Origin of the sequence: Lysobacter sp. TAB13, assembly GCF_052113885.1 — a bacterium.
GTDB classification, from domain to species: domain Bacteria; phylum Pseudomonadota; class Gammaproteobacteria; order Xanthomonadales; family Xanthomonadaceae; genus Lysobacter; species Lysobacter gummosus.
In genome coordinates this window covers 288,358-403,700 of the sequence record NZ_JBFRDR010000001.1, presented here as the reverse complement: position 1 = coordinate 403,700, position 115,343 = coordinate 288,358, and the positions used below count along the sequence as shown (strand labels likewise).

The window sequence follows — 115,343 nt, the reverse complement described above, 5'->3', positions numbered from 1 at the left end:
TTCGGCCCGCTTTTTCTTTGTGCGGGTTGCTTGCGCGTTTTCCGCGTGGACGGGGCGACGGACAAGGCCGGGATGGACATCGCGGCGGCTGTGTCCGTGGGGCCTTTGTGCAGCGGCCGTGGTTCGGGAGGTTGCGGCCGTCGGTCCGTGGCTCATCGCGGACGTGGGCCATCGCCCCGACGAAATATCTCGGCCTTCGCGAGCCTCGTGGCCCTGCGGATGTCCGGTTTTGCCCGCCGGCCGAGATATAGGGACAAATGGAGTTGCCTGCTCGCCGGCCAATCCGCTTCGGATGCCTGCGAGACGACTCTGGAGCGAACATTTCGCCTCTGTCGCCACGATTTGACTGCGTAACGGGATAGTGAAAATGAACACGCCACATCGGCACGAGAGCAAGAGCACGGACATCGCCATCATTCCCTTGGACTGGTCCGTTGTCCGCGATGCTCAAGACGGTCTGTGCGATCCGGTCTGCGCCTGGGAGACGGAACGGAACACGCCCCATCGGAAGAACGAATTACGTTCAGCGGCCTGCCGCATCGCGGCGGCGTTCGGCTCCCGATTTGCGAACCGGTTGAACGAGGCCAGGCGCTTGGCGCGGCATACGGCCGCGCTGGGCATCGCAGTGCTGAGTCTTTGTGCGACGGTTCCCGCTTACGCGCAGGCGAACCGTCAGTGCGCCGCCGGCAACGCTCAATCGCCGATCCAGGGGCCCGCTCTCAACGGCGGGTACTTTCAAACCTCTGCCGACCTCGGCAGGGCCGCCAACCCTGCGGCCCCTCTCCTGCGATACGGCACGGGTGCGAACGGCGCGATCGTTATCACAGGCAATATCGGATGGACCGAGGCAAGCCCGCCCGCCAACAACGACAGGACGCGCATCACGATTCTGGTCGGCGGCGTTGCGTACGCGAGTTTCGTTTCCGGGCAGTTTGTCGGCGGCGCAGGAACCGTCACCGGCTTGAACGGCGCCACGGCCACCTGGAACGGCACATCCTTTGCATCCGCCGGCCCACCCAGGCCGTTCACGATCACGCTTCCGCTGGCCGTCACTCAAGTCCTTGGAAACAACGCATTGACCGTCCACTATGACGATCTGGAAAGACAGGAAGGCGACGACTGGGCCTTCAACAACATCAATACGTTGGAGTGTAATTCGCGCCTGGCGGTGACCAAGGCAACGCTCGGCGGCGCCGGCAGACTCGGCACCGAACAGTTCACCCTGGCCATCACCGGCAGCAACCAGACCGCCGCTTCGTCTTATACCACCGGCGGTACTGGCACCGCGGTCACCGGCGGCCCCGGTGTGGTCCAATGGTTCGATGCGGGTACGCAATACACACTGCGCGAAACCATTTCCGCCAACGCCGGGGTTTACGACACAACCCTTGCCTGCGTCAACGCCGCCGTCGTCGCCACGGGCACGGTCCTGCCCAGTGGCACCGGCACCAACTTCAGTGTGGCGCCGCGCGCCGGCGACAACATCACCTGCACGTTCACCAACACCCGGATATCGCAGAACCTCAACCTAGTCAAAAACTGGGTGAACGCGGCCGCCGGACACACGGCGACCGCGACCACCACCGGGGGAACCAACGCCGCGACCTTCAATTCGACCGCGCCGACCAACACGGTCGGTACGGCCGTTGTCGTATCGGCGGGGAACGTCGTTACGCTCCCGGCGGAGACCTTCGGCGGCGGTGCCGCCAATGGCGACTACGATGTCACCGTGGCCTGCACCGGCGGTACGACCCTTGCGGCCAGCGCGCCGCCGCAGACCATCACTATCGCCAACAACGCCACTGCGACCACATGCACCTATACCAATACGAGGCGTCGGGCCACCTTGCAAACAGCCAAGGCCTGGGCGCCCGGCAGCATCGCCGGGCATCAGGTGACGATCGGCGCGACCACGGGCGGCACCAATAACACGGCCTCGTTCAATGCGGTGGCGCCGACGGCATCCAACAGCGGAGCGGCGGTGGCGGTCGCCGTCGGCGACGCGATCACCTTGCCCGCCGAAACCGGAACCAACGTGGCCAACTACACGACCACGCTGGCCTGCACCGGCGGCCATGTCTTGTCGGGCACCAACGGTCAGCAGGCGAACACGCTGACCATCAACAGCGCCAACGCGGCGGTGTGCACCTACACCAATACGCTGCGTACCGCGAACCTGACCATGCGCAAGCAATGGAGTGGCGCCGCGGTAGGCGACGATGCGACGATAACGGTCACGCGCGGCGCGGCGGTCATCGACACCTTCGATTCGGATGCCGGCACCGCGGGCGAACTGGATACCGTCGTCGCGCCGGTGCAAGTCTTCGGCGGCGAAACCGTGAACCTTGCCGAGGCTTTGGCGCCGGCCAACGCCGGCGTGTACGACACCACCCTGGCCTGCACCGGCACTGCCGACGCCAATCCGGCCGACGGCCTGACCATCGGCGCGGCCGACACCGCGATCGTGTGCACCTACACCAACACCCGCCGCAGCGCCGATCTGTCGATCACCAAGACCAATACGCCCGCGGCCGGCGCGCTGGATCAGGCCAACGACACGGTGGACGCGGCGCAAGCGACGACCTACACCCTGGTGGTGACCAACGACGGCACCACGGAGGTGACCGGCGCGGTGGTCAGGGATGCGCCCGGTGCAGGCATCACTTGCGCGTCCGGCAATCCGGTGACGATCACTGGCGTCGGCGTCCCGGCGGGCAGCTTCACCGTGGCCGATCTGACCGGCGCGAACGGCATCGTGCTGGGCGCGCTGGCGGCGGGACAAAGCACGACCTTGAGTTTCACCTGCCAAGTCAACTAGCGGCGCCGTTCGCGGATGCTTCGCATCCGTCGGACGTGCGGTGTCCGCATTTCATCCTGAATAGAGATTTCCTTTAAGAGCGAGCGCCGCTCCAGAAATTTCTATGGGATCCCATGAACATCGATCAACACATGAGCGCCGATGATTCGCGCTGCGCCGAACTGCACCGGGAACGGCTTGGCGCCGGGCGCTCAGGCGGCGCGTCACGCCGCCGCAGGGGGCTCTGCGGCGGCTTGGCCGTACTAGGCTTGCTGGTGTGCGCACCTCCGACTTTCGCGCAAACGACTTGCGGCAACCTCATTACCAACGAGGAGAACGGCACGTTCGGCACCTTGCCCTTGCCCGGTCCTCCGCAGCGACGCAATCTGCAAAATCCGCAGGTGCCGAACGCGGCAGGCTACGTTTATCAATTCGGCGATCCCGTGGGGCCCGGCGACTATGCCATCACCAGCCGCAATTACGCCAACGCTCTTTTTCCGACAACCACCAACCATTGGGAGAATATGACCGGCCACAATGCCGGCGGCCCGGTCAGCAACAATGACGCTTATCTGGCGGTCAATGGCCTCACCGTCCAGGGGCAGACGTTCTATTCGCAGAATCTTGTGCTGGTGGGCGGACAGAGCTATACCCTCAGCGTGTGGGCGGCCAACGCCGTGGTCGACCCGAATCCGAACTCGCTTCCCCGGATCGGCGTACGCGTGCGTGATCTAGCCACGAATGCGATTGTGCCTGGCGGCGATACCACCACGATTGTTCTCCCGTCGCGGCCGAACAACATCACGACTCAATGGTTTCAGGCGACCGTCACTTTCACCGTGCCAGGTGACGGCTTTTACCGCTATGAGTTGTACAACGGCAGCACCGCTTTCGCGGGCAACGATTTCTCCATCGATGACATGAGCCTTACCGCAAGCGCACAGGCGGGTTGCCCAGTGGACTTCGGCGATGCGCCGGACACGGGAAGCGGGACGGCGCGAGGCAACTACCAAACCCTGCTCAGCGACAATGGGCCGCGGCATGGCTTGATAGCCGGCCTGTTCCTCGGCGCCAACGCTACCGAAGAAACCGATGCTTTGCAGAACGCCAACGCCACCGGCGATGTCGATAACGGTATCGGGACGCTTCCGAACATCAATCTTCAAGCTGGCACCGCGGTGAGCATACCGATCACTGCGCTCAACTTGAGCGGCACCGCCGCGAGCGTCCGCGGTTTCATCGACTTCAACCGGGACGGCGACTTCGGCGACGCCGGAGAGATTTCCGCCGTAGTGGCGGTGCCCAATCAAAACGCCACCACGACAGCACAAGCCTTCACTCTGAATTTCACCGTGCCTGCCGGTGCGGTGCCTGGCCCTGCCGCCTTGCGCGTGAGGCTGGCGAGAGATGCTACCGAGATCGCGACAGCGATCGGTTCGGCAAGCACCGGCGAAGTGGAGGACAGCATGGTGACGCTGCTGTCCACCCTGGTTTTAACCAAAACCTGGACCGGCGCGATCGCCGGCAACCGCGTCAACCTGGGCGTGGCCGCGACCGGCGCTACCGGCGTGATCGCCGGCAATTCCATCGCCGCAGGCGCGACGACCAATGCACGCGCCACGATGGTGACCGGCGTCACCGCCACCTTGACCGAGGCCTTTACCGTAGGGAATGCGGCGAACTATCTCACTACCCTGGCCTGTACCCTGAACACGGACGGCTCCCAGGTAGCCGTCACCGGCACGGGCTTGAGCCGCACCATCGTCGTGCCGGAAGACGGTCCGGTGACCTGCACCTATACCAATGCCAGAGTCGCTTCGTTGACGATGCGCAAACAGTGGGGCGAGGCAGTGGTAGGCGACGATGCGACGATCACGGTCGCGCGCGGCGCGACGGTCATCGACACCTTCAACTCCGATGCCGGCGCCGCGAACGAATTGGATACCGACGCCACGCCGACGACGGTCGGCGTCGGCGAAACCCTGACCTTGGCCGAAACCCTGGAGGCGGCCAACGCCGGCCTGTACGACACCACCCTGGCCTGCACCGGCGCGGCCGATACCAATCCGGCCGACGGCCTGACCATCGGCGCGGCCGACACCGCGATCGTGTGCACCTACACCAACACCCGCCGCGTCGCCGACCTGTCGATCACCAAGACCAATACGCCCGCGGCCGGCGCGCTGGATCAGGCCAACGACACGGTGGACTCAGCGCAAGCGACGACCTACACCTTGGTGGTGACCAACGACGGCGCCACGGAGGTGACCGGCGCGGTGGTCAGGGATGCGCCCGGCGCGGGCATCACCTGTCCGCCCGGCAATGCGGTGAGCATCACCGGCGCCGGCGTTCCGGCGGGCAGCTTCACCGTGGCCGATCTGACCGGCGCGAACGGCATCGTGCTGGGCGCGCTGGCGGCGGGGCAAAGCACGACCTTGAGCTTCAATTGCCAGGTGAACTGAAGACGGCGGCGCGCGCGGACGCCGCGCGCCGCCTCTTGCGTCGCCGCCGGCTTGGTTTATCGTTGCCGGCGACGCGAGCAGCGAAGACCTTGGCGGCCATGCCGGATCAAACCGTACCCACGTTGTATCAATGGCTCGGCGGCATCGAAGCGCTGGAGCGGCTTACCGTGCGTTTCTACCAGCACGTCAAGAACGACGAGCTGCTGGGTCCGGTCTTCGCCCACATGAGCGACGAACACCCCGCGCATGTCGCCGTGTTCCTGGCCGAAGTGCTCGGCGGCCCGGCCGATTATTCGGCGCGGCACGGCGGCCATCCGAACATGATCCGCCACCACTTGAACCGGCACCTGAGCCAGGAACAGCGCCGGCGCTGGGTGGGCCTGCTGCTGGCCACCGCCGACGAACTGGCGATGCCGGACGATCCGGAATTCCGCTCGGCGCTGGTCGCTTATCTGGAATGGGGCTCGCGTCTGGCGGTGATCAATTCGCAATCCGGCGCGCAGGTCGATGAGGACGCGCCGATGCCGCGTTGGGGCTGGGGCGAGGCCAAGGGCCCGTACACGGGTTGATGGCTTGGCGATCCTGATTCGAAGCCGCGGGCGCAAGAAGCGCCGGCCCGGATGGGGCTTGTTCAGCGCCTTGCTGGGCGTGTGCATTCTCTACGGCGCGGGTTTCGGCGATGGCGTTCCGCCGGTCTCGCGACTGCACGCGGTCACCGGTGCGGTGGAGTGGCAGCACAGCGGCCGCTACGGCATTAACTTCAAGCTGCGTGGGCAAGCGCGCGAATACCACTACGCGTCCAAGGGCGGCGCGATGGCGCAGGTCGAACACGCGCTTGCGCCGGGCGGCGCGCCGGTGACGCTGCTGTTCGACCCGGCCGATCCGGGCGGCCCTCTATTCGCGGAGAAGACCTTCTATCCGGTCTACGTCGTGTCGGTGGCGGGTGTCAGCGTTCGCAGCCATGCGCAGATTAGCGGGGCCTGGGCCGACGACAATCGCGTTGGCCTGTACCTGGGCGGGGTGTTCCTGGTGTTCGCCGCGATGCTGGCGTTCGTGCCTGTTCGTCGCTGAGGCGCGCAAGCGTCGCGTTTTCGTCGTCGTCGGCCGCGTGCGGTTGAACGGATTGCACGCGGTCAATCTCAGTACTGCCGAACGCGAAGGCCTGTCGCGTCTGTCGGGAGCGGATGCTGCGATGGTCGATCGCGTCTTGGATAGCCGCCGCTGCGACGGTGCGTGACTTCATTCGACGCTCAGGCCGCGGCGCAATTGCACGAAGCAGCCGTGGCATTGCGGCGCCCGGGGCCGTACCGGCGTCAATAGCGCGGCGCACAGCGGCCGCGATCGATCCGCGACTCAAGCGCCGGCCGATCCTTGCTATCCGCCATAAACCTTCCGCGCGCATCGCGCATCCACCCGTTGGGCGTCATGAGCGCGGCCGGGGAATAGCCGCGAATCCAGCGCACCGACGCATCGCATCGTGTTTCGAACCCACAGCGTGGCGGGCCCGCGGCCCGGCCTCGCGTCGCCGCGCGTCCACGGCGGCTCGGTTCGTCACCTCGCGAGTTTCCGCCGCGACATCCGACCCAGCCAGGACGCCATGATCCATACCCAGCTCGACCCCAGCTCCCGCGTCCGCAACCGCGCGACCGCCTTCGTTTCATTACTGGCGCTGGCGACAGGGATGCTGACCAGCCCGCACGCGTTCGCCGCCAAACCGGCCGTGCCGGCGCCGGCGTTCGCCAAGGTCATCGAAGCCGAAGTGCCGGCGATCATGAAAGCCGCGCATATCCAGGGCGCCGCGTTCGGCCTGATCGTCGATGGACGGCTGGTCTACGCGCGCGGATTCGGTTTCGCCGATCACGCCGGCAAGGTGCCGGCGACGCCGCGGACGGTGTTCGTCGCGGCCTCGCTGGCCAAGCCGATCGCCGCTTCGGTGGCGATGCGATTGGCCGAGCGCGGCCGGCTCGACCTGGATCGCCCGGTCGCCGATTGGGTATCGCCGTGGCCCCTGGCGGCGAGCGCGTTCGACCATCGCCGGATCACCGCGCGCCATCTGCTCTCGCATACCGCCGGCACCACGCTCGGCGGCTATCAGGGCTGGCTCGACTTCAAGGAACTGCCGACCCTGGAGCAATCGCTGGCGGGCAGGACCAACGGACGCGGCGCGGTCGAATTGTTCACGCCGGCTGGTAGCCGCTTCCAGTATTCCGGCGGCGGCTACACCTTGATGCAACTGGCCATCGAGCGCGGCACCGGGCGCAAGTATTCCGATCTGGCGAACGAACTCGTGTTCCGTCCGCTTCGCATGCGCCATTCCAGCGTCGCGATGTCGCCGCGCGTCCTGGCCGGCGCGGCGCAGGGACACGGCGAAAACGGCGAGCCGATTCCGATGCGTTACTACATCGAACAAGCGCCCTCGACCCTCACCACGTCGGTCGAGGATTTCGCCAAGTGGATGGCGGCCGACATGGTGCCCAGTGACAACGGCGCCGCGGCTTGGTTGTCGCCGGAGAATCTGCGGCAGATGCATCGTCCCGCCGAACTGAGCACCGCGCGCGCCCCGAACGAAGCGATGTACGGCCTGGGCCATTTCATCGAGCGCCTCGCCGACGGCAGCGTGGCGGTCGGCCACGACGGCCGCAATCAGGCCGGGTTCCGGGCGAAATTCCTGCTGCGGCCGCAGCAGCGCGACGGCATCGTGTTCTTCAGCAATTCCCGCACCGGCGTGGCGCTGGATCGCGTGGTGTGTCTTTGGGCGGCCGATGCCGGCCATGCCGATCCGGCGGTGGCGTGTAAGCCTTAAGCCAACCGGTCGCCGACCACCGCATCACGTCGGATCGCATTCCTGCCGCTGAATATCCGGCACGAAGCCTTGCAGCAGAAACGGTGTCATATCCGAAGCGCCGGATTCGCCGGAGGCCGTGGGCGCGCGCGGCACGCCGGCGCGGCTCCAACTCTGCGCCCGCTCGCTGGCGCGTTCGCGCGCTTGATTGGCCTGATCCGGCGGCAGGTCGCGGGTCAACGCGCGGATCTGCGCTTCGACCATTTCGCGTTGCGATCGCCCGAACCCGGTCCGCGGTCCGGCCGGCGCCGCGTCGGGTTGAGCCGGCGGCAGCGAATCGAGCAATTGCAGGAACAGGCTCAGCGATTCCACCGGATCGGACTTGACCGCCTGACCGAGAAAATTGCGCCGCATGCTGTCGCGACGTGGCGAGTACGCATAGGCCAGCGACGCCAGCATGCGCGCGTCGCCGCGCATGGCGGCGGTGCGGGCGATGGATTCGGCTTCGCCGCGATAGGTCGCCAGCGCCGGCAGGGAGTCGAGCAACTGCTGCTGGCGGAAGGCGTTGCCGCTGGCGTAATGGCGCATCGCCGCCGGATGTCCGGCGAGCGCGGCGCGGCGCCAATAGCCGGCGCGTTGTTCGGCGCTGATGCTGGGAACGTCGGCGCAGTGTTCGGACTGGGTCAGCAGCTTGTCGGTCATGCTCTGGTAGCTGTCGGCCATGCGCTTGCGCTGCTCGCGCTGCTGCGGCGTGTCCTGCGGCATGCGTTCGAGCTGGCGTTCGAAATTGTCCACGCCGCTTTCCGCGCCGGCCAGGCGCTGGCGCAGGCTGTCGCAATACTCCATCTCCGCCGCCAGCCGGCAAGCCGCCGCCGGTTCGTTGGCGGCGCGGCGCTGCAGCTCCGGCAGGATCAGCCGCAGCGGCGTGTCCACCGACGGCAGCGGGCGGGCCGCGCCGGCGGTGTAGCGGGGGATCGATGCGGCCGATCCCGGCGCGGCGCCACCGTCCACTCGCTGGGCGGCGATTTGCGCGCCCGTGTCGACGGCGGCCGCATTCGGCGCGGCCGGCGCTTCGGCGGCAGTGTGGCGGCCCCAGTAGTACATGCCGGCGCCGCTGGCGGCCAGCACGATCAGCCAGATTGCGGTGCGTCCTTGCTTCACGGTCGAAGTCATCGTCGGGTATGTCGGTCGCTCATCTTGACCGCCGCATCATAGAAGCGAATGAGGACGCGCGCGCGTGCCGCCGGCGCTCCGGGGCGGAAGCGCGCGCCGTGGCGTAACTGCGCAATCGGCCGCAAACGCGCCGGGCGCGCCTGTCTATGCTCGTAGCCAAGCGGCATGCCCTCACATCCGCCGACGCACGGAAACGACAGTGACGAAGGCCGCGCCGCGCGGCCTTCGCGCGTCGCGCTGCGCCGGAGTTCGCCATGGTGTTCGGGGCTGCGCATCGACGACTGGATCGCTCACCCCCACACCACGAGGACTGACATGACGCATCGCAGATGGCTTGCCGCTTCCACCCTCACGCTCGCGGTCGCCGCGATCGTTCTCGCCACGCCCTTGGCCGCGTCCGCCGAAGCCAACGACACCGTCGCCGCCGCGGACAGGTTCACGCCGCTGGCGGCGGAATACCGCATCAGCCGCGCCGCCTTGAACGCGAAAGAAGCGCAGCTCACCGACTTTCCGCTGATGCGCAAGGTGAAGGATTCGATCCGCACCCTCGACAACACCGCGGTCGAAGCGGTGCAGCCGGGACGCACGGCGAACCCGGACAACGTGCGCCGGGTCGAAGCCCTTTTCAGCAACGCCCAGTTCGAGTTCGTGTTCCCGATGCGCGCGCCGCAATACACCTATCGCGGCTTTCTGCAGGCGATCGCGAAGTTTCCCGCGGTGTGCGGCACCTACGCCACGCCGGCGCAGTCCGATGCGATCTGCCGCAAGACCTTGGCCACGATGATCGCCCACTTCGCGCAGGAAACCGGCGGCCACGACGCCAGCAGCGCCATCCCGCAGTGGCGTCAGGCGCTGGTGCACGTGCGCGAGATCGGCTGGACCGAAACCATGCGCAACGGCTACAACGGCGAATGCAACCCGGCCACCTGGCAAGGCCAGACCTGGCCGTGCGGCAAGTTCGCCGACGGCACGTTCAAGAGTTACTTCGGCCGCGGCGCCAAGCAGTTGTCGTACAACTACAACTACGGCCCGTTCTCCGATGCGATGTACGGCGATGTGCGCACGCTGCTGGACCGTCCCGAACTGGTCGCCGACACTTGGCTCAATCTGGCTAGCGCGACATTCTTCTTCTCGTATCCGCAGCCGCCCAAGCCATCGATGCTGCACGTGATCGACGGCACCTGGGTGCCCAACGCGCACGATCAGAGCAATGGTCTGGTGGCGGGCTTCGGCGTGACCACGCAGATCATCAACGGCGGCATCGAATGCGGCGGCAGCGCCGAGCATCCGCAGTCGCAGAACCGCATCAACTACTACCGCGGCTCGGCCGCGTACTTCCAGGTGCCGGTGCCGGGCAACGAGGTGCTGGGCTGCAAGGGCATGAAGCAGTTCGACGCCAGCGGCGCGGGCGCGCTGGCGATCTACTGGGAGCAGGACTTCAGCTGGGTTCCGACCAATCCGGATGGCTTCAGCTATGCCTGCAAGCTGGTGACCTACCAGACGCCGCATTCGGCGTTCAAGCGCGGCGATTACGAGCGTTGCGTAGTCAAGGCGTTTCCGAATGTGGTGGTGACTAACTGAGCCGGCGTTGTCGCTTGAAACTGCGCGCTTTATCCGTCGCGACGTAGAACATCACGTCGCGACGTTTGGCGCTGACACAGACCCGTCAGCGATTTCGAACGAGCCGGGATAGGCACCGAATCAGCGGCGACCAACCGGTCGCCGCTGATTCGAAAGACAGGACAACACTCGACGATACCTAGCCCGAATCCACCGCCGCCGTACGAGCCTTCAAATTCCCGATAAACGCCCGCAACGCCGGCTGCACATCGGCGAACAGCGGATCGTTGCGATGATCCAGCATCACCCCGCCGAGCAGCTTCAGCCCCACGGCGAGCGCGGCGGCTTCATCGTCGGCATACCCGCTGCTCCGGCGAACCTTGTCCACGATGGCGAACAGCTCATCGCGATGATCGACTTCGAAATCCACCGATGCGCGATCCACTGACGAATCCAGCGCCTGCACGGTGACACGATAACGATGCGATTTCATATCCCCGACCTTGCGATGCGCACATAGCGAAGAAAAGCGAACGCGCCGTCATCGCGGCGCGTTCGCGCAGGCTCAGGCCGAAGCCGCGACCGGCGGCGTCCAGCGATGATGCACGCGGCTGGCCAACCAGCCGGCGAGCGTGCCGACCGTGGCCGCGATCGCCAGTTCGGCGAAATTCGCCAACGACGCCGGTCGATGCGCGGCGAACCAGGCCACCAGCCCCAGGAAGAACCCGAGCAGGTTGTTGAACATCGGCAGCATCCGCAGCGACACCACCAGCATCGCCACCGCGAACACCACCACGCCGACGGTGGCCGCGCCCAGGTGCGGGCCGAGCGCGGCCAAGGCGCCCGCCGCGGCCATGCCGAACACCAGTCCGGCCAGCACGCACACCAGACTGATCAGTCCTTGGCGCAGTTGCCCGCCGCGACTGAAGAACGCGATCCAGCCGACGAACATCGCCCACACCGGGACTTCAAGCAGCAACGCGCTGAGGCTGGCGGCACAGGAGGCGACCGCCGATTCGCCGACAGTGACTTTCAGATGCGCGGGTATCCATTCGCGAGTCATGAGCGGTCTCCTCAGTGGCCGGCGTCGATGCGCGGAGCGAGCAGGTCGCCCAGGCCGACGCGGCGCAGGAACTCGGCGCGGATGCGGTCGCCGACGGCGTTGACGACTTCGGCGCCGTCGCTGGCCGGATCGACATGTACGCGGAACGGACGCCGGCCGTAAGGGCGGGCGACGATCTCCACGATCGCTTCGGCCACGCTCGCAACATCGGCGTCCTCGGGCACGGTGCTGGCGAGCTTGTGCAGGATTTCCTCACCGAAGCCGGCGGTCGGCGCGGCGTCGTACTCGGCCAGGCGCGCTTGATCGGCCGGGGCGCCGGCATGGGCGAAGTGGTTGGTGCCGGACGTGAAGGCGCCCGGGACCAGGATCGAGGTTTCGATGCCCCAGCGCGCAAGCTCGGCGGCGTAGCTGATCGCGAGCGAATCCATCGCCGCCTTGGCGGCGAAGTACGGCGCCAGATACGGCGGCGTGCCGCCGCGCACGCTGCTGCTCGACACCCACAACAGCAAGCCGCGGCGCTGCTTGCGCAACTGCGGCAGCGCGGCGCGGTTGACGCGCTGCGCGCCGAGCACGTTGCTGTCGAAGAGCTGCGCGAACTGTTCGGGCGTGAACGCTTCGGCCGGGCCGAAGGCCATGTGGCCGGCGTTGTGCACAAGCACATCGAGACGGCCGTGCTGTTCGACGATTCGCGCGATCGCGGCATCGGCCGACGGTTGCGAGGCGACATCGAGTTCGAGCGTGCGCAAGTCCACGCCGTGCTCGCTCGCATAGTCGGCGGCCGCGGCGACCTGCGCCGCGTTGCGGCCGGCGGTTTCGCGCATGCTGGCGTAGACGGTGTGGCCGGCATGGGCGAGGGCACGCGCGGCGAGGGCGCCGAAACCGCTGGAGGCACCGGTGATGAGAATGATCTGCTGATTCATGGCAAAGCTCCGCTGGCGAGCGCCGCGACGGCGCCCAGGAATGGAAGGGAAAGGAGAACTGCGATAACAGCGATGCAACTGTGGGAGGGCCTTCAGGCCCGACGTCTTTGGCTCAGTTCGCCGCGATCGGAGAAGAAAGCGTCGGGCCTGAAGGCCCTCCCACAACAGCGGCCTATTTCAGACCACATGGCCGCTATTGACTCGGGTAGAAAGAAAACCTCGGAAACAGCGCCACAACAAGAAACAGCGATGCAACTGTGGGAGGGCCTTCAGGCCCGACGCCTTTGGCTCAGTTCGCCGCGATCGCAGAAGAAAGCGTCGGGCCTGAAGGCCCTCCCACAAAACCGGCGAGCCTCAGAACACGTAGCCGCCATTCACGCGCAGCACCTGCGAGTTCACCCAGCTGCCGTCGGGACCGGCAAGGAAGGACACCGCCGAAGCGATTTCATCCGGCGTGCCCAAACGTTCCAGCGGCGCCAGTGAACTGAAGTGCGCGATCTGCTCCTCGGTCTTGCCGTTGAGGAACAACTCGGTCGCGACCGGACCCGGAGCGACCGCGTTGACGGTGATGCCGCGGCCGCGCAGTTCGTTGGCGAGCACGTGCACCAGGCCTTCGACCCCGGCCTTGGAGGCGATGTATGGGCCGTAGTTCGGGAAGGCCTTGCCGATCACGCTGGTGGATACCGCGATGATCCGGCCGCCTTCGCCCAGATGCTGCGCGGCCTGGCCCAGGACGATGAAACTGCCGCGCAGGTTGGTGGAGATCACGCGATCGAACTCGGCCAGATCGCCGCCCTGGATCGGCACGTACGGCATCACGCCGGCGCTGTTGACGACCACGTCGAGGCGGCCGAAGGTTTCTTTCGCGAAGGCGAAGACGCGCTGCATGGCGTCGGCGTCGGCGACATCGCCCTGGATCGCCGCGGCGCGGCCGCCGGCAGTGTGGATTTCGGTGACCAGCGCATCGGCCGCGGCGGTGTTGCCGGCGTAGTTGACGACCACGGCGTAGCCGTCGGCGATCAGGCGCAGGGCGATGGCGCGGCCGATGCCGCGCGAGGCGCCGGTGACGAGGGCGGTCTTGGAAGCCGGGGAGGTCTGAGCGGTCATGGCGGACTCCGAGCGGGTGGGTGGTTTGAGGGCAGGCGAGGGAGGCGGGTGGCCTCCGGTTTCGCTGTGGGGCCAGTCTGCGCGTTGGTCAGGGCTGGATAAACCAGCCTGGATTGGCAATACAATTCAATAATCGCCAACAATCGAGCCCCCGGAGCCCGCCATGGACCGTTTCGAGGCCCTGCGCCTGTTCACCCGCATCGTCGAGCTGGGCAGCTTCACCCGCGCCGCCGCCGTGCTGGACGTGCCCAAGGCCACCGCCACCCATGCCATCAAGGAACTGGAAGCGCGCCTGGGCGTGCGCCTGCTCGACCGCACCACCCGGCAAGTGCGGCCGACCCTGGACGGGCAGGCCTATTACGAGCGCTGCGTGCACGTGCTGGCCGAACTCGACGACGCCGAATCGGCCTTGAGCGCGGTCGCCAGCAATCCGCGCGGCACCTTGCGCCTGGATCTGCACGGCACCCACGCCACCGGCATCATCCTGCCGCGCATCAACGAATTCCGCGGACGCTATCCGCAGATCGACCTGGAAATCAGCAGCGGCGACCGCCTGGTCGATCTGGTGCGCGAAGGCATCGACTGCGTGGTGCGCTCGGGCGTGCCGCGCGATTCGTCGCTGGTGGCCAAGCGGTTGGCGATGATGCCGGAAGTGGTCTGCGCCAGCCCCGAGTATCTGCAGTACTTCGGCACGCCGCGCCATCCCGACGAGTTGTCGGCGCATCAGGCGGTCGGCTTCTTCGCCAGCAATCGCGACCTGCGTTATCCGTTCGAACTCACGGTCGAGGGGCGGTTGCGCGAATACCAGCTCAACTCGTGGATATCGGTCAACGACGCCGCCTGCTATGTCGCCGCGGCCCTGCGCGGCTGCGGCCTGATCCAGTTGCCGCTGCACGGCGTGGAGCAGCACATCCGCGAAGGCCGGCTGGTCGAGGTGCTGCGCGATTACGCCAGCCCGGGCGTGCCGGTGTCGGTGCTGTATCCGCAGCACCGGCAGTTGTCGCCGCGGGTGCGGGTGTTCGTGGATTGGGTGGCGGGCGTGTTCGCGGACAAGTTCGGCGTCGGCACGCCGGCCTGAGCGGGCGCCCGGCTCGCTACAATCGCAGTGCCGGCCACTCTGCGCCGGCGCGTCGCATCGATGTCGAACACCGCCCACTCCGGGAGACGCCGAAGGTGAAATCGCCGTTGTCTCTGCCCCAGATCCGCGCCTTCTGCGCCCTGGCCCAGCATCGCAGCTTCAAGGCCGCGGCCGATTCGCTCGGCGTATCGCAGCCGACCATCGTCAGCCAGATCGCCGGCATCGAAGAGGCCTACGGCACCAAGCTGTTCCAGCGCCAGCGCGAGAACAACCGCCTGACCGACATCGGCATCGCCCTGCTGGCGCCGCTGCGCGCGGTGCTCGATCAGGTGCGCGAAGCCGAGTTCATCCTGCTCTCGCACAGCACCGCGCAGACCGGCGAACTCAACGTGGTCGCGGTGAATCCGGTGCGCACCTCGAACCTGATCCGCGAGTTCCGCATCCTGTGCCCGAACATCCGCGTCAACGTCAGCTTCGTCGCTTCCGACCGCGCGCAGAGCATGATCGACAGCGAAGCGGTCGATGTCGGCTTCTTCGTCCAGACCGAAGGCAAGCCGGGCCAGCAGGCGTTTCATTTCTACAATTACGAGTTGATGGCGATCGTGCCGGCCGGCCATCGCCTGGCCGACAAGCCGACCTTGTCGATCGCCGATTTCGGCGGCGAAGAACTGGTGATCCGCGAACCCGGCTCGCTGACCCGCAAGATGTTCCTGGCGGCGTTGACGAAGGCCGGCATCGAGCCGCGCATCGCCTACGAACTGGGCAGCCGCGAATCGGTGCGCGAAGCGGTGGCGCAAGGGCTGGGCGTGTCGGTGGTGGCCGAGGACGAACACACGCCGCACGAGCGCATCCTCGCCAAACCGATCGTCGGCGCCGATCTGCGCGCCGACAGCAGTCTGGTGGTGCTCAACAAACACCTGGGTTCGCCGCTCATCAAGACCTTGATCGAACTGGTGCGGCGGCGCTGAGCGCGCGCGATCGGCGGTAGTCGCGCGTCGCGTTCGCCGCGCGGCAGTCGCTGCCGGATACGCAACAGCATATCGGGCAGTTCGGCGATGGTGTCGATGATGAAGTGCGCGCGGATGGTTCGCGGACGCAACGGCATCCTCGTACAGATCGGCATCGCGACGGGCTGGTGGTTTCGGTTTCTGCGCGGCGTGTGTGGGTGCATTTCATGTGCACTTGTCATGCTCATGATGGGCGCTGAAACCACAGTGATATTCGGCGCCGACGACGACGGCTTCGCCCGTGGTTCGGCGATATCAATGCATGATTAGTGTTTGTCTAACCTGAGTGCGGGAAAGTTGTCATCGCTTGTTGTTGAAGTGCGCAGGCGGACAGATCGGGCCGGAAATGTCGGGTAGGATCGCAGCGTTCCACGCCGATCGCCGCACTTCGTCCTTCACGTCACGAGGCCACTCATGAAGCTGCAGTCATCCGTGTTCGCATTGCTCGCGCTCGCCTTGTCCGGCGCCGCTTGCGCGCAATCGCTGGACCGCTTCACCGTCACCGCCAACGCGGCCATTCCCGGTTACAACGTCCAGCACCTCGACAACGTCGGCGCCGATCAATGCGCCGCCACTTGTCTGGATGCGTCGCATGCATCGTGGTGCGTGTCGTTCGACTACAACAAGACCAGCAACCAATGCGACCTGAGCGACAAGCGCGCCGCGCAGGTGCCGCTGAAGACCGACTACCCGAACAATCCCTACGATCACTACAGCCTCAAGGTCGATGCCCTGGCCGCGTTCGAGCACACCGCGAACGCGGCGATCTCCGGCTACAACCGCGAGCAACTCACCGCGGCGACGCCGCAGGCCTGCGCCGAGGCCTGCACGACCTCGCCGCGCGCGGCGTGGTGCCGTTCGTTCGACTACAACAAGAATGCGTCGAGCTGCGATCTAAGCGATAAGCGCGCGAGCGATGTCGGCGGCTTGAAGACCGACTATCCGGGCAATCCCTACGATCACTACAGCCGGCGCGTGATCGCCGGTACGCCCAACCCGATTCCCGGCGACCGGCACGTGCTGCTGATCGGCATCGACGGCCTGCGCGGCGACAGTCTGTTATGCAACGACTGCGCCAAGCCGCCGACGTTGTCGGCGCTGATGTACGGCGGCGCATACCACACCAACGTGCAGGCCGGCGGCACGCAGGCCACCTTCAGCGGCCCGGGTTGGGGCAGCGTGTTCACCGGGTTCTGGGCGGACCAGCACGGGGTGACCTCGAACGACATCACGCTGCCGCTGAAGAAGCCGCATGTGTTCGATCTGATCAAGCAGGCTTATCCGACCGCGACCACCGCGGTGGTCGCCGACTGGGCCAACCTGACCGCCAATCTGCGGCCGGCGACGGTGGATCAGGCGGTCGCCAACGCCGCCAAGAATTCGCAGCAGGCGACCGACACGGTGATCCAGTGGCTGGATCAGACCTATGCGCCGACGGCGATCTTCTATTACCTGCACAACGTCGATATCCACGTGTGCTGCTATGCGCCGGGCAATGCGACTTACCAGCAGAAGTTGTTGGCCGAGGATGCGCAGATCAAGCAGGTGCTCGACGCGCTGACGCGGCGGCCGAATTATCTCAACGAAGAGTGGCTGATCGTGGTCGCCTCCGATCACGGCGGCTTGAACAGCGGCCACGGCGGGCAGAGCCCGGATGAGCGCGATGCGTTGCTGGTGTTGAACAATCGCTACGGGAATCCGTCGCGCACGCCGTATTGCTCGGGCGATCTGAGCGGGGCGCCGATGCGGCAGATCGACGGGGCGACGCCGCATATTCTGGATTTTCTGCGGATCGATAATCCCAGCGATGGGGTTAAGTCGGCGGTTTGCGGGGGGAATTGAGGTTAATTGGAGCTAAGAGCGAATCCCCCCTGGCCCCCCTTTTTCAAAGGGGGGAATGGCTTGGGGGGATTCGAGGCGAGCGGGGGCTGGTTTATTCGATCAGTTCTTTTGCGTATTGCATCAGGCGATCCAGCAGGTCCGGTTCTTCGGCCGACTGCGCGGGTGCGCTCGTCGCGCGCAGGCGCTGCTGCAGGCCCGGCGCCGGTTTGGCCAGGGTGCCGAAGTCGCGCACCAGGCCCAGCGGCGCGTAGCCGCTGTAGCCGGGGAACACCGGCGCGAGGTTGGTGTGGCCCATGCGCTTGAACAGAATCTCCGACAGCACCCGGCGGTGATCGGTGGTCACCGGCACGTCGCCGAAATGCGGCGAGAGGATTTCCGGGTCCAGGCCCGACCACGAACCGTAGAAGCGCCGGCCGTTGACCGGGCCGCCCAGCACCAGCACCGGATTGCCGTAGCCGTGGTCGGTGCCGCCGTTGGCGTTGGCGCGCACGCGCCGGCCGAATTCGGACTGCACGACCACGGTCACGCGCGAGGCGTGGCCGCTGGCGTCGAGCGCGGCGTAGAACGCCGACAAGGCCTGCGAGAGTTCGGCGATCTTGTTCTGGTAGTAGTGATAGCCGCTGCCCGCGGTGCCCTGGCCGTCGTGCGTGTCCCAACCGCCCAGGTCGAGCGTGGCGTAGTGCAGGCCGAGGTTGAACTGGATCGATTGCGCGATCGTCCACAACTGCTGGGCGAAGCCGCTGGTCGGCCAACCGGCCGGCAACGCGGCGTAGGTTTGTTGCGCGACCACTTTCAGAGCGCTGTCGGCGCGCTGGCCGCCCAGTTCCAGCGGCGTGCTGCCGCCCCACAGACTCGCCAGGGTTTCGTTGAGGCCCTTGAACCCGGCCGGCGAATCCGGACGAATCTTCTGCCACGACCACGCGCCGGCGTTGAGGGCGAAGTCGGACGGGCTGCCCATGGTCAGCGCCTGCACCGATCCCAGCAATCCGGCCGGTTGACGCGAAGCCACGCCGAGCGCGGGAATTTTTTCCGTGCCGCTGAGATTGGGTTGCGCGTTCATCGCCCGCGCCAACCAGCCGCTGCCGATGCCTTGCTGGCCCGGCGTGCCCAGGTCGATGTAAAGCTGCGCATCGAAGTGGCTGCGGGTCACGCTGGTCAGCAGGCCGCAGGCATGCACGATGCCCAGGTGGCCGGCGTTCCAAAGATCGCGCAGTCCGCTTGCCGAGGGATGCAGGCCGAAACCGGTGCCGGCGCCGCTGGCCAGCGTCAGCGGCAAGGCGCCGTAAGTGCCGGTCGCGGCGATGGCCAGATTGGGCCGGGCCTGTTCGTAGAATCCGCGGTCGGCGCCGTCGATCGGCACCACCAGGTTCAAACCGTCCAGGCCGCCGCGCAGGAACAGATGCACGACGGTGTCGTGGCCGTTGGCCGCGGCGTAGGCGGAGTTGGAGAACAACAGGGACGGGCCGCCCACCGCGCCGATGGCGGCGGTGGCGCAGGTGCCTTTGAGGAAATCGCGTCGTGTGGTCATGTCGGCGTCCTGGCTTAGCGGCTGAGGAATTCGGGCGACATCAGGATCAGTGACACCATGCTGCGCAGCCGCTCCTGGTTGTAATGCCGTCTGAGATCGCTGCCGGCCCAGGCATTGGTGTCGGTGATGACATAGGTGGCCGGATCGCCGTTCTGGGCCATGAACGCGATCAGCGTCTGCCGCCGCGCCGCGGTCGGCAGATAGCCCAGGATGCGTTGACACCAGAAGTCGACCAGCTTGGTCGCCGTCCACGACGGCACTTTGCTTCGCGTCGTCGCCAGGATCGGCATCAGCGGCACGCCGCTCTCGCTGGTTTCGGTGACCCAGTTGAGGATGCGCCAGGTCATCGCGTAACTGCTGGAACCCGACCACGCCTCGCGCACGTCCGGATAACCGTTCGGCGCCGGCCAATCGTAGGGCTGGTGACCGGTGAAGCCCATCAGCCAGTTGAATTCATCGCTCTTCTGATTGCCGACGGCGATGGTCCAGTCGCTGCCGACCGTGCGCATCGCCGCGGCCACCGCTTCGAACGGACGCCGCGCTTTCGCGCCCCAGGTCTGCATGAAAACGCTGGAGTTGAGAACGTGGCGCAGGACCTTGGCGATCTGGTCCGGCGCCTGCCAGTTCTGCCGGAATATCTGCGCGGCGCTGGTCACCAGCGCCGGATCGGGCGTGTCGCTGACGAAGCGGCGGATGATCTTCTTGCAGATGAAACGCGCCACGCCCGGATGGCTGGCCAAGCGGTCGAGTACGTCGCGACCGTCCTTGAGCGCCGGCTGTTCCGGATACAGCATGCGGCCGAGCAGGAACTTCGGGCCCGCGTCGTGCCAGGCCTGGCGATAGACGAAGCTGCCGTCGTTCTCGGTCGGGTATTCCCAGTGGCCGTTCTTCACTGACCAGCCGGTGAAGGCCGACGCGGTCTCGTACACGTCGATGTCGGTGTAGCCGGCGGGATAATTCGGATCCTCGGCATCGGGCGGAACCTGGAACGGGTCCATGAAGCCCAGATAGTGCTCGGCGCCCAGGGTGTGCAGTTCCAGCAGTTCGCGGGCGAAGTTTTCGTTCGGGCCGGCGCGGGTGTTGTCGGCGTTGTCGAGGAAGTAGAGCATCGAGGTGCTCTTGGCGACCTGTTCGAGCATCGCGCGGAAATTGCCGAACGCCTGCGGCCGCAGCACGTCGCGCTGGTAATGCACGAACACCGGGCCGGCGTCGTAGTCGCTGGCCATGACGTTGAAGTGGTCGTGCCAGAAGTTGACCATCACCTCGCGCAGCTGGCGCTTGGAGTGGACCGCGCGCACCAGCGCCGCGCGCTGCGCTTCCCAGGCCGGGCGCATGCGGATTTCATACGCGGGATTGGGCTTGACGTGATCGGTCCACAACTGGGTCAGCGATTTGCCCAGCGTGGTGTAGCCGGCGTTGCTCAGGCGGGTGTCCACCGCGCTGTCGTCGATGTTGGTCCAGTCGAGCTGCCAATCGACGTAATTGGCCAGGCGCTGCGCGTCGGTGGTGCCGAGCGCGTTGAATTCGGCGATCGACTGCGCGGTGGCGCCGTAGCTCAGATTGCCGAGCACGCGGATCCAGAACGGCGGGCGCGGCAGGTCTTTCGGCAAGGCCATCACCGGCGCGGCATGCATATCGGGCGAGGCGAGCGGAGCGGCGCCGCTGGCGCCGTCGAGCTTGGCGCGCGCGGCCTTGGACGGCGTGCCGCGACCGAGCGCGCCGTAGCGCTGCAGCAGATGCTGGCGCAAGGCGGCCTGTTCGGAAGCGGAGAGGGAGCGGGTCATGGCGCACTCCTTGGTGAGCTGGCGGGTAGGCGGGCAGGAGGAGCGCGAGCTTATGCGGCCGGGCAAGCGCTAAAGCCCAGGTTGCGTCACAGATCCTCGCGGCCGCGGATGAACCGCGTCACTGTTCGCGCGTGCGTCTTCGCGCCGTCTGCACAATGCGCGTCACAGGTATCGGGCCATGCGTGGAAGCGGTCACGCCAATAACGCGAGAACGGTGTCATCGCTTGCGTGCGGCTTTACCTATTTTGTCCGTTCGCGCGTCGCCGCCGGCGCTGCGCCACCACCGCCAATGCGTGCAGATGCGCACAGGCCTACTGCGGCGCAGGCCGTAGACTCTTGCGACGCGACGCAAATTCCCGGTCGCCATAAGCAGATGCGCCGCCTTCATTTCTGGTTGTGCGCCGCAACAACAAAGATGGCATGAAAGCCGTGCCGCGCCTGCCGGGGAATGCGCGCAGCGGGCACGGCGCCCCCACCGTCAAGGATCTTCCATGCAAGCTGTCATACGGCTGCGACGCCGTCCGTTGTCCGTCGTACTCGCGCTGAGCCTGTCGGCGCTGGCCGCGTCCGCGCAGGCCCTGGCCGCCGACGCCGAACCCGCGCCGGGCGACAAACCCGCGACCCTGATCGACCAGGTCGTGGTCACCGGCTCGCGCATTCCGCGCGCCAGCCTGGAAGGGCCGTCGCCGGTCACCGTGATCAGCGGCGAAGAGATCGACAAGCAGGGCTTTCGCAGCGCCTTCGACGCGCTCGCCGCGTTGAGCCAGAACACCGGCGTGGTGCAGGGCGAGGACTACGGCAACACCTTCACTCCGGCGGCCAACGTCATCAACTTGCGCGGCCTGGGCCCCAATCACACCCTGGTGCTGATCAACGGCCGGCGTCAGGCCGACTATCCGATCGCCTATGAAGGCTCGGTCAACGTCGTCAATCTGGCGAATATTCCCAGTGCTTTGATCGAACGCATCGAAGTGCTCGGCGGCGGCGCCTCGGCGGTGTACGGCTCCGACGCGGTCGCCGGCGTGGTCAATTTCATTCTCAAGAAGAAGTTCGACGGCACCCAGCTCAACCTGCGCGTGGGCGGCACCGAGCACGGCGGCGGGCAGAATCAGCGACTGCAGCTGGTCAGCGGTTATTCCAACGATCGCTTCGACGCGGTTTACGGCGTCGAGCTTTCGCACCGCCAGGCGATCTGGGGCGACCAGCGCGACTTCATGGATTCGCTGCTGGACAACCCGAGCGGCGACGCGCTGCTGGCGACCCAGGTCGGCTTCCGCCGCAATGCGCGCACCAATGGCTATATCGATCCGGGCGCGGCCTGCGGCGGGTTGTCCGGCCTGTATCACGGCTCCGTCTTCCGCGCCAACAACCCGCGCCAGGGCTGGTACTGCGGCAGCAACGAAGCCTCGCCGGCGTTCTGGACGCTGCAGACGCAGAAGAAGAGCGCCGACGCCTACGGCCTGCTGACCTGGCATCTGAGCGATCGCACCGAGTTGTTCGCCGACGTGCAACTGGGCACGACCAGCATCGAGAACAACACCCGCGCGCCCAGCTGGACTTCGGACAACAACTACTTCCTCAATCAGGCCAGCGGCCTCAACGAGATCTGGTATCGCCGCATCGCGCCGGAAGAAATCGGCTCGGCGCATGCCAACAACAACCGATTCCTGGAGCGCTCGTGGGCATTCTCGCTCGGCGCGCGCGGCGCGCTCGGCGACAGCGACTGGAATTACGAGCTGGCCTACAACCACGGCCGCAACGAGAACCGCACCAAGCGCCGGCAGTTCCTGGCCGGCATCAACGAGTTCTATCTGGGCCCGCGCCTTGGAACCACCGCGGCCGGCATCGGCATCTACAACCCCGATCCGGCGCGCCTGTACCAGCCGCTGAGCCCGGCCGACTACCAGCGCCTGACCGGTTTCTACGAAGGCGTCAACGCCGCCTGGATCCAGAACCTGAGCTTCAGCGTCAACGGCAACCTGTTCGATCTGCCGGCCGGCACGGTGGGCTTCGCCGGCGTGCTCGAAGCCGGCACCCAGGGCTACAGCAACCGGCCCGATCCGCATTTGGGCGACGGCACGTTCTGGAACACCAGCGCCGGCTCGCGCGCCAGCGGCGATCGCGATCGCTACGCCATCGGCGCGGAGATCAACGTGCCGATCTTCAGCACGCTGACCGCATCGGCGGCGGCGCGTTACGACGAATTCCGCTTCGCCGGGCGCAAGTCGGGCAAGGCGACCTGGAACGCGGGGCTGGAATTCCGCCCGACCGATACCTTGCTGGTTCGCGCCACCGCCGCCACCAGCTTCCGCGCGCCAGACATGAACTACATCTTCGCCGCCGAAACCCGCGGCTATAACCCGGGCATGACCGATTACTGGCGTTGCCGCACGGCCGGCCAGCCTTACGACAATTGCGACTTCACCGGCCTTGCGATCGACTACACCAGCAGCGGCAACCCGGAACTGAAACCGGAGAACGGCAAGTCCTACGGCCTGGGCGTGGTGTGGTCGCCGTCGGAGCATTTCGATCTGTCGCTGGATTACTACAGCATCCGTCTGGAGGACGAACTCACCAACCTCGACAGCGCTCGCATCCTGCGCGAAGAGGGGGACTGCCGCCTCGGCCGGACCCTCGGCGGCGAGCCGCGCGATATCAACTCGCCCAATTGCCGCGAAGTGTTGAGCCGGGTGATCCGTAACCCGTCCGACGCGCCGGTGCAGCCCGATCAGGTGCGTCGCGTGCTGGTCAACGCCATCAACGCCGCCTCCGAGCGCACCGACGGCATCGACCTGAAGAGCAATCTGCGCTGGAGCGCGGGCCGCTTCGGCGACTTCGCCGCGCGCGTGGCCTACACCCTGGTGATCAAGCACGACTACCAGCAATTCGCCGACGATCCGAAGATCGACCTGCGCAACACCCTGGACCCGCTGGAAGCCGGCGACTGGCGCAGCAAGATCAACACCGGCGTGACCTGGACGATCGGCCCGTGGAGCAGCAACCTCACCGCGCTGCGCTACGGCAGCCTGCCCAAGAGCGACGGCAGCGGCCGCTACGGTCCGTACACGCGTTACAACGGCAGCGTGTCGTACAACTTCAGCGACAAGTCCACGTTGTCGTTGATCGTCAACAACCTGCGCGACTCCAATCCGCCGCAGGACCGCAACAACGGCGGCTGGCCGTTCTATCCGGTCGGCAATTACGATCCTTACGGGCGTCAGTTCTGGTTGGAGTACAACCACCAGTTCAACTGAGATCGAGTAGATACCGATCGGCCAGGGCGGTCCTGCCGCCCTGGTTTTCTGGCCCGCGGGGCACCGGAAAAACGCATGGAATCCACGGGGTTTTTGCGCGACGGCCCAGTCGCGCGATCCGACACCGGCTTGTGAGATCATTCGCCCGCCGCGACGACGCGCTTATGAGTCGGCGTCGCTCGGACGGCGAAGCATCATCACAAGGAGGTTGTATGCGTTTGGGGAAAGCAAGCACTACGCGTTGGTTGTCGATGGGTTTGATGGTCGCGCTGACCGGCATCATGTCGGCGGCCCAGGCCGGGGCGCTGGGGGCGCCGTATCAACCCGGCGGGATTCCCAACGGGGCCAGTTCGTCCGATCTGCACGCGGTGACCGGCGCCGGCGGCGAGTCGGTATTGCTGGCGAGTTCTTACATCAATCGCTATGCGCCGGCAGGCTCGGCGCTGTGGCCAGCGGCGCAGGCGCTGAGCGGCGTGCAATGGGCCGATGTGGGGACCGATCGCCTCGGCAATTATGTCGTGGCCGAGGAAATGGTCGGGCAGGGCGGCATCTATGCGACGGTCTATGATCGCAACGGCACGGTGATCACTCCGCGTTTTCGCATCGACCAGGGCACGATGACCGATTTCAGTCAGCCCTACGTGTCGATGAACAGCGACGGCGTATTCACCGTCAGCTGGACGGTCAAGACCCCGTCCAACAGCTTCACGCGCCGCTACCGCGTGTTCAACCGCAACGGCAGCGCGCGCGGCCCCGAGTTCGTCGCCCAGGGCGGCGATTGGGTCACCCATCTGGGCTCCTCGATCGACGCCAGCGGCCGCTTCAGCCACCTGTCGCTGCACGTCACGCCCGATTTCTGGTACGTGCGTCTGGCCGCTACCCGCTTCGACAGCAACGGCAACGTGATCGCGCCCTTGAGCTACATCACCAGTCCGCCGAATACCGTCAATTACGCGGTCATGGCGGGTAATCAATCCGGCGATCAGGTCATCGCGTGGATGAACTATGCGCGCGACACCAACACCCAGGGCATCGCGTTCCAGCGCTACTCCTCCGGCGGCCAGTTGCTGGGCGGCAACGTGCTGGTCGATGCCTCGGCCACCGAGCCGTTCCTGCCCGCGGTGGGCGTAGCCGAGGACGGCAGTTTCGTCGTCACCTGGGCCGCGCGCACGGCCGCCTCCAATCCGAGCGCGCCCTGGGGCCTGTACGGCCGCCAGTACGCAAAGGACGGCACAGCGCTTGGCGCGGCCTTCCGGATCGACGACGCGCCTGTCGCGAATCCGTTCTACCTGAGCCACACGGTAGCGATGAACCACGCGGGCGAGTTCACCGTGATGTGGCAGCAGTACAACGGCAGCCAGACCAGTCTGTGGGCGCGCAATTACGTGCTGGATAATCAGCCGGCGGCGCAGGCGCTGACCTCGGGCGTGGCGATCAACGGATTGAGCGGCGCGGCCGGAACGCTGCAGTACCTGAAATTCACCGTGCCGTTGGGAACCAGCAACTTCAACGTCACCATGAGCGGCGCGGGCGATGCCGACATGCTGATCAAGCATGGCGCCCAACCGACTCCGGCGCGTTACGACATCAGCCCGGCGATCAACGGCAGCAACGAAGGCGCGCTGGTCAACAATCCGCCGGCGGGGACGTTCTACATCGGCTTGTACGGATACACCAGCTATTCGAACGTCAGCGTAAGAGTGGACTACTGATCTTCCGCGGCGCTTGTCGCGGTGAATACAAAGCGGGCTTCGGCCGCTTTTTCGCAGCGGCCTGGCCGGCTTGAACCGGCCTGAGCGGCGAGGCGCGGTCGCAAGAACAGACATGAAAATCGGTGATAATCCACCTCGGCCCAGATGGGGCCGGCGCGCGTGCGACGCGCGTATTTCTTTACCCAAGGAGCAAGTATGCGAATGGAAACTCGTGGTGCACGCAGCAGATGGCTGGCCGTGCTGGCCGCGGCCCTGGTGTTGACCAGCGGCGCAGCGTCGGCGGCGGCGTTGAGCGTCCCCTATGTGTTGCAGGGATTGGATTCGGGCACCGAACCGACGCGTTATGCCGCTGGCGGCGACGGCAGCCTGTTGACCCTGGTCGGCCGTTCCGACCTGCAGGCTGGAACGGTCAAACGCTACGACCGCAGCGGCCAGCTGCTGTCGTCGCATTCGATGCAGGCGGATTGGAACGACATCGCCAGCGACCGGCTCGGCAACTACGTCACCGCCAATGCCACCAGCCAGGGCGTGTTCGCGACGGTATTCAACCGCAACGGCACGCCGATCGTTCCGCGCTTCCAGGTCAGCACTCGCGGCCAGACCCTGCAGGTGGCGATGAACGAGACCGGGATGTTCGTGGTGGTCTACAACACCTACGCCCCGCAGCCCGGCAGCGATACCATCAACTCTACTTATGCGCGGATATTCAACCGAGACGGCAGCGCGCGTACCAACGAGTTCTTGATCGCCAGCGGCACCAACCCGACCAACGTCCATTCCTGGGCCGTGGCGATCGACGGCGCCGGCACGTTCACTGTCAGCCTGATGCGCTACATCAATGGCCGCACCGAACACCGGCTGATCCGCTACAACCGCGACGGCGCCTTGCAAGGATCGATCGACGATCCGACCGAGCGCGCCATCAACGGCGAGGCGGTCAGCGAAACCACCAATCTGGCGGCCAACTCGGCTGGCCAGCATGTGCTCGGCTGGAGCGGCATCACTGTCGCCACCCGCATCACCTCCACTCGCTTGCAGCGTTTCGACGCCGCCGGCAGCAAGGTCGGGCCGTTGGTGCTGTTGGGCCGTGATCCGGACGGTTCGGCGGCGCTGGCTCACACCGAGGCCAAGGTCGCGATCGCCGGCGATGGCCGGGTGCTCGCGGTGTGGTCGCGGCGCTCGTCGTTCAGCGATCTATACGCGCAATGGAACGTGTACGGACGCGAGTTCCGTGCCGACGGCACGCCGCTGGGCGCGGAGTTCCGCATCGACACCGCGCCGGCTTCGGCGGTGTTGTACCCGGATGCGCTCGACGTGGTGATGTCGGCGGATGGCCAATACACCGTCACCTGGGCCGAAGCCGACGGCGGTCAGCGGCGCCAGTGGGCGCGCCGCTTTAGCATGGAAGGTGGTCCCGCGCTGCAGACCCTGAGTCGCGGCGTGCCCATCGCCGGACTCAGCGGCGCGGTCAACACCTTCAGGTACTTCCGCTTCACCGTGCCGCCGAACACGCCGAGCTTCAGCTTGACGCTCAGCGGCGGCGGCGATGCGGACATGTTGGTCAAGTACGGCGAGCCGCCGACCCTGGGCAGCTACGACATGAGCACGGCTATCAACGGCAGCTATGAGGGCGCCATGGTGAACAACCCGCCTGCCGGCGATTTCTATGTCGGCCTGTTCGGTTACACCGCTTACTCCGGGGTGACCTTGCAAGCGGACTGGTAAAGGCGCGGCGGCATAGCGTGGTAACGCAAAAGCGGGCCTTCGGGCCCGCTTTTTTCTTGTCGCCGCATCGCCGGTCAGCTTTGATGCGGACAAGCGGCGGGCCTGAGCCCGCCGCTTGCGGTCAGGCGCTCGCGGCCGTATCGCTCACAGCGGCGAATTGATCTGCACATCGCGGCTCAGCGTTCGCGCGATGCCGGTGGCCAGGTCGGTATAGGTGACGTTGACCACGTCCACGATCGGCCGGCCGCCGCGATAGGTCGTGCGGCAGCTCTTGGTCGTGCACGGCAGCACCAGGCCGTTGTCGTTGGTCCATAGGAAATTGTAGTTGCCGGCCGGCAGATTGCGGATGTCGAAATCCGCGCTGTAGCTGCTGGCGCCCTGGTAGAAGGTCGAGCAATTGCCCAGGTTGCCCGGCGGCGGCGGTTGCGTGTTGGGGCCGACGAAGCAATACAGCACCGGGCCCAGCGGCAATGCCTGCGCGCCGGCCGCGGGCGCGGCGCGGGCCGGGCCCATGCCGGCCAGGGCGAGCGCGCCGCACAGCAGGGCGTTCATCAAAATCCATCCATTTGATTTCATGACGTACATTCCTGTGTATCGCCAGACCATCCTGGCCGATCGAGGATAGCGCCGCGCCGTCGCCACGCGCGCGACCTGTCGGTATTGACAGGGGCCGTCGCGCGCAGGGCCCGCGCGCCGGCGCCGACTTGACCCGGACGCATCGCCCGGCGTCGCAGCGCAGCATGCCGGCGCGCGGATGCGTCGCGCGGTCGCAGCGGCCCCGGCGGGCCCGCCGGCCCGGGCGGTGCGATAATCGGCCTTCGTCTCCCGCGGACCGCCCCGTGCTGCAACTGCTGATCTACCTGCGATACCTGTCGGTGGCCGGGCAGATGCTGACCGTGGTGTTCGTGGTTCAGCGCCTGAATCTGCCGATCCCGGCCGAACCGCTGCTGTCGATCTCCACCGGCCTGCTCGCGTTCAACGTGCTCAGCCACTGGTGGTGGCTGGCCCACCGCGACGCCGGCCCGCGCGCGCTGGTGCTGCAGTTGCTGGTCGATCAGCTGGCGCTGACCGCGCTGCTGTATTACTCCGGCGGCCCGGCCAATCCCTTCGTGTCGCTGTATCTGGTGCCGGTGGCGCTGGCGGCGATCGGCCTGGACATCGCGCCCATGCTCGGCCTGACCGTGCTGACCGCGGCGCTGTACACCTGGCTGATGCGCCATCACGTGGACCTGCCGCATATGCACGGCAGCGACTTCCAACTGCACGTGACCGGGATGTGGGTGAACTTCCTGCTTTCGGCCGGAATCATGGTGGTGGTGCTGAGCCGGTTCATGACCATCGTGCGCGATCAGCGCCGCCGCCTGTCGGAAGCGCGCGAACGCGCGATCCGCGACGAATCGCTGTCGGCGCTGGGCTCGCTCGCCGCCGGCACCGCGCACGAATTGAATACGCCGCTGGCGACGATGGGCTTGCTGGTGGACGACTGGATGGCCAGCGAACAACCGCCGCCGCGTGAAGACATCGAACTGCTGCGCTCGCAACTGGCGCATTGCCGCGATCACGTGCGCGCGCTGGCCGAGATGGCGCGCCGCGGCGCCGCCGGCGAAACCACGCTGGAAGACGCGGACGGCTTCGTGCACGCCTGCGTCGATCGCTGGCGCCTGCTGCGGCCGAACGCGACCGCGGTGTTCCATCCCGGCGCGCCCGAGCGCAAGGTGCGCGTGGACGCGGGCCTGCCGCAGGCGCTGATCAACCTGATCAACAACGCCGCCGACGCCAATGCCGCGCGCGGCGTCGATGAGCCGGTCGAAGTGACGACGCAGGCGCGCGAGAACTGGCTGACCGTGTCCATCCTCGATCGCGGCGCTGGGCCGGCGCAGATCGCCGCGCGTCCGCGCCTGGACAATGAAGGGCAGGGGCTCGGCATCGGCCTGATGATTTCCAAGGCCGGCATCGAGCGCAGCCGCGGCCGGGTGCGGCAGGTGGAACGCGAAGGCGGCGGCTGCGTGACCGAGGTCGATCTGCCGTTCGCCGCGCCGTCGTCGTCTCCAGCCGCGCAGTCGGCGCCATGAGCCTGCCCGCGCGCATGCTGCTGATCGACGACGATCTGGCGTTCTGCCAGGTGCTCGCGCGCATGCTGACGCGCCGCGGCGTCGAGGTGCAGGCGCGTCACGACGCAGCCAGCGCGCTGGCCGCGCTGGAGGATTTCGCCGCCGACGGCATCGTCCTGGATCTCAAGCTCGGCGCCGACAACGGCCTGCTGCTGATTCACGACCTGCGCGCGCGCTGTCCGCAGGCGCGGATCGTACTCGCCACCGGTTACGCCAGCATCGCCACCGCGGTCGATGCGATGCGCCGCGGCGCCTGGAACTATCTGCCCAAGCCGTTCGACATCGACGCGCTGGCGCAGGCGTTCGAATCGCCGTCGCCGCAGGCGCCGCCGCCGGAACCGCCGGCCGAGCCGCCGTCGCTGCGGCGCCAGGGCTGGGAGCACATGCAGCGCGTGCTGGCCGAATGCGGCGGCAACGTGTCGGCGGCGGCGCGCATGCTCGGCGTGGACCGGCGCACCTTGCAGCGCAAACTGGCGAAGCGGCCGGTGCGCGAGCGGCCGGAGTAGGCCCGGCGCGTTATCGACGCGGCGCGCGGCCTGAAGCGTTTGAGCCGGCACGCGGCGCGCTGAACAATCTGGATCGCGCCGGTTCCGGTCAATGGAAATCGCGCGAATGCGTCGTCAGCGAGCCCAGCAACGGCGTCAGGTCTTCCATGCGCGAAGCGATGATGTGCTGGACGCCGTCCACGCGTTCCAGGCGTCCGTCGATCGCCATCAGCCGCGACTCGACCAGTATGCGGCGCTGGCGCTGGGCCAGGTCGCGCCAGACCACCGCGTTGACCATGCCGTCTTCGTCTTCCAGGCTCAGGAAGGTCACGCCGCTGGAGGTTTCCGGATGCTGGCGCACCGTCACCAGACCGGCGAAGCGCACCCGCGCGCCGTGTTCGACCTTGGACAGTTGCGATGAGCGCCGGCAACGCCGCGCATGCAGCGTGCTGCGCAACAGCGACAAGGGATGCCGTCCGAGTGTCGTGCCGAGCAAAGCGTAGTCGGCCTGCACGTCCTCGCCCGCGCTCGGCAGCGGCAGCGACACCGGCGCCTCGTCGCGCGCCACGCCCGCGAACAGCGGCAACTGCGTATCCACCCCGGCGATCGCCCAGCGCGCGCGATGGCGATGGCCGGCGAGCGCGCGCAGCGCGCCCGCGTCGGCGAGCAGGGCGCGCACGCGCGCATCGATCGCGGCGCGCGCGCACAGGTCTTCGACATCGCGCCACGGCGCCCGCGCGCGCGCATCGGACATGCGGTCGGCCGAGGCTTCGTCGAAGCCGTTGATCAGGCGCAGGCCCATGCGGATCGCATGCGGATGCCCGCCTCGGCCGCCCGGCGCGGCTTCCAGCGTGCAGTCCCAATCGCTGTAGCGCACGTCCACCGGCAGCACCGTGACGCCGGCGCGGCGCACGTCCTGCAGGATCTGGCCGTGGGTGTAGAACCCCATCGGCATCGAATTGATGATGCCGCAGGCGAACGCGGCCGGATGGTAGTGCTTCAGCCAACAGCTGACGTAGGCGATCAGGGCGAAGCTGGCGGCGTGCGATTCGGGAAAACCGTAGCTGCCGAAGCCCTTGATCTGTTCGAAGATGCGGTGAGCGAAATCTTCCGTGTAGCCGCGTTCCAGCATACCGGTGCGCAGCCGCTCGCGATGCGGCTCAAGACCGCCGTGGCGTTTCCACGCCGCCATCGAGCGGCGCAGCTGATCGGCTTCGCCGGGCGAGTAGCCGGCGGCGACGATCGCGATCTGCATGACCTGTTCCTGGAACAGCGGAATGCCCAGCGTGCGCTTGAGCACGCCCTTGAGCGCTTCGGAAGGGTATTCGACCAAGGTCGGGTCTTTGCGCCGCAGCAGATACGGATTGACCATGTCGCCTTGAATCGGCCCGGGCCGCACGATCGCGATCTCGATGACCAGGTCGTAGAAATTCTGCGGCCGCAACCGCGGCAACATCGACATCTGCGCGCGCGATTCGATCTGGAACACGCCGACGGTGTCGGCCTTGCAGATCATGCCGTAGACGTTCTTGTCGTCGCCGAGCCGCGAAATCGAATCCATCGTGATCGTGCCGTGGCCCTGGTCCTCCAGCGACTTCAGGATCTTGCGAACGGCCGTGAGCATGCCCAGCGCCAGGCAATCGACCTTGATGATCTGCATCGCATCCAGATCGTCCTTGTCCCATTGCACGACGGTCCGGTCGTCCATCGCCGCGTTCTCGACCGGAACCAGGGTGTGCAAGGGATGCTCGGAAATGACGAAGCCGCCCGGGTGCTGGGACAAATGGCGCGGGAAGTTGTTTTCGACCAGTTGCGAGCTCAGCGACAACACGTTGCGCAGCAGCGCCGATTGCGTATCGAAACCGCGTTCATGCAACTGGCCGGGCTCCGGGACGTCTTCGCTCCAGCGATCCAGCATCCGCGACAACTCCGCGATCTGATCCTGCGGCATGCCCAGCGCGGCCGCGACGCTGCGCACCGCGCTGCGCCCGCGATAGCTGATGGCCACCGCGGTCAGCGCCGCGCGATGGCGGCCGTAGCGATTGAATACGTACTGGAGGATTTCCTCGCGGCGCTCATGCTCGAAGTCGACGTCGATATCCGGCGGTTCGTTGCGTTCCACCGACATGAAACGCTCGAACAGCATCTCCATCCGATCCGGAGAGGTCTCGGTGATGCCCAGGACATAGCAGACCAGCGAATTGGCCGCCGAACCGCGGCCCTGGCACAGGATCTTCAGCGAACGGGCGTGGTTGACGATGTCGTGGACGGTCAGGAAGAAGGATTCGTATTCCAGCGTTCCGATGACTCGCAGCTCATGCACGAGTTGTTTCAGATGCTTGAGCTTGGCGCCGCCGGGCCAGCGTTGCCGGGCGCCTTGGATGACCATGGCGCGCAGCAGGGATTTCGCACTGTGGCCGGCCGGTACGAGTTCGTGCGGATACTGGTATTTGAGATCGCGCTTGAGATCGAACCCGGCGCAGCGCTGGGCGATCTTCACCGTCTCGGCCAGCATCGCCGCCGGATAGATCGCCTGCAGCGCCTTGCGGATGCGCAGGTGGCGCTCGCCGTTGGGAAACAGCAGCTCGCCGGCCGCGGCGACGGTGGTGTGATGGCGCACCGCGGTCAACACGTCCTGCAGCGGACGGCGCGCGCGTTCGTGCATATGCACGTCGCCTGCCGCCACCGCCGGCAGGCCGTGGCGGGCCGCCAGCGTGGTGAGTTGCGCCAATCGCGCGTCGTCGTCGGGGCCGCGATGCAGTTCGATCGCGAGCCAGAGCCGGCCGTCGAAGTGCGCCTGCAGCCATGCGGCATGGGCGTCGTCGTGTTCGTCGTTGTCGGCTATCCACAGCGCGAGCAGGTGGGCGCTGCGTTCGCGAAAGTCATCGGCCAGGCTGAGGTATTCGCCTTTTTTCGCGCGTCTACGGGCCTGCGTGATCAAGCCGCATAGGTCAGTGTAGCCAGCCATTTGCGTCACCAGCAGCACGATCTTCGGCCCGCCGTGCACGCGGATTTCGCTGCCGACGATCAATGGCAGTTCGATGTCTTTGCCGGCCTGCCAGGCGCGGACGATACCGGCGAGCGAACATTCGTCGGTGATCGCCAGCGCGCGATAACCCAGCGCTTTGGCCCGCGCGAACAATTCGCCGGCGACCGATGCGCCGCGCTGGAAACTGAAAGCCGACAGGCAATGCAGTTCGGCGTAGTCCGGCAGTGCCTCGGATACGGCGGGGCGTAGCGCGTTCACGCAAACCACCCATGCAGCATCAGCGCGCCGTCGCCACCAGCGTCGCGATAAGCCCAGGCACGCTGGCCCTTGGCGGTTTCGACCAGGTAGTAATCGCGCCTCACATCGTCCTGGTCCCACCAGCCCGATTCGATGCGCTCAGGGCCGGCGAGGATACGCGCGACCGGTTCGCGCAGCGGTTCGGGCGCGGTCAGCAGCCAACCGGGGCGGGTGGCCTCGGTGGCAATGGCCGGCGCGGTTGATTTGTTCGAACGCGGCGTATCGCCGACCACGCGGCGCCAGGCGCGTTCGGGGCGATGATCGGGATGCAGCGCCAGTCCGTGCACGTCTTCGTCGCCGAGCCGCGCGCGCAGGCGTTCGCGCAACTGCGCCCAGGGCAGGGCTTGCTGCGGGCGCGGGTCGAACAGATCGCGGCGCGCCGGCACGAACGGCGGCAGTTCTTCCGCGAGCAGGCGCAGGCCGATCACCGGCGCGGGCAATTGCGCGTGCTGCAATCGCCCGCGCGCCAGTTCGAACAGCATCGCCGCCTCGCGCTCGGGCGCGAGCAGGCCGACGGCGATTTCGCTGTCGGCGATGCGTTCGCGATGGCTATGGTGCTCGTGTTCGAGCAGCAGCTTGAAACGCGCCACGCCGCCGTCGCGGCCGGACAGGTACGCGGACAGGTCGGCGGTGAGGCGGCGCAGCGGAAACAGCAGGGCCAGGCTGGATTCGACTTCGTGGCCGAGTTCGATGCGCGCGTCGAAGAAATCCGCCGGCTGGAAATACGTCATCGGCGGCGAGGCTTCGCCGCGCAGCGCGTCGAGCCGGGTCAGCACGTCCTGGCCGAAACGCCGCGCCAATGGCGCGCGCGGCAGGGCGAATACCGCGCCGAGCTTGCGCAGGCCCATGCGCTGCAGCGCCTGCACGACGTCGGCGTCGAGGCCGCAGCGTTCGATCGGCATCTTGGCCAGCGCGCTCAGCAGCATGTCGTCGTCGAAGAACAATCCGTCGGCGAGGTTGGTCAGCGCGCGGGCGGCATACGGGTTCGGCGCGGCGGCCATGCGGTAGCGGAAACCGAGTTCGCGCAATTCCTCGCCCAGGCGCTTGTGCAACTGCGGCCACAGGCCGAACAGTTTCCGGCTGCGGCCGATCTCCAGGACGATGGCGTGGGCGAACTCGGTACTGACTTGCGAACTGTAACGGTAGGCCCAGGCCGCGAGCAGGCTGCGCGCGTGTTCGACCGCCTGCGGATCGTGCTCGACCATCTGGAAACCATCGACGATGGCGTGCGCGGCGATCAGCGACATCCCCGGCTTGAGGCCGAGCGCGCGCGCGGCGGCGTTGACCGCGTGCAGACGGCGGCGCGCGTGCGGGCCATCGACTAGCACCAGCGGGCGCTCGGGATGCGGGTGATTGCGAAGGACCACGTCCATCGCCATTTGCGGCAGCAGCAGGCAGGCCCAGCGCATGGCGATGGACTCAGCGCGTGGCCGCCGGAGCGGGCGAGGGCGGTGCGGTGGGGAGGATCGAGACTTCTGCGAGATGCGGCGCGGGGACGGGGCTTTCGGCTGGGTTCGCGGCGTCGCAGCTTAAGCCTCTCCCACGAAAGGCTTCGGCGCTTCGTGGCTGGAGTGGTGGTGCAGGAAAGATCGAGACTGAAGCGATCGCGAGTTGCGGCTTGATCGTTTCGAGCGCGGCGGCGGGCTCGGCGCTTTCGGAGCGCAAAGCGTCGGGGCCGAAGCCTTTCGCAGAAAACACGATGGCTGGGCGATCGGTGGGGACGGCAGCGACGACAGCGGTGCGTTCGTGCGCAATCCGCAGCGGCGCCGGCGTCGGTTCACTGGTCGTGGTGGCGAAGGGAATCGGCCGTGTCGGCACATTGCCGCCGCGGCACTTGAGCACGCGCAACTGCCGCGGCGAAGCGTCGATGGCGATGCGCAGCGCGGCCGGCGACGGGTTCAACGCGGCCTTGCTGTCGCGCAGGGCGAAGCCCAGGCATTGCCCGGTTTCGGCCGCGACCTGCAGCCGCCGCAATGCGCGATCGTCCGCGCGTTGCGGCCAGCACAGCACCGCCGCGCACGCGCCCGAGCGCAGGCATTGTTCGGCCGCCCACAAGGCGTCGCGGCCGCGCGCGCGGATCATCTGCAATCGCGACAAGGCCACGCCGGCATCGCGCCAGGCCGGCGCATACGGCTCGAACGGCGGATCGATCAGCACGACGATGCCGCCGCCATCGAACGCATGCGAGGCCTGCGCGCGCGCGGACTTCGCCGGCATGGCCTGCGCTTGCGGCGGCCAGCCTTGCGACAGCCGCGCCAGCGCCGGCCACATCAGTCGCAACTCGCCCACGCCGTGCATCGGCAGCAGCAGTTCGGTCAGCGAAGCCTCGGGCCAGCCGCCGGTGGGCAGGGCGGCGTCGAGCGCGGCGTGGCCGGTCGGCTGCGAGGACGGCGCCAGATTCGCCGGCTGGCCGCGCCACAATTTGCGGCTGCTGATCAGGGTTTCCAGTGCGATCAGTTTGCTCATGGCCGCGCTCAGGCGCTGCGCACCAGACCGCAGTAGATGCCTTCGATGGCGAAGTCGGCATCGGCCGCGACGCGGATCGGTTCGTAATCGGGATTGCGCGGCAGCAGGGCGATGCCGTCGGCGTCGATGCGCAGGCGCTTGATGGTGATTTCATCGCCGATGCGCGCGACCACGACCTGACCGCTGCGCGCATCGCGGGTGCGGTGCACGGCGACCAGATCGCCGTCGAAGATGCCGTCCTCGCGCATCGAGTCGCCCTTGACCCGCAGCAGGTAGTCCGGGCGCGGCGAGAACAACAGGCGGTCGATCAGCACATGGGTGTCGGCGTCGGGATCGGCGCCGATCGGCGAACCCGCGGCGACCCGGCCGAGGATCGGCAGAGACAGGCGGCTGTCGTCGTTGGCGGCGAAGGCCGGATGCCGGTTCGGTTCGGCGGCGGCCGATTCGTCCTGCGGCAGCCCGATCTGCAGCAGGCCCGCCTGCAGCAGGCGAATCCCGCGCGCGCGCCCCGGCAGCAGTTCGATCAGCCCCTGCGCCTGCAAGGCCTGCAGGTGATAACCGGCGGAACGGTTCTGGCGAAAACCCAGGTGCGCGGCGATCTCCTGCTGCGACGGCGGCAGGCCATCGGCGGCGATGCGCTGGTGCAGGTAGATCAGCAGGGCGCGGCGGAGGTCGGTCAGGCTCATGTACTAATATTAGTAATAAAACGGCCGGTGTGCAGCTTGGGCGTGGACGATCTCGCCGATTGAGACGCGGCCTTCGGCACGCAAACAGCTTACAAATCGGGCGTAAATGATTGAAATAAAGCGACTTGTCGGCCAGCCCAGGCGCGGCCGCGATCCTCACCGCGCGCACGAGCCGACCAACGGTCGCTGCGACCCATTGACTCACCCCGGTTCGTTCTTTAATTTCTGTCTAAACAGAAATAAGAGAAGTCCATGGCGCTCAGCCCGCTCCAAGAACGTTTCATCCTGCACTGGGGCGAGATGGGCAGCCGTTGGGGCGTCAACCGCACCGTCGCCCAGATCCACGCCCTGCTGTTCCTGAGCGAGCGCGCGATCACCGCCGACGAGATCTGCGAAACCCTCAATCTGGCGCGTTCCAACGTCAGCACCAGCCTCAAGGAATTGCAGGGCTGGAATCTGGCCCGGGTCAGCCATGTGCTGGGCGACCGCCGCGACCACTTCGAAACCTACAAGGACGTGTGGGACATCTTCCGCGCCGTGGTCCAGGAGCGGCGCCGGCGCGAGATCGAGCCGACTTTGAGCATGCTGCGCACCGCCGTGCTCGACAGCGACAACGCCGCGGTGGCGCCGGACCAGAACGATCCGCGCGACCGCCGCACCCTGGAGCGCATGCGCGAAGTGCTGGAGTTCATGGAGACCGGCACCAGTTGGATCGACGAAATGAACCGCCTCGATCCCAAGACCCTGATCAAGCTGCTGAAGATGGGCGCGCGCATCCAGCAATTCGTGCGCGGCCCGGTCAAGCCGTTGCCGCAGCCGCAGGCCGGCGAGAGCGGCGGGGTGTTGTTCGAGGACGACGACGTCCCGGCCGACACCGACGCCGAAATCCAGGGCGGAACCCGATCCCAGCCCGGCGAGCGCGCGTCCTGAGCGCGCGCCGGCATTTTTTTGCCCGCAAGTTTCTGTCATTACCGAAATAACTGTAGGAGAAGATCATGAGCGTCGATTCCACCCCGGGCCAGCTCGCGAGCATGCAAGTCATCGCCCTGTACGACCGCGCCTGCCCGCTGTGCCGCGCCGAGATGCACCGGCTCAAGGCCGGCGACCGCCACGACCGCTTGCGTCTGGTCGATATCGCCGACCCGCAGTTCGACGCCGCGCAATGGGGCTTCGAACTCGAAGCGCTGCGCAATTCGCTGCACGTGCGCGGCGCCGACGGCGAATGGCGCATCGGCGTGCCCGGTATCGCCGAGGCGTATCGCGCGGTCGGTCTGGGCTGGCTGACCTGGCCGCTGCGCGTGCCCGGCGCCGGCCGCCTGGCCGCGCGTGCCTACCGCTGGATCGCGCCGAACCGGCATCGCGTATCGCGCTGGCTGGGGTATCGCGAAGCCGGCCAGGACGCCGCGCCGCATTGCGACGACGGCCATTGCCCCACGCACTACTGAGGCAGGCGCGCCATGGAACGCTTGTTCATCGCTTTACTGCTGCTGCAGGTCGCGCTGGGCGCGATCGACACCATCGCCCATCACGAGTTGATGGAAAAGCTCGCCAACCGTCGCAGCGCTGCGCTGGAGTTGAAGCTGCATTCGGCGCGCGGCTTCGTGTACGGATTCCTCTTCCTGATATTCGCCTGGATCAAGCCGCAAGGCGCGTGGTTGGCGGCGGTGTGGGCGCTGGTGCTGATCGAAGTCGGCATCACCTTGTGGGACTTCGTGGTCGAAGACGCCACCCGTCTGTTGCCGAGCACCGAGCGCGTGCTGCACACCATCCTGGCCGTCAACGGCGGCGCGATGTTCGCGGTGTACGCGCTGGCGACCCGCGCCGACTGGTCCGCGCCGAGCGCCTTGCTTGCGAATTCGCACGGATGGGCGTCGTGGGCGCTGACCGCCGCGGCGATCGGCATCGCCGTGTCGGCGCTGCGCGACGGATTGGCCGCGCGCGCCAACGCCGCCGAGCCGGCACCGCGCGCTTTGTTGGCCGAGCATCCGCAGAGCGGTTTTTTGCTCAGCGGCGGCACCGGTTTCATCGGCACCGCGCTGGTCGAAGGATTGCTGGCCGGCGGGCATCGCGTCACCGTGCTCAGCCGCGATCCGCGCCGCGCCGCGCTGCGTTTCGGCGGCCGCGCGCGCTGCATCGCCGACACCGCCGAGTTGCGCGACGACGAAGCCATCGACGTGGTGATCAATCTCGCCGGCGCGCCGGTGGTCGGTCCGCGCTGGTCGCCGGCGCGCAAGCGCGCGTTGCTCGCCAGCCGCATCGACACCACCGACGGTTTGCGTGCATGGTGCGAGCGTTCGCAACGCAAGCCGGCGCTGTGGCTGCAGGCCAGCGCGGTCGGCGTGTACGGCGCGCATGCGCTGAGCGCGCCGGAACTGCGCGATCCGCCTCCGGTGCGCGGCGATTTCCCCAGCGAACTGTGCGTGGCCTGGGAGCGCGCCGCGGCCAAGGTGTCCGCGCAGGGCGTGCGCGTGGCGACGATGCGCCTGGGACTGGTTCTGCATCGCAGCGGCGGTCTGCTGCCGATGCTGTCGCTGGCCGCTTCGCTCGGCGGCGCGGCGCGACTCGGCGACGGCCGGCAATGGTTCGCCTGGGTGCATCTGGACGATGTGCTGGGTTTCGTCGAGCAAGCGGTGGAACACGTCGGCATCCGCGGCCCTTACAACCTGGTCGCGCCCGGCGGTTGCACCCAGGCCGAGTTCACTCGCGCGCTGGCGCGGTCGCTGCATCGTCCCGCCTTCATGCGCATGCCGGCTGCGCCGCTGCGCCTCGCGTTGGGCGAGATGGCGACGATGCTGCTCGATGGCCCCGTGGTCGCGCCGCAGCGCTTGCTCGATCAACGCTTTCGCTTCCTCCATCCCGACCTGGACAGCGCCCTGAGCGCCGCGCACGCCGGTTTGGACATCAATCCGCGTTCTTTCTATTCGGGTGAAGGACACCCAAAGGACCAACATGGAACTGTTGCATCCCATTGACCTGCCTCGCGATAACAGCGAAGGCGTCAGCAGCGCCGGCGGACTTGCCGGTTCCGGCGACAAACCGCGTTGTGAGCCCGCCGCGCACGATCTGGCCGCGCTGTTGCGCGCGGCGCTCGGCGCGCGCTGGTCGCTGTTGCATCCGCATATCCAGGCGCGTTTCGAACTCGTGCCCGGCGAAGCTCAGGCCGAGTACGTCGGCAACATGCATCAAGTCCGCTGCACCTGGTTGGGCGGCGTGTTCGCGCGGCTGATCCGGCATGCGCGGATCCTGCCGCATCAGAACGCCGACGAGGTGCCATTCCGCTTCGACGTGCGGCCGATGACGCGCGGGCTGGGCTGGATCAAGACCCGCACCTATCACTTCGTCGATGAAGTCTTCAGTTTCCGCTCGCGCATGATCCTGGGCGACAACGGCGAACTGCTGGAGCATTTCGGCGGCGGCCTGGGCATGCGCGTGCGCCTGGAGGTGTTGCCGAACCGGCTGGTGTTCGTGGACGACGGTTATTTCCTGCACTGGCGCGGCCTGCGCCTGCCGCTGCCCAAGCCGTTATGGCCGGGCCGTTTCGTGCTGGTGCATCGCGATCTGGATGCGGAGCATTTCGAAGTCAGCATCGACGTCGAGCATCCGTGGTTCGGGCCGTTGTTTCATCAGGACGGCAGTTTCGAAAGGATGCGGGTGCAGGAGGGTTGAGTGTCGGCGCGATGGAGTGCGTCGTGGTGCGGGTGGGGCAGGGATGCGGGATCAGGGAGGATCGCGGCGGGCAGGGATGCTGTGCAGGGATGGAGATGGGCCAGGGATGGCCGGCGGCGCCTTTAGCGTCATTCCTCCAGAACGTCATTCCCGCGAAGGCGGGAATCCAGAGACTTCAGCGCCATCTTCCCAGTTCGTGATTCCCGCGAAGGCGGGAATCCAGAGCCTTCAGCGTCATCTCTCAAGACCGTCATTCCCGCGAACGCGGGAATCCAGGGCCTTTCGTGCGAGAACGCTTGAAGTCGCTGGATTCCCGCGTTCGCGGGAATGACGGTAGGTGGGCGCGCGGTTTCCGAATTCCGTGGGCTCCGGTCAGAACTCGAATTCAAATCCCAACCTGCGAATCCGAACCTCCGAATTCGAATTCGAATTCGAATCGAAATTCAAACCTCACCCATCCCCTCAAGGCGCCCGAAACACCACGTTGTACTGAAACTTCCGCCCCGTAACCGCCCGCAGCTTCTTCGCATCGCGATGCTCCGGATTGATCAGCGCGTTGTACTCCTCCGGCACGATCACCGACGGCACCAGCAAGATCGCCGACGCGCCGCTGTTCAACCATTGCGAGCCGATCCGCACGCTGGCCATGCCGGCCGGGACCGCGTCCCAGCCGCCGGGCAGGTCCTGCGGCGTCATCTGGATGCGCGCCTTCCACACCGCCGCAGGCACCTCGATCGACACCACGTGCCGGTTCAAGGGCAGGCCGTGCGAATCCACATACGCCGCGGTTTCCAGCGCCGCCAACGCCAGCGAAGTGGCGGTGTACAGCACGCGCTGACCGTCGTCGTTCCAACGGCCGGGAAATTTGGCCGCGCCCGCGCCGCTTAGATCGTCGGCGCGATAAGCGCGGGTTTCGCCGGCGATACGCCAAAGTTTCATGGTTGCGGCCTCATCCCTGCGGCAATGGATCGGATCGGCGAAATACCGCTCATGCGGTTGCGCTCAAGGCGGCGCACTACTGATACGCGCCGCTTTCCAGCGAGCCCAGCAGACGCGCGACCACGCTCAAGCCGGTCGGCGTGTCCAGCAGGTCGGCCGGCTTCTGTCCGCCCAGGGCGGCTTGCGGCTGCTCGATCCAACTGCCGAGCCACTTGGCCCAATCGAAGTCGCGCGCGTCCGGCGCCGTGCTGTCCTTGAGCATGGCTTCGGCGATGCCGAGCAGATGCATCACTCCCAGCGCGGCCTGTCCGCTCGCGCCGGTGATGCGCGCGTGCTGCGCGGCCTTGCTTTCGGCGGTGGCCTTGGCGATGCCCAGGATGTTGAACATCCTCACCGCGGACAGGTCCATGCTGGTCGCCATGTGCTTGACCACCTGCGCGGGCACGCCTTCGCGTTCGGCCTCCACGCGTTGCAACGGGCTGGCGCTGCGCAGGTAGGCGACGTAGCCGTTGAGCGTGGCCGGGGCGTTGTAGGCCTGCAAGGGCGAGGGCTCCTTGACCGATGCGCCGTGTTTGTTGCGCGCCGGCTTGGGGTAGGCGTGTTCCTGCGCATCGAGCCGGCTTTCGCGCAGCGCGGGCTTGCCGCGGCCGGCGGATTTCGCGGTCGGCTTGGTCCCGGCCTTGGCCGGCGGAGGCGTCTTGGCGGCTTTGCTCATGGCGGGTTGCCCTGTCCGTTGTGTCCTGATCTGGACGGATCGTAGCACAAAAATGTACGAAGTGTGCTGGGCGTCCCAAGCCGGGCCAGGGTGCCTGCATCCATTCGCGGGCCCTGCGACGTACTTGGGCGATGCTGTCGCCGTACCCGCACGCGCCGGCCGGCCGAGAGTAAATAGCCCATTTGCGATTGCTATGCTGCGCGGTTCCGGCGCCGTGCATCCAACCGCCCCTGGCCGGCACCGCACCTCGTCCATCGTTAGGAGACAACATGAATCGCAATTCGCGGATCTTCGGATCGTGCCTGGGCCTGCTCCTGGTCGCGGTTCCGCCAGCCCATGCGCAGAAAGACCGCCAGGTCTACGAAGACGCGATCGCGCGCTCGGCCGAGGTGTGTCCCGACCATTCCGCCGAGCGCACCCGTGCCGGGGTCATGGCCGTCCCGGCCGCCACCTTGAAGGTGCTGGAGGAATTCGACGTCGCCCTGTGTCCGGACCGCCGCCTCGACAGCACCACGCCGGTGGTCTGGTACGGCGTGCAGAACGTGTTCGCCTGGAACCCGTCGGTCAAGGGCGCGCCCAAGGTGATGGCGACCCAGGCCGCCGCCTACGCGCGCAGCGAGGAGTTCCCGCAGACCACGGTGGTGTGGAAGGCGAACGGCAAGCTCGCCGAAGGCGCGCTGGTGCCGTCGTTCCGCAAGCGTTGAGGGCTCGATCGCGGCGGCCGGCTTGAGGCGGCCGGCCGCGGGCCGCCGCGGAGGTTCGCAAGCATCCCTCTGTAAGCTGCCAAGCAGTGAGAAAACAGGCCGGCGTTCGCCGGCCTTTGCGCATGGCGCGATCGAATCGGGTGCATCGACGGCTGCCTTGGCCGCGTCGATGCCGCGAGCCGGGCCGCAAAAGGCCAAGGCCGCCGAGCACGCCGCACCGCGCCGCCGTCATCGAATCGTGAACGACAGCCACACCGACGGCGCGGGCCGCGCTGTGGCCAACGGAATTTTTATTCTCTCGCCGACGCCGTCCTCGTATCGTCGCGTGCATTCGTCGCGTCGATGATCGAGTGCGTCGGCACGCCGCGCGCGGGCGCTCGACGGCTTCGCCGAGGCGCGAATCGACAAGCGATGTTGACTGTTTCCCGATCGTCCACGGCGTCGCGGCTCGCGGCGGAAGCGGGCGAGGGCGTCGTGAAGTACGCAATCCCGTGTCGCCGCGGTCCACCGCGTTCGCCCGCCGCGCCTGAACGAAGGCCGGCGCGCGCGCGCGACGGGCGTCGCGCGCGCGGAACTCGCTCTATCGTTCTCGTTCCGATGCTTGCGGCCCGGCGCGTGTTTCAGGCCATCACCCCCGAAGGATGAATGAACAAAGCCGCTCCTCCGCAAGATGCCCTGCTGCATGCGAGCGCTTTGCTGATCGCCGTCGCGGTGACGATGTTCACCGGTTGGCTGCTGCTGGACGTGCCGGCACCGGCGCCGACGCAACCGGCCCTGGATGTGGTCCTGATCGAGCGCGTGCCGCCGCCCGTTGAGCCGCCGAGCGAGCCGGACTTCGTACCCATACCCACGCCACGCGACCGCCCGCACGCGCCTTCGCCGGCGAGCGTCGCCGCGAACACGCCCCGGCCCGCGCAACCCGAGCCATCGCCGCCGCGCAAGCAAACCGCAGCAAACACGCCGCCGCCCGCGGCCACCAGCCGCCTATTCAACGCCGACGGCCGCGTCGCGCTGCCGGAATCCGACCCGATGCGCCCGCCGCCCGGCCGCGCGCCGGGCGATCCGGACGATCCCAAATTCGTAGCCGCCAAGAACACCTTCGAACGCCGCAATCCGATCGACGTGCCGCCGACCGGATTCGAATCGGATTGGGCCACCGAAGGCACCCTGGGCAAGGCCTTGCTGGGCAAGGCGACCAAGCGGCTGCAGAAAATCGCCGACGCGATGCCGTTCAAGCGCGACATTCAGCAGGCGCGCGCGCGGCCGCCGCCGCCGGTGCGATTCAATCCGGCGCTGCATGAGCGGCCCTCGGACCTGGGCAGCGAAGCCACCGGCGATGCCTACAAGGCCGCGCCGATCGCGTTCGAGCCCGCGCCGGGCCTGCAAGGCGAGGCCAGCCGCCGCATCCGTCAGGCGATCGGCGAAGTCGAAGCCAGCCACGGCGGCTGCGAGCGCAAGCGGCTGCGCGAGTTGCTGGCGCCGGCGATCGTGCGCGTGGACGAACTTCAGCGCATCGAACGCGCGATGGCCAGCGGCGTCGATCCGATCCGCGCCGAACAACTGCTGCCGCGTTCGGCCGACATGGCCTACGACCAGGCGCGCCGCGCGATCTGGTACGCGAAACAACAATTAGCGACGTGCGCGAGCTGACCCGGGCGGCTTGATCGAGTGCCGACGCATCGGCTGTTCGTTGTTCGCCGCGTTGCCATCGGCGGTGCGGTTACGGCGTTGAAGCGCGCATCGTTAACGCGTGCGATTCAAACGAAGCCGGCGCTGAGCGCATCGATGCGAACCATCGGCGTCTGCATGATCGCAACGATGGCGCTATCGATCTGGCGCCGCAGTAAGGCGATGAACCGGCGCGGGGCGCACATTCGATGCAGCAACGCACGCATCGTCATCGATATGACTATTTGAGCCGCGATGCATGTCATCGCATCGCTTTGTGATCCGCGTGGTGAATCCACCACCGTTCGAGCCGCGTCGATGACTTGACGCCGGCCCGCATCCAGCGCTTGCGTCCGATCTGAACGAACGCGAGCGATGCGCCCGTCGCGATGCGGCTTGTCCGCCCAGGGCCGCAAGCACTACACTTCGCCCGCCACAGGTGCCTTGCACGCCGGTCCATACCGGCGCGCAGGGTGAAACGGGAAGTCGGTGCGGACGTGATCGTCCAATTCCGACGCTGCCCCCGCAACGGTAGGCGAGAACACCCGACGTTGACCACTGCGCTCGCGCGGGAAGGTGTCGGGGTGATGCTTCGGCATCGCTCGCAAGCCCGGAGACCGGCCCGTGGCGGACATCGGGAGATGTCCTCCTCGAGTGTTGCGGCGGGCAACCTGACGGGCTGATTCGATGCGGCGTGCGTCCGCCATCGTTTCGTCTTGTCGCGCGTCTCCGCAGCCCTCGCTTTCGCGGGTGTGCGATACGGAGACCACCATGAACGATATGCATCGCGTTGCGACCGAGGTCGCGACGGTCAAGCTTTTGATCGACGGCGAATTCGTCGAATCCCGCAGCACGCAGTGGCGCGACGTCGTCAATCCGGCCACCCAGGCGGTGCTGGCGCGCGTGCCGATGGCCACGGCCGAGGAAGTGGGCGCGGCGGTGGCTTCGGCCGCACGCGCGTTCAAGACCTGGCGCAAGACCCCGATCGGTGCGCGTGCGCGCATCTTCCTGAAGTATCAGCAGCTGATCCGCGAGCACATGAGCGAGCTCGCCGCGATCCTGACCTCCGAGCAGGGCAAGACCTTGCCCGATGCCGAAGGCGACGTGTTCCGCGGCCTGGAAGTGGTCGAGCACGCCGCGGCGATCGGCAATCTGCAACTGGGCGAGTTGGCCAACAACGTCGCCGGCGGCGTCGATACCTACACCTTGCTGCAACCGCTGGGCGTGTGCGCGGGCATCACGCCGTTCAATTTCCCGGCGATGATTCCGCTGTGGATGTTCCCGATGGCCATCGCCACCGGCAACACCTTCGTGCTCAAGCCGTCCGAGCAGGATCCGCTGGTGACCATGCGTCTGGTCGAACTGGCGCTGCAGGCCGGCGTTCCCAAGGGCGTGCTCAACGTCGTCCACGGCGGCGAGGATGTGGTGAATGCGATCTGCGATCACGCCGATATCCGCGCGGTGTCGTTCGTCGGTTCGACCAAGGTCGGCACCCACGTGTATCGCCGCGCCTCGCTCGCCGGCAAGCGCGTGCAATGCATGATGGGCGCGAAGAATCACGCCATCGTGCTGCCCGACGCGAACAAGGAACAAACCCTCAACGCCATGGCCGGCGCCGCCTTCGGCGCGGCCGGACAGCGCTGCATGGCCGCGTCCACCGTAGTGCTGGTCGGCGAAGCGCGGCAGTGGATTCCGGATCTGGTCGCCAAGGCGCGCACGCTCAAGGTCAACGCCGGCACCGAGCCGGGCACCGACGTGGGTCCGGTGATTTCCTGCGCCGCGCGCGAACGCGTCGAAGGCCTGATCGCCTCGGGCGTGGAGCAGGGCGCGGTGCTGGAACTCGATGGCCGCAATCCCGCCGTGCCCGGTTATCAGCAAGGCAATTTCGTCGGCCCGACGATCTTCTCCGGCGTCGAGCCGGGCATGCGCATCTACCAGGAAGAAATTTTCGGACCGGTGCTGGTGATCCTGGGCGTGGATACGCTGGATGAGGCGATCGCKCTGATCAACGCCAATCCCAACGGCAACGGCACCGCGATCTTCACCCAGTCCGGCGCCGCCGCGCGCAGGTTCCAGGAAGAGATCGACGTCGGCCAGGTCGGCATCAACGTGCCGATTCCGGTGCCGGTTCCGCTGTTCTCGTTCACCGGCTCGCGCGCCTCCAAGCTCGGCGACCTGGGCCCGTACGGCAAGCAGGTGGTGACCTTCTACACCCAGACCAAGACCGTCACCGCGCGCTGGTTCGACGACGAGACCCTGGGTCACGGCGTCAACACCACGATCAGTCTCAAGTGATGGCCGCGGTCATGGACTGGCAGGCCGCGTCGGTGGTGCCGACCGGCCTGAGCGAAGAACAGGCCGCGTACCGCGATGCGGCGCGCGACTTCGCTCTGGCACGGTTAGCGCCGCATGCGGCGCATTGGGACGCGCAAGGCATCTTTCCGCGCGAAGCCATCGCTCAGGCCGGCGAACTCGGCTTCTGCGGCCTGTATGTGGACGAAGCCGCCGGCGGCTCGGGCTTGAGCCGGCTGGACGCGGCGATCGTGTTCGAGGAACTGGCCGCGGTCGATCCGTCCACCGCGGCTTTCATCAGCATCCACAACATGGCGACCTGGATGCTGACCGCGCACGCCGGCGACGCGGTGCGCGAACAATGGGGGCCGGCCCTGGCCAGCGGACGCAGTCTGGCCTCGTATTGCCTGACCGAACCGGGCGCGGGATCGGATGCGGCCTCGCTGAAAACCCGCGCCGTGCGCGATGGCGAGGACTACGTGCTCAACGGCGCGAAGGCTTTCATTTCCGGCGCCGGCGCCACCGACATGCTGGTGGTGATGGCGCGCACCGGCGGCGACGGTGCGCGCGGCATCAGCGCGTTCGCGGTCGCCGCCGACAGCGCCGGCATCGCCTACGGCCGCAAGGAAGAAAAGATGGGCTGGAACAGCCAGCCCACGCGCGGCATCAGCTTCGAGAACGTGCGCGTGCCGGCGCGCAATCTGCTCGGACGCGAAGGCGACGGCTTCAAGATCGCGATGAAGGGGCTCGACGGCGGCCGCATCAACATCGCCAGTTGCTCGCTCGGCGCGGCCCAGGGCGCCTTGGACGCGGCCCGCCGCTACATGGGCGAACGCCGCCAGTTCGGCAAGAAACTCGCCGAGTTCCAGGTGTTGCAGTTCAAGCTCGCCGACATGGCCACGCAACTGATCGCCTCGCGGCAGATGGTGCATACCGCCGCGCGCAAGATCGACGCCGGCAGCAGCGACGCCACCGTGTGGTGCGCGATGGCCAAGCGCTTCGCCACCGACGCCGGTTTCGCCGTGTGCAACGACGCGCTGCAGATCCACGGCGGCTACGGCTACATCCGCGAATACCCGATCGAGCGCCTGCTGCGCGACTGCCGCGTGCACCAGATCCTGGAAGGCACCAACGAAATCATGCGCGTGATCATCGCGCGCCATCTGCTCAACAGCGACGAGGAATTGCGATGAGTCTTGCCGACACCGTCTACACCGGCCTGAAGCTGGAGATCGACGGCCACACCGCCGTGGTCACGCTGAGCAATCCGCCGGCCAACACCTGGACCCGCGACAGCCTCGCCGCCTTGCGCGATCTGGTCCGCGACCTGGACCGCGAGCGCGATATCTACGCCCTGGTGATCACCGGCGAAGGCGAGAAATTCTTCTCGGCCGGCGCCGATCTCAAGCAATTCGCTGGCGGCGACAAGGCCCTGGCGCGCGACGCGGCGCGCCGCTTCGGCGAGGCCTTCGAAGCGCTGAGCGCGTTTCGCGGCGTGTCGATCGCGGCGATCAACGGCTATGCGATGGGCGGCGGGCTCGAATGCGCGCTGGCCTGCGATCTGCGCATCGTCGAAGAACAAGCGCAGCTGGCGCTGCCGGAAGCGACGGTCGGCCTGTTGCCCTGCGCGGGCGGCACCCAGAATCTGCCGCGTCTGGTCGGCGAAGGCTGGGCCAAGCGGATGATGCTGCTGGGCGAGCGCGTCGATGCGGCGACCGCGCTGCGCATCGGTCTGGTCGAGGAAGTGGTCGGCAAGGGCGAGGCCATGGCGCGCGCGCTGGCCTGGGCCAAGCAGGCCGAGAAGCAGAGCCCGACCAGCGTCACCGCGTGCAAGGCGCTGGTGCAGGCGACGCGTTCGCAGTCGCACGCGACCGCGCTGGTGAGCGAGCGCGAGGCATTCGTGGATCTGTTCGACAGCGCCGATCAGGTCGAAGGCGTGGCGGCGTTCCTGGAAAAGCGCGCAGCGCAATGGAAGAACGCATGAACGCATCAGTCCAGCCCGCACCGGTCAGCGAAGCCGTCGCGCCGTCGCCGGTGTTGTTCGAACAGCGCGTGGCCGGCAACGGCCGCCGCATCGGCATCGCCACGCTCAATGCCGCGGCGACCTTGAACGGCTTGTCGCTGCAGATGGCCGAATTGCTCGACGAACAACTGCGGCTTTGGGCCGAGGACGACGCGATCGCCCTGGTCGTGCTGCAAGGCGCGGGCGAAAAAGCCTTCTGCGCCGGCGGCGATCTGCACGGGCTGTATCGCGGCATGCGCGACTACCAGGCCGGTGGTCGCGGCGACATACGCAACAACCATCAGGCCAGCGAGTTCTTCCGCACCGAATACCGCCTCGACTATCGTATTCACCGCTATCCCAAACCCTTGCTGTGCTGGGGCCACGGGATCGTCATGGGCGGCGGCATCGGCCTGATGGCCGGCGCCAGCCATCGTGTGGTCAGCGAGCGCTCGCGGCTGGCGTTTCCTGAAATCACCGTCGGCCTGTATCCGGATGTCGGCGGCAGCTGGTTGCTCAACCGAGTGCCGGCGCGCGCCGGGCTGTTCCTGGCATTGACCGGCGCGCCCTTGAATGCCGGCGATGCGGTCTATGCCGGCCTCGCCGACCATCACGTGCCCGAAGCGCGACGCGCGGCGGTGTTGGCGCAGTTGAGCGATGAAGCGTGGTCGGGCGAGGCAGAGCACGATCGCCAGCGCCTGACCGCGCTGTTGCAGGCGCATAGCGAACCCGCGCCGGCCGGACCGCTGCAACAGCATGCGGCGTTGATCGAGCGCTTGTGCGAGGGCGAGGATCTGGCAAGCATCGTCGCGCGCATCCAGGCGCTGGACGGCGACGACGCCTGGCTGACCGGCGCCGCCAAAACGCTGGCCGCGGGCGCGCCCGGGTCGGCGCGATTGGGCTTCGAGTTGCAACAGCGCGCGGCCGAACTGTCGTTGGCCGATACCTTCCGCCTGGAATATCTGGTCTCGCTGCAATGCGCCGCGCACGGCGATTTCGCCGAAGGCATCCGCGCCCTGTTGATCGACAAGGATCGCACTCCGCGCTGGAATCCGGCGACGCTGGAGCAGGCCAGCGCGGCTTGGGCCGCGCCGTTCTTCATCGCGCCGTGGCCGCACGGCGAACACCCGCTGTCCGATCTCGGCGTATCCACGGAGGCCCACGCATGAGCCGTATCGCATTCATCGGTCTGGGCAACATGGGCGGGCCGATGGCGGCCAATCTGCTCAAGGCCGGATATTCCGTGCAGGTGTTCGATCTGTCGTCCGCGGCGGTAGCGAGCGCGGTCGCGGCAGGCGCCGGCGCCGCGGCGAGCGCGGCCGAAGCGGTGGCCCGCGCGCAGATCGTGATCTCGATGCTGCCGGCCAGCCGCCATGTCGAAGGCCTGTATCTGGGCGACAGCGGATTGCTGGCGGTGATCGAGCCTGGCGCGTTGATCATCGACTGCAGCACCATTGCTCCTGCCTCAGCGCAGAAGGTCTCACAGGCGGCGAACGCGCGCGGCGTGGACATGATCGATGCGCCGGTATCCGGCGGCACCGCCGGCGCCGCGGCCGGCACGCTGACCTTCATCGTCGGCGGCGAAGCGGCGGCGCTGGATCGCGCGCGCGAGGTGCTGCAGGCGATGGGCAAGAACATCTTCCACGTCGGCGCCAACGGCGCCGGGCAGGTCGCCAAGCTGTGCAACAACATGGCGCTGGGCGTGATCATGGCCGCGACCGGCGAAGCGCTGGCGCTGGGCGTCGCGCACGGCCTCGACCCGAAGGTGCTGTCGCAGATGATGGCGGTCAGCACCAGCCGCAGCTGGGCCACCGAAGTGTGCAATCCCTGGCCCAACGTGCTCGACAACGCGCCGGCCTCGCGCGGCTACAGCGGCGGCTTCGGCAACGACCTGATGCTCAAAGACCTGGGCCTGGCCGCGGAAGCGGCGATGGGCATCGGCGCCTCGATTCCGCTCGGCGAACTGGCGCGCAATCTGTACGCGATGAACAGCCAGGCCGGCCGCGGCGCGCTGGATTTCTCCAGCGTGGTCAAGCTGGTCGCGAAGGACGCATGAGCGCGCAGCGCAAACCGCTGCAACTGCCCGGCGGCGACAAGCTGCTGCTGCATTCGTGCTGCGCGCCGTGTTCGGGCGAGTTGATGGAGGCCTTCGTGGTCGCCGGCATCGACTACTCGGTGCTCTTCTACAACCCGAACATCCACCCGATCAAGGAATACGAACTGCGCAAGGAAGAGAACATCCGCTTCGCGCAGAAACACGGCGTTCCGTTCATCGATGCCGACTACGACACCGACAACTGGTTCGCCCGCGCCAAGGGCATGGAGAACGAACCTGAGCGCGGCATCCGCTGCACCATGTGCTTCGACATGCGCTTCGAGCGCACCGCGTTGTACGCGCACGAACACGGCTTCCCGGTGATGACCACCTCGCTGGGCATTTCGCGCTGGAAGAATATGGCCCAGATCAACGACAGCGGTAAGCGCGCGGTCGCGCCGTACCCGGGCCTGTCGTACTGGGATTACAACTGGCGCAAGGACGGCGGCAGCCAGCGCATGATCGAGATCAGCAAGCGCGAACGCTTCTACCAGCAGGAATACTGCGGCTGCGTGTACTCGCTGCGCGACACCAACCGCCATCGCAAGGCCCAGGGCCGCGAGCGCATCCGGCTCGGCGTGATGTTCTACGGCGACGACCCGCCCGCAAGCGATTGAACCCGGGCCCGTAACGGACAAGGAGGCGGGAATGGGCAAGCCGACGTACTACGTCGAAGTCGTGCGCGCCGGACGCGAGCAGGACCACCACGATTACTGGGTTCTGGGCCGCCGCGCCAAACACTCGGGCGAGCCCTTGAACGCGGAGGAGGTCAGCTTCGTGGAAGCGGTGCGGGCCAGCAACCGGCGTGAGGCGGTGGTGCTGGTCGGGCGCAAGTATCCGGGGCACGCGATCGCGGGGATGATCGCTAAAGTCTGATCGCGTGGGTTGACGGCTTGCGATGCGATGCAAGCGCGTGAAACCTGCGGACACAAAAAAGGCCGGAGGTGATTCCGGCCTTTTTTGCGTTTTCGGTTCCGATTATGTGTATTCCCGCCTCGACCCGACCAGACCCCGGCGATATCCGGGGTCTGGCCTGACTCAGCGTGGTGCCGTTCTTATTGAGCTGCCTTGGAGAGTGTGGAAGGCGAGACCGAGCAATGGCCCGGGCCGGTGGTGCCTTCGTTGTAGGAGCCGAGGATGCCGGCCAAGTTGATCGCGGTATCGCGTGCCGGTCCCTTCGGCGCCGCGCTGCTGCGTCCGGTGAACCACGCGGTCGCCTGTGCGATCGCGCTGCTTACCTGGGTCGGAGCAGTCGTGCCCGACTCGACATTCAGGCGCGCCGCCATGTATTGGTGCGCCAGGATGTAGTAAGCGTTGCCGCCCTTCGGCGGAGTCCAGAACACGGCGTACCACGTCTGCCCGGAGCTGAAGAACAGCGTGTTCTCGCCGATCGCCGCCCAGGTCGCGTCGTAAGGCGCGGGGCCGTACTTCGAGTGGGTCTTCCAATAGCCCAGGGTATAGGTGCAACCCGCGTTCGCGCACAGTTCCGGCACGTGCACGCTCAGCACCGCTTCGTCGCTCTTGTTCGCGCCGTTGTCGGTCGCGAGCGTGAGCACGTTGGGCACCATGAACTCGCAGCTGTTGCCCGCGCCGGTCTGGCTCGGAAGCAGCCACGAAGCGAGCACGTCCAGGCTGCGGATCATGTTCGGATCGGGATCGATGTCGCCGGTCGCATAGCGCACGAAGCTGCCGCACAACAGCGGTTGCACGGTCCAGCCGAAGCCGGTGCCGAGATTCAATCCGGCGGTGCCGTTGAACAGATCGGTCAGCACCACGCAACGATCGGTTTCGACATTCGGATCGCCATAGGCCAGGGCCGCCTGGTTGGAGTCGTAGGCTTGCAGCCCGCAGTCGCTGGCGGCGCCGTTGGCGTCGTAGCACTGCCGCACGCGCTGGATCGTGGCTTGGTTGTATCCGGCCAGCTTGCCGCTCAGCGAGGCTTGGTACGCGCAATGCAGCGAAGTCGGTCCTTGCGCGTCGCAAGTCGGCGATACCGACTGCGTCGTGCCGCCGGCGAAATGCAGGACGTCGCTGGGGGCGCTCGGACTGAACACAGGCGTGACATCGGCGGGCCAGTTGACCTGGATGTCGCCGGACACGGCGAAACCGCTCTCCGATTCGATGCTGCGGGTCGCGGCGAGCCGGTACACGGTCTCGTAGTTACCGCCGGTATTCAGCGTGACATCGACATCGTCGCACAGGTAATTGCCTGCGTAATCGCCGCTGGCGATCGGGTCGGCCAGGCATCCCTGCATTCCGGTGACCTTGGCGTCGGCCGGCGAAACCACGATGTGCTTGTCCGCGCTCCAACCGTAGTCGCGGTCGTAGCGTGTTTGCGCGGTCTTGGAGATCGAGACCGTGCGGCAGGCCACGTTGACGCTGGCGGAGTCGCTCGCTGTCGCATTGGTGTTCGCGCCGGTGCTCCAACGGCCGGTGGCGGTGTTGTTGTGCGAGCCGCCGTCGGCGTTGCACGTAAACGGCTGCGGCCGTCCATAGGTCCACACATAACCGGCGTCGCCGAGGGCGAAGCTGTGGTCCACGGCGCTAGGCAGCATGGAGTCGTCGACCGAGAAACTGTCGCCGTAGCTTTCTGCCGGGTTAGCCGGAATGGTGAAGGCCGCCGTGGCGGTGAAGGTGTAGTTCTGCGTACTGCCGGGGCTGCCTCCGCTGCTGCCGTCGTCGCTGCAGCCGCAACTGCCGCTGCGTTGGGTGGTGATGCCGGCCGCGTTGACGCCGCCGCTGGCGTTGAGCAGGAACGGATGGCTCAGGCTGCTCAGCTCGAAGGCGTAACTGCACGTAAGAATGATCTTCTGCGCGTTGGGCGCCGGCTTCGTGCAGTCGAGCGTGTCGGTGTCGCCGCCTTGCGAGGTCCACTGAAGCGCGAACTGATTCGGCGCGTTGCCGAACTGCATGGTGTCGACCACCGCGGTGGCTTTCCAGCCGAAGCCGAAAGGATCCTTGACGGTGATGGTGCCGGACACGCGGTAAATCCCGCGGGTCAGCGGCGTGGCGGTGACGGTGTATTCGACCTGATGGCTGTCGCCGTCGAGCATGGTGATCTGCTCGGGGGTGACGCGCTTGTCGATGCTCCAGTCGGTATAACGTTTCCAGCTCGCGTCGGCGGTTTTCTCGCCGCTGGGCTTGGGCAGGAAGCAGAACGTGACATGGCTGACGCCGGCCGGCGCGCCGCTGCCGTTGTCGGGCGAGTACAGATTGATGTCGCTGGATACGGCCGGGTCGTAGCGGAACACGTTGTAGGCGTTACCGCCCTTGACCACGATGTAGTCCATCGGCACGGTCGCGTTGAAACCGATGTACTGGTTCTGTCCCGAAGGGGTGTAGTTGAAGGTGATGTTCTGGCCGGGCAGGCCGAGGTTGTAGCTTTGGCCGTTGATCGGCGCGCTGCCGGTGCTGTAGCCCAGCCCCTGCCAGGTGCCGACGCCGGGCAGGTCGTCGCATGAGGTGAAGTTGCCGGGGTAGGTGGTCGGTTGCACCGAGGCGGCCCAGGCCCCGGAAGATGCCAGCAGTAGCGCCGCGGTGAGCAGCGGACGCCAACGTCGTTGGGTGGACATGGCAGAACTCCATGAGCGGGGCGTGATCGCCCGGTCGATGCGCTCGGTAGCTCGGCCGTGCCGGCGAGGGACCGGTACCCGGAGGCTTTGCGACGCCGGCTCTCGCCGGGTGTGCCTTTTTCGAGTCCTGTGTGATTCCGCGTGCCTCTTCCCCGATGCACGTCGTGACGCAGCCGCCTTGGTCCAAGCATTCGTGAACACGGTCTGCGTTGGGGGCGAATATACGCTTGCCGCTGGTTTTTGCCATGTTTCAGGAGGGAAACGTTTCGGGGTGGCTGCGAGTTCGGTTCTGCGAGTCCCGATGCGGATATCAGCCGGACGCGATCGGGCGGCGAGTGCGCGCGGACTTGAGCGGTTCCCGTCGGAATCGCTCGGACACAAAAAAGGCCGGAAACCCCTGAAAGGTTTCCAGCCTGTCTTGGACCCTTGCGGATCAGGTGATGGTGGAGGTGGGCGGAATCGAACCGCCGTCCGAAGGCACTCCATCCCCGGCACTACATGCTTAGCGCTCCGTTAGATCTCGCCCCCGAACAGCACGGCGCGCAAAGCGCATCCGAGGACCAGCCTGTTATGTGTTGATCAGGTGCTGACAGGCAGCCACTCCCGACGATTCCGTGATAATGACTCTACGCTGCGAGCACGGACACAAGCAGTTTCGAGGCTTACGCCTTAAGCGGCGAGAGCGTAGTTGTCGTCGTTGGCAACTAAAAGTTTGCAGCTGGATTTACGAGGAAAGCTACCCCCTCGGCATGCACCAGGCGATTTCGCGACCCCCGTCGAAGCCAGTGCACCCCCGGGGACAGCAATACTCGCTGACCAAGCCAGTATAGGGTCTGCGGCCGCGTTCACAAGCCTTGCGGCCGAACCTGTATGGCTGGCGTTCGATCGATGCGCGCGCGGCGCGCCGGGAAAAGCGCGAATCGGCGTTGATCGACTCCAGCCGCCGCGCCGGCCGGGCGAAAGCGGCGGCGTGCAAGCCTCCGCGCATCGGTGTCCGTCGCGCCTCGGACAAATCCCGCGCACACCCTTCCCGGCGCGATCGCCGCGCTACTGAGGCAGTGCAATAACCCCCCGCGCGAATCAGTTGCCGTCGAGCAACTCGATCAAGGCGCGGCGCTTCTTGCGCGAGAGCTTGCGCATCAGGCCCATCAGCCGCAGTTCGTCGGGATCGCTGTATTTGGCCGCGTTTTCGCGCACCGACAGCGATTTGCCTTCGATGGTGCCGCGGCCGGTGGCGAGCCATTCGAAGCTCACGTGCTGCTGCACCGCGATCTGCAGCATGCGCTCCAGTTCGGGCAGGGCCAGGCCCACCAGCCATTTGCGCGCGGTTTCGCGGCTGACGTCGTAGTAGGCGGAAAGGGCACCGGTGCGGGCTCGGCCTTTGGCGAATCCGGAGAAATCCAAGGCCTGGTGCAATCGGTTGGCGAATTCTTGATGGGGCGCGTTAGTCATAGGTCTCGCCGGAGCATCCTGCAGGGCTGAAACATGGGCGCTCGCTCGTTGCCCCTGGGCCGTGGGCCGGGCTCGGATAGCGCAACTCATTGTTGCGTATCCCCTCGTAAAAAGATCACTCTTTTTACTCGTTGAAAAGAGCAATTTCAGATGGTATTTTTGCTGGGCATGGATGCCGAAAGAGCAGGGTTATGGAACGACTCGATCGATTTGATGGCAGTACCCGGGCGGATGGCGGGCGGCGGACGCGGGACCCGCGGCAGGCGGCTTCACGACAGGATCCGCAAACCGTAAACCGCATCACGATCGCGGACGAATCGCAGGTCGAAAGTGGCGTGGAAACGCGACGACGGGGTGCTAGCGGCGGCCCGGGCGGAGGGCGCAAGCCGGTTAAGCCGGGCAACCCGATCGAACGCTACATCGCCTGTTTCGCCACCGCGCGCGCCGCCGCCGGGGCGGCCGGGGTCTCGACCGCGATGCTGCGGCGCATGCGCAGCCGTGGTTTCGTCTCTACCCGTGGGCGCGCCCTGTTGATGGCGCAGGCCTGCGGCTTCAAGGTCAAGCCGGCCGAACTGCTGGCGCTGACGCCGGGAGTTTCGTGATGGCCGGCGTGAACGCAGCGGCGGCCGTGGCCGTCGCGCTGCCGGGCGTGACGGCGGCGCCGTGGTCGTCGTGGCTGTTGTTCGGCGTCCTGATCGTGACGATCGCCGGCGCGGTCGCCGGCTGCTCGTATCTGGCCTGGCGCACGCCCACGCGCGAGCGCCTGGCGCAGCGGGCCGATCGCAACGGCCGCGCCTTGCTCGAACTGGCCGACGAGATCGAGGAACACCTGCTGATGCAGCAACTGTCCGGGGCGTCGATACGGGCCCAGCGGCATTGGCCGCGGCTGTGCCGGCGTCTGGCGATGGAGCATCTGGAGTGCATCAACCGTCTGATGCTGGAGAACGTGCCGCGCGAGTGAGCCGCGCGCGGCGCTGGCCGGCGTGAATGCGGTCTGTGCGACACGACTAGTATGCTAGGCCGGATGACGACGACCGATCCGGCCGCCCAAGCGCCTTCGCCGAACGACTCCGGCCCTTTGCCGGACTACGCCGATGTGTCCGGGCTGATGCCGCGCCGCGGCTATCTGCTGGCTTTCATCGTCTTCATCGTCGCGCTGGTGCTGGTGTTCACCGCCTGGCGGGTGGCGCGCGAGCGCGAGCAGCGCGCGGCTCAGGCCGAATTCGTCGGCCGCACCGTGCAGGTCACCGAACTGGTCCAGCAGCGTCTGGTCAATTACGAACTGGTCGCGCGCGGCGGCGTGTCTCTGTTCGCCTCGGTGCAGCGGCCGACCGCGGCGCAGTGGAAGGCCTATGTCGAGGGCATGAACCTGCAGCGGCGCTTTCCGGCGACGCTGGGCCTGGGCTTCACCGGTTACGTGCCGCAGCGCTTGCTGACGCAGTTGCAGAACGAATGGCGCGACGCCGGTTACGGCCTGCTGACGGTGCGGCCGTTCGGCCAGCGCGAAATCTACGGGCCGATCCTGTTCCTGGAGCCCAAGACCGCGGCCAATATCGAAGCGATCGGCTACGACATGTTCGCCGAACAAACCCGGCACGCGGCGATGGAAGCGGCGCTGGAGTCGGGGCAGGCGCGGCTGTCGGGCAAGATCGAGCTGATCCAGGACATACACGACGGCACCAAGAGCACCGGCCTGATCCTGGTGCTGCCGGTGTACCTGGGCGGCGGCCGTCCGCAAAGTCCCAGCCTGCGCCGCGCCGAGATGCAGGGCTGGGTGTACGTGCCGTTCCGGATGGAGCAGTTCGTCGCGACCTCGCTCGGCGATACCCATCGCGACATGCGCTTTCGCATCTTCGACGAACGCGGCGGCCGCGACACTTTGTTGTTCGCCCCGCCCGGGCCCAAGCCGGAGCAGCCGGCGGCGTTCGTGCACAAGGTGACGTTCGAGGTGTACGGACGCACCTGGCGGATCGAATACGAATCGCCGCCGATCGAGCAGGCGGTGCCGCGCATGGAAAACCTGCGCAACATGTTCGCGCTCGGCATTTTCAGTTCGCTGTTGCTGTACGGCATCGCCCTGGTGCTGGCGCATACCGAGTCGCGCGCGCGCCAGATCGCGCTGCGCATGACTGAGGACTTCCGCCGCAGCGAGGCGCGTTTCCGCAGCGCCATGCAGTATTCGGCGATCGGCAAGGCGCTGCTGGACAGCGAGGGGCGCATCGTCGATGCCAACCCGTCGCTGTCGACCATCGTCGGGCTGCCGCTGGCGCAGTTGCTGGATCAGCGTTTCGACAGCCTGCTGGAAAACGAGGACAGCGAGCCGGCGGCGAACAGCGGCGTAGAAGGCGACGGCGCCGGCGTGCATCGCGCGACCCGGCGCCTGCGCCGCCAGCACGGCGTCGCGCGTCAGGTGCAGCTGACGTATTCGCCGGTGCCGGGCAAGGTCGGCCAGGACATCACCGGCCTGGTCCAGGTCGAAGACGTCACCGAGCGTCTGCGCGCGGAAGCGCGCGTGCATGCGCTCAATCGCACGCTGGAGGCGCGGGTGGCGCTGCGCACGCGCGAGCTCAGTCAGGCCAATCAGGAACTGGAGGCGTTCGCCTACAGCGTCTCGCACGATCTGCGTGCGCCGTTGCGCGCGATCGACGGCTTCAGCCGCATTCTCGGCGAGAAGTACGCCGATCGTTTCGACGAAGCCGGCAGCGGTTATCTGGCGCGGGTGCGCAAGGCGGCCGCGCGCATGGGCGATCTGATCGACGCGCTGCTGAAGATGTCGCGCCTGACCCGCAGCGAACTCAAGCACGAGAGCGTGGACCTGAGCCGCTTCGCCAACGAATTGATCGAAGAGCTGCGTATGGGCGACAGCCAGCGTGCGGTCGAGGTGCGGATCGAGCCGGGCCTGCAGGTGATCGGCGATGCGCCGTTGCTGCGCAATCTGCTCGGCAATCTGCTCGGCAACGCGTGGAAGTTCACCCGCGACCGTTCGCCGGCGGTGATCGAGTTCGGCACGGTCGAGGCGTCCGGCGGGCGCGAATTCTTCGTGCGCGATAATGGCACCGGGTTTCCGCAGGCGTATGTGGACAAGCTGTTCCGGCCGTTCCAGCGTTTGCACAACGTGGAGGATTTCGCTGGGCACGGCATTGGTCTGGCTTCGGTCAAGCGCATTGTCGAGCGCCATGGCGGGAGCATTCGCGCCGAAGGGCGGGAAGGCGAGGGGGCTACGTTCTATTTCACTTTGCCGGGTGGCGGGCACGGCGGCTGATCGGGTGGGATGCGGTTGCGGTGTCTTTGCTTCCGCGCAGGTTCTTCAGTGGCGTTGAATGCACGAAGCTTCCTCGCGTCTCCCAGGCCGCTATTCGCAACAATCAGGCTTGCGCACTCTCACCTACCGTCATTCCCGCGTACGCGGGAATCCAGTGCCTTTCGTGCGAGAACGTTTGAAGTCGCTGGATTCCCGCTTTCGCGGGAATGACGGTCTGGAGGGAGCACGCTGAAGCCTCTATCGCAACAACCAGACTCGCGCACTCTTACCTACCGCCATTCCCGCGAACGCGGGAATCCAGTGCCTTTCGTGCGAGAACCTTTGAAGTCGCTGGATTCCCGCTTTCGCGGGAATGACGACCTGGAAGGATGGCGCTGAAGCCTCTGGATTCCCGCCTTCGCGGGAATGACGGACTAGAGGGATGACGTTGAAGTCGCTGGATGTTCGGCTCCGCCGGAGTAAGGCGGAGCCCGCGTTCGCGAGAATGACGACCTGGGGGAAACGCGCCGCAAGCACCCGCGACACAACAAACCCCACCCAAACCCTCAAGCGTCGCGATTATGCCGCCGCATCACCCGCTGCTTCTCCCGCGCCCAATCGCGTTCCTTGCTGGCGTCGCGCTTGTCGTGGGTCTGCTTGCCCTTGGCCAGATGGATCTCGGCCTTGACCTTGTTGCCTTTCCAGTACAACGAGGTGGGCACCACGGTGTAGCCGTCGCGCTGGATGCGGCCGATGAGGTTGTCGATCTCGTGCTTGTGCAGCAGCAGCTTGCGGGTGCGCCGCTCCACGGCCACGACATGGGTCGAGGCCTGGATCAACGGGTTGATCTGCGCGCCGATCAGGAACAGCTCGCCATGCAGGACGACCGCATAGGCATCGGTGATGTTGGCGCGTCCGGCGCGGATGGACTTGAGCTCCCAGCCTTCCAGGACCAGACCGGCCTCGAAGCGTTCCTCCAGGTGGTATTCGTGGCGGGCGCGCTTGTTTTGCGCAATGGTCCCGCCGCCGCCGCCCTTTCCTTTATCCTTACCGGCCTTGTTGTTCGTATTGTTAGCCATGAGCCATTGTCTCCGATCCGAAGGCGGTTTGCGTAGCCGTCGCTGGTTTGGTTGAACGTTGCCGGGGTCGGAGCGGGGGCGAGGCCTTTCGCGGCGGTCGATCCGAGCCGGGAGTTCGGTTTGGGGGCGATGGGGCGACAGTCCGACTGTTTACCTCTTTGGGCCGATTCGAAGCGGCCGACATCAGCCGACTTCGGTTAGCTTGAATTCCGCGCTGCGATCCTCATTGCGATAGCCACATGCCCACCATCCGTCGTTCCGCCCTGGTAGAGCACTCCGCCGCGCGCATGTTCGCGCTGGTCAACGATGTCGGCGCGTATCCGCGCCGCTTCGACTGGTGCGAGCACGCGCAGATTCTCGAAGCCGACGATCAGCACATGGTCGCGCGCCTGGATCTGGGCCTGGGCGCGCTGCGCACCTGGTTCACCACCCACAACACGCTCACCCCGCCGCATCACATCGAGCTCAAGCTGGTCGATGGGCCGTTCCGCAAGCTCGGCGGGCGCTGGGAATTCCATGCGCTGGACGAGTCGGCGTGCAAGGTCACCCTGACCCTGGAATTCGAGCCGGCGGTGAAGCTGCTGGGCCCGGCGATGGCGCTGGGCTTCCAGAGCCTGGCCGATCGCATGGTCGATGACTTCGTCCGCGTGGCCGATCGCGGCGCCGAACCGGGCACGCCCGTGGCGGGCGGCGCGACGGCGTGAAGGTCGAGGTCGTCCGCGCCTGGCCGCGCCGGTTCGAGTCGGTAAGGCTGGAGCTGGGCGAGGGCGCCACGCTCGCCGAGGCGGTGGCCGCGGCCGGGTTCCAGGACGATGCGCAGATAACCGGCTACGCCGTGTTCGGGGTCAAGGCCGCGGCCGATACCCGCTTGCGCGACGGCGACAGGGTCGAATTGCTGCGCGCGCTGCAGATCGATCCCAAGGACGCGCGGCGTCGCCGCGCGGCGGATCGTCCAATCAAGAAATAAGCGCCCGGCGCCCGCGTCGCGGGCCGCCCAGGCGTCGGGACAGGCTCAACCGCCGCGGCGGCGGCGCTTGTCCTTGTCTTTTTCCTTGGCCAGGTTGCGGCCGAACTGCTTGACCGAGGCCTTGGCGATCTGCTCGTCCTGCTCGGGGAAGTAGTCGCCTTCCCACTTGGTCAGGGCGTCGTTTTCGAACCACAGGGTGAGGTTCTTGCGGCTGGTGTGGCCGAGGCGGTCCACGCGCTGGGTCGAGGTGTAGTCCCAGCGGTTCTGGTGGAACGGGTCTTCGATCGACGGCGTGCCGATCAGCACCTGCACCTGCTGCTTGCTCATGCCGGTCTGGAGCTGATCGACGGCGGTCTTCTCGAGCAGATTGCCCTGATAGATCGGCTGCTTGTAGATGATGCCGCAGCCGGCGGTGAGCAGGGAGATCGAGAGAACGAGCAGGAGCTTACGCATCGTATAGGGGTCTGCGGCAGTCGAAGGCAACGGGGCCGATGATACACTGAAGCCCGACCCCACCAAGGGCGGAAACCGGCGCGCGGCCACCCCTCGCGTTCATCCGCCATTCCGGCCCGCCCGCCCGATGCGCCCTCGCGGCGACGGCCAGCCGGTCATTACCCAGGCACGGCGTAGGCCGCCGGACCGAATCAGCTCAAGGGACATCCCCATGGAATCGCAGGACCTGCGCAACGCCGGACTCAAGGTCACCCATCCGCGCATGCGGATCCTGGAACTGCTCGAGCAGTCCAAGCCGCGCCACATGACCGCGGAAGACATCTATCGCATGTTGCTGGAGAAGGGCGAGGACATCGGCCTGGCCACGGTCTACCGCGTGCTGACCCAGTTCGAATCCGCCGGCCTGGTGCTCAAGCACAATTTCGAGGCCGGCCAGTCGGTGTACGAACTCGATCGCGGTCACCACCACGATCACATGGTCGATATCGACAGCGGCAAGATCATCGAGTTCGAAAGCGTCGAGATCGAGGAGTTGCAGCGCAAGATCGCGGCCTCGCACGGGTACGTGATCGAGGAGCATTCGCTGGTGTTGTACGTGCGCAAGAAGCGCTGACCGGCGGGATTCGGGATTCGCGCAGGCGAGGCCGATCCGGTCGTGTTTGGAATGCAGGAAGGCCCGCCATTGGCGGGCCTTCGGCTTTTTGCGGGTTGGGTGGTGGTCTTTCGGAGTCCGTTTGCCTCCAGGCCGTCATTCCCGCAAAGGCGGGCTCCGCCTTACTTCGGCGGAGCCGAACATCCAGAGCCTTCAGCGTCATCCCTCCAAGCCGTCATTCCCGCGAAGGCGGGAATCCAGAGACTTCAGCGCCATCTTCCCAGTCCGTCATTCCCGCGAACGCGGGAATCCAGCGACTTCAGGCGTTCTCGCACGAAAGGCCCTGGATTCCCGCGTTCGCGGGAATGACGGTAGGTGGGGGCGCTGTTTTAGGTATCAGGCGTTAGGCCTCAGACCTCAGACCTCAGACCTCAGGCATCGGACTTCGAATTTCAGACTGAGACCGCCCCGGAATCAGGTCAGGGACTCGAACTCGCGAGCCCCAACCCTCAAACCACATCCGCCAGCAGCCGCTTGGCCGCCGCGCGCACTTCCTTCGTAAGTTCGATACCGCCCAGCATCCGCGCCAGTTCCTCTTCGCGCTGCTTGGACACCAGCAACTGCACCGCGCTCTGGGTCACGCCTTCGCTGGCGGCCTTGCTGACGCGATAGTGAGCATGGCCCTGCGCCGCGACCTGGGCGAGGTGGGTCACGCACAGCACCTGGCGGCTGCCGCCCAGGGCGCGCAGCTTCTGGCCGACGATCTCCGCGACCGCGCCGCCGATGCCGGAATCGACTTCGTCGAACACCATCGTCGGCACTGCGTCCAGACCGAACGCGGCGACTTCGATCGCCAGCGAGATGCGCGACAGTTCGCCGCCGGAGGCGACCTTGCGCAGCGGACGCGCCGGCTGGCCGGGGTTGGCCGCGACCATGAATTCGATGCGCTCGCCGCCTTGCGGATCGGGGCGGTCGTCTTCGACGGTTTCGATGGCGACATCGAAGCGGCCGCCGCCCATGCCCAGTTCGCCGATCAGCTCGGTGGTCTTGGCCGACAGCGACTTGGCCGCGTCGCGGCGCGACTGGCTCAGGGCGTCGGCGGACTTGCGCCAGGTCTTGCGCGCGGTGTCGATCTCGACGTCGAGTTTTTCCAGGCGCACGCCGGCGCCGCGCAGTTGTTCGAGCTCTTCCGCGATGCCGTCGCGGGTCGCGGCCAGTTGCTCCGGGGCGACGCGGTGCTTGCGCGCCAGTTCGTGCAGGCGGCCGATCTTGCTTTCGATCTGTTCGAACGCGGCCGGGTCCAGGTCGAGGTCGTCGCGGACCCGGTCGAGCAGGGACAGGGCTTCGTCGATCTGGATCGCGGCGTTGTCGAGCAGGGCATCGACATCGCGCAGGCGCGATTCGTGCTCGGCCACGCGCTGAAGTTCGCCGCGCACTTGTTGCAGGGTACGGGTCAGCGACGGGCCTTCGTCGCCGCCGATGCGCGCGAACGCGGTCTCGCAGGCGGCGATCAGGCCGGCGGCGTGGGCGTGGCGGCGATGGTCGGCGGTGAGTTTGCTCAGCGCCTCGGGGTCGAGCGTTTCGCGTTCGAGTTCGGCGTGCTGGTGTTCCAGCCAGCCGATGCGGTCGGAGACGTCGCCCTGGGCGAACAGGGTCTCGCGTTCGCGCAGCAGCGCGCTCCACTCGCGCGCGGCGCGGGCGACCGGCTCGCGCACGCCGTCGTTGCGGGCGTAGGCGTCGAGCAGGTCGAGCTGGCTGGACTTGGCCATCAGCGCCTGGTGTTCGTGCTGGCCGTGGATTTCGACCAACCGAGAGGTTAAATCCGCCAGTTGATTCAACGTCACCGGCCGGCCGTTGACCCAGGCGCGCGAGCCGCCGTCGGCGCGGATGACCCGGCGGATCTGGCAGACCGGCGCGTCGCCGTCGCCGGTTTCGTCGAGTTCGTTTTCGCGCAGCCAGGCGGCGGCGAGCGGGGCGTCGTCGAGGGTGAAGTCGGCGACCAGTTCGGCGCGGTCGGCACCGTGGCGGACCACGCCGCTGTCGGCGCGCAGGCCGCTGAGCAGCCCCAGGGCATCGACCAGCAGGGATTTACCGGCGCCGGTTTCGCCGGAGATCACGGTAAGGCCAGGACCGAAGCTGAGCTCGGCGGCGCTGACGACGGCGAATTGCTTGAGCGAGAGATGGGCGAGCATGCGGCGGCGATTGTGCCTGGGCAGGGTGGTGGCTGGGAATGGGAGCGGCGGCGGGGGCGAGCGTAGGGGGCGGGTGGATCAAAAGCTGAGATCCGGTCGCGCTGCCGGCGCAGTGTGGGGCTTAATTCTTACCCGGACCGGCTCGAATCTTGATGTCGATTGAAACTTGGAGATCTGCGCGGAGCCCGAAGTCTCCGTGGGAGGGGCTTTCAGCCCCGACTGCTTCCAGTCGCCGCGCAGCTTTTGAAAGTGTCGTCGCTTCGGGCGTCGGGGCTGAAAGCCCCTCCCACGGAGACATCGAAGTCTCATCCTCGATCCGGGGCCTCATTCCTCGCCACTCACTCCTCAGTTCTCGCTTCTCACTCCTAGCTCCTCCCACCCCAACCCTTGCGCCCCCACCTCCACGCGCCTATATCCATCCCCATGAGCCGCCGACCTCCCGATCCCAGCCTCGACCCGCGCGCGCGGCAATTGCTGCGCACGCTGATCGGCCGCTATATCCACAGCGGCGAGCCGGTCGGGTCGCAGACGCTGGCCCGGCACGCCGGGCTCGACGTCAGCGCGGCGACGATCCGCAACATCCTGTCGGACCTGGAAGACGCCGGCCTGCTCAGCGCGCCGCATTCCTCCGCCGGACGCATCCCGACCTCGCAGGGCTACCGGCTGTTCGTCGATTCGCTGCTGCAGGTGCGGCCGCTGCCGGACGGCGAGGTCGCGCGGCTGCGCAGCGAGCTGCCGTCGGGCACCGGCACCCAGGCCTTGCTCGGCAGCGCCTCGGAGCTGCTGTCGGCGATGACCCACTTCGTCGGCGTGGTGAGCGTGCCCAAGCGCGAGCAGTTCGCGTTTCGGCGCATCGATTTCGTGCCGCTCGACGCGCAACGGGTGCTGGCGATCCTGGTCTTCGCCGACCAGGACGTGCAGAACCGCATCATCCAGACCCGCCGGCCGTACGAAGCCGGCGAGCTGGAACGGGTCGGCAATTACCTCAACGCCCATTTCGCCGGCCGCCCGGTGGCCGAGATCCGCGCCACCTTGCTGCTGGAGCTGCGCAACGCCCAGTCCGAGATGCAGACGCTGCTGGCGCAGTCGGTGGAGCTGGCCGAGCAAGTGCTGACGCCGGACAGCGACGACATGGTCCTGGCCGGGCAGACCCGGCTGATGGGCGTGCAGGAGCTGGCCGACCTGGACCGGCTGCGCGAGCTGTTCGAGGCGTTCGCGCGCAAACGCGAGATCCTGCAATTGCTGGAGCGCACCGTGCAGGCGCCGGGCGTGCGCATCTTCATCGGCGAGGAAACCGGGCTGGCGCCGCTGGAAGGCGTGTCGCTGGTGACCGCGCCGTACACCGCCGGCGGGCGGGTGCTGGGCGTGCTCGGAGTGATCGGGCCGACCCGCATGGCCTACGACCGGGTGATCCCGGTGGTGCAGGCCGCGGCCGATGCGCTGGGCGACGCGTTTCAGACGACCGAAGCCGAGTAACCGGCCTTCTTCGCGTTCGCGGCCGGGCCCTCGCACGCGCCCGGATTGTCCCGAAACCGCCCCCGCACGCCGCAACTGAGCGCCGATCCCGCACGATCGCCGCAGATCCCGGCACTTGAATGCCCCCGTGCCGGCCCCATAGCTGGCCCTGTCGCGGAAAACCGCCAGGAACCAGCATGAGCCAAAACGATCCCAATCCCGACTTGAACCTCGACGCCCAGGACCCGGCGCCGGTCGCCGAGCTGTCCGAGGTCGAGACCCTGCGCGCCGAGCTGAACAAGCTGCGCGAGGATTCGCTGCGCGAACGCGCCGAACTCGACAACCAGCGCAAGCGCGTGGCGCGCGACGTCGAGATGGCGCGCAAGTTCGCCAACGAGCGCCTGCTGGGCGCCCTGCTGCCGGTGATCGACAGCCTGGAAGCCGGCCTGGCCGTCGCCGGTGCCGAGGCCGGCGCGCTGCGCGAAGGCATGGAGCTGACCCTGCGCCAGCTGCTCAAGGTGGCCGACGACAACGGCCTGGTCGCGGTCGACCCCACCGGCCAGCCCTTCAATCCGGAGCACCACCAGGCCATGAGCATGGTGCCGGCGCCGGGCGTGGCCCCGAATCACGTGGTCCAGGTCTACCAGAAGGGCTGGCTGCTCAACGACCGCCTGCTGCGCCCGGCCTTGGTCGTGGTCGCCCAGGACGGCTGAATCGCAAGACGCATCCGCGCCGCGGCGGGGGCCGTGAGGGCGTGGATCGCGGGCTTCACCCAAGGCAACAACAATTGAGGGGAACGGGCACGGGCGCTTGAACTGCCCGGCACCGGGCCCCAAATAGCGAACATCGGCGGCCTGCAGCACCACGCGCCGCCCCCAACATTCAAGCATTGAGAGAGGGAGCTACATCTATGGGCAAGATCATCGGCATCGACCTGGGCACCACCAATTCCTGCGTTGCGATCATGGAAGGCGGCAAGGCCAAGGTCATCGAAAACTCCGAGGGCGACCGCACCACGCCGTCCATCGTCGCCTTCACCAAGGACGGCGAAGTCCTGGTCGGCGCCTCGGCCAAGCGTCAGGCGGTCACCAATCCGAAGAACACCTTCTACGCGGTGAAGCGCCTGATCGGCCGCAAGTTCACCGACGCCGAAGTGCAGAAGGACATCGGCCTGGTGCCCTACGGCATCGCCGCGCACGACAACGGCGACGCCTGGGTGCAGACCATCGACGGCAACAAGATGGCGCCGCAGCAGATTTCGGCCGAAGTGCTGAGCAAGATGAAGAAGACCGCCGAGGCCTACCTGGGCGAGACGGTCACCGAGGCGGTCATCACCGTGCCGGCCTACTTCAACGACAGCCAGCGCCAGGCGACCAAGGACGCGGGCAAGATCGCCGGCCTCGACGTCAAGCGCATCATCAACGAACCCACCGCGGCCGCGCTGGCCTACGGCATGGACAAGAAGGGCGGCGATCGCAAGATCGCGGTCTACGATCTGGGCGGCGGCACCTTCGACGTGTCGATCATCGAGATCGCCTCGGTCGACGGCGAAATGCAGGTCGAGGTGCTGTCCACCAACGGCGACACCTTCCTGGGCGGCGAAGACTTCGACAAGCGCGTCATCGACTACTTGGTCGAAGAGTTCCAGAAGGACCAGGGCATCGACCTGCGCAAGGACCCGCTGGCCCTGCAGCGCCTGAAGGACGCGGCCGAGCGCGCCAAGATCGAGCTGTCCTCCTCGCAGCAGACCGAAGTCAATCTGCCCTACGTCACCGCCGACGCCTCCGGCCCGAAGCACCTCAACATCAAGCTGACCCGCGCCAAGCTGGAGTCGCTGGTCGAGGATCTGGTCAAGAAGACGATCGAGCCGTGCCGCATCGCGCTCAACGACGCCGGCCTGCGCGCCAGCGACGTGGCCGAGGTGATCCTGGTCGGCGGCCAGACCCGCATGCCCAAGGTCAGCCAGGCGGTGGCCGAGTTCTTCGGCAAGGAACCGCGCAAGGACGTCAACCCGGATGAAGCCGTCGCCGTCGGCGCGGCGATCCAGGGCGGCGTGCTGGCCGGCGAGGTCAAGGACGTGCTGCTGCTCGACGTGACCCCGCTGAGCCTGGGCATCGAAACCCTGGGCGGCGTGTTCACCAAGATCATCGAGAAGAACACCACCGTTCCGACCAAGGCCTCGCAGACCTTCTCCACCGCCGAGGACAACCAGTCGGCCGTGACCGTGCACGTGCTGCAGGGCGAGCGCGAGCAGGCCCGCTTCAACAAGTCGCTGGCGCGTTTCGACCTGTCCGGCATCGAACCCTCGCCGCGCGGCATGCCGCAGGTCGAGGTGTCCTTCGACATCGACGCCAACGGCATCCTGCACGTGTCGGCCAAGGACAAGAAGACCAACAAGGAACAGAAGGTCGAGATCAAGGCCGGCTCGGGTCTGTCCGAGGAAGAGATCGCCAAGATGGTCGCCGACGCGGAAGCCAACCGCGAGGAAGACCAGAAGTTCCACGAGCTGGTGCAGGCGCGCAACCACGCCGACGGTCTGATCCACATGACCCGCAGCACCATCAAGGAACACGGCGAGAAGCTGCCGGGCGACCAGATCGGCCGCGCCGAAGCCGCGATCTCCGAGCTGGAAACGGCGATGAAGGGCGACGACAAGGGCCAGATCGAAGCCAAGTCGAAGGCGCTGGAAGAAGCGGCGCAGACCTTGCTCGCGGCGGTCAACGTCGGTCAGCCGGGCGAAGAAGCTCCGGCCGGCAACGGCGCCTCGGCCAAGGCCGACGACGTGGTCGATGCGGAATTCACCGAAGTGAAGGACGACAAGAAGTAAGGCCGGAAATTGGGAATGGGGAATCGGTAATGGACGGGTCGCCGCCGAAACGCGCGACCGGTACGACCGGTTCCCCGTTCTCGTATCCGAGGCCGGATTGCAGCTTGCGGGCACGCCGGGCCGATCGTGATTTTTTTCCGCGAACGCGGGAATCCGACGGCCTGAGACGTTCCTGCAAGAAAGTCGCTGGAGTCCCGCGTTCGCGGGAATGACGGCCCGGTGGATTCGATTCCGCCGGCCCCGGCGTTCCGAATCAAATTACGTTTCCGATTACCGAAGAACCCAGTCCCCGCCCATGAGCAAACGCGACTACTACGAAGTACTGGGCGTTGCGCGCAACGCCAGCGACGACGACCTCAAGAAGGCCTATCGCCGCTGCGCGATGAAACACCATCCGGACCGCAATCCGGGCGACTCGGCCGCCGAGGCCGCGTTCAAGGAATGCAAGGAGGCCTACGAGGTCCTGGCCGACGCCAACAAGCGCCGCGCCTACGACCAGCACGGCCACGCCGCGTTCGAACACGGCATGGGCGGCGGCGGTCCCGGTTTCGCCGACATGGGCGATATCTTCGGCGACATCTTCGGCAATATTTTCGGCGGGGGCGGCGGCGGAGCGCGCGGTCCGCGTCGCGGCGCCGACATCGGCTACGTGATGGAGCTGTCGCTGGAAGAAGCGGTCGGCGGCGTCGAGAAGCAGATCGAAATCCCGACTCTGGACGCGTGCGAGAGCTGCAAGGGCAGCGGCTCGTCCGACGGCAAGGTCGAGACCTGCACCACCTGCAACGGTCGCGGTCAGGTGCGGTTCCAGCGCGGCATCTTCTCGATGCAGCAGGCCTGCCCGCATTGCAATGGGCGCGGCCAGACCATCGCCAATCCCTGCGGCGACTGCCACGGCCAGGGCCGGATCGAGCGGACCAAGACCTTGTCGGTGAAGATCCCGGCCGGCGTGGACAACGGCGACCGCATCCGCCTGACCGGCGAAGGCGAGGCCGGCCCGGCCGGTTCGCCGCCGGGCGATCTGTACGTGGAAGTGCGCGTGCGCGAGCACGACATCTTCCAGCGCGACGGCGACGATCTGCATTGCGATGTGCCGATCCGCATCTCGCAGGCCGCGCTGGGCGACATCATCCGCGTGCCGACCCTGGGCGGCGAAGTCGAGCTGCGCATTCCCTTCGAAACCCAGAGCGGCAAGCTGTTCCGTCTGCGCGACAAGGGCGTCAAGTCGGTGCGCAGCCGCAAGACCGGCGACCTGTACTGCCGCGTCGTGGTCGAGACCCCGGTCAACCTGACCGTGGAGCAGCGCGAGCTGCTGGAGAAATTCGAAGCCACCTTCGTCGGTGAGGGCGCGCGCAAGCATTCCCCCCGTTCCTCGACCTTCCTCGATGGGGTCAAGGGATTTTGGGACCGAATGACGTCTTGAGTTGACGTTATAGCGGTGAAAATCGAAGTGGTGCGAGAAAGGGGCTTCGGCCCCTTTTTTGTGGGTGGGTTTTGCGGGCAGGTGAGCTGCTGTTGGTGAAGAGCCTGTTCAACGTCACTGGAAACGGGTCCGTCATTCCCGCGGACGCTGGCTCCGCCTTACTTCGGCGGAGCCGAACATCCAGAGACTTCAGCGCAATCCCTCCAGACCGTCATTCCCGCGAAGGCGGGAATCCAGAGACTTCAGCGCAATCCTTCCAGGCCGTCATTCCCGCGAACGCGGGAATCCAGTGACTTCAAACGTTCTCGCACGAAAGGCCCTGGATTCCCGCGTTCGCGGGAATGACGAGCAAAAAACACAGGGGCTCGAAACTTGAAGAGGCCTCAGACAGTCGGCCCTGCATGAGTCGGCGCGTTCTGAGCACGCTGCGCCGCCTCCTGCGCAAGCTGCCGCTCCTGCTGCTGATTGAAAGCCAAGGTCTCCCGCGCCGTAGCCTGCACCGCCGGCGCCGGCTCGTTGACGTTCACCGACGCCTTGAAGCCCGGCGTTTCGCCGGCCACCCACAAGGTGTCGCCGCTCATCTTCACCCCGGCGATCTTGCTCGCATCGGTGATGCCGTCCTTCTTCGCCAGCAACATCGCATGGGCGACATGGTCGTCGGAGATCTGCGGCGGCGCGCCGGTGCGGATCTTGGCGAACATCGCCTGATCGGCCGAAGGCAGTTGCTGCAGCGGCGAGGCGGCGGCGCGTTGGTCCGACGGCAAGCCGGGCGCGGAAATGCTGCCGGTGGATGTCGCCGGGTCCGGCGCCTTGACCTCCGGCTTCGTCGCCGGTGCCGGCGCCGGGGCGCTCAATGCGGCTTTTTCCGCCTGCTTGATCTCGTCGGACGTGGTGATGCCCTTAGGCACCATCTTGCTGTCGGACAGGATCCCGTCGCGGCCGTCGTCCATCATCGTGACGATGGCGCTGTTGGGCCCGGGACGGCCGGTCTTGGGGTCGGGCTGCAGCGTCAGCGAGTAAGGATGCCCCGCCTGGGCCAGACCGCCGCGCGCGTGCGTGGCGGCAACCGCGGCGGTCGCGGCGTCGATCTGCGCCTCGGTGCGCGGCACGCCGGCGTTGGCGTAGGCGCCGGCGACCATGCCGCGCATGCTCATGGGCTGGGGCAGGGTGGGGTGAGCGAGCGCCTCGGCGGCGAGCGCGGAGAACTCCTGCAGGCCGGCACGCTGGCTTTGGTAGGTGGCGTTCAATTCATCGCGAATATTGCCGCCGGCCTGATTGGTGCCGTAGATCATGCCCGGCGTCGTCCACTCGCCGTTGGCGCCGCGCGTGTAAGTGTCGCCGTCGGAGGCCTGCAGCGATTCGGTCTTGGCCGCGGCGTCCTTCACCGCCGCCGGCACGTCGCCGTTCTGCTTCCAGCCGAACTGGTTGTAGGCCACCTGATAGCGCGCGGCGACCGCCGCGGGCGTGTTGGCGGCGTTCTCGGCGATGATCAGTTTCGCGCTTTGATCCAGTTCCGCCGCGCGCTGCGGGTTGGCGGTTTCGGTGTGACTGATCTTGATGCCGTGTTCCAGCCGGTCATCGACGACTTCGCGCTTCCAGGCATGGCTCTGCGGATCGCGCGTCCAGTTGCCGCCGCCGTCGATGCTGTGAGTATCGCCCTTGCCGGGCGGGAGCGAATACGGGTTCTGCGGCGTGCGCGCATTGCTCAGGCCCAGCTCGTAGGAGGCGTTGGCCGACTTGTAGTTCAACTCGTTGGCCAGAACGTCGCCGGCCACGTAGCGCACCTTGCTGTAGGTCGCCGCGCCGTTGTCCGCGCCCACCGTCGTGTTGGCTTTGACCTGCTCGGTCTGCGCCACGCGCGTCCAGGTCGCTTTCTCGCCCTTGGGATCGCGGCTCCATTCGTTGCCATCGCGGTCCTTCTGAGTGAATACCCGGTCGATGTCTTTCTGCTGGGCCCATTTCTCGCCCCACACCGCGCCGCCGATGCCACCGGCGATGCCGCCGATGGCGCCGGTGACCAGCGCGCCGGGACCTGTTTCCGAACCCGCCACCAAGCCATAGCCGGCGCCGGCCAGAAAGCCGCCGGCGATGCCGCCGCCGATACCGCCGACATTGCGGCCGATGAAATGGGTGCGGGCCGATTCGGCGCCGGTGGTGTTGCCCTGCGACTCCAGCTTCATCACCTGATGGCCGGTGGTGACGAAGTCGTAGGCCAGCGCGGCCGCGCCGACCACCGCCGCGCCTTTCATCACCGTGCCCGGACGCAGGCCGCGGGCGACGCCGGCGGCCTCGCCGGTAAGCGCGGCTTCGCCCACGCTCGCCGCCGGCGCGGTCAGGCCGGTGGGCGCGCGGGCGAGGCCGGCGCCGGTCAGCTCGGCGGCGGGCGTGAATTTCGCCGCGTCGGCGCCCAGGGTCGCGACCGCTTCGCGCGACAGCGTGACCTTGGTGACCGCGGTGCCGGCGTTCTCCGGCGCCACGAAAATGCCCTTGGGCGCGGCCTCGATGAACTGCGCCTGCACTTTCGGCAGCACCGCGTCGGCGCCGCCCTTGCTGTAGAGCGTCTTCAACTCGGATGTGGGCTGTCCGCCCAGGGTGCGGACATTGGGATTGTCGAGTACCGCGGGCAATTCGACCTTGCCGAACACGCGCTCGATGTTGGCGTTGCTGGCGATGACCTTGATGTCGCCGCGCAAGGAGCCGGCGAACTCATGCGAGGCTTCGCCCCATAGCGAACCTTCCAGCGAGGTCGCGCTGCGCGCGGCGGCGTTGGGATTGCCGTAGAGCAAATCGCCCGCGGATTTTCCCGCCTGGGCCAGATCCTGGCCTTGCCCCATGAAAATGCGTTCGGCGGTGTCGCGGATCGCCTTCTCGACTTGCTTGTCGCCCAGGAACTGCGCGCGCGGCGTGTTGTTGATGATCGGCTCGCCGGTCTTGCTCGCCAGTTCCAGCGCGATGCTTTCCGACGACACGCTGCCTACCGGGCGGCTGTAGAGAACGCCGCCTTCGCCCACCGCCTTGGCCGGGAACTCGCGTGCGATCGCCTGCACTTCCTCCAGCGTCGCGGCTTTCCTGATCCGTCGTATCTGCTCGGAATAATCGTCGCTCATGACGCGTACTCCTCATCCTTGAGCAGCGCCCAACCGTCGCGGAAGATCACCTCGCCCATGAAGCGCGCGTTCGGATATTCCATCAGCAGGTGAGGGCGGTCGGCGAAGCGGGTGCCGGCGTCGATCAGCTGCACGATCAGCGCATGGATGGCCGCGATCTGCGCGCCGGTGAAGGTGCGGCAGGCGTCGAGCATCGGGATGCCGACATCGTCGCTGGCGTAGCCGAACGACACCACTTCGATGTTGTAGTCGTTGTTGTTCGGCAGGAAGGCGCGGACGATTTCGCCGAAGTATTCGGTGCCGGCCACGTCGATGGCGAAGGTCTCGTGACCTTGCTCGTCGGCGCCGCGCACGCCGCCGGAAAACCTCGCTCGCCCTTGGGGGAACTGCACCCAGTCGAAGGGGGGATCAAAGGGTTCCATGCCTGTTTCTCCTTGGTAGGCCATCGAAAATTCCGGCTTCCGACGTACGGACGGCTCATGGGTTGCGCCGGACCACGGCATGGATGATGCCACGCCCGTTCTCCGGCGGCATCGGCCGGGTGCCATCGTTGACCGTGGCGACGACGGCCGCGGCCGCGCCGGGCCGAAACGCCGTACCTCCGGCCGCCGGACAGCACGGAGCAGGAGCGGCTTGGCGGCGACTTCTCCGCCGACAGCGCGCTCGCCCAACGGCCGCGACACGTATCTCAAAATGCGAAGTGATGTGGTAGAACTTCTGCGCGCCCGCCGACCGGCGCAGCGGCTGCGGCCGCTCACCCACACATGGATCAGGGGAAGAAGGGATGCACACCACCACACTGCGGCTGTTCGCCGTCACCGCGCTGGCCCTGGCGAGCGCGTCCGCGCTGGCGCAGAACGCCGCGCCGGCGAAAACCGCGCCTGCCGCCAAGGCCGCCGCCAAGCCCGAAGCCGCCGAGGAAGCGCCGGCGCGGGTCGAGCGCCAGCACATCAGCTACACCGTCCAGGCCGACGGCTCCTACATCGAACAGCGCGAGTCCGCGCTGAAGGTGCTGCAGGCGCCGGCGATCGAACGCGCCAAGCACGAATCGATCAGCTACAGCGCCAGCATCCAGACCCTGGAGGTGACCGAGGCCTACACCCGCAAGGCCGACGGCCGCCGCGTCGATGTGCCCAAGTCGAATTTCCAGGTCGAGACCAACGAAGGCCGCGCCGGCGGCGGGCCGGCGTTCTCCGACATCGCCACCACCAGCCTGGTGTTTCCCGATGTCGAAGTCGGCGACACGGTGGTGGTCAACTACAAGCTGATCGGCAAGCAGCCGATGTTCGACCGCCAGTTCTCGGTGCTCGACAACGTCAGCGCGAATTCGTACCAGGGCGATTTGAAAGTGCGGATCGACACGCCGGCCAGCCTGTGGTCGCAGAACCGCACCTTCGGCGCGATGAAGCGGGTGCGCGATGAGACCGTCGGCGACCGCCACATCGTCGAATGGACCTACCAGAACCTGGCGCCGGCGAAAGACACGCGCCGCGATTACTCGGTCTACAAGGTCGAGGACTTCCCCGGCTACGCGTTCTCGACCTTCCGCAGCTACGGCCAGATCGCCGCCGCCTACGGCGAGCGCGCGCTGCCCAAGGCCGCGCCGACGCCGCGCGTGCGCAAGCTGGCGGATGAAATCGCCGCCGGCAAGAAAGATCAGCGCGAAGTGGCGAAGGCGCTGTACGAGTGGGTGTCCACCAACATCCAGTACGCCGGCAACTGCATCGGCCTGGGCGCGGTGGTGCCGCGCGATCAGGAGTTCGTGCTCGACAACCGCATCGGCGACTGCAAGGACCACGCGACCTTGCTGCAGGCCTTGCTCGCGGCCAAGAACGTGCCGGCGACGCAGGCGCTGATCAATGCCGGCAACGTCTATCAGCTGCCGGATATCCCGGTCGCCTCCAGCGTCAATCACGTGCTCAATTATCTGCCCGGGCTGGATCTGTACGTGGACGCCACCGCCAAGGGCATTCCGTTCGGCGATCTGCCCATCGCGGTCGCCGGCAAGCCGGTGCTGCGCGTGGATCAGCCCGAATTGAAGGCGGCCACCGCGCCGTTTTCGTCCAAGCGCAATCGCCAGCGCATGGTCACCGATCTGATCGTGCAGGAAGACGGTTCGGTCAAGGGCAAAGTCGAGGTCGAGCTGGAAGGCCAGCCGGCGATCGAAACCCGCGCAGCGTTCCGCAAAGTGCGCGAGAAAGATTCGCAGCAGATGATCAAGAAATACTTCGAGGCCGGCGGCTTGAGCGCGGAGGGTTCGTTCACCCAGGACGATCCGCAGGCACTGCTCGACAAGCATCGCTACAGCGCGCAGTTCGAGGTCAAGCAGATGCTGCCGGTGCCGGGCGCGTTCCCGGTCGGGCCGCTGTTCTTCAATCCCATGCCCGTGGCCACCTTCGCCAGCTCGGCGCAGTACGACGACAGCGTGTACGAAAGCGAAGGGCAGTGCATCGGCGGGCGTTCGGAGGAGATCTACCGGATCGAGTTCCCGGCGACGATGAAGGTCATCGCGGTGCCGCCGGATGCGCGCCAGGAGTGGGAGGGTTCCAGCTACGAGGCCAAGTACACGCTCAAGGGCAATGTGCTGGAAGCGCGCCGGGTGATCGTGGACGCCAGCCAGGGGCCGGTGTGCACGCAGGCGCACAATCGCGGCTACCAGCAGTTCGCCAAGAAAGTGCTGCCCAATCTGAAGGCGCAGTTGGTGTATCAGTAAGCGCTGCGCGTGCCGGCGCGAGGCTTGTGCGATCGCGCTTTGAGGCAAGCCACGACCGGCGCCGCGCTTTTCGCGCGCGGCGCTTGTCGCCGAGGGCGCGCAGCGGCTAGCCTGCGCGCATGAACGAGCCCACCAAGACCCCGATCAAACTCCTCGTCCACGGCGCTTCCGGGCGCATGGGCCAGGCTTTGTTGCGATTGGCCGCCGAGCGCGCCGATCTGAACGTCGCCGCCGCGTACTCGCGCACCTCGCCGGCGCAGCGGGTGATCGACGGCGTCCCGCATTTCGCCACCGCCGAGTTGTCCGGCGCGCCCGAGTTCGACGTGGCCATCGACTTCAGCCTGCCGCAGGGCTTCGACCCGGTGCTGGCCTTGTGCGCGCAGCGCGGCAAGGCCCTGGTGTCGGGCACCACCGGCTTGAGCTCGGCGCAGAACACCGCGATCAACGACGCCGCTTCGCGCATCGCGGTGGTGTGGGCGGCCAATTACAGCCTGGGCGTGGCGGTGTTGACCGAACTGGTGCGCCGCGCCGCGGCGGCGTTACCGGGCTGGGATTGCGACGTGATCGAAGCCCATCACACCCGCAAGCTCGACGCGCCGTCGGGCACCGCGCTGCACCTGGGCGCCGCCGCCGCGATCGGCCGCGGCGAAGAGCCGCACTACGCCAGCCTGCGCGCCGGCGACATCGTCGGCGAGCACACGGTCCAGTTCGCCTCGGCCGGCGAGCGGCTGGAGCTGATCCATCGCGCGACCAATCGCGACATCTTCGCCCGCGGCGCACTCGAAGCCGCCTTGCGCGTAGCGCACCAGGCGCCCGGCCGTTATGGGTTGGCGGAGTTGATGTTTCCGAATCTGTAAGCGTGCGTGCCGGTGCGTCCTTCTCCCGCTTGCGGGAGAAGGTGCCCGGAGAGCCTGCCCCCGCGAAGGCGGGGGGCGGATGAGGGCCGCTTCAGGCTGGCGGCTTGCAAGAAAGCCGCGCGTGAACATGAACGCCCAGAGGGCAGGGCGGAGAGACGGCCAGGGGATGTGGTCCGCCGTTTGCTTTGGAGCAAGAGCAAATCCCCCTTAATCCCCCTTTTTCAAAGGGGGAAACAAAGCGGGTTTCCGGAGAAGGTGGAGGGATTCGCAGGGTGTGAGCTTCAAAAAGCGGGCGAATTCGAAGCGGGAAGCAACATGAATGGCCCACGCCAAGCCACCCGAAACCTTCGCACAACCCCGCCTCCACGCCACCCCCAACCCGTCGCAAACCCCTCGCCAACCCGTCACCACCCCAAAGCCCGTGCTGTTCCCCCCTTTGAAAAAGGGGGGAAGGGGGGATTTGCTCCTGCCGAACCACCCCAGCCCAACGAATCTCCCAGCCCCCCCAAACCCCCCACACAAGCTGAAGCCAAGCCCGCGCGAACACAGAAATCCTCCCGCATCGCCACATTGAGGCTGGCGCCCGGGGCCTATCGTCGCTAGAATTCCGGCTCGCCTGAACCCCGCCCGCCGGACCGGTCCCGCACCGCGTCCGCGCTTTGCTGCAAGTCGGTTTTGCCGATGTCGCGCTCGGGGTCAGATCCTTCGGCAGCCAAGGCGACCCCCGTGACCCAACCCGCAATCCTCGCACTCGAAGACGGAACCGTGTTCGAGGGCGTTTCCGTAGGCGCGCCCGGCCTCAGCGTCGGCGAAGTCGTATTCAACACCGCCATCACCGGCTACCAGGAAATCCTCACCGATCCCTCGTATGCGCGCCAGTTGGTCACGCTGACCTATCCGCATGTCGGCAACACCGGCATCACCGCCCAGGACGACGAAGCGCATCAGATCTGGGCCTCGGGCCTGATCGTGCGCGACGTGCCGCGCCGCCCCAGCAACTGGCGCAGCCAGATCGCCTTGCCGCAGTGGCTGTCCGATCGCGGCGTGGTCGCGATCTCCGACATCGACACGCGCAAGCTGACCCGTTTGCTGCGCGACACCGGCGCGCAGAACGGCGCGCTGATGGCGGGCGAGATCAACGTGGAAAAAGCGCTGGAAGCCGCGCGCAAGTTCCCCGGCCTCAAGGGCATGGACCTGGCGAAGGAAGTCTGCACGCGCGAGCGCTACGAGTGGACCGAAGGCCAGCTCGACCTGGATCGCAACGCCTTCGTCAACGCCGAATCGCGCTTCCACGTCGTCGCGTACGACTTCGGCGTCAAGCTCAACATCCTGCGTATGCTCGCCGAACGCGGTTGCCGCGTGACGGTGGTCCCGGCGCAGACGTCGGCCGCCGACGTGTTCGCGCTGAAACCCGATGGCGTGTTCCTGTCCAACGGCCCCGGCGATCCGGAGCCCTGCGATTACGCGATCGCGGCGATCAAGGAATTCATCGCCAAGAAGATTCCGACCTTCGGCATCTGCCTGGGCCATCAGCTGCTCGGCCTGGCCTCCGGCGCGAAGACGCTGAAGATGAAGTTCGGCCACCACGGCGCCAATCACCCGGTGCAGGACCTGGATTCCGGCCGCGTGATGATCACCTCGCAGAACCACGGCTTCGCCGTCGATGAAGCCACGCTGCCGGCCAACGTGCGCGTGACTCATCGCTCGCTGTTCGACGGCAGCAACCAGGGCATCGCCCTGACCGACGCGCCGGCCTTCAGCTTCCAGGGCCATCCGGAAGCCAGCCCGGGTCCGCACGACGTGTCGCCGTTGTTCGACCGCTTCGTCTCCATGCTCGAGCAGGCCAAGGCCTGATGAGCGCCGCGCCGGCCTCGCCGCCGCGCCGACGCCGCTGGCGTCTGCGCGTGCTGGCGGTGCTGGCCGCGCTCGGCGCGTATCCCGCCTTCGTGATGATCGCGGTGTACTCGCAGTGGTTCGCCGCGGATCTGCCCGGCGGACGCAACGGCCCGGCCGATGCGTACCGCCACAGCCTGGCCAGCGCGATCGTCGCCTACACCCTGTCGCCGCGTTGCGTCGAGTGGGTGACCGCGGTGATGGAACGAGGCGGGCAGGGCAACGCGAGCCGGGCGATGGACGCCCACAACAACGCGATCGGCGCGCACCTGGGCGCCCGTGCTGAAAACTGGACCGCGATGCAGCGCGAGGTTCGCGCCGCGGTCGATCATGGGGCGATCGATGCGCGATCGCCCGAGCAAATCACCTGGCGCGCCCCCGAGGCGTGGCAGGACCGACTTTACTGAGGACGACATGCCCAAGCGTACCGACATCAAAACCGTCCTGATCATCGGCGCCGGCCCGATCGTGATCGGCCAGGCCTGCGAGTTCGACTACTCCGGCGCGCAAGCCTGCAAGGCGCTGCGCGACGAGGGCTATCGCGTGGTGCTGGTCAACTCCAACCCGGCCACGATCATGACCGACCCGGACATGGCCGACGCGGTCTACATTGAGCCGATCAACTGGCAGACGGTCGAGAAGATCATCGCCAAGGAAAAGCCCGACGCGCTGCTGCCGACCATGGGCGGCCAGACTGCGCTGAACTGCGCGCTCGACCTGGCCGACAACGGCGTGCTCGAGAAATACAACGTCGAACTGATCGGCGCCAAGCGCGACGCTATCCGCATGGCCGAAGACCGCGAGCTGTTCCGCGTGGCCATGGCCGAGATCGGCCTGGAATGCCCCAAGGCCGAAGTCGCGCGCACCTTCGAGCAGGCGGTCGATATCCAGACCCGCGTGGGCTACCCGACCATCATCCGCCCCAGCTTCACCCTCGGCGGCAGCGGCGGCGGCATCGCCTACAACAAGGAAGAGTTCGAAGAGATCGCCAAGCGCGGCCTGGAACTGTCGCCGGTGCACGAAATCCTGGTCGAGGAGTCGGTGCTGGGCTGGAAGGAATTCGAGATGGAAGTGGTCCGCGACACCGCGGACAACTGCATCATCGTGTGCTCGATCGAAAACTTCGATGCGATGGGCGTGCACACCGGCGACTCGATCACCGTCGCCCCGGCGCAGACCCTCACCGACAAGGAATACCAGCGCCTGCGCGATGCCTCCATCGCGGTGCTGCGCAAGATCGGCGTGGACACCGGCGGCTCCAACGTGCAGTTCGGCATCAACGCCCAGGACGGCCGCGTGGTGGTGATCGAAATGAACCCGCGCGTGTCGCGTTCCTCGGCGCTGGCCTCGAAGGCGACCGGTTTCCCGATCGCCAAGATCGCCGCCAAGCTGGCGATCGGCTACACCCTGGATGAGCTGCGCAACGAAATCACCGGCGGCGCCACCCCAGCTTCGTTCGAGCCGAGCATCGACTACGTCGTCACCAAGATYCCGCGCTTCGCCTTCGAGAAATTCCCGCAGGCCGACGCGCGCCTGACCACGCAGATGAAGTCGGTCGGCGAAGTCATGGCGATGGGCCGCACCTTCCAGGAATCGCTGCAGAAGGCGCTGCGCGGCCTGGAAACCGGCAAGGTCGGCCTGGACCCGACCGGCCTGGATCTGAGCAGCGAACTCGACATGATCAAGCTGCGCCGCGAGCTGAAAGAGCCGGGCCCTGAGCGCATGTTCCATATCGGCGACGCGTTCCGCGCCGGCATGAGCGTGGAAGACGTGCACGCGCTGTCGTTCGTCGATCCGTGGTTCCTGGATCAGATCGAAGAGTTGATCGCGTCCGAACGCATCGTGGCCGATGCCGGTCTGGCCGCGCTCGACAAGGACCGTATGCGCGCGCTCAAGCGCATGGGCTTCTCCGACGCGCGTCTGGCGCAGCTGACCGGCACCGACGAAACCGCGGTGCGCACTTTGCGCCGTGCCCTGGGTGTGCGTCCGGTCTATAAGCGCGTGGACTCCTGCGCCGCCGAGTTCGCCACCACCACCGCCTACATGTACTCGACCTATGAGGACGAGTGCGAATCCAACCCGAGCAACCGCGACAAGATCATCGTGCTCGGCGGCGGCCCGAACCGCATCGGCCAGGGCATCGAGTTCGACTACTGCTGCGTGCACGCCGCGCTCGCCCTGCGCGAGGACGGCTATGAAACCATCATGGTCAACTGCAATCCGGAGACCGTGTCCACCGACTACGACACCTCCGACCGCCTGTACTTCGAGCCGCTGACGCTGGAAGACGTGCTGGAAATCGCAGATCTGGAAAAACCCAAGGGCGTGATCGTGCAGTACGGCGGGCAGACCCCGCTGAAGCTGGCGCGCGCGCTGGAAGCCAACGGCGTGCCGATCATCGGCACCACGCCCGACAGCATCGATCTGGCCGAAGACCGCGAGCGCTTCCAGAAGCTGGTGCAGGAGCTGGGCCTGGCCCAGCCGATCAACCGCACCGCGCGCAATCCCGATGAAGCCTTGGCGCTGGCCAATCAGATCGGCTACCCGATGGTGGTGCGCCCGAGCTACGTGCTCGGCGGCCGGGCCATGGAAATCGTCTACTCCGACGCCGACCTGACCCGTTACATCCGCGACGCGGTGAAGGTCTCGAACGACTCGCCGGTGCTGCTGGACCGCTTCCTCGACAACGCGGTGGAAGTGGACGTGGACGTCATCGCCGACCGCGAAGGCCGCGTGCTGATCGGCGGGGTGATGGAGCACATCGAGGAAGCCGGCGTGCATTCGGGCGACTCCTCGTGCTCGCTGCCGCCGTATTCGCTGTCGCCGGAAACCCAGGAGCGCTTGCGCACGCAAGTGATCGCCCTGGCCAAGGCGCTGAAGGTCGTGGGCCTGATGAACACCCAGTTCGCGATCCAGACCGACGCCGAAGGCAAGGAAACCATCTTCCTGATCGAAGTGAATCCGCGCGCCTCGCGCACGGTGCCGTTCGTGTCCAAGGCCACCGGCATGGCGTTGGCCAAGATCGCCGCGCGCTGCATGGTCGGCCAGACCCTGGCATCGCAGGGCGCGCTGGAAGAAATCGTGCCGGACTACTACTCGGTGAAGGAAGCGATCTTCCCGTTCGCCAAGTTCCAGGGCGTGGACCCGATCCTCGGGCCGGAAATGCGTTCCACCGGCGAAGTGATGGGCGTGGGCAAGAACTTCGGCGCGGCGATGGCGCGCGCGCAGGAAGCCGGCGGCATCAAGGCGCCGCCGGTGGGCAAGGCCTTCATCTCGGTGCGCGATCCCGACAAGCAGCGCGTGCTGCCGGTGGCGCAGGAGCTGGTGCGCCGCGGCTTCACTCTGGTCGCGACCAGCGGCACCCAGGGCTTCCTGAGCGAGCACGGCGTGGCCTGCGAGGTGATCAACAAGGTTACCGAAGGCCGCCCGCACATCGTCGATCTGATCAAGAACGGCGAGATCGTCTACATCATCAACACCACCGAAGGCCGCCAGGCGATTTCCGACTCGTTCTCGATCCGCCGCGAAGCGCTGCAGCAGCGCGTCACGTACTCGACCACGGTGTCGGGCGCGCGTGCGCTGGTGGGCTCGCTGGACTACCGCGGCACCGGCCCGGTGTGGTCGCTGCAGGAACTGCACGCGCAGATCGGCGCGGCTTGATGGGGTGAGGGCCGGGATGGCGCTGTGCGCGCTGTCCCGGGCTTCGTGCACGTTTCGCTCGCCGCGCACCTCCTAGCGGTCATTCCCGCGAAGGCGGGCTCCGCTTTACTTCGGCGGAGCCGAACATCCAGAGCCTTCAGCGCCATCCTTCCAGTCCGTCATTCCCGCGAAAGCGGGAATCCAGCGACTTCAGGCGTTCCCGCACGAAAGTCCCTGGATTCCCGCTTTCGCGGGAATGACGGCTGGGAGGGACGCGGTTGACTCTTCGGATGTGGCGAGGCCGCAAACCGCGCCGCAAACCCAGCCCCAACCGCTTCCCAATCCGACAGGATGCCTTCCGCCCAGGTTCCCGGCACAATGGCCCCAGGCATCGTCGAAACATCCGCGTCGGGCGCTCAGGGATTGCCCGGCGACGCATCACAGAGGAAACAAGGAATGAGAGCACCCATCACGGCCAAGGGCGCGCTGCGTTTGCGCGCTGAGCTGGAAGAACTCAAGTCGGTCAAGCGGCCGGCGGTGATCAACTCGATCGCCGAAGCGCGCGCCCACGGCGATCTCAAGGAGAACGCCGAGTACCACGCCGCACGCGAACAGCAAGGTTTCATCGAAGGCCGCATCAAGCAGCTCGAAGCCGAGCTGTCGCACGCGGAAATCATCGACATCAGCAAGCTCAACGCCGGCTCCAAGGTCGTGTTCGGCGCCACCGTCGAGCTGACCGATGTGGATACCGACGAAGAGCGCACTTACCAGATCGTCGGCGACCTGGAAGCGGACATCAAGCTGGGTCTGATCGCGATTTCCTCGCCGGTGGCGCGCGCGCTGATCGGCAAGAACGAGGGCGACAGCGTCGAGATCCAGGCCCCCGGCGGCGTGCGCGAGTACGAAATCGTCAGCGTCAGCTACAACGGCTGATCCGTTGACCGCGCCCGCAGGCCCGCCCGAATGAACCGTATCAGCCTGTTGCTGCCCGAGCGCGAGCGCTTCGGCGGCCAGCGTCTGAGCGAGGACATCGGTCGGCGGCTCGGCCGCGCCGAGCGCAGCGTGGAAGCGGGCGACCAGGCCGCGCGCGTGTTCGACATCCTGCCGCGCGGCTGGCCGGTGGCCGCGGTGTCGCGCCAGCGCGACGTCGGCGACGGCGCGCACGGCGCGTGGCTGCGCGCCGACCCGGCCTATGTGCGTCCGGACATCAACGGCGCGCGCCTGCTCGCTTACGGCGACGCGTTGGCGCTCAGCGAACGCGACAGCGCCGCCTTGTTGCCGGCGCTGCGGCCCTTGTTCGGCGACGCCGGTTTTCCGCTCGACGCGCCGGTGCCGACACGCTGGTATCTGTCGCTGCCGCGCGAAACCCGATTGCCGCGCTTCGCTTCGCCAGAGCAGGCGCTCGGCGAAGACATGTTCCAGCATCTGCCCGGCGGCGAAGGCGAAGGTAGCGAAGGCCGCCGCTGGCGCGCGCTGCTCAGCGAGGCGCAGGTGGTGCTGCACAATCATCCGCACAACGCCCAGCGCATCGCCGCGGGGCTGGCGCCGATCAATTCGCTGTGGTTCTGGGGCGCGGGCGTGTTGCCCGATCACGTGCGCACCGCGTATGCGCAAGTGCTCAGCGACGACGAAGCGCTGACCGCGTTCGGCGCCCAGGCCGGCATCGCCGTCGGCGCGCTGCCGAAACAATGGACCGCCAGCGAGGGCGAGGGCGAAGCCCTGTTCGACCTGCGCGCGGCGCGCGACCTCACCCCCTTGCAGCGCGACTGGCTGGAGCCGATCGCGCGCGCCCTGGACGCCGGCGCGCTGGAACGCGTGACGCTGGCCTTCGCCGACGGCGAACGGTTCGAACTGGCGCGCTCGCAGCGCTGGCGGTTCTGGCGCAAACCCTTGCGTTCGCTGCTCGATTGATGCGCCTGACGCTCACCGTGTGCGCGGCCTTGTCGCCATGAACCCTGCCGCGACGAAAACCGCCGCGCGCTTACGCCGTCGCGAGGCCGCGGGCGAGGGCGACTGGCCCGAATCGATGTCGCCGTTGCTGCGCCGCATCTACGCCGCGCGCGGCGCCACCTGCCTGGAGCAGGCGCAACCGCGGCTGGCGCAGTTGCTGCCGCCCGACGGCATGCTCGGCCTGGACACCGCGACGCAGTTGCTGTTCGACGCGATCGCCGCCGACCGCCACATTCTGGTGGTCGGCGATTTCGATTGCGACGGCGCCACCGCCTGCGCGGTCGGCGTGCGCGGCCTGCGCATGCTCGGGGCCAAGCGGGTGTCGCATGCGGTGCCCAACCGGATCGTGCACGGCTACGGCTTGTCGCCGGCCTTGGTCGAGGAATTGGCGGGGCTGCAACCGGATTTGTTGGTCACCGTCGACCACGGCATCGCCTGCCACGCCGGCATCGCCGCCGCGCGCGAACGCGGTTGGCAGGTGCTGGTCACCGATCACCATCTGCCCGGCGATCGTTTGCCGCTGGCCGACGCGATCGTCGATCCGAATCAACCCGGCGACGCGTTTCCCAGCAAGATGCTGGCCGGCGTCGGAGTCATGTTCTACGTGCTGCTGGCCTTGCGCCGGCGCATGCGCGACGCGGGATTGTTCAAAGATGCCGGCCCCGACCTGACCGTGCTGCTGGATCTGGTCGCGGTCGGCACCGTCGCCGACTTGGTTCCGCTGGACGCGAACAATCGCGCGCTGGTCGCCGCCGGACTGCGCCGCTTGCGCGCCGGGCAGGGCAGCGCCGGTCTGCGCGCGCTGATCGAAGTGTCGCAGCGCGATTACCGCCGCCTCACCGCGGCCGACATCGGTTACGCGCTGGCGCCGCGGCTCAACGCCGCCGGCCGCCTGGAAGACATGGCGCTGGGCATCGAATGCCTGATCACCGACGACGCCGTGCAGGCGCGCTACATCGCCTCCACGCTCAACGACATCAACGCCGAACGCCGCGCGGTGCAGCAGCAGATGACCGATGAAGCCGAACTGGCCTTCGCCCGCGTCAGCATCGATGCCCAGGCCGCGCCGCTGGCGCTGTGCTTGTTCGATCCAGACTGGCATCCCGGCGTGGTCGGGCTGGTCGCCTCGAAGATGAAAGAGCGCTTGCATCGGCCGGTGATCGCCTTCGCCCCGGCCGAACCGGGCAGCGACCAGTTGCGCGGCTCGGCGCGTTCGATTCCCGGTTTCCATATTCGCGACGCCCTGGCCGACGTGGCCGCGCGCCATCCCGATCTGATCGAACGCTTCGGCGGCCATGCCATGGCCGCGGGCCTGTCGCTGCGGCAGGACGCGTTCGAAACCTTCCGCGGCGCGTTCGAGCAGTGCGCGCGCGCCGCGCTGACGCCCGAGTTGCTGCAGGCCGACGTGCTGAGCGACGGCGAACTGTCCACCGCCGAGTTCGATCGCGCCCACGCCGAATCGCTGCGCGACGCCGGGCCCTGGGGTCAGGGCTTCGCCGAGCCGCAGTTCGACGGCGAATTTGAAGTGTTGTCGTGGCGCGTGGTCGGCGAGCGCCATCTGAAACTCGAACTGGGCCGCGACGGCCTGCGCTTGAATGCGATCGAGTTCGGCGGCTGGGACGGCAACCGACCGCCGCCGTGGGTGCGCATCGCCTATCGCCTGGAGCCGGACGATTATCGTGGCGGCAATGCGGTGCAGCTTGTGGTGGTGCATCGCGAAGCGCTGTAGCCGATTTTGCGGAAAGCTCTTGTGGGAGGGAGCTTTAGCCCCGATGCTTTTCGATCAGTGGTCCGCATGACTTCAAGTAAACCGAAGGCTGATCGAAAAGCATCGGGGCTAAAGCTCCCTCCCACAAAACCGCCTCCCACAAAGCTCCCGCGACCGCTGCCAACGCAAGATCCCGCGGGAAAATCGCGCGTTGGACCCCAGTAGCCCGCCTCGAGCGAACCATAGGGCAGGGGCCGCCTGGCGAGATCAATCCCTAGATCGCAGCTTGCTATGCCATGAAAGACGCGAGCGTCTCGGTGGCTTTGTGTCCGCGGCCATCAGGCTAGAGGTGTCGGCGACATCGTGGTGAATCTCGGGATACCCGTCCAGACGCCGGTGCAGCGCCTTAACTTTTTGTGGGTCCACCGCGATTACGTTCTGCACCGCCCAGTCCGGATTCACTTCAACCTTGCGATGCCGTCTGGTTGCCGGTTCGAACAACCAGATGCAGCTGCGGTGGATGTCTATCGCGCCGTACAGTCCGCGATCCAGATGCAGCACGTTTTGCAGCCATTCGCCCATGCCGGTACGGCTCTGCGCCGGCTCGCAGGCGTCGATCATCAGCACGTTCTTAACGGCAAGATTTTCATCGAAGAAGATCACCTGGCCGCGGCACGTGTCGGTGACCAGGTGATCGCCCGCCCAGCCCGGTTCGAAGCCATGCGGGTTGAGTAAGCCGGTCAGCACTTCCCGAGCTTTCCCGCCGTTGCGATCAACCACCACCGCGCGACCCTGATGGAACAACGTGACGAAAATGCTGTCGTCGTGACGGCAATAGCACGCGTTGTTCAAATGGGCCGCGGTAAGGTAGGTGGGAAGCCCAAACCCATTCCAGTGGCTGGGGTCGCCGACGGTAATCAGCTTGCGCGTTGTCGCGTCGCTTCCAGGAGCGCCACGCAGGATGCGAACTCCGGCCGGGGACACGTTATAGCCGTGATCCCAGGCATTCCATGCCCAGGTCAGCCTCGGCTGCGCGAGATCGAACTCGAGAACCGTATCGAAGCCTGTTGAAACGGTGAGCAGGCGCGAACCATCTCCGGAGAAATGCACCGAGTGCAGTTGTGCGAACCAGGGGTTGCGATAGACATGCGCGACTTGAGCGCTCGTGTCGTAGATGCGCACCTCGTTGCCGGCGGCCACCGCCAGTCGCGCCCCGGATTGATCCAGTCCGAACGGCTCTTTCAGATCCATTTGCTGCATCAATCCGTTACGCAGCGCGTACTGCACCAGCAGCCCGTCGCGGTAGGGTCGCGGTGTGCGCCCTCCGAGCACCTTCATTTGGTGTCCGTCGCGCAGACGTTCCCGTACGATGCGATTAAGCGCACGCTGCTTCTGGTGCTTGACCGTAAACACCAGGTCCAGATGATTGCCCAGTGTCTCGTCGAGGCGGTACTCCGACAGCCGATCAAAGTGCGAGGCGCTGGGTACGACGCGAAGCGCGGCCAGCACGCCGCGTACCAGGCTTCTGCGCGGCACTTGATTGGTCTGGAAGATGTCCCTAAGCATAAGCGTCCTTGTTCGATGCGTTTCCCGGGCAGCCGAGGGGCCGATCAGGATCTTGCCGGTCTACTCCAGGGTAACCCTCATATGTAACAACGGAAGATCGCGGCGATTTTGGCCGGGCCTGAAGAATGGAGAAACCCTGCGGCACCGGGGCATCGCAAGGCGCTGCGGCCGGTTGCCGCTACCGATAGTTCGCGGCGGGGGCTCGTCTATACTCGCCCATCGCGTTGAGCGGCTTTCCTGGCGCGTCATCAGGAACAAGGACCGTAATGAGGCTGTTCGCTCTATCCGATATCCATGTCGATTATCCCGACAATGCTCGATGGGTCGAGCACCTTTCTGGCGCGGACTATCGGGACGACATCCTGATCCTTGCCGGCGACCTCACCGAAGACAGCCGGCTGCTCGCCTGGTGCCTGGGCAGCTTCGCCGCCAAGTTTCGTCAGGTGCTGTTCGTTCCCGGCAACCACGACTTATGGGTTCGGCGCGATCAGGCCGACATGTGCTCCTTCCGAAAGTTTGCGCAGGTGATGGACGTAGCTGCCGACTCGGGCGTGTCGGCTAGCCTGTATAGCTATGAAGATACGCTGGTGGTGCCGCTGTTCAGTTGGTACGACTATTCCTTTGGAACGCCGGACAGTGACCTGCGAATGCTCTGGATGGACTTCAGGGCTTGTCGTTGGCCGGACGGGTTCGGCCCGCCGCAAGTGACCGAACACTTCCTCAGGATGAATCCCGATTCGCTTCCCCACGCCGCGAAACGAGTCGTGACGTTCTCGCACTTCCTGCCGCGGATCGATCTGATTCCAAGCTTCGTGCCGGCCGCCATGCGCACTCTCGACCCGGTGCTCGGAAGCAGCGGTATCGAGCGCCAGTTGCGCGCGCTCGGTGCTGATCTTCATGTCTACGGCCACAGCCACATCAATCGTCGGGTCACGCTCGATGGTGTCACCTACATCAACAACGCTTTCGGCTATCCGCAGGAAACCATGATTTCCGCTCGTCGCCTGATCGCGCTTGACGATGCATAAGGCCGTGGCAGGTTTGGCAGGGGTGGTCGGGCGCAGTCGCATGCGGTCTAGGCCGGTCAGTCCGAGCGCCTGAGTGGTTGTACGGTTACCGGCGTTTCCCCGGTCAACGGGCAGAACCTGCGCATCGAGATCGTTGCGGGAATGTCGCCATGACGCTCGGCGCAGACGGCCATCAGATAGTCCGCAGTGGGTCGGTATTGCCAGAAACTCCAGCGTTCTGCGTGGTCGAGCAGGTCCGGACGGATGCTGATTCGTATTGAAACGCGATTCGGAAACTCGAAGCTGAAGCCGTCCAGAGGAAGCGAAAGTCCCATGCCTCTGGCCTTGATGTACGACTCCTTCAGAGTCCAGTACTCGAAGAAACGGTGTTGCTGCCAGTCCGGAGCGACACATGACAGGTCTGCGACCTCGCTCGGGGAGAAGTATGCGTTTGCCACATCCAGGGGCGCCTGTCGTGCGGCAAGCTTCTCGACATCGACGCCGAGCTCGCGCCCGCGAGATATCGCAAGCGCGATCAATCCGCGCGTGTGCGAGATATTGAAGGAAAGATCGCGCGCCAGGTCTTGTGCCTGCGCGATCTCATCTGCGATCGCGGGTCGGCCGTAGTCGTTCTTCGAGAACAGCCACTGCTCGGGAGCTATGGGTGCGTACCGGGACAACACCGTCCGAACCATTGCGCGAGTTACCAAGTAACGCTTGCGATCGTCGGCGAAGTAAAAACGTTGCTCCTGGGCAACTTCCTCCGCGCTCAACAATCGCCGAAGTCCGTCGAGATGCCGGTCATCGACAATCTCGTCGTAGTAGCTGAGCCAGATCGCGATTTCGTGCCGCCCGATTGCGTGCGCAACAGAAGTCTTCAGCTTAGGCATCGGTGCAGACACGTGTGCACTCTCGTCTGTGCGCGGCGGCAGGGAATCTGTAGCGGAAGGATCCCAGCTTCCTTTCCCCTCCGTTTCGCATCATAGCCACATCCGCAAGCGCAAGTGCGGAGGTTTGCAGACGAAATCGTGCGCTGCCGCTCGCCGTTGACGGCCGATGCCCGAGTATCTGGGTGCGGGAAGTGGCGCTTCGAGGGCAGTGACCTGTTGAACAACTAAAATGAATTTAATGAACTGGAGCGAATGGGAATCGAATGCGTTCGGCAGTTGGAATGAGTTCTGTGCTGCAATTCCAAGTTAAATGGTACTCAGGTCTTGCAGCGCATCCGGGCGGATTGACAGTGTCATGGGTGGCTGTTACGTAGGCAAAAGGGGTGGCATCGGTGCGCGCGGCAAGCGATTGCTGCAGAGGTTTCTCGCGACCGGTGCCGCAGAGTGAACTGCAACATCTATCGGGCAATATCTTTAAGGGGTTGGGCATCGGTGCGCGCGGCAAGCGATTGCTGCAGAGGTTTTTTGCGACCGGTGCCGCAGAGTGAACTGCAACATCTATTGGGCAACATCTTTAAGAGGTTGGGTATCGCGCGCGCGGCAAGCGATTGCTGCAGGGGTTTGTTGCGCCCGGTGCCCAGGGGTGAACTGCAATAGCTATTGGGCAACATCTTTAAAGGGTTGGGCATCGGTGCGCGCGGCAAGCGATTGCTGCAGGGGTTTCTCGCGCCCGATGGCACAGGGGTGAACTGCAACATTTATTGAATTGTCGTTGCGCGTCCCGAGCGCTGATTCATCGTGTCTTCGAAGGATCAAGCACCGGGCGAATATGTCTTAAATTTAAGCGCCGCTTGAATTGGCTTTGCAGACGCATCGCTGAACGACTTGCGCTGCCGGATTCTTCGGTAACGCCGGAACATGCAGTTGCGCTGCTGCCGATCAACTTCGTGGGCGACGCCGCGCTTCACAAAAAAACGATGAATGCGAGCGAATGTGCGGCCAGGGATTGATAGATAACGCAATTGTGTGCAACCGCAAAAGAACGTTTTTGTTCATACATATAACGGATGACAATTAACACTTAGTGCTGGCCGTCCAAACAGGCACCGTGTTTGAGACAGCGCCATGCATGGATGCTCGGGGGCTCGTGGTAAAGCAGTGATTGCTTTCAATATTCGAAACAGCGCAAACCATTTCATGATCGCGACCTGCGGCTCGACGCCGCGGGATCGCGCGAGTGTCGCCGAGCGGACCTCCATGTCGCGAAGTCCTCCGCGCGGCTCTCCTTTCCAGGGGCTGACTGAATGCGTGAATTGCTGAGCTCTCTAGGAGCCGCACAGTCCGGCGAGCAGTCGCGTCGCCGGACCAGTTACACAGACGTGGTGCTGATCGCGGCCGCGGTCACCATCATCGGCGTGATGATCCTGCTGCTGTCGCTGGCGAACATCGACACCCTGGTCGCGATCAACATCGCGATCGGTTTCAGCTTGCTGCTGATCTGGCTGTATATCCCCGCGCCGTTGGCGTTTTCCAGTTTCCCCAGCGTGCTGCTGACTACGTTGTTCCGGCTGTCGATCGCGATCACGCGCTCGATTCTGCTCGAAGCCAACTCGACGATCTGGCGGTATCGAAAGAGATCCGGCACGACCCGGACCACGAAGGATTCATGAATTCTACAGGGACGTGGTAATGCGCAAGAACGCATCGGACAAGACTCCAACGGGAAGTCACGTGCCGCCGCATATCTCCGCTTCCGAGCTGGAAGCCGCCCGGCTTCCGGCCGATGCCGAGCGCCTGGCCACCGCGATCGTGGCGGCCCAGGTGCGTGCGCTGTTCGCCGATGCGCAGGGCGAATACGCGCCGGCCGAACGCTTCGCCATGCTGCGCCCCTCGCACCGCCGCTGGCTGGATGCGCAGCTGCTTCATCTGCAAGCGCACAAGCTTGTCGCCGTCAATCCGCTGACGGGGCATTGCCGTTTTCTCACCGACGAAGCCGCCGACGCGCTGTGGCCGCGTTGGGATGCGGCGATGCCGGGCTGGTGCGAGAACGCCAACCATCGCGCCTATCTCGCCCTGATCGAAGCCTGCCTGCGCAGGCTGCCCGAAATCCTGACGGGAGCTCTGCCCGCCACCGATGTGGTGTTCCCCGATTCGTCGATGCATCTGGTCGAGGGCATCTACAAGCACAACCTGATCGCCGATCACTTCAATCGCGTGCTTGGCGACAACCTGCGTGAGGAATTCGCCGCCAGAGCCGCGCGCGGCGAGCGCGGCCTGCGCCTGCTGGAAATCGGTGCCGGCACCGGCGGCACCACCGCGGGACTGCTGCCGATGCTGCGCGGTTTCGGCGACCTGGTCGAAGAGTATTGCTACACCGACCTGTCCAAGGCCTTCCTGCTGCATGCGCAAGAGGCCTACCAACCGGAGTTCCCGGCGCTGCGCACCGCGATCTTCGATGTGGGCAAACCGCTTTCGCTGCAGTCGATCCAGGGCAACCGCTACGACGCGGTGATCGCGACCAACGTGCTGCACGCCACGTCCGACATGCGGCAGACGGTGCGCAACGCCAAGGCGCTGCTCAAGCGCGGCGGCATGCTGTTGGTCAACGAGATCAGCGCGTGGTCGTGGCAGACGCATTTCACCTTCGGCCTGCTCGATGGCTGGTGGCTGTACGAGGACGAGAAGCTGCGCCTGCCAGGTAGCCCGTGCCTGTCCCCGACGCAGTGGGAATCGCTGCTGAAGGCTGAGCGCTTCCTCGATATCCGCTTCCCGGCTCATGCCGATCATGGGCTGGGCCAGTTGGTCCTGACGGCGAGAAGCGACGGCGTGGTTCGCCAGCGACTTGTGCCGCCTGCTGCATCCATGACGGCCGCGCCCGCGAAGCCAGCGCTTTGCAGCGGCGCGCCGGTCGCCGCACCGTCTTCGTCCGCGGCGCTTGAGATGGCCTCCGCGACGACGACGTCGGTGCCCGCGACGGCATCGCTGTCGGCCAGCACTTCTACGCTGGTCGCGACCGACGATGCCGCACTGCGCGCGGCCTGCGCGCTGCTGTTCCGGGAGATGATCGCAGGCGCGCTGCGGATGGAGGTGGGCGAGATCGAAACCCACAAGCCGCTCGAACACTACGGCCTGGACAGCATTCTGGTCGTGCATCTGACCACGCATTTCCGCAAGCTTTTTCCCGGCACGCGCAGCACGCTGTTTTTCGAAGTGCATAGCATCGACGGCCTGGTCGCGCATTTCCTGGAACACGATCGGGCAACCGCCATGCACGCGGTTTTCGCGCACGCAGCGACCGTGCAGGCGGCTGCGGCGCCGGCCTCCGCTACGGCTGCACCTGCATCGACGCACGTGCCGGCCGTGTCGGCGCCCGCCGCGCGCGCGCCGGGCAAAGTGCTGGACCGCTCCGGCCGCCGCCGGCTGGCGCCGCGCAGCGACGCGCCGCCTGCGCCGCCGATAAGCCCCGCAGCGGACGCAACGCCTGCGGTCGACGCATCTGCGCAGCGCGGTGTGCGCTTCGATGTCGCCATCATCGGCGTCAGCGGCCGCTACCCGCAGGCGCCCGATCTCGAATCGTTCTGGGACAACCTGGCGTCCGGGCGCAGCTGCGCGAGCGAAGTCCCCGCCGACCGTTGGCGCTGGCAGGACTACTACGATGCGCAGAAGGGCCAGCCCGGCAAAAGCTGCACCCGCTGGGGCGGTTTCCTCGACGACATCGACAAGTTCGATCCGCTGTTCTTCCGGATCGCGCCGAAGGAAGCGAAGAAGATCGATCCGCAGGAACGCCTGTTCCTGGAAACCAGTTATCACGCGATCGAGGACAGCGGCTACACGCCCGCGACGCTGGCCGCCGGCGGCAAGGTCGGCGTGTTCGTCGGGGCGATGAATTCGCGCTACACCGTGCAGCCGCTGTTCTACTCGATCGCCAACCGGGTCTCGTTCCTGTTCGATTTCTCCGGCCCGTCCTTCGCGGTGGACAGCGCCTGCTCTTCCTCGCTCACGGCGATCCATCTCGCCTTGGACAGCCTGTACAGCGGCATGTGCGAGGCCGCGATCGCCGGCGGCGTCAGTCTGATCGTCGATCCGCAGCACATGCTGGAACTCACCGCTCTGGGGATGCTGTCGGAAGGGGCGCAGTGTCGCTCGTTCGGCCGCAACGCCGACGGCTTCGTCGATGCCGAAGGCGTCGGCGCGGTGGTGCTCAAGCCGCTGGACCATGCCCTGCGCGACGGCGACAACGTCTACGCGGTGATCAAGGGCAGCGCGCTGAACACCGGCGGCCGCACCCACGGCTACACGGTGCCCAATCCAGCCGCGCAGGCGCAGGTGGTGTCGTCCGCGTTGGCCCGCGCCGACATCGATTCGGCCGAGGTGAGCTACATCGAGGCCCACGGCACCGGCACCGCGCTTGGCGATCCGATCGAAGTCGCCGGCCTCACCCGCGCCTTCCGCGCCAGCCGCCGCGCGCCGGCCGATGCCGGCGCGCAGCGCCAGCACTGCGCCATCGGCTCGTTGAAATCCAATATCGGTCACTGTGAGTCGGCCGCCGGCATCGCGGCCCTGACCAAGGTGTTGTTGCAGTTCCGGCATGGGCAACTGGTGCCGACCCTGCATGCGGAGGAAGTCAACGACGAGATCGATTTCTCGACGACGCCGTTCCGCCTGCAGCGCACCCTGGCGCCCTGGCTCCGGCCGGTGCTGGGCGAAACCGCCGCGGCTCGCGAGGTTCCACGCATCGCCGGCATCTCGTCCTTCGGCGCCGGAGGGGCCAACGCGCATGTGGTGTTGCAAGAGCCGCCATCGGCGCCGGTCGACGCCGACGGCCTCCGGCAACGCGACAACGACGGCGCCTGCGTGGTGCCCTTGTCGGCGCGCACGCCCGAGCAGTTGCAGTGGAAAATCGCGCGCCTGCTCGGCTTTCTGCAACGCGACGCCGCCGCCGACGCCCTGCGCGACATCGCCTACACCTTGCAGGTCGGGCGCGAGGCGATGGACGAACGCATCGCCTTCGTCGCAATGTCGTTGGACGACTTGCGCCGTCAGCTGCAGGCGCTGTCGCAGGCCACGCATCCCGGCCCCGGGCCGTACCGGGACGGTGTGCGCAAGCACAAGGAATTCCTCGCTGCCTGCAAAGCCGATCCGGCATTCGCCGAGCGCCGGGACGGCTGGCTGGTCCAGCGGGATCTGGCGCGGATCGCTGAGCACTGGGTCAAGGGTGTCGAGATGGACTGGACGCGGCTGCATGCCGGTGTGCGCGCCAGACGCATCCCGCTGCCGACGTATCCCTTCGCACGTGATCGCCACTGGATCGAACCGCAACGCACGCTGGGCGACGCGCGGACGGTCGCGGCGGCCCATCCGCTGCTGCAGGCAAATACCTCGACCTTGCGCGGCCCGGCCTACAGCATCAGGTTGAAGGGCGATGAGCGCTTCCTGACGCAGGGCGCCGCCGGCCGTCGGCGCTTGCCGGCGCTGCTATGCCTGGAAATGGCGCGTGCGGCGATCGCCGCGGCGTATCCCGACGATGTCGCCGCGCGCGAATTGCGCTTCGAGGACGTCGTTGCCGACGATGCGATCCTCGTCGAGGACGGCTGCGAGCTGCACATCGCGCTGCTGCCCGACACCGACGATGCGCTGGGCTTCGAGATCTACGCGATTCGAGACGGCCTGGAGCGCGTGCATTGCCAGGGCCGTGCGTCGTTCACGGCGCCGGACGCGCAGGGTGGGGCGGATGTGGCGGCCCTGATCGCACGCCTCGCGCACGCCGTCCCGGCCAATGCCGTCCACGACCATGGTCTGCCCGCGCACCGCCTCGCGCGTACGGGCCGCGAGGTGGTGCTCGAGTTAGCCGCCGAAACCGCTGGCGCCGAGCCGTGGACGCTGTCTCCCGATGTGCTCGCATCCGTGCCGCTCGCCGCCGCCTGGCTGTTGGACGAACTCGGGCAGACGCCCGCCGTGCCGTCCGATGTCTCGATGCGCGCGGTGCAGACGGTACGCCTGTGGTCCGGCGGCGAGCGTCCGGCCTATCTCGTCCTCAGCCATCGCGACGACGATTCCGGGCGCTGCGACATCGCGCTGTACGACGCGCACGGCAAGCCCTGCCTGCGTGCGGACGGCCTGCATCTGGAGTGGACGCGCGCGTTCGACGACGTGTCCGCACTGCCGTCGGCCCAGGACAGTGTGATTCAAACCGCCGCGGCTGCGCTTACGGAAACCGCCGCGCCGACGCCGACCTTGTCCGCGACCGGCACGCGCATCGTCTTCCTGCCGCCCGCGGCGTCCCCGGGCGCGCACGCGCGCGCCGGCGCGGTCACGGCTAAGCCCAATGCCATGCGATTGCGCGAGGTCGGCGAGATCGATGCCGTGCCGGCACTGCGGCCCGCCACATCCCGGATCGCGTTGCCATCGCCGGACGCCGATCTTGGTGCGGACCCCGGTGCGGATGCGCCGCCGGCTTGCGTCGAATTGCGCGGGCATGGCAGCGGTGTGTTCTCCATAGTCCTGCTGCAACCCGTGCTGGATCGCGCGGTCATCGCGCAATTGCTGCTGGCGCTCGAACATCTGCGTGAGCGCGAGGACACCCGGCTGGTGATGTTCGTCAGCGCTCAAACCGATCTGCTGCACGGCAGCGCGGATGTGCTCGACGACGCCATCGCGGCCGGGCTGTATCGCGCCGTGGTCGAGTTCCCGCTGCCGACCCTCGCGGTGCTGAGCGGCGGTGCCGACGGCTCCGGCTTCCTGCTTGGCGCGCTCTGCGATTTCATGGTCTGCGGGCGCGAATCGCGCTACGGCTTTTCCGATCCGCAGGGCGGCGCGCAACCCACGGCCGCGGAGGCCGCGCTGCTGGCGGCCCGCTTCGGCGAGGCCTGGGCAGAGGATCTGCTCTGCGTCAGCGGCGCTCTGAGCGGGCGTGAGCTGGCGCAGAAGGGGTGGACGGTTCTTGTCGTCGCGCGCGAGGACACGATGGCCGCGGCGTTGTCGCTTGCGCAGTGCATCGCGATCAAGCCGCGGGAATCGCTGCGCCTGCTGAAGACGCACATGGCCGCCGCGCTGCAGGGCTGCGTATCGCGCCTGGGCCCTGGTGATCGGCCGACCGCGGACGCATCCGATGCGCCAGCTTCCGCGACGTTACCCGTTGCACTGCCGCAGACGCGGCCGGGAATCACGGTCGGCTACCTGTCCGATGCGGCCGTTTCGGTGCGCTTGACCGACAGTGCCGGCGACACCACCGCGGCCACTGTGTTGCGCGATCTGCGCGCGACGCTGGCCGAACTGGCGAAGCACGCCGGCGGCGCTTCGGTCGTGCTGCGCAGCGATCTCGACGGGTTTTTGCCCGCCATCGGCGAGGCCGCCGAAGCGCAGCGGGTCGATTCCGAACTGGCGGCGCTTCAGCAGGTTCTGTGCGAGTACCCGTCGCCGGTCGTCGTCGCCTTCGAAGGTAACGCCGATGGCGCCGGCTGGCTGCTGGGATTGAGCGCGGACGCCTGCGTCCACGCCGAACGCGCGCGCTATTCGACGGATGCGCTGTGGCGTCACCCCTCGCTGCTGCGACGGGCAGCGGTGTTGTTCGCCCATCGCCTGGGCGCCAATCGCGCGAAGCGTTGTCTGTTCGAGCCGGCGGCGGTCGCCGGGGCCGAACTGGCGTCCGCGGCGGCGGTCGTGCGTGGCGATGCGTCCGACGTGCTGGCGCATGCGTGGGCGCTGGCCGCTGCGTTTCCGCTGCGCGCACCCGCGCTGCGTGCGCGCCGCCGCGCCGCCGTTTCGGCCAGGCTTGCAGATACTTTTGCCGTATCCGACGCGGCCACGGACGCCGCCGGCCCGGTCGCGGCGCGGCGGCCCATGCCCGAATTCCCCGCCATCGAGACCGAACTACGCGACAACGGCGTGCTGGTCGTGCGCATGGTCGATCGCGAGGCGAAGAACATGTTCTCGCCCTCACTAGTCCGCGGGCTGGAAGAGGTCTTCGCTCACATCGAAGCCTCGGGCGATTACCGCGCCGTCGTGCTCTGCGGTTACGACACCTATTTCGCTTGCGGCGGCACCCGCGACAGTCTGCTGGCGATCCAGCAGGGCAGCGCCAAGTTCACCGACACGAAGATCTACCAGCTGCCGATGAGTTGCAGCGTGCCGGTCGTCGCCGCCATGCAGGGTCACGCGATCGGCGGCGGCTGGAGCCTGGGCATGTTCGCCGACCTGTGCGTGTTCAGCGCCGAAAGCCGCTACATCAGCCCGTACATGCAATACGGCTTCACGCCGGGCGCGGGATCGACGCTGATCTTCCCGGCCACGCTCGGCTCCGACCTCGCCCGGCAGACCCTGTTCACCGCAGTCGAGCACAGCGGCAGCGAGCTGCGCGCGAAAGGATTGCCGCACGCCTGCGTGCCGCGCGTGGAGGTGCTGCCGCATGCGCTGGCGCTGGCGAACGCGATCGCGGCGCGGGCGCCCGCCGACGTGCGCGCGCTGAAGCGGTATTTCGCCGACCCCGGCCTGGCCGCGATCGAGGACACCTACACGCGCGAACTGGCGATGCACGCGCAAAGTTTCGTCGGCAAGGCGCACGCGCTGCAGGGCGTGATGCAGCATTTCCAGGGCGAAGAAGACGCCTCTCCCGTGTCGGCGACGGCGCAGGCGGCCGCAGCGCCGCAAGAGATCGCGCATGTCCTGAAGGACATGCTCGCGACCGAGCTGCAGATGGATGCGACCCAGATCGACGAGGACACGCAGTTCGTCGACCTCGGCCTGGATTCGATCACCGGGGTGACCTGGGTCCGAAAAATCAACGCCGCTTACGGCACTGGCATCGAGGCGACCAAGGTCTACGCCCATCCGACGCTGCGCCAGTTCTGCGATTTCGTCATTCAGCGCATCGCGCTGCGGGGCGCGGTGGGGACGCAGTTCGCCGCCGATGCCGCCAAGCCGGCGCCCGCCGCCGCGCAACGCGCGTCATCGCCGATTGCATTGCCGATGGCGACCACGACCGTGGCGACCAAGCCCGTCGCGACGGATGCCGCCGCCGCGGAGGCGGATCTCTCCGCCGCGCTCCGGCACACGCTTGCGCAGGAACTGCACATGCCGGAGGAGGAGATCGACGCGCACCGGCAGTTCGTCGACCTCGGCCTGGATTCGATCACCGGGGTGACCTGGGTCCGCAGGATCAACGCCGCCTACGGCACCCGCATCGAAGCGACCAAGGTCTACAGCTATCCGACCCTGGCCGAGTTCGCGCGCTTTCTCGCCGGCCTGCTGCCGGCGCGTGCGATGCAGGCGCAGCCGTCCTGGGCGCCGTCGGAACACGTCAACGACAGGCCGGTCGATGCCAAACCGCTCGCTGAGCGCGCGCGCCCGGCCGCACGATCGGCGCGCACCCTGGCCTCGTGGCGCAACAAGGCCGCGCGCCCGGTCACGGGCACCGGCGCCATCGCCGTCATCGGCATGGCCGGCCAGTTCCCGCGCGCCGGCGACCTCGACGCGTTCTGGCGCAACATCGCCGGCGGCAAGGACTGCATCGATACCGTGCCGCCGCAGCGCTGGGACATCGAACGCTACTTCAGCGAAGACATCTCGATTCCCGGCACCACCAACAGCCGCTGGATGGGCGTGCTGGACGACTGCGGCGCGTTCGATCCGCTGTTCTTCAACATTTCGCCGACCGAAGCCGAGAGCATGGACCCGCAGCAGCGGCTGATGCTGCAGAACTGCTGGCACGCGATCGAGAACGCCGCGATCGACCCGCGCAGCCTGTCGGGCAGCCGCTGCGGCGTGTTCGTCGGTTGCGGCGCGACCGACTACCACCAGCGTTCGCGCGAGCACCAGCTCAGCAGCCAGGGCTTCACCGGCGCTGCGATGTCGATCCTCGCCGCGCGCATCGCCTACTTCCTCAACCTGCAGGGGCCGTGCCTGTCGATCGATACCGCGTGCTCATCCTCGCTGGTCGCGATCGCCAACGCCTGCGACAGTCTGGTCGCGAACAACTGCGACCTCGCGCTCGCCGGCGGCGTGGCGGTGATGGCGGGCCCGACGATGCACGTCAAGACCGGTCAGTCCGGCATGCTGTCCACCGACGGCCGCTGCTTCGCCTTCGATCACCGCGCGAACGGCTTCGTGCCCAGTGAAGGCGTGGGAGCGCTGATGCTCAAGCGCCTCGCCGACGCCGAGCGCGAAGGCGACATCGTCCACGCGGTGATCCGCGGCTGGGGCGTCAACCAGGACGGCAAGACCAACGGCATCACCGCGCCGAACCCGGTGTCGCAGACGCGCCTGATGCGCGCGGTCTACGACCGCTTCGGGATCGATCCGGAAGACATCCAGCTGATCGAAGCGCACGGCACCGGCACCAAGCTGGGCGATCCCATCGAAGTGGAAGGCCTCACCCAGGCCTTCCGCCATTACACCGGTAAAACCGGCTACTGCGCGTTGGGCTCGGTGAAGGGCAACATCGGCCACGCCCTCTACGCCGCCGGCGTCGCCGGCGCGCTCAAGCTGGTGCTGGCGCTGAAGCATCGCCAACTTCCGCCGGCGGCGAGCTTCGAACGCCTCAATCCGCACATCGACCTGTCCGACAGCCCGTTCGTGGTCAACACCGCACTGAAGACGTGGCCCGAGAACGCGAAAGGCGGACGTTCGGCGGTAATCAGCTCCTTCGGCTTCAGCGGCACCAATGCGCATCTGGTGCTGGAAGCGGCGCCGACGCGCGATACGAGCCGCGCCGCTGAGCACGAGGCTGCCTCTGCGCGTGCGGCGCTGATTCCGTTGTCGGCCAAAACCCCCGAGCAGCTGCGGCAGCGCGCGCAGTCGCTGGCGGACGCGCTGGCCGATGGACTCGCCGCGCGCACCGACGGCGACGACGCGCAGGCCGCGCCTTCGCTGCACGACATCGCCTATACGCTGCAGGTGGGCAGAGAAGCGATGGAGGAACGCTGCGCGCTGGTCGCGCATTCGCTGGCCGAACTCGAAGCGCGGCTGCGTGCGTTCGCCGCGGAGCGAACACCCGCGGACATGCACGTCGGCAGCAGCCTGTCGCGGGCCGGCAAACTGGCCTTCATCGGCCAGGACGCCGAGCTGAAGGCGGTGCTGATCGATACCTGCCTGCGCGAAGGAAAACTCGACAAACTCGCCGAGCTGTGGGTCGACGGTGTCGATCTTCCGTGGGCGAAACTCTATCCGGCGCAAGCCGGCCATGGTCCGCGGCGCGTCGAACTGCCGTTGTATCCGTTCGCGCGAGAGCACTACTGGCTGGAAGACGACACCGCGGCGGTGGCGCAGCGCGCCGAAGGCGCGGTGGCGACGATCCACCCACTGCTGCACGTCAACGCGTCGACCCTGCGCCAGCAGCGCTATCGGTCCACGTTCGACGGCAGCGAGAGTTTCCTGCGCGACCACCGAGTGCGTTTGCGCGAGGGACGGGTGGAGCATGTGCTTCCCGGCGTCGCGTATCTGGAAATGGCGGCGGCGGCGATCGCCGATGCGCTGCCGGATGCCTTCGCGGATACGGCGTCCGGGCGCGCTGCATTGTCATCGGGATCGCACGGACGATTAACGCTTCGCGATGTGGTCTGGTGGCGGCCGATCGTGGTCGACGGGCCGATGGCCGTGGAGATCGAACTCGGCGTCGAGGACGACGGCGTGATCGTTTTCGAGATCGCCAGCGGTTCGGGCGACGCTCGTGTCCTCCACTGCCAGGGCGAGGCGCGCTTCGTCGATGCGGCCGGCGAGCGCATGGCGGACGCCGGGCTGCTGGCGTCGGCACAGCGCGGCGAGCGATGGAACGGCGATGAGGTCTACGCCGCTTTCGCCCGGATGGGACTGCATTACGGCCCCGCGCATCGCGGCATCCGCGCGATTTCGCGGGTGGACGGAAAGCTGGTGGCGGACGTCGCGCTACCCGCCGTGGCCGGCGACGCCTACCGCATGCCTCCGGGAATCATGGACTCCGCGTTGCAGGCATGCGTCGGCTTCCTGCCGTCGCTGCAGGCGCTGCCGCAAGCGCCGTCGGTGCCGTTCGCGCTGCGCTCGCTGACGCTGCACGCACCGTGCCCGACGGAAGTAGTCGTCGTGCTGGCACCCGCTGCGGGCGCCATCGACGGCAGCGACGGCCATGCCGCCGTGGAGAGCTGCGATGTCTCCATCTTCGGCACGGACGGCGCGCTTTGCGTCGAGATGCGCGGTTTCGGCTGGCGGGCGGTGGATGGCGCACGGGGTTTCGACGGAGCAGGGATGCTGGATGCGACGGGATTGCCGGATGACGCACGAATGTTTAATGAGGCACGGATGGCGGACGCGACCTTGATGTACGACGAAGCGTCAATGGATGAGGCAGGCATCCACGGAGCGCGCACGCAGCAATCACGCGAGTCGGATGAAGCGCAGATGTTCGACGAAACCTTCTATCGGGAGCTGCTGGAAAGCCTCGCCAGAAAGGACGTGTCCGCCGAAGACGCCGCCGAACTCGGGTTGCCGTCATGAAGGATTCGCTGCTGTCCATCTATCGCGCGGTCGCCGAAGGCCGGCTCGCGCAGGCCGAAGCGCTGGTACGGATCAAGGCCTTGAAACGGCAGATGTCCGACGCCGCGCAGGGCGTCCTGCTCGCGACGCCCGAATGGGGCGCTGCACCGGCGACGTCGGCCCCGGCGCAGCTCGTGGACAAGATATTCGTTTGGGGCCTCGATCCGGCGGTGGCCGCGTCCCTGAAGGCGACGCATGAGCACGCGCGGATCGAAGCGTTCGCGCCCTCGGAGAATGTCACCACCGCCGATGGGATCTTTACCGATGCAGCGCTGCAGGGGCTCGCGGCGATCCAGTCGATGCTGGCGGCGACGCGCAGCGTTCGCGCGCTGGTGATCGTTGCCGATACAGGGATCGCCGATGAGGCGGTCGCTTGCGGCTTCGACGCCATGTTCAGGACGGCGATGGAGGAAACGCCGGCCCTGGTCGCACGCGTGATCAGGGTGCCGGCCGATATCGGCGCCGCCGAACTGCGGCAGCTCGTGCACGAGGAGTCCTGCACCGATGCGCCGCGCGGCGCGGCCGTCCGCCATGTGCGCGACGCCGGCGGCCTGCGCCGCGAAGTCTCGCGATGGCGCGTACTGGGACAGCATCTGCAAGGTCAGGCGCAGTCCGCCGCGCCGGTAGCGTTCAAGGAAGGCGGCTGCTATCTGATCACCGGCGGCGCCGGCGGCATCGGTCTTCAGTTCGCGCGCGAGATCCTCGCGCAGTGTCGCTCCGCGCGCATCGTGCTGGCCGGGCGCTCGACGCTCGCGCCGCAGGCGCGCCGCACGCTGGATGCGCTGGCGACGCCGCTGCACCGGATCGAATACGTCGCGCTCGACGTGGCCGATCGCGGCGCCGTCGACGCCCTCGTGGCCCAACTGCGGGAGCAGGGCCAGCCGCTGCACGGCATCGTGCATTGCGCGGGCATCCTCCGCGACGGTTTCATCCTGCGCAAATCGCCGCAGACGTTCGCCTCGGTGCTGGCGCCGAAGGTCGCCGGGTTGGCGAATCTCGATCTTGCCACGCGCGACCAGCCGCTGGATTTCATCCTGCTGTGCTCGTCCTTCGCGGCCTGCTGGGGCATCGTCGGCCAGGTCGACTACGCCGCGGCGAATGCGTTCATGGACGCGTTCGCCGCGCAGCGCAACCGTCTGGCGGCGCGAGGCGAGCGCCATGGCCGCACGCTGTCGGTGAACTGGCCGCTGTGGCAGGACGGTGGGATGAGCATGGACGCTGCGACCCGCGAGCGACTGCTGGACCACACCGGCATGCGTCCGCTGTCCACCGTCGCCGCGATGCGCGCGATGTACGACGGCCTCGCGCTCGCCTGCGAGCGTGTGCTGGTGATGGAAGGACAATTGCCGGCGATGCGGGCGCTGCTCGAAGCGACGGGTTCCGCGGCCGGGACTGTGCGCGACAGCGCGACCGCCCGCGTCGCCGATGCAACGCCGGTCGGCATGGACGACGCCTTGCGCGAGAAAGCCCTGGACTACCTGTGCCGGCAGTTCTCGCAGGTGCTGAAGATTCCTGCCGCGCGGCTGCGGCCGCAGGCGCCGTTGGAGCAGTACGGAATCGATTCGATCCTGGCGATGAAGCTGGTGACGCACCTGGAAACGATCTTCGGCAGGCTGCCGAAGACGCTGGCGTTCGAATACCAGACCATCGCGCAGCTCAACGACTATTTCTGCACCACGCACACCGATCGCCTGATTTCGATGTTGTCGCCGCGCGCCGTGCCCTTGGACACCGTGACCGTTCCATCCGCGACGACAATAGCTGCAACGGCCGCAGCTGCAACGGTGGCGAGATCGCAGGTGCCCGGCAAGCGCTTCGGCACGGCGCGTCGCACCTCGGACGCCATCGCGCCGCAGCCGCAGGCCGAGGCGCTGCCCGTTGCGTTTGCCACGCGAAGCGACGCCGACATGCGCGGCGCCGACACCGCTGCCGCGACGGAACGCATCGACAAGCCATCCATCGACGGCGAACCGATCCTCAGCCCATCGGCCCATAGCGAAAGCATCGCCATCGTCGGCATCAGCGGCCGTTATCCGGACGCTTGGGATCTGGACGAATACTGGCGCAACCTGTCGCAGGGCGTGGACTGCATCCGCGAAATTCCCGCCGACCGCTGGCGCTGGCAGGACTACTATCGCGACCCCATCGGCGGCGAAGCGCTGGCCGCCGGACAGCACAGCAGCCGCTGGGGCGGATTCATCCAGGGCGCGGACGAATTCGATCCTCGCTTCTTCAGCATCACGCCGCGAGACGCCGAACAGATCGACCCGCAGGAGCGTGTGTTCCTGCAGCACGCGTGGATGGCGATCGAGGACGCGGGCTATACCCGCGCCGCGCTGCAGGCCTGCCGCGGCGGCCAGGTGGGCGTTTACGCCGGTGTGATGTACGGCGAATACAACCGCTCAGGCAGCCTGGCCAGCATCGCCAACCGGGTGTCGTACGCGCTCAACCTGCATGGGCCGAGCATGACGCTCGACACCATGTGCTCCTCGTCGCTGACCGCGATCCATCTGGCCTGCCAGGACCTGAAGCTGGGCCGCACCGACATGGCGCTGGCCGGCGGCGTCAACCTCAGTCTGCATCCGGGCAAGTACGGCATGCTCAGCGCCGGTCAGTTCATTTCCAGCGCGGGCCATTGCCAGAGTTTCGGCGAAGGCGGCGACGGCTATATCCCCGGCGAAGGCGTGGGCGTGGTGGTGCTGAAGCGTCTGTCCGACGCCGAGCGCGACGGCGATGCGATCCATGCGGTGATCCGCGGCAGCGCGCTGAACCACGGCGGCAAGACCAACGGTTACACGGTGCCGAACCCGCGGGCGCAGGCCGCGGTGATCTGCGATGCGCTGAAAGATGCCGGCGTCGATGCGCGCCACATCAGCTACATCGAAGCCCACGGCACCGGCACCAAGCTGGGCGATCCGATCGAGATCGCGGCGCTGGGCAAGGCGTTCGGCGAATACACGCAGGACACCGGGTTCTGCCTGATCGGTTCGGCGAAGTCGAACATCGGTCACTGCGAATCGGCGGCGGGCATCGCCGGGCTGACCAAGGTCATCCTGCAGATGCGTCACCGTCAGATCGCGCCGTCGCTGCATTCGCAGCGGCTCAATCCCAATATCGATTTCGGGACCACGCCGTTCGAGGTCAATCAGAGCCTGCGGCCGTGGAACGCACCGGTGATCGACGGCAGGCAAGCGCCGCTGATCGCGGGTATTTCCTCCTTCGGCGCCGGCGGCGGCAATGCCCATCTGATCGTGGAAGCCCATGTCGGCGCTTCCCGCGCGGCCCGCGACGAACCAGCCGTTTCAACCACGCCCTGCGCGTTGCTGCTGTCGGCGCGCACCTTGCCGCAGCTGCGGCAGAAGGCCGCGGCGCTGAAGGCGTTCGTCGAAGCCGATGCCGGCATCGATCTGCACGGCCTGGCCTACACCCTGCAGGTCGGGCGCGAAGCGATGGAAGAGCGCTTGGCGATGCGCGTGGATTCGCGCGCCGAGCTGATCGACAGGCTCGCGGTGTTCCTCGCCGACGAGAATCCCGAGGACGGCGCGCTCGTCGACGACCTCTACTACGCGCAGTCGCGCCGCCACCGCGAGAGCATCGCGCTGTTCACCGTCGACCGGGACCTGCAGGCCAGCGTCGACGGCTGGTTCGTCGCCGGCAAGGTTTCGCGGCTGCTCGATGTCTGGACCAAGGGCCTCGACCTCGACTGGTCGAAACTGCACGGCGCACCGCTGCCGGGACGGATGCATCTGCCGGTCTATCCGTTCGCGCGTGAGCGTTACCGGCGCGAGGAATCCACCGACGCGCACACCGGCGCGACGACGGCGCAGGCGATTCATTCGCTCGTACACCGCAACGCTTCAAAACCCGGGCAGCAGCGCTATCTCAGCGTCTTGCGCGCGGACGATCCGCGGATCGGGGGAGTGAGGATCGAGGGTCATCCGCGTCTGCCGCAGGGCGTGCAGCTCGAAGCGGCCCGGGCCGCGCTCGCGGACGGATGGGCCGCGCTTGCGCAGGGCGGGGCATGGGCGTTGCGCGACGTGCGTTTCGGTGCCCCGCGTGCGTTGCCGGCGTCGATGGAGGTCGAGATCGCGGTGCTGCCGCCCGGCCAAGGCCAGCGCCCCGCGCTTGACCACGCCGCGTTCGAAGTGTCCGCCGATGGCCATGTGTTCTGCCAGGGCTTCGCCGAAGCCTGCGCGCAAGCGCCCATGATCGACATCGCCGCACTGTCGCGCGGCGCTTCTCCGCTGTTCGCCGACCAGGCCGCGATCCTGCAGGCCGGTCGTGCGATCGGCATCGAAGTCGACGCCCTGTATCAGGTCGCCGCCGCGATCCAGCGCACGCCCGAAGGGCTGTGGCTGACCTTCGCGCCTGCCGATCCGGCGCGCACCGCGTTCGCCGATTGCGCCATCGATCCGGCGATCGTCGAAGCGGCGATGCTCTGCGCGCAATGGCTTCGCCCCGATCGCGATGCACTGCTGCTGCCCGACGGTTTCGCGGGCATGCGCGTCCACCCTACGCGCGGCCAACCGCGCCATGCATGGATCCGCGCGCACGGCGCGCAGGACGATGCGCTGTGCGTCGACATCGCGCTTTGCGCCGACGACGGCGCGGTATGCATCGAGTTCACCGCGCTGACATTGCGGCCTGCGACCGCGATCGCGGTGCAGTTGCTCGCCCCCGCATCGGTGGCCGAAGAGGACGTGCCGACCGCGGCGCCGGCCATCCGCATGCCCGATCGTCTGTTCCGGGGCGGCGTTCCGGCATCGGCCAGCATCGCTCCCGTCGCGATGGCCGCGGAAGCGGCGTCGTTCGCGATGCAGGCACCGCTCGCCAAGCCGGCCATGATTGCGCTGGCCGCGCCCGCACTCGCGTTCGCCGAATCGCAGACCTCATCGCTGGACAAACCTTCGCTGGCGCTGTCGGCGGATGTTCACGCCGACCATAGTCATCGCGATCCCGGATTGCCCGCATCGGTGATGCTGCACGATCGCGGCGACGGCATGTTCGCGCTGCGTCTGCAGGCCCCGGCGGGGCGTCTGGACGCCGCACTCGTCGATGCGCTGCAGCAGGCGCTGGCGCATGCGCGCGCGCTGCCCTCGCTTAAAGCGCTGCTGATCGAAAGCGATGAGCGCGTCTTCCTGCGGGGCGATGATGCCGCGCACGACGACGATGCGATGCAGTCGCTGCTGCGCACGCTGGCCGCATTCCCCGCGCCGACCGTGGCGCTGCTTTCCGGACAGGCGCTAGGGGCGGGCTTCCGGTTCGCCTGCGCCTGCGATGCGGTCGTCGCCGTCGAAGATCAGGACTACGGTTTCGCGACACCCGGAGAGAATCCGGTCGTTGTTCGCGCTCCGGACATGGCGTGGCTTGCCGCGCGCTTCGGCGAACCGCTGGCGTCGCAGCTTGCCGCCAGCGAGCGTCCACTCAGCGGCCGCGAACTGCAGGCGGCCGGCTGGGGCGCCATCGTGGTGTCCCGCGAACGTTTCGCCGATGCCGCCGATGCGTTCCTCGCCCATCTGACCGACAAGTCGGGCGGCGCGCTGCGCCTGCTCAAGGAACATCTCGCCCGCGAGTTCGATGCCGGACTCGCCGCGCAAGCCACGGCTGCGGTGGCTGAAGATGCGGGCGAAACCTTCATCGACGACCTGCTGCGACAACTGCCGCGCGACTGCGGCGATGCCGATGCGAACAGCGCCGAGGTGACGACACAGGCCGCCGCGACGACGACCGAATTGGGCCTGTCCTCGACCGTGGTCCGCGCCAGCGTCGATGCCGACGGCGTGGTACTGGTCCGTCTCGAAGATCGCGACGCGCGCAACATGTTCTCCGATGCGCTGATCGCCGGCCTGCAGGAAGTCTTCGACCGCATCGGCGCTTCGTCCGCATGCAAGGCCGTCGTGCTCACCGGTTACGACACCTACTTTTCCTCCGGCGGCACCCGCGACGGGCTGAAGGCGATCCAGGAAGGCAAGGTCCGCTTCACCGATCTGGATGTCTTCCAGTTGCCGATGCGCTGTCCGCTGCCGGTGATCGCGGCGATGCAAGGCCACGGCATCGGCGCCGGCTGGACGCTCGGCCTGTTCTGCGACAGCGTGCTGTTCAGCGAGGAAAGCCGCTACGTCAGCCCGTACATGAATTTCGGGTTCACGCCCGGCGCGGGCGCGACCGGGATCCTGCCGGCCAGGCTCGGCTACGACCTGGCGCGCGACAGCCTGTTCACCGGCCGCGAGATCGCGGGCGAGGAACTGGCGCGCCGCAATCCGCGGTTGACCGTACTCCCGCGCGACCGCGTCGTGAACGCGGCGATGGCGCTCGCGCGCAGCCTGGCTCGGCACGCGCGCGACGACCTGATGGCCTGGAAGGCGGCGCGCGTTTCGCCGCGCTTCGAGGCGTGGCAGGCGCTGTTCGCGCGCGAAGTGCAGATGCACCAGGCCACCCTGGTGGGGCAGGCCGATGCGCTTGACCGCATCGAACGGCGTTTCGCGCAGACGCAGCGCGCTGCGATGCCGCAGGCGGTCGCCGATATCGCGCCCCGTCGCATATCCCCGGCTGTCGCGAGCGGCGACACCCTGGCGGCGATCCGCGGCCTGCTGGCCGAAGAACTGCGCATCGACGAAAGCGAGATCGATCCGCGCATGCCGTTCGTCGATCTGGGGCTCGACTCGATCTCCAGCGTCGCCTGGATCCGCAGGATCAACGAACGCTTCGGCCTGGCGATCGAAGCGACCCGGGTCTACAGCTATCCGAATCTGCACAAGCTCGCCCAGTACGTTGGAGAGCTGCGATCGGCCGACGCGACCGGCGTCGCGACGACGTCCACGGAAACCGCTGTGGTGCGCGCTGAGGCAGCGCCGGTCGCATCAAGCGGAGCAGGGCAGGCGCGCGTCGATCTGGGAGCGGTGCGCCGCACGCTCATCGATCTGCTGGCGCAGGAACTGCGGGCAGAGTCCGCGAGCATCGATGCGGATCGCGGTTTCGTCGAACTCGGGCTCGACTCGATTTCCGGCGTCACCTGGGTTCGTGCGATCAATTCGGTCTACGGCACCGCCATCGAGGCGACCCGCGTCTACACCTACCCGACGGTCGAACAGTTCGCCCGCTTCGTCCGCGATACGCTCGCGCAGCGCAGTGTGGAGCAGGCGCCCGCAGCGTCCGTCGCGACGGCGCCGGCCGCCGCGCGCGCAGGCATTGCGATGGCGTCGCTGTTCGACTGGCCTGTGCTGACCTCGTGGCGCAAGCCCGGCGATGGCGCGCCCGACGCGCTGCCGCACGCCGCGACCGGCCCGCTGGGCCTGCATGCCACCGAGATCGCGGTCATCGGCATGGCCGGCCGCTTCCCGATGGCGAAGGATCTCGACAGTTTCTGGGACAACATCGCCAGCGGCCGCAACTGCATCAGCGAAATTCCGCTTTCGCGCTGGGATACCGGCACGTACTACGTCGACGGCCAGCCCGGCCTGGGCCAGAGCAATTCGAAGTGGATGGGCGTACTGGAAGGGCACGACCGCTTCGACCCGCTGTTCTTCGGCATGACCCCGGTCGAGGCGGAGACGATGGACCCGCAGCAGCGGATCTTCCTGCAGTCGTGCTGGCACGGCATGGAAAACGCCGGCTACACCGCGGAACGGCTGTCCGGCAGCAAGTGCGGCGTCTTCGTGGGCTGCGCCTACGGCGACTACAACCTGCTGTCGCGCGAACAGCAGATCAATGCGCTCGGCTTCACCGGCGGCGCCACCTCGATCCTCGCCGCGCGCGTGTCGTATTTCATGAATCTGCAGGGGCCGTGCGTGTCCATCGACACGGCGTGCTCGTCGTCGCTGGTCGCGATCTCGACGGCCTGTGACAGCCTGATCACCGGCGCGTCGGACATCGCCTTCGCCGGCGGCGTGTACGTGATGGCCAATGCCGACATGTTCCTGAAGACCTCGCAGGCCGGCATGCTGTCGCCCGACGGCCGCTGCTATACCTTCGACCAGCGCGCGAACGGTTTCGTGCCGGGCGAAGGCGTCGGCGTGGTCATGCTCAAGCGCCTCGCCGACGCCGAACGCGATGGCGACCGCATCCTGGGCGTGGTGCGCGGGTGGGGCGTGAACCAGGATGGCCGGACCAACGGCATCACCGCGCCCAACGCCGAATCGCAACAGAGGCTGATCCGCGATGTCTACCAGCGGTTCGATATCGATCCCGAGCGCATCGAACTGATCGAAGCGCACGGCACGGGCACCAAGCTCGGCGACCCGATCGAGATCGACGGACTGAAGTCCGCCTTCCTGCCGGCGACCGATCGCAGGCAGTACTGCGCGATCGGTTCGGTGAAGACCAACATCGGCCATTGCCTGACCGCTGCCGGCGTGTCCGGCTTCATCAAGCTGCTGCTGTCGCTGCAGCACCGCACGCTCCCGCCCAGCGCGAACTTCGAGACGCCGAACGAACATCTCGATCTCGACGGCAGCCCGTTCTTCGTCAACACGACCGCGCGTGACTGGGTTTCGCCCGCGGGCGTCGCGCGTCACGCCGCGATCAGCTCCTTCGGTTTCAGCGGCACCAATGCCCATCTGGTGCTGGCCGAATATGTGCCGCAGGCCGCTTTGCCGTCCGCGCTCCCGGTCGCTCCGGCGATGCCCGCCGAAGCCGGCTTCGTGGTGCCGCTGTCGGCGCGCACGCCGGAGCACCTGCTGAGGAAGGCGAGGGACCTGCGCGATTTCGTCCTCGCCGATCCCGGACTCGATCTGGCGGCGCTGGCGCGCAGCCTGCAGAGCCACCGCGACGCGATGGACGAGCGGCTGTGTTTCGTCGCGCAGCGCATGGCCGACGTGGTGGACGTGCTGACGGCCTACATCGATGGCGCGGGATCGAACAAGCCGCTGCCGCACGGCGTCTTCGCCGCGCACGTCCGCCAGGGGCGTGAAAGCGTGCGCCTGCTGAGCGAGGACGCCGCGATGGCGACGGTGGTCGTGGACAAGTGCATCGCCGACGGCAATGCCTCGAAGCTCTGCGAACTGTGGGTGAAGGGCCTGGCCCTGGATTGGCGCAGATTGCAGGGCGCGCGTGCATCGGCGGCGATCGCGCTGCCGCCGTATCCGTTCTCCGAGGATGCGTACTGGATCGCGCCCCAGGACACCGTCTACGCCGCGCCGACCCGCCGCAGCGACAAGCCGCGGCACCTGCATCCGTTGTTGCAGGAACAGGTCGCGGATATCCGCGAGCAGGGCTACCGGCAGAGCGTCGCCGGAGCCGATACCGGTGCGGATGCGGCGAAGCGGATCGAGCTGATCCATCTGCCGACCTACGCGTTCGCGCGCATGCACTGCTGGATTCTCTCAGAAGGGGACGTGCGCGCTGCGGTCGGCGGGCCGCCGGCCGCTGCGTCGCCGCTGTTGCCGGGTCGCTTCATGCCGGACCTGGACGCCATCGCCGGACTGCTGGCGGATCTGGAAGAGGACCGGCTCAGCGAAGGCGAGGTGGCGGCGCGGGTGAAGCAACTGGCCTGAAGCAACAGGCGGCACGACAAGCGGAACGACAGGCGAAAAACGGGATACAGCGGTAACTAGGCAGCTGCAATGAAGCGGCGACCAAGGACTCGAGAGAACGGACGGCATGGTGGATTTCGTCGAATACGTGGTTTCGGAGCTGAAGAGCAAGCGCCTTGGCAAGGCCAATGCGTTGGCGTTGATACAGCAGTTCTTCGCGCGCCGGACGGCGCCTGCGCGGCTGCATCCGCTCGTGCATTCGAATGTCTCGAACCTGACCCAGCAGCGCTACCGCACCGGTCTGACCGGCGAGGAATTCTTCCTGCGCGACCATCGGGTCAGGGTGCTCTCGGGCGGCGCCGTCGCCGTGCTGCCCGGTGTCGCCTATCTCGAGATGGCGCGCGCGGCGATCGTCGATGCGGTGCCCGAACTGTCGGCCTCGTCCGTGATCGCATTCGAGAACGTGCTGTGGCTTTCGCCGTTCGCGGTCGAAAGCGCGCGCGAAATCCTGATCGATATCGATGCGGACGAAGACTTCCTCGAATTCCGCGCGTTCAGCGAAACCGCGCATGGACAGCGCACCGATCACGCTTCCGGTCGCGTCCGCTTCTACGATGCGACCGCGGCCGCGCCCCTGGATCTGGCCGAACTGCGCACCACGATGGGCCGCGAGCACTGGGATCGCGAAACGGTGTACCGGCAGTACGCGCAGGTCGGGATCGAGTACGGTCCCGCGCATCGCGGCATCACCGGTCTGGACAGCGGCGAGGACCGAGTCCTGGCCGATCTCGCGCTCCCCGACGCACTCGCGGGCGAGGACAACGCGGCCTATGTCCTGCATCCGGCGCTGATCGACAGCGCGCTGCAGGCGGCGATCGGGCTTGGCGCGCGCGAGGCGATGCCGTCCGATCCGATGCTGCCCTTCGCGCTCGAATCGCTGTGCATCCTCGGCGACTGCGGCGCGCGGTTGCATGCCTTCATCCGCCGGGCCGATGCGTCGTCGCAAGACCCGGCCCAGATCACCCTCGACCTGGACCTGTGCGACGCGGACGGCAATATCTGCGTGCAGATGCGCGGCTTCTGCGCGCGCCGCTTCGATGCCGGAAGCGCCGCATCGCGGGAGGCGGCCGATGTCGAAACGCTCGTCGCCGTGCCCGCATGGAGCCAGCCGCATCCGCGTGGGGCCGCAACATCCGCGGCGGATTTCGCGCATCATCGCGTGCTGCTCTGCGATCTCCATGCCGCCGATCCCGTCGCGCTGGCGTCGATCCGGCCGGGCAGCGTCGTCGAGCCGCTCATGGCATCGCAAGTCGGGCATCCGGCCTTGCGCTACGAGGCCATCGCGCTGCAGGTGTTCGAGCGCCTGCAGGACGCGTTGAAACAGCACTCCGGCGAGAAGACGCTGATCCAGTGCGTGATCGCGGACAACGCCGAAGGCCGCCTGCTGGCGGGCCTGGGCGGGATGCTCAGGACGGCGACGTTGGAAAATCCGTCGCTGACGACCCAACTCGTTATCGTCGAAGCCGAGGCCCCACACCAACGGCTCGCCGCCGATCTGGCCGAAGCCGCCGCGCAGCCGCAGCACTCGCAGCTCCTGTTTTGCGGACAGGGTTGGCGCTCGCTGGATTGGACGCTGCTGCCGCCTGCGTCCGAAGATCCGTTCGACCCGCTTTACAAGGAACACGGCGTCTACCTCGTCACCGGTGGCCTCGGTGGTCTCGGCGGTCTGTTCGCGCGGGAGATCCTCGCGCATGCGCAGGGCGCGCAGGTTGTGCTGACCGGCCGTTCCGCGCCGGACGACGACATCCTCGCGCGGCTGGATGGATACGGATTCGGCCAACGGCTGCACTATCGCCAGCTCGATCTCGACGATGCCGCGCAGTGCGGGCGCGTCGTCGACGAAATCGGCGCCAGCATCGGCGCGATCCGCGGCGTGCTGCATTGCGCCGGTGCGCACAACGACGATGTCATCCTGAAGAAGACCGTGAGCGATGTGGCAGCCGTGCTCGGCCCGAAGGTCCGCGGCACGTGGCATCTCGACGAGGCGACCGGCCACCTGGACCTGGATTTCTTCGTGCTGTTTTCGTCCGGCGTGTCGGTGTTCGGCAATGTCGGGCAGGCCGACTACGCGGCCGCGAACGGTTTCCTGGACGCGTTCGCCGCATTCCGCCAAGCGCGCGTGGCGCAGGGCCAGCGTTCGGGCAGGACGCTGGCGATCGACTGGCCGCTGTGGGACGAGGGCGGCATGCGCCCGGACGCCGAGAGCGTGCGTTGGCTGCAGGCCCGGACCGGGATGACGCCGATGCGCAGCGCATCGGGCATCGCCGTGTTCCGCCGTGCGCTTGCATCCGCGTACGCGCAGGTGCTGACCGTCGAAGGCGAGGGCCGCAGGTTGCGTCGCCTCTTCGACGCGCCGCTGCCCGTCGTCGTGCGCCGCGAGCCCAGGCCCGCCGCCGTGCATCAGACGATGCAGACTCAGGTCGCGCCGGTCGCCGCCGCGGCATCGCCGGCCGGCGATCTCACCGCCCAGGCCCGCGATTTCCTGCGCAGGCAGTTCGCGCCGATCCTGAAGATCGCCCCCGCGCAGATCGATATCGACGAGGCGCTCGAAAACTACGGCATCAGCTCGATCGTGGCGATGAGTCTGACCGCCCAGCTCGAGAAGCATCTTGGCCCCCTGCCGAAGACGCTGTTCTTCGAATACCAGACGATCGCCGCGCTCGGCGAACACCTCGTGCAGGCGCACGGGGCGCTTCTGCAATCGCTGCTGTCTCCGGGTGCGCAGACCGGCGTCGCACAGCCTTCGCCGAGCTCGCGTCCGGCCGCACCCATGCCCGGCATGCCGCGCCAGGACGCCCGGCCGGCGCTGCGCGGCAAGACAAGTGCGGCCTTGCTGCGTCGCGCCCAGCCCGGCCGGGCGACGACGTCAGAGCCGATCGCGGTGATCGGACTGAGCGGCCGCTATCCGGAAGCGGAGACGCTGCAGGACTACTGGCGCAATCTTCGCGATGGAAAGGATTGCGTCGTCGAGATCCCGGAATCGCGCTGGCGCTGGCAGGACTATTACACCAGCGACCGCGAACAGTCCGGCCATTACAGCAAGTGGGGCGGATTCGTATGCGGCGCGGACGAATTCGATCCGCAGTTCTTCAATATCTCGCCGCGCGAAGCGCCCTATATCGACCCGCAGGAGCGGATGTTCCTGCAGCACGCATGGATGGCGATCGAAGACGCGGGCTATTCGCGCAAGAGCCTGCGCGTGCCGCATGCGGATGCTTTGCCGGGCCAGGTCGGCGTTTACGCCGGCGTGATGTACGGCGAGTACAACCGCTCGGGGAGCCTGGCCAGCATCGCCAACCGGGTGTCGTACGTGCTCAACCTGCATGGGCCGAGCATGACGCTCGACACCATGTGTTCCTCGTCACTGACCGCGATCCACATGGCCTGCCAGGACCTGCGCCAGGGCCGCACTGACATGGCGCTGGCGGGCGGCGTCAACCTCAGCATCCATCCCGACAAATACAGCATGTTGAGCGCCGGACAATTCATTTCCGGCAGCGGCCATTGCCAGAGTTTCGGCGAAGGCGGCGACGGTTATATCCCGGGCGAAGGCGTGGGCGTGGTGGTGCTGAAGAGGCTGTCGGATGCCGAACGCGACGGCGACGCGATCCATGCGGTGATCCGCGGCAGTGCGCTGAACCACGGCGGCAAGACCAACGGTTACACGGTACCCAATCCGCAGGCGCAGGCGGCGGTGATCGCCGATGCGCTGAAGGATGCAGGCGTCGACGCGCGCCACGTCAGTTACATCGAAGCGCACGGCACCGGCACCAAGCTGGGCGATCCGATCGAGATCGCGGCGCTGGGCAAGGCATTCCGCGAA

The 115,343-nt window shown here is 66.9% G+C and carries 74 protein-coding genes, 1 other RNA gene, 2 pseudogenes and 2 riboswitches (1 of these 79 running past the window's edge); of the genes and pseudogenes, 52 read left to right on the top strand and 25 right to left on the bottom strand.

The features are described from left to right. The first annotated feature begins 367 nt into the window (after positions 1–367). The 5 genes from AB4Y92_RS01400 to AB4Y92_RS01380 all read left to right on the top strand — a co-directional run bounded on the left by AB4Y92_RS01400 (position 368) and on the right by AB4Y92_RS01380 (position 8,062). Positions 368–2,818, top strand: coding sequence for a prealbumin-like fold domain-containing protein (locus AB4Y92_RS01400; RefSeq protein ID WP_441818015.1), 2,451 nt, complete (start codon positions 368–370; stop codon positions 2,816–2,818). A 113-nt stretch (positions 2,819–2,931) separates the two neighbouring features. Then, positions 2,932–5,259, top strand: a complete 2,328-nt coding sequence (locus AB4Y92_RS01395) for a GEVED domain-containing protein (protein WP_441818014.1) — start codon at positions 2,932–2,934, stop codon at positions 5,257–5,259. 98 nt (positions 5,260–5,357) lie between these two features. After that, on the top strand, positions 5,358–5,828 hold the full coding sequence (locus AB4Y92_RS01390) for a group II truncated hemoglobin (RefSeq protein ID WP_441818013.1): 471 nt from the start codon (positions 5,358–5,360) through the stop codon (positions 5,826–5,828). 58 nt (positions 5,829–5,886) lie between these two features. Further along, positions 5,887–6,330: a hypothetical protein gene (locus AB4Y92_RS01385; RefSeq protein WP_441818012.1), complete on the top strand. Its 444-nt coding sequence runs from the start codon at positions 5,887–5,889 to the stop codon at positions 6,328–6,330. A gap of 526 nt (positions 6,331–6,856) precedes the next feature. Beyond that, positions 6,857–8,062, top strand: coding sequence for a serine hydrolase domain-containing protein (locus AB4Y92_RS01380; RefSeq protein WP_441818011.1), 1,206 nt, complete (start codon positions 6,857–6,859; stop codon positions 8,060–8,062). Positions 8,063–8,086: 24 nt separating this feature from the next. On the opposite strand, the gene AB4Y92_RS01375 is transcribed toward AB4Y92_RS01380, so the two are convergent. Further along, entirely contained in the window at positions 8,087–9,214 is a 1,128-nt protein-coding gene (locus AB4Y92_RS01375; RefSeq protein WP_441818010.1) for a hypothetical protein, read from the bottom strand. 315 nt (positions 9,215–9,529) lie between these two features. Between AB4Y92_RS01375 and AB4Y92_RS01370 the strand changes: the two genes are divergently transcribed. Beyond that, a complete protein-coding gene (locus tag AB4Y92_RS01370) occupies positions 9,530–10,795 on the top strand; it encodes a chitinase (RefSeq protein WP_441818009.1) in 1,266 nt (421 codons plus the stop codon). Between the two features lie 178 nt (positions 10,796–10,973). Here AB4Y92_RS01370 and AB4Y92_RS01365 read toward each other — a convergent pair whose 3' ends face one another. The 3 genes from AB4Y92_RS01365 to AB4Y92_RS01355 form a co-directional block, all read right to left on the bottom strand. Beyond that, positions 10,974–11,267, bottom strand: coding sequence for a DUF3861 domain-containing protein (locus AB4Y92_RS01365; RefSeq protein ID WP_441818008.1), 294 nt, complete (start codon positions 11,265–11,267; stop codon positions 10,974–10,976). A 72-nt stretch (positions 11,268–11,339) separates the two neighbouring features. Then, positions 11,340–11,837 carry a DUF1097 domain-containing protein gene (locus AB4Y92_RS01360; RefSeq protein WP_441818007.1) on the bottom strand — a complete coding sequence of 166 codons (498 nt, stop codon included), beginning with the start codon at positions 11,835–11,837 and terminating at the stop codon, positions 11,340–11,342. Positions 11,838–11,848: 11 nt separating this feature from the next. Next, complete coding sequence (locus AB4Y92_RS01355) at positions 11,849–12,757, bottom strand: SDR family oxidoreductase (protein WP_441818006.1); 909 nt, start codon at positions 12,755–12,757, stop codon at positions 11,849–11,851. Positions 12,758–12,837: 80 nt separating this feature from the next. Between AB4Y92_RS01355 and AB4Y92_RS01350 the strand changes: the two genes are divergently transcribed. Together AB4Y92_RS01350 and AB4Y92_RS01345 are read left to right on the top strand one after the other, a co-directional pair. Continuing rightward, on the top strand, positions 12,838–12,957 hold the full coding sequence (locus AB4Y92_RS01350; protein WP_441818005.1) for a DUF6053 domain-containing protein: 120 nt from the start codon (positions 12,838–12,840) through the stop codon (positions 12,955–12,957). A gap of 57 nt (positions 12,958–13,014) precedes the next feature. After that, positions 13,015–13,095 (top strand): annotated as a pseudogene (locus tag AB4Y92_RS01345) (DUF6053 domain-containing protein); the annotation flags it as partial. Positions 13,096–13,111: 16 nt separating this feature from the next. Here the strand turns inward: AB4Y92_RS01345 and AB4Y92_RS01340 are convergent. Then, positions 13,112–13,864, bottom strand: a complete 753-nt coding sequence (locus AB4Y92_RS01340; RefSeq protein WP_441818004.1) for an SDR family oxidoreductase — start codon at positions 13,862–13,864, stop codon at positions 13,112–13,114. Positions 13,865–14,027: 163 nt separating this feature from the next. On the opposite strand from AB4Y92_RS01340, the gene AB4Y92_RS01335 reads away from it, so the two are divergent. From AB4Y92_RS01335 to AB4Y92_RS01325, 3 genes are all read left to right on the top strand, one after another. Beyond that, a complete protein-coding gene (locus AB4Y92_RS01335; protein WP_441818003.1) occupies positions 14,028–14,942 on the top strand; it encodes a LysR substrate-binding domain-containing protein in 915 nt (304 codons plus the stop codon). Positions 14,943–15,049: 107 nt separating this feature from the next. Continuing rightward, complete coding sequence (locus AB4Y92_RS01330; protein ID WP_441818002.1) at positions 15,050–15,910, top strand: LysR substrate-binding domain-containing protein; 861 nt, start codon at positions 15,050–15,052, stop codon at positions 15,908–15,910. Positions 15,911–16,363: 453 nt separating this feature from the next. Further along, on the top strand, positions 16,364–17,791 hold the full coding sequence (locus tag AB4Y92_RS01325; protein ID WP_441818001.1) for a PAN domain-containing protein: 1,428 nt from the start codon (positions 16,364–16,366) through the stop codon (positions 17,789–17,791). 91 nt (positions 17,792–17,882) lie between these two features. On the opposite strand, the gene AB4Y92_RS01320 is transcribed toward AB4Y92_RS01325, so the two are convergent. Then, positions 17,883–19,319 (bottom strand): DUF1501 domain-containing protein, encoded by a 1,437-nt coding sequence (locus AB4Y92_RS01320; protein WP_441818000.1) that lies wholly within the window; start codon positions 19,317–19,319, stop codon positions 17,883–17,885. Between the two features lie 14 nt (positions 19,320–19,333). After that, positions 19,334–21,103, bottom strand: a complete 1,770-nt coding sequence (locus tag AB4Y92_RS01315) for a DUF1800 domain-containing protein (RefSeq protein ID WP_441817999.1) — start codon at positions 21,101–21,103, stop codon at positions 19,334–19,336. A gap of 491 nt (positions 21,104–21,594) precedes the next feature. Here AB4Y92_RS01315 and AB4Y92_RS01310 point away from each other — a divergent pair, with 491 nt between their 5' ends. From AB4Y92_RS01310 to AB4Y92_RS01300, 3 genes are all read left to right on the top strand, one after another. Then, positions 21,595–24,357: a TonB-dependent receptor plug domain-containing protein gene (locus AB4Y92_RS01310; protein ID WP_441817998.1), complete on the top strand. Its 2,763-nt coding sequence runs from the start codon at positions 21,595–21,597 to the stop codon at positions 24,355–24,357. A gap of 212 nt (positions 24,358–24,569) precedes the next feature. Beyond that, the gene (locus AB4Y92_RS01305) at positions 24,570–26,069 is read left to right on the top strand and encodes a PPC domain-containing protein (protein WP_441817997.1); all 1,500 of its coding nucleotides are present in this window, start codon (positions 24,570–24,572) and stop codon (positions 26,067–26,069) included. 201 nt (positions 26,070–26,270) lie between these two features. Then, the gene (locus AB4Y92_RS01300; protein WP_441817996.1) at positions 26,271–27,794 is read left to right on the top strand and encodes a PPC domain-containing protein; all 1,524 of its coding nucleotides are present in this window, start codon (positions 26,271–26,273) and stop codon (positions 27,792–27,794) included. Between the two features lie 144 nt (positions 27,795–27,938). Here the strand turns inward: AB4Y92_RS01300 and AB4Y92_RS01295 are convergent, their stop codons facing one another. Continuing rightward, a complete protein-coding gene (locus AB4Y92_RS01295) occupies positions 27,939–28,346 on the bottom strand; it encodes a hypothetical protein (RefSeq protein WP_441817995.1) in 408 nt (135 codons plus the stop codon). Positions 28,347–28,633: 287 nt separating this feature from the next. Between AB4Y92_RS01295 and AB4Y92_RS01290 the strand changes: the two genes are divergently transcribed. Both AB4Y92_RS01290 and AB4Y92_RS01285 read left to right on the top strand, forming a co-directional pair. Further along, positions 28,634–29,866, top strand: a complete 1,233-nt coding sequence (locus AB4Y92_RS01290) for an ATP-binding protein (protein ID WP_441817994.1) — start codon at positions 28,634–28,636, stop codon at positions 29,864–29,866. Next, positions 29,863–30,411, top strand: a complete 549-nt coding sequence (locus tag AB4Y92_RS01285) for a response regulator transcription factor (protein ID WP_441817993.1) — start codon at positions 29,863–29,865, stop codon at positions 30,409–30,411. Before AB4Y92_RS01290 ends, AB4Y92_RS01285 begins: the two co-directional genes overlap by 4 nt. A gap of 88 nt (positions 30,412–30,499) precedes the next feature. On the opposite strand, the gene AB4Y92_RS01280 is transcribed toward AB4Y92_RS01285, so the two are convergent. The 4 genes and pseudogenes from AB4Y92_RS01280 to lexA form a co-directional block, all read right to left on the bottom strand. After that, complete coding sequence (locus AB4Y92_RS01280; RefSeq protein WP_441817992.1) at positions 30,500–33,637, bottom strand: error-prone DNA polymerase; 3,138 nt, start codon at positions 33,635–33,637, stop codon at positions 30,500–30,502. Then, positions 33,634–35,085: a Y-family DNA polymerase gene (locus AB4Y92_RS01275; RefSeq protein ID WP_441817991.1), complete on the bottom strand. Its 1,452-nt coding sequence runs from the start codon at positions 35,083–35,085 to the stop codon at positions 33,634–33,636. The genes AB4Y92_RS01280 and AB4Y92_RS01275 overlap by 4 nt, the downstream gene beginning before the upstream one ends. A gap of 373 nt (positions 35,086–35,458) precedes the next feature. Further along, positions 35,459–36,142, bottom strand: a pseudogene (locus AB4Y92_RS01270) (hypothetical protein); the annotation flags it as partial. A gap of 8 nt (positions 36,143–36,150) precedes the next feature. After that, positions 36,151–36,828, bottom strand: a complete 678-nt coding sequence (lexA, locus tag AB4Y92_RS01265; RefSeq protein WP_441817990.1) for a transcriptional repressor LexA — start codon at positions 36,826–36,828, stop codon at positions 36,151–36,153. Between the two features lie 252 nt (positions 36,829–37,080). Between lexA and AB4Y92_RS01260 the strand changes: the two genes are divergently transcribed. The 4 genes from AB4Y92_RS01260 (at position 37,081) to AB4Y92_RS01245 (ending at position 40,494) form a co-directional block, all read left to right on the top strand. Further along, positions 37,081–37,758 carry a GbsR/MarR family transcriptional regulator gene (locus AB4Y92_RS01260; RefSeq protein ID WP_441817989.1) on the top strand — a complete coding sequence of 226 codons (678 nt, stop codon included), beginning with the start codon at positions 37,081–37,083 and terminating at the stop codon, positions 37,756–37,758. Positions 37,759–37,823: 65 nt separating this feature from the next. Then, positions 37,824–38,273: a thiol-disulfide oxidoreductase DCC family protein gene (locus AB4Y92_RS01255; protein WP_441817988.1), complete on the top strand. Its 450-nt coding sequence runs from the start codon at positions 37,824–37,826 to the stop codon at positions 38,271–38,273. A 12-nt stretch (positions 38,274–38,285) separates the two neighbouring features. Beyond that, positions 38,286–39,800: a TIGR01777 family oxidoreductase gene (locus AB4Y92_RS01250; protein ID WP_441817987.1), complete on the top strand. Its 1,515-nt coding sequence runs from the start codon at positions 38,286–38,288 to the stop codon at positions 39,798–39,800. Further along, positions 39,778–40,494, top strand: a complete 717-nt coding sequence (locus tag AB4Y92_RS01245; RefSeq protein ID WP_441817986.1) for a DUF4166 domain-containing protein — start codon at positions 39,778–39,780, stop codon at positions 40,492–40,494. The genes AB4Y92_RS01250 and AB4Y92_RS01245 overlap by 23 nt, the downstream gene beginning before the upstream one ends. Positions 40,495–40,956: 462 nt before the next feature. Here AB4Y92_RS01245 and AB4Y92_RS01240 read toward each other — a convergent pair whose 3' ends face one another. Both AB4Y92_RS01240 and AB4Y92_RS01235 read right to left on the bottom strand, forming a co-directional pair. Beyond that, positions 40,957–41,433: an RES family NAD+ phosphorylase gene (locus AB4Y92_RS01240; RefSeq protein WP_441817985.1), complete on the bottom strand. Its 477-nt coding sequence runs from the start codon at positions 41,431–41,433 to the stop codon at positions 40,957–40,959. 76 nt (positions 41,434–41,509) lie between these two features. Further along, entirely contained in the window at positions 41,510–42,148 is a 639-nt protein-coding gene (locus tag AB4Y92_RS01235; protein WP_441817984.1) for an antitoxin Xre/MbcA/ParS toxin-binding domain-containing protein, read from the bottom strand. 269 nt (positions 42,149–42,417) lie between these two features. Here AB4Y92_RS01235 and AB4Y92_RS01230 point away from each other — a divergent pair, with 269 nt between their 5' ends. Both AB4Y92_RS01230 and AB4Y92_RS01225 read left to right on the top strand, forming a co-directional pair. Further along, positions 42,418–42,852 carry a hypothetical protein gene (locus AB4Y92_RS01230; protein WP_057942756.1) on the top strand — a complete coding sequence of 145 codons (435 nt, stop codon included), beginning with the start codon at positions 42,418–42,420 and terminating at the stop codon, positions 42,850–42,852. Between the two features lie 645 nt (positions 42,853–43,497). After that, a complete protein-coding gene (locus AB4Y92_RS01225; protein ID WP_441817983.1) occupies positions 43,498–44,502 on the top strand; it encodes a hypothetical protein in 1,005 nt (334 codons plus the stop codon). Positions 44,503–44,609: 107 nt separating this feature from the next. Here the strand turns inward: AB4Y92_RS01225 and AB4Y92_RS01220 are convergent, their stop codons facing one another. Next, the gene (locus AB4Y92_RS01220) at positions 44,610–44,747 is read right to left on the bottom strand and encodes a hypothetical protein (RefSeq protein ID WP_441817982.1); all 138 of its coding nucleotides are present in this window, start codon (positions 44,745–44,747) and stop codon (positions 44,610–44,612) included. 193 nt (positions 44,748–44,940) lie between these two features. Continuing rightward, positions 44,941–45,160: riboswitch (cobalamin riboswitch) on the top strand. A 140-nt stretch (positions 45,161–45,300) separates the two neighbouring features. Between AB4Y92_RS01220 and AB4Y92_RS01215 the strand changes: the two genes are divergently transcribed. Genes AB4Y92_RS01215 through AB4Y92_RS01185 form a run of 7 tightly spaced genes read left to right on the top strand, consistent with a single transcriptional unit; the run spans position 45,301 to position 51,785 of the window. Then, positions 45,301–46,815 (top strand): CoA-acylating methylmalonate-semialdehyde dehydrogenase, encoded by a 1,515-nt coding sequence (locus AB4Y92_RS01215; protein ID WP_441818266.1) that lies wholly within the window; start codon positions 45,301–45,303, stop codon positions 46,813–46,815. Between the two features lie 11 nt (positions 46,816–46,826). Beyond that, on the top strand, positions 46,827–48,005 hold the full coding sequence (locus tag AB4Y92_RS01210) for an acyl-CoA dehydrogenase family protein (protein ID WP_441818265.1): 1,179 nt from the start codon (positions 46,827–46,829) through the stop codon (positions 48,003–48,005). Continuing rightward, positions 48,002–48,796: an enoyl-CoA hydratase gene (locus tag AB4Y92_RS01205; RefSeq protein ID WP_441817981.1), complete on the top strand. Its 795-nt coding sequence runs from the start codon at positions 48,002–48,004 to the stop codon at positions 48,794–48,796. The genes AB4Y92_RS01210 and AB4Y92_RS01205 overlap by 4 nt, the downstream gene beginning before the upstream one ends. Continuing rightward, the gene (locus tag AB4Y92_RS01200; protein WP_441817980.1) at positions 48,793–49,983 is read left to right on the top strand and encodes an enoyl-CoA hydratase/isomerase family protein; all 1,191 of its coding nucleotides are present in this window, start codon (positions 48,793–48,795) and stop codon (positions 49,981–49,983) included. The genes AB4Y92_RS01205 and AB4Y92_RS01200 overlap by 4 nt, the downstream gene beginning before the upstream one ends. Further along, the gene (gene mmsB, locus AB4Y92_RS01195; protein WP_441817979.1) at positions 49,980–50,870 is read left to right on the top strand and encodes a 3-hydroxyisobutyrate dehydrogenase; all 891 of its coding nucleotides are present in this window, start codon (positions 49,980–49,982) and stop codon (positions 50,868–50,870) included. Before AB4Y92_RS01200 ends, mmsB begins: the two co-directional genes overlap by 4 nt. Then, positions 50,867–51,526 (top strand): epoxyqueuosine reductase QueH, encoded by a 660-nt coding sequence (locus AB4Y92_RS01190; RefSeq protein ID WP_441817978.1) that lies wholly within the window; start codon positions 50,867–50,869, stop codon positions 51,524–51,526. Before mmsB ends, AB4Y92_RS01190 begins: the two co-directional genes overlap by 4 nt. A gap of 31 nt (positions 51,527–51,557) precedes the next feature. Then, positions 51,558–51,785 carry a hypothetical protein gene (locus AB4Y92_RS01185; protein ID WP_386789839.1) on the top strand — a complete coding sequence of 76 codons (228 nt, stop codon included), beginning with the start codon at positions 51,558–51,560 and terminating at the stop codon, positions 51,783–51,785. 179 nt (positions 51,786–51,964) lie between these two features. Here AB4Y92_RS01185 and AB4Y92_RS01180 read toward each other — a convergent pair whose 3' ends face one another. The 3 genes from AB4Y92_RS01180 to AB4Y92_RS01170 form a co-directional block, all read right to left on the bottom strand. Beyond that, on the bottom strand, positions 51,965–54,481 hold the full coding sequence (locus AB4Y92_RS01180) for a hypothetical protein (protein ID WP_441817977.1): 2,517 nt from the start codon (positions 54,479–54,481) through the stop codon (positions 51,965–51,967). A 42-nt stretch (positions 54,482–54,523) separates the two neighbouring features. After that, positions 54,524–54,607, bottom strand: a riboswitch (cyclic di-GMP riboswitch). A gap of 315 nt (positions 54,608–54,922) precedes the next feature. Continuing rightward, positions 54,923–55,276: a transfer-messenger RNA gene (gene ssrA / locus AB4Y92_RS01175) on the bottom strand. Positions 55,277–55,561: 285 nt separating this feature from the next. Continuing rightward, positions 55,562–55,933 carry a helix-turn-helix domain-containing protein gene (locus AB4Y92_RS01170; RefSeq protein ID WP_031373591.1) on the bottom strand — a complete coding sequence of 124 codons (372 nt, stop codon included), beginning with the start codon at positions 55,931–55,933 and terminating at the stop codon, positions 55,562–55,564. Positions 55,934–56,124: 191 nt separating this feature from the next. Here AB4Y92_RS01170 and AB4Y92_RS01165 point away from each other — a divergent pair, with 191 nt between their 5' ends. The 3 genes from AB4Y92_RS01165 (at position 56,125) to AB4Y92_RS01155 (ending at position 59,195) form a co-directional block, all read left to right on the top strand. After that, positions 56,125–56,535, top strand: coding sequence for a hypothetical protein (locus AB4Y92_RS01165; protein ID WP_441817976.1), 411 nt, complete (start codon positions 56,125–56,127; stop codon positions 56,533–56,535). After that, positions 56,535–56,894 carry a hypothetical protein gene (locus AB4Y92_RS01160; protein ID WP_441817975.1) on the top strand — a complete coding sequence of 120 codons (360 nt, stop codon included), beginning with the start codon at positions 56,535–56,537 and terminating at the stop codon, positions 56,892–56,894. The genes AB4Y92_RS01165 and AB4Y92_RS01160 overlap by 1 nt, the downstream gene beginning before the upstream one ends. 63 nt (positions 56,895–56,957) lie before the next feature. Then, a complete protein-coding gene (locus AB4Y92_RS01155) occupies positions 56,958–59,195 on the top strand; it encodes a CHASE domain-containing protein (RefSeq protein ID WP_441817974.1) in 2,238 nt (745 codons plus the stop codon). A 545-nt stretch (positions 59,196–59,740) separates the two neighbouring features. On the opposite strand, the gene smpB is transcribed toward AB4Y92_RS01155, so the two are convergent. After that, on the bottom strand, positions 59,741–60,253 hold the full coding sequence (smpB, locus tag AB4Y92_RS01150) for an SsrA-binding protein SmpB (protein ID WP_057942782.1): 513 nt from the start codon (positions 60,251–60,253) through the stop codon (positions 59,741–59,743). 239 nt (positions 60,254–60,492) lie between these two features. On the opposite strand from smpB, the gene AB4Y92_RS01145 reads away from it, so the two are divergent. Both AB4Y92_RS01145 and AB4Y92_RS01140 read left to right on the top strand, forming a co-directional pair. Further along, positions 60,493–60,957, top strand: coding sequence for a type II toxin-antitoxin system RatA family toxin (locus tag AB4Y92_RS01145; RefSeq protein WP_057942783.1), 465 nt, complete (start codon positions 60,493–60,495; stop codon positions 60,955–60,957). Further along, a complete protein-coding gene (locus AB4Y92_RS01140) occupies positions 60,954–61,220 on the top strand; it encodes an RnfH family protein (RefSeq protein ID WP_441817973.1) in 267 nt (88 codons plus the stop codon). Before AB4Y92_RS01145 ends, AB4Y92_RS01140 begins: the two co-directional genes overlap by 4 nt. A gap of 45 nt (positions 61,221–61,265) precedes the next feature. On the opposite strand, the gene AB4Y92_RS01135 is transcribed toward AB4Y92_RS01140, so the two are convergent. Then, positions 61,266–61,673, bottom strand: coding sequence for an outer membrane protein assembly factor BamE (locus tag AB4Y92_RS01135; RefSeq protein WP_057942785.1), 408 nt, complete (start codon positions 61,671–61,673; stop codon positions 61,266–61,268). 211 nt (positions 61,674–61,884) lie between these two features. On the opposite strand from AB4Y92_RS01135, the gene fur reads away from it, so the two are divergent. Next, complete coding sequence (fur, locus tag AB4Y92_RS01130; RefSeq protein ID WP_057942786.1) at positions 61,885–62,286, top strand: ferric iron uptake transcriptional regulator; 402 nt, start codon at positions 61,885–61,887, stop codon at positions 62,284–62,286. A 488-nt stretch (positions 62,287–62,774) separates the two neighbouring features. Here fur and recN read toward each other — a convergent pair whose 3' ends face one another. Beyond that, positions 62,775–64,457, bottom strand: coding sequence for a DNA repair protein RecN (gene recN / locus AB4Y92_RS01125; RefSeq protein ID WP_441817972.1), 1,683 nt, complete (start codon positions 64,455–64,457; stop codon positions 62,775–62,777). Positions 64,458–64,880: 423 nt separating this feature from the next. Here recN and hrcA point away from each other — a divergent pair, with 423 nt between their 5' ends. From hrcA to dnaJ, 4 genes are all read left to right on the top strand, one after another. After that, complete coding sequence (hrcA, locus tag AB4Y92_RS01120; RefSeq protein ID WP_441817971.1) at positions 64,881–65,933, top strand: heat-inducible transcriptional repressor HrcA; 1,053 nt, start codon at positions 64,881–64,883, stop codon at positions 65,931–65,933. Positions 65,934–66,109: 176 nt separating this feature from the next. Then, positions 66,110–66,625: a nucleotide exchange factor GrpE gene (grpE, locus tag AB4Y92_RS01115; RefSeq protein WP_441817970.1), complete on the top strand. Its 516-nt coding sequence runs from the start codon at positions 66,110–66,112 to the stop codon at positions 66,623–66,625. Between the two features lie 197 nt (positions 66,626–66,822). Further along, the gene (gene dnaK, locus AB4Y92_RS01110; RefSeq protein ID WP_441817969.1) at positions 66,823–68,739 is read left to right on the top strand and encodes a molecular chaperone DnaK; all 1,917 of its coding nucleotides are present in this window, start codon (positions 66,823–66,825) and stop codon (positions 68,737–68,739) included. Positions 68,740–69,034: 295 nt separating this feature from the next. After that, positions 69,035–70,159 (top strand): molecular chaperone DnaJ, encoded by a 1,125-nt coding sequence (gene dnaJ, locus AB4Y92_RS01105; RefSeq protein ID WP_441817968.1) that lies wholly within the window; start codon positions 69,035–69,037, stop codon positions 70,157–70,159. Between the two features lie 383 nt (positions 70,160–70,542). On the opposite strand, the gene AB4Y92_RS01100 is transcribed toward dnaJ, so the two are convergent. Both AB4Y92_RS01100 and AB4Y92_RS01095 read right to left on the bottom strand, forming a co-directional pair. Beyond that, a complete protein-coding gene (locus AB4Y92_RS01100) occupies positions 70,543–73,266 on the bottom strand; it encodes a hypothetical protein (protein WP_441817967.1) in 2,724 nt (907 codons plus the stop codon). Then, complete coding sequence (locus AB4Y92_RS01095) at positions 73,263–73,781, bottom strand: hypothetical protein (RefSeq protein WP_441817966.1); 519 nt, start codon at positions 73,779–73,781, stop codon at positions 73,263–73,265. Before AB4Y92_RS01095 ends, AB4Y92_RS01100 begins: the two co-directional genes overlap by 4 nt. Positions 73,782–74,050: 269 nt before the next feature. On the opposite strand from AB4Y92_RS01095, the gene AB4Y92_RS01090 reads away from it, so the two are divergent. From AB4Y92_RS01090 to recJ, 8 genes are all read left to right on the top strand, one after another. Next, positions 74,051–75,979 carry a DUF3857 domain-containing transglutaminase family protein gene (locus tag AB4Y92_RS01090; protein WP_441817965.1) on the top strand — a complete coding sequence of 643 codons (1,929 nt, stop codon included), beginning with the start codon at positions 74,051–74,053 and terminating at the stop codon, positions 75,977–75,979. Between the two features lie 119 nt (positions 75,980–76,098). Then, positions 76,099–76,836, top strand: a complete 738-nt coding sequence (gene dapB / locus AB4Y92_RS01085) for a 4-hydroxy-tetrahydrodipicolinate reductase (protein WP_441817964.1) — start codon at positions 76,099–76,101, stop codon at positions 76,834–76,836. Between the two features lie 726 nt (positions 76,837–77,562). After that, positions 77,563–78,690, top strand: a complete 1,128-nt coding sequence (carA, locus tag AB4Y92_RS01080; RefSeq protein ID WP_441817963.1) for a glutamine-hydrolyzing carbamoyl-phosphate synthase small subunit — start codon at positions 77,563–77,565, stop codon at positions 78,688–78,690. After that, positions 78,690–79,136, top strand: coding sequence for a DUF6973 domain-containing protein (locus AB4Y92_RS01075; RefSeq protein WP_441817962.1), 447 nt, complete (start codon positions 78,690–78,692; stop codon positions 79,134–79,136). Before carA ends, AB4Y92_RS01075 begins: the two co-directional genes overlap by 1 nt. A gap of 7 nt (positions 79,137–79,143) precedes the next feature. Then, entirely contained in the window at positions 79,144–82,389 is a 3,246-nt protein-coding gene (gene carB, locus AB4Y92_RS01070; protein WP_441817961.1) for a carbamoyl-phosphate synthase large subunit, read from the top strand. A 435-nt stretch (positions 82,390–82,824) separates the two neighbouring features. Further along, positions 82,825–83,301: a transcription elongation factor GreA gene (gene greA, locus AB4Y92_RS01065; RefSeq protein WP_057942799.1), complete on the top strand. Its 477-nt coding sequence runs from the start codon at positions 82,825–82,827 to the stop codon at positions 83,299–83,301. Positions 83,302–83,331: 30 nt separating this feature from the next. Beyond that, a complete protein-coding gene (locus AB4Y92_RS01060; RefSeq protein WP_441817960.1) occupies positions 83,332–84,279 on the top strand; it encodes a phosphoglycerate mutase in 948 nt (315 codons plus the stop codon). Between the two features lie 37 nt (positions 84,280–84,316). Further along, positions 84,317–86,047, top strand: a complete 1,731-nt coding sequence (gene recJ, locus AB4Y92_RS01055) for a single-stranded-DNA-specific exonuclease RecJ (RefSeq protein ID WP_441817959.1) — start codon at positions 84,317–84,319, stop codon at positions 86,045–86,047. A 246-nt stretch (positions 86,048–86,293) separates the two neighbouring features. Here recJ and AB4Y92_RS01050 read toward each other — a convergent pair whose 3' ends face one another. Next, positions 86,294–87,592, bottom strand: coding sequence for a hypothetical protein (locus AB4Y92_RS01050; protein WP_441817958.1), 1,299 nt, complete (start codon positions 87,590–87,592; stop codon positions 86,294–86,296). A 266-nt stretch (positions 87,593–87,858) separates the two neighbouring features. Between AB4Y92_RS01050 and AB4Y92_RS01045 the strand changes: the two genes are divergently transcribed. Beyond that, positions 87,859–88,620, top strand: a complete 762-nt coding sequence (locus AB4Y92_RS01045) for a metallophosphoesterase family protein (protein WP_441817957.1) — start codon at positions 87,859–87,861, stop codon at positions 88,618–88,620. Between the two features lie 56 nt (positions 88,621–88,676). Here the strand turns inward: AB4Y92_RS01045 and AB4Y92_RS01040 are convergent, their stop codons facing one another. Next, positions 88,677–89,489, bottom strand: coding sequence for a 4'-phosphopantetheinyl transferase family protein (locus AB4Y92_RS01040; protein WP_441817956.1), 813 nt, complete (start codon positions 89,487–89,489; stop codon positions 88,677–88,679). 1,304 nt (positions 89,490–90,793) lie between these two features. Between AB4Y92_RS01040 and AB4Y92_RS01035 the strand changes: the two genes are divergently transcribed. The 4 genes from AB4Y92_RS01035 to AB4Y92_RS01020 all read left to right on the top strand — a co-directional run. Continuing rightward, the gene (locus tag AB4Y92_RS01035) at positions 90,794–91,159 is read left to right on the top strand and encodes an FHIPEP family type III secretion protein (protein ID WP_441817955.1); all 366 of its coding nucleotides are present in this window, start codon (positions 90,794–90,796) and stop codon (positions 91,157–91,159) included. A 19-nt stretch (positions 91,160–91,178) separates the two neighbouring features. Further along, complete coding sequence (locus AB4Y92_RS01030) at positions 91,179–101,951, top strand: beta-ketoacyl synthase N-terminal-like domain-containing protein (RefSeq protein WP_441817954.1); 10,773 nt, start codon at positions 91,179–91,181, stop codon at positions 101,949–101,951. Then, positions 101,948–111,481, top strand: coding sequence for an SDR family NAD(P)-dependent oxidoreductase (locus AB4Y92_RS01025; protein WP_441817953.1), 9,534 nt, complete (start codon positions 101,948–101,950; stop codon positions 111,479–111,481). Before AB4Y92_RS01030 ends, AB4Y92_RS01025 begins: the two co-directional genes overlap by 4 nt. Before the next feature lie 106 nt (positions 111,482–111,587). Continuing rightward, on the top strand, positions 111,588–115,343 hold the start of the coding sequence (locus AB4Y92_RS01020; RefSeq protein WP_441817952.1) for an SDR family NAD(P)-dependent oxidoreductase. Its footprint extends 9,402 nt past the window's final position; only the first 3,756 of its 13,158 coding nucleotides appear in the window; the start codon lies at positions 111,588–111,590; the stop codon falls past the right edge of the window.

What these genes read in the sequence shown, in the direction of transcription:
- AB4Y92_RS01400 (WP_441818015.1), top strand. Translation starts at nt 368, where the DNA reads ATGAACACGCCACATCGGCACGAGAGCAAGAGCACGGACATCGCCATC.
- AB4Y92_RS01395 (WP_441818014.1), top strand. Translation starts at nt 2,932, where the DNA reads ATGAACATCGATCAACACATGAGCGCCGATGATTCGCGCTGCGCCGAA.
- AB4Y92_RS01390 (WP_441818013.1), top strand. Translation starts at nt 5,358, where the DNA reads ATGCCGGATCAAACCGTACCCACGTTGTATCAATGGCTCGGCGGCATC.
- AB4Y92_RS01380 (WP_441818011.1), top strand. Translation starts at nt 6,857, where the DNA reads ATGATCCATACCCAGCTCGACCCCAGCTCCCGCGTCCGCAACCGCGCG.
- AB4Y92_RS01375 (WP_441818010.1), bottom strand. Translation starts at nt 9,214, where the DNA reads ATGACTTCGACCGTGAAGCAAGGACGCACCGCAATCTGGCTGATCGTG.
- AB4Y92_RS01370 (WP_441818009.1), top strand. Translation starts at nt 9,530, where the DNA reads ATGACGCATCGCAGATGGCTTGCCGCTTCCACCCTCACGCTCGCGGTC.
- AB4Y92_RS01365 (WP_441818008.1), bottom strand. Translation starts at nt 11,267, where the DNA reads ATGAAATCGCATCGTTATCGTGTCACCGTGCAGGCGCTGGATTCGTCA.
- AB4Y92_RS01360 (WP_441818007.1), bottom strand. Translation starts at nt 11,837, where the DNA reads ATGACTCGCGAATGGATACCCGCGCATCTGAAAGTCACTGTCGGCGAA.
- AB4Y92_RS01355 (WP_441818006.1), bottom strand. Translation starts at nt 12,757, where the DNA reads ATGAATCAGCAGATCATTCTCATCACCGGTGCCTCCAGCGGTTTCGGC.
- AB4Y92_RS01340 (WP_441818004.1), bottom strand. Translation starts at nt 13,864, where the DNA reads ATGACCGCTCAGACCTCCCCGGCTTCCAAGACCGCCCTCGTCACCGGC.
- AB4Y92_RS01335 (WP_441818003.1), top strand. Translation starts at nt 14,028, where the DNA reads ATGGACCGTTTCGAGGCCCTGCGCCTGTTCACCCGCATCGTCGAGCTG.
- AB4Y92_RS01325 (WP_441818001.1), top strand. Translation starts at nt 16,364, where the DNA reads ATGAAGCTGCAGTCATCCGTGTTCGCATTGCTCGCGCTCGCCTTGTCC.
- AB4Y92_RS01320 (WP_441818000.1), bottom strand. Translation starts at nt 19,319, where the DNA reads ATGACCACACGACGCGATTTCCTCAAAGGCACCTGCGCCACCGCCGCC.
- AB4Y92_RS01315 (WP_441817999.1), bottom strand. Translation starts at nt 21,103, where the DNA reads ATGACCCGCTCCCTCTCCGCTTCCGAACAGGCCGCCTTGCGCCAGCAT.
- AB4Y92_RS01310 (WP_441817998.1), top strand. Translation starts at nt 21,595, where the DNA reads ATGCAAGCTGTCATACGGCTGCGACGCCGTCCGTTGTCCGTCGTACTC.
- AB4Y92_RS01305 (WP_441817997.1), top strand. Translation starts at nt 24,570, where the DNA reads ATGCGTTTGGGGAAAGCAAGCACTACGCGTTGGTTGTCGATGGGTTTG.
- AB4Y92_RS01300 (WP_441817996.1), top strand. Translation starts at nt 26,271, where the DNA reads ATGGAAACTCGTGGTGCACGCAGCAGATGGCTGGCCGTGCTGGCCGCG.
- AB4Y92_RS01295 (WP_441817995.1), bottom strand. Translation starts at nt 28,346, where the DNA reads ATGAACGCCCTGCTGTGCGGCGCGCTCGCCCTGGCCGGCATGGGCCCG.
- AB4Y92_RS01285 (WP_441817993.1), top strand. Translation starts at nt 29,863, where the DNA reads ATGAGCCTGCCCGCGCGCATGCTGCTGATCGACGACGATCTGGCGTTC.
- AB4Y92_RS01275 (WP_441817991.1), bottom strand. Translation starts at nt 35,085, where the DNA reads ATGCGCTGGGCCTGCCTGCTGCTGCCGCAAATGGCGATGGACGTGGTC.
- lexA (WP_441817990.1), bottom strand. Translation starts at nt 36,828, where the DNA reads ATGAGCCTGACCGACCTCCGCCGCGCCCTGCTGATCTACCTGCACCAG.
- AB4Y92_RS01260 (WP_441817989.1), top strand. Translation starts at nt 37,081, where the DNA reads ATGGCGCTCAGCCCGCTCCAAGAACGTTTCATCCTGCACTGGGGCGAG.
- AB4Y92_RS01255 (WP_441817988.1), top strand. Translation starts at nt 37,824, where the DNA reads ATGAGCGTCGATTCCACCCCGGGCCAGCTCGCGAGCATGCAAGTCATC.
- AB4Y92_RS01250 (WP_441817987.1), top strand. Translation starts at nt 38,286, where the DNA reads ATGGAACGCTTGTTCATCGCTTTACTGCTGCTGCAGGTCGCGCTGGGC.
- AB4Y92_RS01245 (WP_441817986.1), top strand. Translation starts at nt 39,778, where the DNA reads ATGGAACTGTTGCATCCCATTGACCTGCCTCGCGATAACAGCGAAGGC.
- AB4Y92_RS01240 (WP_441817985.1), bottom strand. Translation starts at nt 41,433, where the DNA reads ATGAAACTTTGGCGTATCGCCGGCGAAACCCGCGCTTATCGCGCCGAC.
- AB4Y92_RS01235 (WP_441817984.1), bottom strand. Translation starts at nt 42,148, where the DNA reads ATGAGCAAAGCCGCCAAGACGCCTCCGCCGGCCAAGGCCGGGACCAAG.
- AB4Y92_RS01230 (WP_057942756.1), top strand. Translation starts at nt 42,418, where the DNA reads ATGAATCGCAATTCGCGGATCTTCGGATCGTGCCTGGGCCTGCTCCTG.
- AB4Y92_RS01225 (WP_441817983.1), top strand. Translation starts at nt 43,498, where the DNA reads ATGAACAAAGCCGCTCCTCCGCAAGATGCCCTGCTGCATGCGAGCGCT.
- AB4Y92_RS01220 (WP_441817982.1), bottom strand. Translation starts at nt 44,747, where the DNA reads ATGCGTGCGTTGCTGCATCGAATGTGCGCCCCGCGCCGGTTCATCGCC.
- AB4Y92_RS01210 (WP_441818265.1), top strand. Translation starts at nt 46,827, where the DNA reads ATGGACTGGCAGGCCGCGTCGGTGGTGCCGACCGGCCTGAGCGAAGAA.
- AB4Y92_RS01205 (WP_441817981.1), top strand. Translation starts at nt 48,002, where the DNA reads ATGAGTCTTGCCGACACCGTCTACACCGGCCTGAAGCTGGAGATCGAC.
- AB4Y92_RS01200 (WP_441817980.1), top strand. Translation starts at nt 48,793, where the DNA reads ATGAACGCATCAGTCCAGCCCGCACCGGTCAGCGAAGCCGTCGCGCCG.
- mmsB (WP_441817979.1), top strand. Translation starts at nt 49,980, where the DNA reads ATGAGCCGTATCGCATTCATCGGTCTGGGCAACATGGGCGGGCCGATG.
- AB4Y92_RS01190 (WP_441817978.1), top strand. Translation starts at nt 50,867, where the DNA reads ATGAGCGCGCAGCGCAAACCGCTGCAACTGCCCGGCGGCGACAAGCTG.
- AB4Y92_RS01185 (WP_386789839.1), top strand. Translation starts at nt 51,558, where the DNA reads ATGGGCAAGCCGACGTACTACGTCGAAGTCGTGCGCGCCGGACGCGAG.
- AB4Y92_RS01180 (WP_441817977.1), bottom strand. Translation starts at nt 54,481, where the DNA reads ATGTCCACCCAACGACGTTGGCGTCCGCTGCTCACCGCGGCGCTACTG.
- AB4Y92_RS01170 (WP_031373591.1), bottom strand. Translation starts at nt 55,933, where the DNA reads ATGACTAACGCGCCCCATCAAGAATTCGCCAACCGATTGCACCAGGCC.
- AB4Y92_RS01165 (WP_441817976.1), top strand. Translation starts at nt 56,125, where the DNA reads ATGGAACGACTCGATCGATTTGATGGCAGTACCCGGGCGGATGGCGGG.
- AB4Y92_RS01160 (WP_441817975.1), top strand. Translation starts at nt 56,535, where the DNA reads ATGGCCGGCGTGAACGCAGCGGCGGCCGTGGCCGTCGCGCTGCCGGGC.
- AB4Y92_RS01155 (WP_441817974.1), top strand. Translation starts at nt 56,958, where the DNA reads ATGACGACGACCGATCCGGCCGCCCAAGCGCCTTCGCCGAACGACTCC.
- smpB (WP_057942782.1), bottom strand. Translation starts at nt 60,253, where the DNA reads ATGGCTAACAATACGAACAACAAGGCCGGTAAGGATAAAGGAAAGGGC.
- AB4Y92_RS01145 (WP_057942783.1), top strand. Translation starts at nt 60,493, where the DNA reads ATGCCCACCATCCGTCGTTCCGCCCTGGTAGAGCACTCCGCCGCGCGC.
- AB4Y92_RS01135 (WP_057942785.1), bottom strand. Translation starts at nt 61,673, where the DNA reads ATGCGTAAGCTCCTGCTCGTTCTCTCGATCTCCCTGCTCACCGCCGGC.
- fur (WP_057942786.1), top strand. Translation starts at nt 61,885, where the DNA reads ATGGAATCGCAGGACCTGCGCAACGCCGGACTCAAGGTCACCCATCCG.
- recN (WP_441817972.1), bottom strand. Translation starts at nt 64,457, where the DNA reads ATGCTCGCCCATCTCTCGCTCAAGCAATTCGCCGTCGTCAGCGCCGCC.
- hrcA (WP_441817971.1), top strand. Translation starts at nt 64,881, where the DNA reads ATGAGCCGCCGACCTCCCGATCCCAGCCTCGACCCGCGCGCGCGGCAA.
- grpE (WP_441817970.1), top strand. Translation starts at nt 66,110, where the DNA reads ATGAGCCAAAACGATCCCAATCCCGACTTGAACCTCGACGCCCAGGAC.
- dnaK (WP_441817969.1), top strand. Translation starts at nt 66,823, where the DNA reads ATGGGCAAGATCATCGGCATCGACCTGGGCACCACCAATTCCTGCGTT.
- dnaJ (WP_441817968.1), top strand. Translation starts at nt 69,035, where the DNA reads ATGAGCAAACGCGACTACTACGAAGTACTGGGCGTTGCGCGCAACGCC.
- AB4Y92_RS01100 (WP_441817967.1), bottom strand. Translation starts at nt 73,266, where the DNA reads ATGAGCGACGATTATTCCGAGCAGATACGACGGATCAGGAAAGCCGCG.
- AB4Y92_RS01090 (WP_441817965.1), top strand. Translation starts at nt 74,051, where the DNA reads ATGCACACCACCACACTGCGGCTGTTCGCCGTCACCGCGCTGGCCCTG.
- dapB (WP_441817964.1), top strand. Translation starts at nt 76,099, where the DNA reads ATGAACGAGCCCACCAAGACCCCGATCAAACTCCTCGTCCACGGCGCT.
- AB4Y92_RS01075 (WP_441817962.1), top strand. Translation starts at nt 78,690, where the DNA reads ATGAGCGCCGCGCCGGCCTCGCCGCCGCGCCGACGCCGCTGGCGTCTG.
- greA (WP_057942799.1), top strand. Translation starts at nt 82,825, where the DNA reads ATGAGAGCACCCATCACGGCCAAGGGCGCGCTGCGTTTGCGCGCTGAG.
- AB4Y92_RS01060 (WP_441817960.1), top strand. Translation starts at nt 83,332, where the DNA reads ATGAACCGTATCAGCCTGTTGCTGCCCGAGCGCGAGCGCTTCGGCGGC.
- recJ (WP_441817959.1), top strand. Translation starts at nt 84,317, where the DNA reads ATGAACCCTGCCGCGACGAAAACCGCCGCGCGCTTACGCCGTCGCGAG.
- AB4Y92_RS01050 (WP_441817958.1), bottom strand. Translation starts at nt 87,592, where the DNA reads ATGCTTAGGGACATCTTCCAGACCAATCAAGTGCCGCGCAGAAGCCTG.
- AB4Y92_RS01045 (WP_441817957.1), top strand. Translation starts at nt 87,859, where the DNA reads ATGAGGCTGTTCGCTCTATCCGATATCCATGTCGATTATCCCGACAAT.
- AB4Y92_RS01040 (WP_441817956.1), bottom strand. Translation starts at nt 89,489, where the DNA reads ATGCCTAAGCTGAAGACTTCTGTTGCGCACGCAATCGGGCGGCACGAA.
- AB4Y92_RS01035 (WP_441817955.1), top strand. Translation starts at nt 90,794, where the DNA reads ATGCGTGAATTGCTGAGCTCTCTAGGAGCCGCACAGTCCGGCGAGCAG.
- AB4Y92_RS01030 (WP_441817954.1), top strand. Translation starts at nt 91,179, where the DNA reads ATGCGCAAGAACGCATCGGACAAGACTCCAACGGGAAGTCACGTGCCG.
- AB4Y92_RS01025 (WP_441817953.1), top strand. Translation starts at nt 101,948, where the DNA reads ATGAAGGATTCGCTGCTGTCCATCTATCGCGCGGTCGCCGAAGGCCGG.